Source organism: Campylobacter sp. RM15925 (assembly GCF_012978775.1).
GTDB lineage: Bacteria > Campylobacterota > Campylobacteria > Campylobacterales > Campylobacteraceae > Campylobacter_A > Campylobacter_A canis.
Genome location: NZ_LIWP01000003.1, coordinates 1 through 115343, shown reverse-complemented (window position 1 = coordinate 115343; position 115343 = coordinate 1). Strand labels below are relative to the sequence as shown.

Annotated in this window: 101 protein-coding genes, 2 tRNA genes and 1 pseudogene (1 of these 104 running past the window's edge); 60 read left to right on the top strand and 44 right to left on the bottom strand. The window is 37.9% G+C overall.

Annotated elements, in window-relative coordinates:
- The 6 genes in view from dapA to murJ are tightly spaced (at most 41 nt apart) and all read right to left on the bottom strand, a layout consistent with a single transcriptional unit that may run on beyond the window.
- Positions 1-597 carry the 5' portion of a 4-hydroxy-tetrahydrodipicolinate synthase gene (gene dapA, locus CDOM15925_RS02860; protein ID WP_211436657.1) on the bottom strand. 273 nt of this gene lie to the left of the window's left edge, so only the first 597 of its 870 coding nucleotides appear in the window; it begins with the start codon at positions 595-597; its stop codon lies off the left edge, out of view.
- 23 nt (positions 598-620) lie between these two features.
- Entirely contained in the window at positions 621-1871 is a 1251-nt protein-coding gene (locus CDOM15925_RS02855; RefSeq protein WP_169940886.1) for a M16 family metallopeptidase, read from the bottom strand.
- 21 nt (positions 1872-1892) lie between these two features.
- A complete protein-coding gene (locus CDOM15925_RS02850; protein ID WP_169940884.1) occupies positions 1893-2960 on the bottom strand; it encodes a quinone-dependent dihydroorotate dehydrogenase in 1068 nt (355 codons plus the stop codon).
- Between the two features lie 41 nt (positions 2961-3001).
- Positions 3002-4729, bottom strand: coding sequence for an ABC transporter ATP-binding protein (locus CDOM15925_RS02845; RefSeq protein WP_502707275.1), 1728 nt, complete (start codon positions 4727-4729; stop codon positions 3002-3004).
- Entirely contained in the window at positions 4726-6111 is a 1386-nt protein-coding gene (cysS, locus tag CDOM15925_RS02840) for a cysteine--tRNA ligase (RefSeq protein WP_169940882.1), read from the bottom strand. Before cysS ends, CDOM15925_RS02845 begins: the two co-directional genes overlap by 4 nt.
- Entirely contained in the window at positions 6098-7498 is a 1401-nt protein-coding gene (murJ, locus tag CDOM15925_RS02835; RefSeq protein WP_169940880.1) for a murein biosynthesis integral membrane protein MurJ, read from the bottom strand. Before murJ ends, cysS begins: the two co-directional genes overlap by 14 nt.
- A 139-nt stretch (positions 7499-7637) precedes the next feature.
- Here murJ and CDOM15925_RS02830 point away from each other — a divergent pair, with 139 nt between their 5' ends.
- The 11 genes from CDOM15925_RS02830 (at position 7638) to CDOM15925_RS02780 (ending at position 19277) form a co-directional block, all read left to right on the top strand.
- Positions 7638-9539 carry a flagellar assembly protein A gene (locus CDOM15925_RS02830; RefSeq protein ID WP_169940878.1) on the top strand — a complete coding sequence of 634 codons (1902 nt, stop codon included), beginning with the start codon at positions 7638-7640 and terminating at the stop codon, positions 9537-9539.
- A gap of 9 nt (positions 9540-9548) precedes the next feature.
- Positions 9549-10682 (top strand): MlaE family ABC transporter permease, encoded by a 1134-nt coding sequence (locus tag CDOM15925_RS02825; protein WP_169940876.1) that lies wholly within the window; start codon positions 9549-9551, stop codon positions 10680-10682.
- Positions 10679-11416, top strand: coding sequence for an ABC transporter ATP-binding protein (locus tag CDOM15925_RS02820; RefSeq protein WP_169940874.1), 738 nt, complete (start codon positions 10679-10681; stop codon positions 11414-11416). The genes CDOM15925_RS02825 and CDOM15925_RS02820 overlap by 4 nt, the downstream gene beginning before the upstream one ends.
- Entirely contained in the window at positions 11416-12330 is a 915-nt protein-coding gene (locus tag CDOM15925_RS02815; RefSeq protein ID WP_169940872.1) for an MlaD family protein, read from the top strand. The genes CDOM15925_RS02820 and CDOM15925_RS02815 overlap by 1 nt, the downstream gene beginning before the upstream one ends.
- On the top strand, positions 12327-12887 hold the full coding sequence (locus CDOM15925_RS02810) for an ABC-type transport auxiliary lipoprotein family protein (protein ID WP_169940870.1): 561 nt from the start codon (positions 12327-12329) through the stop codon (positions 12885-12887). The genes CDOM15925_RS02815 and CDOM15925_RS02810 overlap by 4 nt, the downstream gene beginning before the upstream one ends.
- Positions 12884-13438 (top strand): Holliday junction branch migration protein RuvA, encoded by a 555-nt coding sequence (gene ruvA, locus CDOM15925_RS02805; RefSeq protein ID WP_169940868.1) that lies wholly within the window; start codon positions 12884-12886, stop codon positions 13436-13438. Before CDOM15925_RS02810 ends, ruvA begins: the two co-directional genes overlap by 4 nt.
- A gap of 9 nt (positions 13439-13447) precedes the next feature.
- Positions 13448-14482, top strand: coding sequence for a D-alanine--D-alanine ligase (locus CDOM15925_RS02800; protein ID WP_169940866.1), 1035 nt, complete (start codon positions 13448-13450; stop codon positions 14480-14482).
- Between the two features lie 115 nt (positions 14483-14597).
- Positions 14598-14828: a type II toxin-antitoxin system Phd/YefM family antitoxin gene (locus CDOM15925_RS02795; protein WP_169940864.1), complete on the top strand. Its 231-nt coding sequence runs from the start codon at positions 14598-14600 to the stop codon at positions 14826-14828.
- The gene (estV, locus tag CDOM15925_RS02790) at positions 14818-15561 is read left to right on the top strand and encodes an EstV family lipase (RefSeq protein WP_169940862.1); all 744 of its coding nucleotides are present in this window, start codon (positions 14818-14820) and stop codon (positions 15559-15561) included. The genes CDOM15925_RS02795 and estV overlap by 11 nt, the downstream gene beginning before the upstream one ends.
- 17 nt (positions 15562-15578) lie before the next feature.
- Complete coding sequence (locus CDOM15925_RS02785; protein WP_502707276.1) at positions 15579-17006, top strand: Mur ligase family protein; 1428 nt, start codon at positions 15579-15581, stop codon at positions 17004-17006.
- 726 nt (positions 17007-17732) lie between these two features.
- Positions 17733-19277: a methyltransferase regulatory domain-containing protein gene (locus CDOM15925_RS02780; protein ID WP_169940858.1), complete on the top strand. Its 1545-nt coding sequence runs from the start codon at positions 17733-17735 to the stop codon at positions 19275-19277.
- Here CDOM15925_RS02780 and CDOM15925_RS02775 read toward each other — a convergent pair.
- Genes CDOM15925_RS02775 through CDOM15925_RS02760 form a run of 4 tightly spaced genes read right to left on the bottom strand, consistent with a single transcriptional unit; the run spans position 19274 to position 21847 of the window.
- Positions 19274-19768, bottom strand: coding sequence for a SixA phosphatase family protein (locus tag CDOM15925_RS02775; RefSeq protein ID WP_169940856.1), 495 nt, complete (start codon positions 19766-19768; stop codon positions 19274-19276). The genes CDOM15925_RS02780 and CDOM15925_RS02775 overlap by 4 nt on opposite strands.
- Positions 19769-19777: 9 nt before the next feature.
- Positions 19778-20593, bottom strand: coding sequence for a ferritin-like domain-containing protein (locus CDOM15925_RS02770; RefSeq protein ID WP_169940854.1), 816 nt, complete (start codon positions 20591-20593; stop codon positions 19778-19780).
- Complete coding sequence (locus tag CDOM15925_RS02765) at positions 20590-21120, bottom strand: rhomboid family intramembrane serine protease (protein ID WP_169940852.1); 531 nt, start codon at positions 21118-21120, stop codon at positions 20590-20592. The genes CDOM15925_RS02770 and CDOM15925_RS02765 overlap by 4 nt, the downstream gene beginning before the upstream one ends.
- A gap of 49 nt (positions 21121-21169) precedes the next feature.
- Entirely contained in the window at positions 21170-21847 is a 678-nt protein-coding gene (locus CDOM15925_RS02760) for an NlpC/P60 family protein (protein WP_349644312.1), read from the bottom strand.
- Positions 21848-21976: 129 nt separating this feature from the next.
- Between CDOM15925_RS02760 and murA the strand changes: the two genes are divergently transcribed.
- From murA to CDOM15925_RS02705, 11 genes are all read left to right on the top strand, one after another.
- Positions 21977-23242, top strand: coding sequence for a UDP-N-acetylglucosamine 1-carboxyvinyltransferase (gene murA / locus CDOM15925_RS02755; protein WP_169940850.1), 1266 nt, complete (start codon positions 21977-21979; stop codon positions 23240-23242).
- A complete protein-coding gene (locus tag CDOM15925_RS02750; RefSeq protein ID WP_169940848.1) occupies positions 23243-24400 on the top strand; it encodes a molybdopterin molybdotransferase MoeA in 1158 nt (385 codons plus the stop codon). It abuts the gene before it with no gap.
- Positions 24401-24440: 40 nt separating this feature from the next.
- Positions 24441-24515, top strand: a tRNA-Gly gene (locus CDOM15925_RS02745).
- 59 nt (positions 24516-24574) lie between these two features.
- On the top strand, positions 24575-25384 hold the full coding sequence (gene flgA, locus CDOM15925_RS02740) for a flagellar basal body P-ring formation chaperone FlgA (protein ID WP_169940846.1): 810 nt from the start codon (positions 24575-24577) through the stop codon (positions 25382-25384).
- On the top strand, positions 25381-25974 hold the full coding sequence (locus CDOM15925_RS02735) for a UbiX family flavin prenyltransferase (protein WP_169940844.1): 594 nt from the start codon (positions 25381-25383) through the stop codon (positions 25972-25974). Before flgA ends, CDOM15925_RS02735 begins: the two co-directional genes overlap by 4 nt.
- A complete protein-coding gene (coaD, locus tag CDOM15925_RS02730; protein ID WP_169940842.1) occupies positions 25971-26447 on the top strand; it encodes a pantetheine-phosphate adenylyltransferase in 477 nt (158 codons plus the stop codon). Before CDOM15925_RS02735 ends, coaD begins: the two co-directional genes overlap by 4 nt.
- Positions 26448-27047, top strand: a complete 600-nt coding sequence (gene tmk / locus CDOM15925_RS02725) for a dTMP kinase (protein WP_169940840.1) — start codon at positions 26448-26450, stop codon at positions 27045-27047.
- Complete coding sequence (hisS, locus tag CDOM15925_RS02720; RefSeq protein WP_169940838.1) at positions 27040-28275, top strand: histidine--tRNA ligase; 1236 nt, start codon at positions 27040-27042, stop codon at positions 28273-28275. The genes tmk and hisS overlap by 8 nt, the downstream gene beginning before the upstream one ends.
- Positions 28268-30103 carry a biosynthetic arginine decarboxylase gene (gene speA / locus CDOM15925_RS02715; RefSeq protein ID WP_169940835.1) on the top strand — a complete coding sequence of 612 codons (1836 nt, stop codon included), beginning with the start codon at positions 28268-28270 and terminating at the stop codon, positions 30101-30103. Before hisS ends, speA begins: the two co-directional genes overlap by 8 nt.
- A gap of 20 nt (positions 30104-30123) precedes the next feature.
- Complete coding sequence (locus CDOM15925_RS02710) at positions 30124-31287, top strand: pyridoxal phosphate-dependent aminotransferase (RefSeq protein WP_169940833.1); 1164 nt, start codon at positions 30124-30126, stop codon at positions 31285-31287.
- A 130-nt stretch (positions 31288-31417) separates the two neighbouring features.
- On the top strand, positions 31418-37147 hold the full coding sequence (locus CDOM15925_RS02705; RefSeq protein WP_169940831.1) for an autotransporter outer membrane beta-barrel domain-containing protein: 5730 nt from the start codon (positions 31418-31420) through the stop codon (positions 37145-37147).
- A gap of 222 nt (positions 37148-37369) precedes the next feature.
- Here the strand turns inward: CDOM15925_RS02705 and lpxD are convergent, their stop codons facing one another.
- The 4 genes from lpxD to flgH all read right to left on the bottom strand — a co-directional run bounded on the left by lpxD (position 37370) and on the right by flgH (position 41478).
- On the bottom strand, positions 37370-38326 hold the full coding sequence (gene lpxD / locus CDOM15925_RS02700) for a UDP-3-O-(3-hydroxymyristoyl)glucosamine N-acyltransferase (RefSeq protein ID WP_169940829.1): 957 nt from the start codon (positions 38324-38326) through the stop codon (positions 37370-37372).
- Positions 38326-38787: an acetolactate synthase small subunit gene (gene ilvN / locus CDOM15925_RS02695; RefSeq protein ID WP_169941008.1), complete on the bottom strand. Its 462-nt coding sequence runs from the start codon at positions 38785-38787 to the stop codon at positions 38326-38328. Before ilvN ends, lpxD begins: the two co-directional genes overlap by 1 nt.
- A 9-nt stretch (positions 38788-38796) precedes the next feature.
- Entirely contained in the window at positions 38797-40488 is a 1692-nt protein-coding gene (locus CDOM15925_RS02690; protein ID WP_169940827.1) for an acetolactate synthase large subunit, read from the bottom strand.
- A gap of 285 nt (positions 40489-40773) precedes the next feature.
- Positions 40774-41478: a flagellar basal body L-ring protein FlgH gene (gene flgH / locus CDOM15925_RS02685; RefSeq protein ID WP_169940825.1), complete on the bottom strand. Its 705-nt coding sequence runs from the start codon at positions 41476-41478 to the stop codon at positions 40774-40776.
- A gap of 71 nt (positions 41479-41549) precedes the next feature.
- Between flgH and pta the strand changes: the two genes are divergently transcribed.
- Positions 41550-42929: a phosphate acetyltransferase gene (pta, locus tag CDOM15925_RS02680; RefSeq protein ID WP_169940823.1), complete on the top strand. Its 1380-nt coding sequence runs from the start codon at positions 41550-41552 to the stop codon at positions 42927-42929.
- Positions 42929-44125 (top strand): acetate kinase, encoded by a 1197-nt coding sequence (locus CDOM15925_RS02675; RefSeq protein ID WP_169940821.1) that lies wholly within the window; start codon positions 42929-42931, stop codon positions 44123-44125. The genes pta and CDOM15925_RS02675 overlap by 1 nt, the downstream gene beginning before the upstream one ends.
- A gap of 358 nt (positions 44126-44483) precedes the next feature.
- Here the strand turns inward: CDOM15925_RS02675 and CDOM15925_RS02670 are convergent, their stop codons facing one another.
- The 3 genes from CDOM15925_RS02670 to CDOM15925_RS02660 all read right to left on the bottom strand — a co-directional run bounded on the left by CDOM15925_RS02670 (position 44484) and on the right by CDOM15925_RS02660 (position 48915).
- Positions 44484-45080, bottom strand: a complete 597-nt coding sequence (locus CDOM15925_RS02670; protein ID WP_169940819.1) for a hypothetical protein — start codon at positions 45078-45080, stop codon at positions 44484-44486.
- A 91-nt stretch (positions 45081-45171) separates the two neighbouring features.
- Complete coding sequence (locus CDOM15925_RS02665; protein ID WP_169940817.1) at positions 45172-48162, bottom strand: molybdopterin-dependent oxidoreductase; 2991 nt, start codon at positions 48160-48162, stop codon at positions 45172-45174.
- Positions 48163-48174: 12 nt separating this feature from the next.
- On the bottom strand, positions 48175-48915 hold the full coding sequence (locus CDOM15925_RS02660) for a 4Fe-4S dicluster domain-containing protein (protein WP_169940815.1): 741 nt from the start codon (positions 48913-48915) through the stop codon (positions 48175-48177).
- A gap of 153 nt (positions 48916-49068) precedes the next feature.
- Here CDOM15925_RS02660 and CDOM15925_RS02655 point away from each other — a divergent pair, with 153 nt between their 5' ends.
- Positions 49069-50136 carry a tyrosine-type recombinase/integrase gene (locus CDOM15925_RS02655; protein WP_169940814.1) on the top strand — a complete coding sequence of 356 codons (1068 nt, stop codon included), beginning with the start codon at positions 49069-49071 and terminating at the stop codon, positions 50134-50136.
- Between the two features lie 153 nt (positions 50137-50289).
- Here CDOM15925_RS02655 and CDOM15925_RS02650 read toward each other — a convergent pair whose 3' ends face one another.
- A complete protein-coding gene (locus CDOM15925_RS02650) occupies positions 50290-52866 on the bottom strand; it encodes an ATP-dependent Clp protease ATP-binding subunit (RefSeq protein WP_169940812.1) in 2577 nt (858 codons plus the stop codon).
- Positions 52867-53173: 307 nt separating this feature from the next.
- Between CDOM15925_RS02650 and CDOM15925_RS02645 the strand changes: the two genes are divergently transcribed.
- The 9 genes and pseudogenes from CDOM15925_RS02645 to CDOM15925_RS10255 all read left to right on the top strand — a co-directional run.
- A complete protein-coding gene (locus CDOM15925_RS02645) occupies positions 53174-54493 on the top strand; it encodes a S41 family peptidase (RefSeq protein WP_169940810.1) in 1320 nt (439 codons plus the stop codon).
- 12 nt (positions 54494-54505) lie between these two features.
- Positions 54506-55216 (top strand): phosphoribosylaminoimidazolesuccinocarboxamide synthase, encoded by a 711-nt coding sequence (purC, locus tag CDOM15925_RS02640; protein ID WP_169940808.1) that lies wholly within the window; start codon positions 54506-54508, stop codon positions 55214-55216.
- Between the two features lie 8 nt (positions 55217-55224).
- Positions 55225-55461, top strand: a complete 237-nt coding sequence (gene purS / locus CDOM15925_RS02635) for a phosphoribosylformylglycinamidine synthase subunit PurS (protein ID WP_169940805.1) — start codon at positions 55225-55227, stop codon at positions 55459-55461.
- Positions 55458-56123, top strand: coding sequence for a phosphoribosylformylglycinamidine synthase subunit PurQ (purQ, locus tag CDOM15925_RS02630; protein WP_169940803.1), 666 nt, complete (start codon positions 55458-55460; stop codon positions 56121-56123). The genes purS and purQ overlap by 4 nt, the downstream gene beginning before the upstream one ends.
- Complete coding sequence (locus CDOM15925_RS02625; protein ID WP_169940801.1) at positions 56117-57313, top strand: SH3 domain-containing protein; 1197 nt, start codon at positions 56117-56119, stop codon at positions 57311-57313. The genes purQ and CDOM15925_RS02625 overlap by 7 nt, the downstream gene beginning before the upstream one ends.
- Positions 57294-57989 carry a lysophospholipid acyltransferase family protein gene (locus CDOM15925_RS02620; RefSeq protein WP_169940799.1) on the top strand — a complete coding sequence of 232 codons (696 nt, stop codon included), beginning with the start codon at positions 57294-57296 and terminating at the stop codon, positions 57987-57989. Before CDOM15925_RS02625 ends, CDOM15925_RS02620 begins: the two co-directional genes overlap by 20 nt.
- Positions 57990-58110: 121 nt before the next feature.
- Positions 58111-58995 carry a hypothetical protein gene (locus CDOM15925_RS09970; RefSeq protein WP_211436651.1) on the top strand — a complete coding sequence of 295 codons (885 nt, stop codon included), beginning with the start codon at positions 58111-58113 and terminating at the stop codon, positions 58993-58995.
- A gap of 179 nt (positions 58996-59174) precedes the next feature.
- Positions 59175-61040 carry a molecular chaperone HtpG gene (gene htpG, locus CDOM15925_RS02610; RefSeq protein WP_169940797.1) on the top strand — a complete coding sequence of 622 codons (1866 nt, stop codon included), beginning with the start codon at positions 59175-59177 and terminating at the stop codon, positions 61038-61040.
- 1272 nt (positions 61041-62312) lie between these two features.
- Positions 62313-62807, top strand: a pseudogene (locus CDOM15925_RS10255) (methyl-accepting chemotaxis protein); the annotation flags it as partial.
- A 158-nt stretch (positions 62808-62965) separates the two neighbouring features.
- Here CDOM15925_RS10255 and CDOM15925_RS02600 read toward each other — a convergent pair.
- Together CDOM15925_RS02600 and CDOM15925_RS02595 are read right to left on the bottom strand one after the other, a co-directional pair.
- The gene (locus tag CDOM15925_RS02600; RefSeq protein ID WP_349644311.1) at positions 62966-63334 is read right to left on the bottom strand and encodes a rhodanese-like domain-containing protein; all 369 of its coding nucleotides are present in this window, start codon (positions 63332-63334) and stop codon (positions 62966-62968) included.
- Between the two features lie 9 nt (positions 63335-63343).
- The gene (locus CDOM15925_RS02595; RefSeq protein WP_169940793.1) at positions 63344-65380 is read right to left on the bottom strand and encodes an ATP-dependent helicase; all 2037 of its coding nucleotides are present in this window, start codon (positions 65378-65380) and stop codon (positions 63344-63346) included.
- Between the two features lie 270 nt (positions 65381-65650).
- Between CDOM15925_RS02595 and CDOM15925_RS02590 the strand changes: the two genes are divergently transcribed.
- Entirely contained in the window at positions 65651-66811 is a 1161-nt protein-coding gene (locus CDOM15925_RS02590) for an FtsW/RodA/SpoVE family cell cycle protein (RefSeq protein WP_169940791.1), read from the top strand.
- Positions 66808-67836: an undecaprenyldiphospho-muramoylpentapeptide beta-N-acetylglucosaminyltransferase gene (gene murG, locus CDOM15925_RS02585; protein WP_169940789.1), complete on the top strand. Its 1029-nt coding sequence runs from the start codon at positions 66808-66810 to the stop codon at positions 67834-67836. Before CDOM15925_RS02590 ends, murG begins: the two co-directional genes overlap by 4 nt.
- Here the strand turns inward: murG and CDOM15925_RS02580 are convergent.
- The 9 genes from CDOM15925_RS02580 to CDOM15925_RS02540 all read right to left on the bottom strand — a co-directional run bounded on the left by CDOM15925_RS02580 (position 67814) and on the right by CDOM15925_RS02540 (position 74920).
- Positions 67814-68554 carry an imidazole glycerol phosphate synthase gene (locus tag CDOM15925_RS02580; RefSeq protein WP_169940787.1) on the bottom strand — a complete coding sequence of 247 codons (741 nt, stop codon included), beginning with the start codon at positions 68552-68554 and terminating at the stop codon, positions 67814-67816. The two genes, murG and CDOM15925_RS02580, sit on opposite strands and share 23 nt — an antisense overlap.
- Positions 68555-68557: 3 nt before the next feature.
- Positions 68558-69058: a PAS domain-containing protein gene (locus CDOM15925_RS02575; protein ID WP_169940785.1), complete on the bottom strand. Its 501-nt coding sequence runs from the start codon at positions 69056-69058 to the stop codon at positions 68558-68560.
- Positions 69059-69412: 354 nt separating this feature from the next.
- Entirely contained in the window at positions 69413-70303 is an 891-nt protein-coding gene (locus CDOM15925_RS02570; protein WP_169940783.1) for a TPM domain-containing protein, read from the bottom strand.
- Positions 70304-70313: 10 nt separating this feature from the next.
- Complete coding sequence (locus tag CDOM15925_RS02565; protein WP_169940781.1) at positions 70314-71102, bottom strand: TPM domain-containing protein; 789 nt, start codon at positions 71100-71102, stop codon at positions 70314-70316.
- Between the two features lie 23 nt (positions 71103-71125).
- The gene (locus CDOM15925_RS02560) at positions 71126-72016 is read right to left on the bottom strand and encodes a TPM domain-containing protein (protein ID WP_169940779.1); all 891 of its coding nucleotides are present in this window, start codon (positions 72014-72016) and stop codon (positions 71126-71128) included.
- Positions 72017-72102: 86 nt separating this feature from the next.
- Positions 72103-72987, bottom strand: a complete 885-nt coding sequence (locus tag CDOM15925_RS02555) for a TPM domain-containing protein (RefSeq protein ID WP_169940777.1) — start codon at positions 72985-72987, stop codon at positions 72103-72105.
- An 18-nt stretch (positions 72988-73005) separates the two neighbouring features.
- On the bottom strand, positions 73006-73596 hold the full coding sequence (locus CDOM15925_RS02550; protein ID WP_169940775.1) for a LemA family protein: 591 nt from the start codon (positions 73594-73596) through the stop codon (positions 73006-73008).
- Positions 73597-73676: 80 nt separating this feature from the next.
- Positions 73677-74735 carry a tetratricopeptide repeat protein gene (locus CDOM15925_RS02545; protein WP_169940773.1) on the bottom strand — a complete coding sequence of 353 codons (1059 nt, stop codon included), beginning with the start codon at positions 74733-74735 and terminating at the stop codon, positions 73677-73679.
- Positions 74736-74843: 108 nt separating this feature from the next.
- Positions 74844-74920: transfer RNA gene (locus CDOM15925_RS02540), tRNA-Arg, on the bottom strand.
- Positions 74921-75208: 288 nt separating this feature from the next.
- Here CDOM15925_RS02540 and CDOM15925_RS02535 point away from each other — a divergent pair.
- Genes CDOM15925_RS02535 through CDOM15925_RS02520 form a run of 4 tightly spaced genes read left to right on the top strand, consistent with a single transcriptional unit; the run spans position 75209 to position 78433 of the window.
- Positions 75209-76675 (top strand): acetyl-CoA carboxylase subunit A, encoded by a 1467-nt coding sequence (locus tag CDOM15925_RS02535; protein WP_169940771.1) that lies wholly within the window; start codon positions 75209-75211, stop codon positions 76673-76675.
- Entirely contained in the window at positions 76668-76853 is a 186-nt protein-coding gene (locus tag CDOM15925_RS02530; protein WP_169940769.1) for a hypothetical protein, read from the top strand. Before CDOM15925_RS02535 ends, CDOM15925_RS02530 begins: the two co-directional genes overlap by 8 nt.
- A complete protein-coding gene (locus CDOM15925_RS02525; protein WP_169940767.1) occupies positions 76850-77572 on the top strand; it encodes an arginyltransferase in 723 nt (240 codons plus the stop codon). Before CDOM15925_RS02530 ends, CDOM15925_RS02525 begins: the two co-directional genes overlap by 4 nt.
- Positions 77573-77608: 36 nt before the next feature.
- Positions 77609-78433 carry an adenylosuccinate lyase gene (locus tag CDOM15925_RS02520; RefSeq protein ID WP_169940765.1) on the top strand — a complete coding sequence of 275 codons (825 nt, stop codon included), beginning with the start codon at positions 77609-77611 and terminating at the stop codon, positions 78431-78433.
- Positions 78434-78545: 112 nt separating this feature from the next.
- Here the strand turns inward: CDOM15925_RS02520 and CDOM15925_RS02515 are convergent, their stop codons facing one another.
- The 6 genes from CDOM15925_RS02515 to CDOM15925_RS02490 are packed head-to-tail and all read right to left on the bottom strand — an operon-like array spanning position 78546 to position 84127.
- Positions 78546-79802: an RNA polymerase factor sigma-54 gene (locus tag CDOM15925_RS02515; protein ID WP_169940763.1), complete on the bottom strand. Its 1257-nt coding sequence runs from the start codon at positions 79800-79802 to the stop codon at positions 78546-78548.
- Between the two features lies 1 nt (position 79803).
- A complete protein-coding gene (gene lptB / locus CDOM15925_RS02510; protein ID WP_169940760.1) occupies positions 79804-80532 on the bottom strand; it encodes an LPS export ABC transporter ATP-binding protein in 729 nt (242 codons plus the stop codon).
- The gene (gene tsaE / locus CDOM15925_RS02505) at positions 80525-80929 is read right to left on the bottom strand and encodes a tRNA (adenosine(37)-N6)-threonylcarbamoyltransferase complex ATPase subunit type 1 TsaE (protein ID WP_169940758.1); all 405 of its coding nucleotides are present in this window, start codon (positions 80927-80929) and stop codon (positions 80525-80527) included. The genes lptB and tsaE overlap by 8 nt, the downstream gene beginning before the upstream one ends.
- A complete protein-coding gene (locus tag CDOM15925_RS02500) occupies positions 80926-81171 on the bottom strand; it encodes an RNA-binding S4 domain-containing protein (protein WP_169941004.1) in 246 nt (81 codons plus the stop codon). Before CDOM15925_RS02500 ends, tsaE begins: the two co-directional genes overlap by 4 nt.
- A gap of 32 nt (positions 81172-81203) precedes the next feature.
- Complete coding sequence (locus tag CDOM15925_RS02495; RefSeq protein ID WP_169940756.1) at positions 81204-82040, bottom strand: alpha/beta hydrolase; 837 nt, start codon at positions 82038-82040, stop codon at positions 81204-81206.
- Positions 82034-84127, bottom strand: a complete 2094-nt coding sequence (locus tag CDOM15925_RS02490) for a TonB-dependent receptor domain-containing protein (RefSeq protein WP_169940754.1) — start codon at positions 84125-84127, stop codon at positions 82034-82036. The genes CDOM15925_RS02495 and CDOM15925_RS02490 overlap by 7 nt, the downstream gene beginning before the upstream one ends.
- Before the next feature lie 187 nt (positions 84128-84314).
- Between CDOM15925_RS02490 and CDOM15925_RS02485 the strand changes: the two genes are divergently transcribed.
- The 16 genes from CDOM15925_RS02485 to CDOM15925_RS02415 all read left to right on the top strand — a co-directional run bounded on the left by CDOM15925_RS02485 (position 84315) and on the right by CDOM15925_RS02415 (position 99643).
- Entirely contained in the window at positions 84315-85538 is a 1224-nt protein-coding gene (locus tag CDOM15925_RS02485) for an argininosuccinate synthase (protein ID WP_169940752.1), read from the top strand.
- 25 nt (positions 85539-85563) lie between these two features.
- Entirely contained in the window at positions 85564-86010 is a 447-nt protein-coding gene (gene rplI, locus CDOM15925_RS02480; protein ID WP_169940750.1) for a 50S ribosomal protein L9, read from the top strand.
- A complete protein-coding gene (gene hslV / locus CDOM15925_RS02475; protein ID WP_169940748.1) occupies positions 86010-86543 on the top strand; it encodes an ATP-dependent protease subunit HslV in 534 nt (177 codons plus the stop codon). Before rplI ends, hslV begins: the two co-directional genes overlap by 1 nt.
- Before the next feature lie 9 nt (positions 86544-86552).
- The gene (hslU, locus tag CDOM15925_RS02470; protein ID WP_169940745.1) at positions 86553-87875 is read left to right on the top strand and encodes an ATP-dependent protease ATPase subunit HslU; all 1323 of its coding nucleotides are present in this window, start codon (positions 86553-86555) and stop codon (positions 87873-87875) included.
- Positions 87872-88741 carry a GTPase Era gene (gene era / locus CDOM15925_RS02465; protein WP_169940743.1) on the top strand — a complete coding sequence of 290 codons (870 nt, stop codon included), beginning with the start codon at positions 87872-87874 and terminating at the stop codon, positions 88739-88741. The genes hslU and era overlap by 4 nt, the downstream gene beginning before the upstream one ends.
- 70 nt (positions 88742-88811) lie before the next feature.
- A complete protein-coding gene (locus CDOM15925_RS10020) occupies positions 88812-89225 on the top strand; it encodes a hypothetical protein (protein ID WP_249934670.1) in 414 nt (137 codons plus the stop codon).
- 23 nt (positions 89226-89248) lie between these two features.
- Positions 89249-90340: a coiled-coil domain-containing protein gene (locus tag CDOM15925_RS02460; protein WP_249934669.1), complete on the top strand. Its 1092-nt coding sequence runs from the start codon at positions 89249-89251 to the stop codon at positions 90338-90340.
- Complete coding sequence (locus CDOM15925_RS02455; protein WP_169940741.1) at positions 90340-90972, top strand: type 4a pilus biogenesis protein PilO; 633 nt, start codon at positions 90340-90342, stop codon at positions 90970-90972. Before CDOM15925_RS02460 ends, CDOM15925_RS02455 begins: the two co-directional genes overlap by 1 nt.
- Positions 90954-91400: a hypothetical protein gene (locus CDOM15925_RS02450; RefSeq protein ID WP_169940739.1), complete on the top strand. Its 447-nt coding sequence runs from the start codon at positions 90954-90956 to the stop codon at positions 91398-91400. The genes CDOM15925_RS02455 and CDOM15925_RS02450 overlap by 19 nt, the downstream gene beginning before the upstream one ends.
- Positions 91378-92988: a pilus (MSHA type) biogenesis protein MshL gene (mshL, locus tag CDOM15925_RS02445; RefSeq protein WP_169940737.1), complete on the top strand. Its 1611-nt coding sequence runs from the start codon at positions 91378-91380 to the stop codon at positions 92986-92988. The genes CDOM15925_RS02450 and mshL overlap by 23 nt, the downstream gene beginning before the upstream one ends.
- Positions 92978-93799 (top strand): ATP-binding protein, encoded by an 822-nt coding sequence (locus CDOM15925_RS02440; RefSeq protein WP_169940735.1) that lies wholly within the window; start codon positions 92978-92980, stop codon positions 93797-93799. The genes mshL and CDOM15925_RS02440 overlap by 11 nt, the downstream gene beginning before the upstream one ends.
- A complete protein-coding gene (locus CDOM15925_RS02435; RefSeq protein WP_169940733.1) occupies positions 93792-94730 on the top strand; it encodes a transformation system protein in 939 nt (312 codons plus the stop codon). Before CDOM15925_RS02440 ends, CDOM15925_RS02435 begins: the two co-directional genes overlap by 8 nt.
- Positions 94731-94858: 128 nt before the next feature.
- Complete coding sequence (locus CDOM15925_RS02430) at positions 94859-96601, top strand: GspE/PulE family protein (RefSeq protein WP_169941002.1); 1743 nt, start codon at positions 94859-94861, stop codon at positions 96599-96601.
- Positions 96598-97842 (top strand): type II secretion system F family protein, encoded by a 1245-nt coding sequence (locus CDOM15925_RS02425; protein ID WP_169940732.1) that lies wholly within the window; start codon positions 96598-96600, stop codon positions 97840-97842. Before CDOM15925_RS02430 ends, CDOM15925_RS02425 begins: the two co-directional genes overlap by 4 nt.
- A 15-nt stretch (positions 97843-97857) precedes the next feature.
- Positions 97858-98367, top strand: coding sequence for a PAS domain-containing protein (locus CDOM15925_RS02420; RefSeq protein ID WP_169940730.1), 510 nt, complete (start codon positions 97858-97860; stop codon positions 98365-98367).
- 10 nt (positions 98368-98377) lie between these two features.
- Positions 98378-99643: a methyl-accepting chemotaxis protein gene (locus tag CDOM15925_RS02415; protein WP_169940728.1), complete on the top strand. Its 1266-nt coding sequence runs from the start codon at positions 98378-98380 to the stop codon at positions 99641-99643.
- Between the two features lie 235 nt (positions 99644-99878).
- On the opposite strand, the gene CDOM15925_RS02410 is transcribed toward CDOM15925_RS02415, so the two are convergent.
- Positions 99879-100322, bottom strand: coding sequence for a GatB/YqeY domain-containing protein (locus tag CDOM15925_RS02410; RefSeq protein ID WP_169940726.1), 444 nt, complete (start codon positions 100320-100322; stop codon positions 99879-99881).
- A gap of 83 nt (positions 100323-100405) precedes the next feature.
- Between CDOM15925_RS02410 and CDOM15925_RS02405 the strand changes: the two genes are divergently transcribed.
- The 3 genes from CDOM15925_RS02405 (at position 100406) to CDOM15925_RS02395 (ending at position 103744) form a co-directional block, all read left to right on the top strand.
- Positions 100406-101179: a pyridoxine 5'-phosphate synthase gene (locus CDOM15925_RS02405; RefSeq protein ID WP_169940724.1), complete on the top strand. Its 774-nt coding sequence runs from the start codon at positions 100406-100408 to the stop codon at positions 101177-101179.
- Positions 101167-102093, top strand: a complete 927-nt coding sequence (gene pdxA, locus CDOM15925_RS02400) for a 4-hydroxythreonine-4-phosphate dehydrogenase (protein WP_169940722.1) — start codon at positions 101167-101169, stop codon at positions 102091-102093. The genes CDOM15925_RS02405 and pdxA overlap by 13 nt, the downstream gene beginning before the upstream one ends.
- Before the next feature lie 109 nt (positions 102094-102202).
- A complete protein-coding gene (locus CDOM15925_RS02395; protein ID WP_169940720.1) occupies positions 102203-103744 on the top strand; it encodes an inorganic phosphate transporter in 1542 nt (513 codons plus the stop codon).
- A 47-nt stretch (positions 103745-103791) separates the two neighbouring features.
- On the opposite strand, the gene CDOM15925_RS02390 is transcribed toward CDOM15925_RS02395, so the two are convergent.
- Together CDOM15925_RS02390 and CDOM15925_RS02385 are read right to left on the bottom strand one after the other, a co-directional pair.
- Positions 103792-104805, bottom strand: a complete 1014-nt coding sequence (locus tag CDOM15925_RS02390; RefSeq protein WP_169940718.1) for a hypothetical protein — start codon at positions 104803-104805, stop codon at positions 103792-103794.
- A 57-nt stretch (positions 104806-104862) separates the two neighbouring features.
- Entirely contained in the window at positions 104863-107418 is a 2556-nt protein-coding gene (locus tag CDOM15925_RS02385; protein WP_169940716.1) for a bifunctional aconitate hydratase 2/2-methylisocitrate dehydratase, read from the bottom strand.
- A 129-nt stretch (positions 107419-107547) separates the two neighbouring features.
- Between CDOM15925_RS02385 and CDOM15925_RS02380 the strand changes: the two genes are divergently transcribed.
- Positions 107548-108006, top strand: coding sequence for a methylated-DNA--[protein]-cysteine S-methyltransferase (locus tag CDOM15925_RS02380; RefSeq protein WP_169941001.1), 459 nt, complete (start codon positions 107548-107550; stop codon positions 108004-108006).
- Between the two features lie 85 nt (positions 108007-108091).
- Here the strand turns inward: CDOM15925_RS02380 and CDOM15925_RS02375 are convergent, their stop codons facing one another.
- From CDOM15925_RS02375 to CDOM15925_RS02350, 6 genes are all read right to left on the bottom strand, one after another.
- The gene (locus CDOM15925_RS02375) at positions 108092-110650 is read right to left on the bottom strand and encodes a molybdopterin-dependent oxidoreductase (protein ID WP_169940714.1); all 2559 of its coding nucleotides are present in this window, start codon (positions 110648-110650) and stop codon (positions 108092-108094) included.
- A 113-nt stretch (positions 110651-110763) separates the two neighbouring features.
- On the bottom strand, positions 110764-111342 hold the full coding sequence (locus tag CDOM15925_RS02370; protein WP_169940712.1) for a cytochrome C: 579 nt from the start codon (positions 111340-111342) through the stop codon (positions 110764-110766).
- 192 nt (positions 111343-111534) lie between these two features.
- Positions 111535-112263 carry a response regulator transcription factor gene (locus tag CDOM15925_RS02365; protein ID WP_169940710.1) on the bottom strand — a complete coding sequence of 243 codons (729 nt, stop codon included), beginning with the start codon at positions 112261-112263 and terminating at the stop codon, positions 111535-111537.
- On the bottom strand, positions 112256-113503 hold the full coding sequence (locus CDOM15925_RS02360) for an ATP-binding protein (protein ID WP_249934668.1): 1248 nt from the start codon (positions 113501-113503) through the stop codon (positions 112256-112258). The genes CDOM15925_RS02365 and CDOM15925_RS02360 overlap by 8 nt, the downstream gene beginning before the upstream one ends.
- 29 nt (positions 113504-113532) lie before the next feature.
- Positions 113533-114549, bottom strand: coding sequence for a bifunctional 3,4-dihydroxy-2-butanone 4-phosphate synthase/GTP cyclohydrolase II (locus tag CDOM15925_RS02355; protein WP_169940708.1), 1017 nt, complete (start codon positions 114547-114549; stop codon positions 113533-113535).
- Between the two features lie 181 nt (positions 114550-114730).
- Positions 114731-115162, bottom strand: a complete 432-nt coding sequence (locus tag CDOM15925_RS02350; RefSeq protein ID WP_169940706.1) for a DsrE family protein — start codon at positions 115160-115162, stop codon at positions 114731-114733.
- Positions 115163-115343 lie beyond the last annotated feature (181 nt).

Below are 115343 nucleotides of genomic sequence, written 5' to 3'. Positions count from 1 at the left end.
AGATATGACACCTTTACCGCCGTTTGAAAGGATAGGGTAGTTTATCGCATCTTCACCGCTTATGACGACCAAATTTGGCTCGTGGGCAAGCAGATCCACGCACCTATCGATACTTCCGCTAGCCTCTTTTACGCCAAATATATTTTCGCAATCCTTAAACAGCCTAAAAATAGTGCAAGGCAGGATATCAACTCCAACGCGACCCGGTACGTTATATAAAAGCACGGGAATTTCAACGCTGCTTGCTATGGTTTTGTAGTGCTGATAAAGCCCCTCTTGAGTAGGCTTGTTGTAGTATGGCGCGACCGAAAGGATACCGTCGGCTCCGTGCGATTGAGCAAATTGCGCAAGCCCGACAGCTTCGTGGGTCGCGTTACTGCCGGCGCCAGCAAGAACCTTTACCCCCGTATCCTTACAAGCGCTAACGGCTATCTCGATACAAATTCTATGTTCATCATGAGTTAGCGTAGCGCTCTCTCCGGTCGTTCCTACAGGCACTACGGCGTCTATGCCGTTTTTTATCTGGCGTTTTATGAGCTTTTCGTAAGCCTGCTCGTCTAATTTACCGTTTTTAAAAGGCGTGATAAGCGCCGTCATAGCGCCTTGTATGACTCTTTTATTCACTTTGTATCCTTTCTTAAGATTACCGTTGTGGAGGTCTTTTCGGTGAAATATCTTTTGCAAATTTCATTTATATCTTTAGCTTTTAAATTTTCTATCTTGCTCTCAAGTTCAAAAAGAGGCTTGATGTCTCCGCGAGCTAGGAAGCTTCCGTATAAATTCGCCACTCTTGAAGCGCTATCAAACGAATATACAAAATCAGACTTTATGCTATTTTTTATCTTAGTTATCTCGTCTTTATCAACTTTACCCGTCTTAACGCCCTCTAAAATAGCCTTTATCTCCTGCTCTAAGACTTCGGCTTTGACGTCAGGATTGCAAACGGCCATGATGATAAACAAGCTCTCGTCGATATTGTCCATATTGTAAGCGTAAATTTGATTTGCAAGGCATTTTTCATCGACTAAAATTCTATGCAAAAGCGAGCTTTTTCCGCTACTTAGATACTCGCTTAGAGCATTTAGACCGACTTGATCCTCGTGAGTAAAAGAAGGCACTTTAAACGCCATAGCAAGCATTTCGACCTCGCTATCTTTATAAATTTCAACCCTTCTTGCACCGTTTTGCTCGGGCTCTATGCAATGCAGTTTTGGTATCTCGCGTGAGTTTTTAATGCCCTCAAAGTGCTTTTTAGCAAGCTCAAAGGCTGATTTTTTATCTATATCGCCGCTTATTAGAAGTATCGCGTTTTTAGGTTGATAGTAAGTCGCATGAAATTCTCTTATATCCTCAATGCTCCAGTTTTTAATATCCTCGATAAACCCTATCGGCGTCCAGTGGTATGGATGATAGATAAATGCGCTATTAAAAAGCGTAAAATACAAAAACCCGATAGGTGAGTTGTCAGTTCTCCATCTGCGCTCTTCAAGAACAACGTCGCGCTCAGGCTGAAATTCCTTGTCTTTTAGGCTCAAATTTGACATGATATCGGCATATAGTTCAAGCGATTTATCTAAATTTTGCTTTGAGCATTTTACAAAATAGTGCGTATAATCAAATCCGGTGCTTGCGTTATTCATACCGCCAAAGCCCTTTACTATCTCGTCAAATTCGCCAGCTTTTAGGTTTTTAGTCGATTTGAAATTTAGATGCTCAAGCATATGCGCGATGCCGCTTTTGCCCATCACTTCATTTCTGGAGCCAACTTTATAAAAAAGATCCACGCTTATCACGCCCGAGCCTTTGTTTAGGGGGATATGATAGATCTCAAAGCCGTTTTTTAACTTAGTTTTTGAATATTTTAAAAGCATTTTTTACCTTAAATTTTTTATTTATTTTCTTACATCTACTCCGACAGCTTCGCTTATATGGGCAAATCCATCAGCTTCAAGCAGTCTTAAAATTTCTGAGTTTATCATTTGGCAAACAAAAGGTCCTTTAAATATAAAAGCCGTATAAATTTGAACCAAATTTGCACCCATTTTTATGCGTCTATACGCCTCTGCACCGCTATCTATGCCACCGCTTGCTATGAGTATGGTCTTGCCAAACAGCTCATCTGCAACAGCCTTAAAAAGCATTGCCGATTTTTCGGTTATAACTTTGCCACTGAGCCCTCCGAAATTTTGCAGATTAGGCGAATTTGAAAGCGAATAATCAACGCTCGTGTTGTTTACTATAAGCGCATCCGCTCCGTTAATAACGGCACAGGAGCAAATTTCTACAGCTTTTTCATAACTCATATCGGGAGCTATTTTAAAGATAATCGGCTTAGAAGTAAGCGGACGGATACGAGAAAACAGCTCTTTTATAAAATCTTCTTCTTGTAAAGCACGCAAATTTGGAGTATTTGGTGAAGAGACGTTTATCACGAAAGCGTCGCAAATTTCATTAAATTCCCGCACTAAATTTTCATAGTCATCTATGGCTTTTTCATTTGGAGTAACTTTGTTTTTGCCGATATTTGCAAAAAGAGGGATAACGAAAGGATATAGTTTTTTTACTCTTTTTGATACGCTTTTTGCGCCTTCGTTATTAAATCCCATCGCGTTTTGGATGCTTTCTTCTTCCACAAGTCTAAAAAGTCTTGGCTTGTCGTTTCCCTTTTGCGCTTTTGGAGTAATGGTGCCAAATTCGATATGCCCAAACCCAAGTGCGGTTAAAGGCTTTATCATTACTGCGTTTTTGTCAAACCCGCCTGCGATTCCTACCGGATTATTAAAAACTATGTTAAATAAATTTTGCTGAAGCCTTGCGTCATTTACCACGCACTTATTTGCAAGGAAGCTAAGAGAGCCAGGAAATACCGATGAAAGCGAAGTTAGCCCAAACTCTGCGATCTTGTGTGCAGTTTCCGGCTGAAATTTAAAAAAAATAGATTTTAGGGTATTATAATCCAAAATTTATCCTTCAATTTTCGCGAATTTTAGCAAATTTGAACTTAAATTAGCGATTTTCCTTTTAGTTTTTGATATATCTCGCAGCTATCGCTAAGCTCTTTATCGCTACCAAATCCAACTACCGTTCCGTCGCTTACAACGGCGATTTTATCGGCATTTTCAACAGTGCTTAAGCGGTGAGCTATGACAAAAATGATTTTTTCGTGCTGTAAATTTGCGATCGCATTTGAAATTTGTCTCTCGCTTTCGTTATCAAGAGCCGATGTCGCCTCGTCAAATATCAAAATTTGAGGGTTTTTATAAAGCGCTCTTGCGATTGCTATTCTTTGGCGTTGTCCGCCTGAAAGATTGGTGCCAAATTCGTTTAAGACGGTGTTGATGCCATCCTCAAGCGAAATAACAAATTCATAAGCGTTTGCCATTTTAAGCGCGTCTTTTACTGCCTCTTCGTCAAATTCTCGCCCGTAAGCTACATTTTTAGCTATCGTGTCGTTAAATATATAAACGCGCTGGCTAACAAGTCCCACGTTATCTCTAAGCGAAGCTAGATCAAATTCGCGTATATCGATACCGTTTATTAAAATTTGCCCGCTTTGAGTGTCGTAAAATCGCATGAGTAGATTTACGATAGAGCTTTTGCCTCCACCGCTTGAGCCGACAAGCGCTATCATTTGAGACTTTAAAGCGCTTAAATTTATGCCTTTTAAGACCTCTTTATCATCGTATTTTAGCCTGACATCTTGAAATTTTATAGATTCTATCACGCTTGGAATTTGCTTTGTGCCGCTTGTTATCATAGGCTTTTTATCAAGCAGTTCAAATGTCCTCTCGGCTGCCGCAACTGCGTCTTGAATTCTATTATAAAGCCTTGAAATTCGCTTTACCGGCGTATAGAGCATAAAAAGAGCGGTTAAAAACGAAAAGAAGCTTCCCATGGTAATCTGTCCGTCGATAACCTCCTTGCCGCCAATGATGACAACGGCTGCGACCCCGATACTGCCGATAACTTCCATGATAGGGCTTACCGATTCGTCTATCTTTACGCTTTTTAAATTCAGTTTGAAAAATTTATTATTCTCTTCGACAAATCTTGTATGCTCATAATCTTGCGCGTTGTTTGCTTTGATTATCTCGATATTTGTAAAAATTTCACTAAGGCGCGAGCTAATGTCGGATGTCTTTTCTTGAGCCGCTTTTGAAAGCTTTTTCATCCTTTTAGCAAGCAAAGATAGCGGATATATCGCTACAGGCAAAACAATAAGAGCAAAAAACGCAAGCTGGGCACTTTGATATATCACCACGCAAAGAAGCCCAAGTATCGTTATGCTTTCTCTTATCATCTCAGGAATCATTGATGAAACTATACTTCTAATGCGCTCTATATCGTTGATATTTCGGCTTATTAACTCGCCAGTTCGAAAGTCGTTAAAGAATTTCATATCCAAATTTAGCAAATTTGCAAGCAACTTCTCGCGAAATCTCCTTACTACATCTTGTCCGATGAAGGCTGTAAAATAGGCTTGCAAAAAAGTCCCAAGCCCTTTTAGGAAGTAAATCACGACTATCGCGTAAGGAAGCAGATATAAAAGCTCTTTATTTTTATCGATAAAAATTTTATTTAACACAGGTTCGATTACCCATGCAGACGCTGCCGTGCCGCCGCTTGCAAGCAGCATTCCAAGGATAGCCAGCGCAAACTGCGGTATATAGTCCTTAAAGTATGGGCTAAAACGCCTTAAGACATCTTTTAGATTCATCTTTAGGCTCATAATTTCTCCCACATCGTACCGTTAGGAGTATCCATAATAGCTATTTGCATATCCGAAAGCTTGGTTCTAATGGCGTCCGCTTTTGCATAGTCCTTAGCGGCTTTCGCCTCGTTTCTTTGGGCTATAAGCTCGTTTATAAGCGCTTTTTGCTCATCGCTTACGCCAAATTGAAAATATTCATAAACATCAACTTGCAATATCCCAAACACTCGCGCTATCAGCCTTAAATTTGCTAGAATTTCGCCCTTGTAAGCTTTATCTTTTGGATTTTGATCGAGTTTTTCGTTTGCAACCTTTACAAATTCATCTATCACGGCAAGAGCTTTTGAAGTGTTTAGATCGTCTTCAAGCGCGTATAAAAGCTCGGATTTAAACTCCAAATTCTCTTCGCTTAAATTCTCTTCGCCTACGCGCTTTTTAAGGCGGTAAATTTTATCAAGTCGCTTTTTGCTCGCAACTAAATCCTCATCGGAATAATTAAAATGCGCCCTATAGTGCGAACTAAGCAGATAAAACCTAAGCGCTTCGCCTAAATTTTCTTTAAGTGCCGACTTTACAAAAAAGCTGTTTCCAAGGCTCTTGCTCATCTTTTCATCATTTACTTTGATAAATCCGTTATGCATCCAGTATTTAGCAAGTGTTTTTCTCTCGCCACATCTGCATTGTGCCGCTTCGTTTTCATGATGCGGAAAGAGCAGGTCGATACCTCCTGCGTGTATATCTATCTCATATTTGCTGCCGCTTGAAAGGTGCTTTTTTATCATTGCCACGCACTCGGTGTGCCACCCCGGACGACCTCTGCCAAACGGACTTTCATACCATGCTTCGTCAAATTTCCAAAGCACGAAGTCTTTTTCATTGCGTTTAAGCTCGTTACTCTCCACGCGGGCTATATTTTCATTTGTTTCGCTCTTGCCGCTTAAGCTTAGATACTCGCTATCTTTTGAGGTATCAAAGTAAATCCCGTCACCGGAAATCTCGTAAGCAAACCCTCCGATAAGCAAATTTCTTATATACTCTATCATCTCTTCAAGTGTTTGCGTAGCCTTTGGCTCAATATCGGCTTCAAGCACGTTAAGAGCTCTCATATCGTCTTTATAGCTTTTTATATAACGGCTCGTTATAGCCTCTAAACTCTCGCCCGTTTCGCTCATCTTTTTTAAAATTTTGTCGTCTATATCGGTAAAATTCTTTACAAATCTGACATCATATCCAAGCTCGATAAAAACACGCCTAAGCAGATCAAAGCTAATCGCGCTTTTGGCATGTCCTAAATGCGAATCGTCATAGACCGTAGGCCCGCAGACGTAAATTCTAACTACGCCTTCATTAATCGGCTCAAATTTAACTTTTTCTTTTTTTACGCTATCAAAAATTTGCATCTATAAAATTCCTTAAAAATATTAAAATCAGAGCAAAAACGCTCAAAGCAACGACTATAACGCTTAGTCTTTTAAAGCTGATTATAGCTAAAAATTCCCTTGCACCAAAAGCTTTGATGTTTAAAGCAAGCAGCACAAAGCCTCCAAGCGAGCTGGCAAGTGCAAGCCCAAAAGCTCCATAAGGACGCATCAAGATCACTGCAATGATTAAATTTACACCTAAGCATATCATCGCGATTTTAGAAGCGATTTTTTGCTGAAGCTTTGCATAAAGCCAAAGCGAAAAGAGCTTACTTAAACCAAAAGGCAGAAGTCCTATCATGTAAGCTTGCAAAACTCTAGCGGTCTCATAAGTGCTTGTCGCGTCAAAACTTCCTCTTTCAAATAGCAGCTTTATGATAGGATGAGCCAAAATAATCCCGCCCAGCATAGCCGCAACAAGTAAGAAAAACAAAAACTCAAAGCTTTTATTCATCCATTTTAAAGCTTCTGCTTCGTTTTTAGCCTTGATTTGCTTTGTAATCTTTGGAAAAAGTGCGGTCGAAAGCGCGATGGCAAATATCGCAAGCGGAAGCTGAAAAATTCTGTTTGCATAAAATAGATAGCTTATACTTCCGGCGGCTAAAAAGCTAGCCAGCCAAGTATCCATAAACGAGCTTATCTGCATAGCCGAAGAGCCTAAAAGCCCGTGATAAAAATTTGTAAAAAATCCTTTGGAATTTGCTCTTTTGCCTTTTATAAATCTTAAAATTCCGCCAAAAAACAGCCTTGACATAGATGTCATATAAAGCGCTATAAGATGGGCTATGACTTGCAAAATTCCACCCGCCACCACGCCAAAACTAAGATAGTAAGCCACTATCTTGGGCTCTTTGCCTTGTGATAAAAAAAGCGAAGCAATCATGGCTAAATTTAAAAGCGCTGTCGAAAATGCCGTGGTAACGAAGTGCTGACGATACTGAAGCAAGGATGCTAAAAATGTAACTATATAAATAAGCGCCAGATAGTAAAAATTTATCTTTACTAAAGGCACTGCGTTAGCAATGTCCTCCGCACTAAGTCCCGTTGCGATTATTTTAGTAAATTGAGGAGCGAAGATATTTACAAGTAGAGTTAAAATCGCAATAAAAAATAGAAATTTGAAAAAAATTTCAGCCGCGAAAATTCCTTTTTTTTGCGCTTTCGTAAAATTTGGCAAAAAAGCTTGCGAAAACGCTCCTTCGCCAAATACTCGGCGAAGCAGATTGGGTATCTTAAAGGCTATAAAAAATATATCGCTATAAATTCCCGCACCCAAAGTCGAAGCCGTAAGCAGATCTCTAAAAAGCCCAAGAACCCTTGAAGTAAGTATGCCTACGCTGTTTGAAAAAAAACCTTTTATAAACATAAATTTCCATATATAAATTTAAGATACGAAATGATACGCAAATTTAGTTTTAAAAGACGTAAAACCGAGCCATAACTTTGTTTTAATCAAATTTTAGAGATAATAGGCAAATTTATGTGATTTATGAGAGTAATTTAAAGTGGAAAACAGTCAAAATAATCAACCGACTTATCTTGATCCGATAATAATGCAAACGCCAAATCCGTATGGAGAAATCCCGAATTTAGTAAGTAATTTTAACGTAGAAGTTAAATTTATAGATTTTAATATCATAACTTTTTTTACCGAGTATAAATTGCTCGGAGATAGTGAGATAAAGTCCGTTGAAGAGGATAAACTGGGTATCTTTGACGATGATAAATTTTACGTAAATCAGGTTGAAAGTATCAAACAAACTTATAAGGTGGAGTTTTTTGACATTAGAAAAAACAAGCCAAAACCGCTTCCAAATATCGCTTTAAACGTAAATAAAAATTTGACCAAGATAGTAGCTACCGTTTCAAGAAGCAACGATGTGGTGTATTTTAAAGATTTTGAAGCCAAGATGCGCGAATTTATATATAAAAAGCTCATCAAAGTAGGAATTTTAATCGGTATCAGAAATAAAGCCATGCAAGCCGAGCTTAGTAAAATCTCATCCATGCTTCGTATAAATGAGATCATAGACAAAGACTACACATTTGTAGTAACTTCGGGCATCGATCCTATAGAGGCTATTGATGACGGGCTCATTTATCACTATAAAAATAAGGTTCAAGGAGCGGATAATCAAGGCAAGATAAACTACGCTAACAGAGGATATTTGCTAGGAGTTGCCGAAAATGAGCTCGTAGCCGAATACGTAAAATCAGCCGTTGGCGAATCGGGTCGTGATGTAAGAGGAAATCTTTTATCCGTGGCTCAGCCTAGAACAAGCGTTTCAAAAATGCTTGAACATAGCGAAAATATAGAGGCTATAGAGGATGAAAAGGGTATTAAGTACTACTCTAAAAAAGCAGGCTACGTATGCGAAGAAAAAGGTGTTTTTGATATCAAAGAGCAACTTGACGTAAATGAAATTTCGTTTAAAACCACAGGCTCAATAGATACAGGGCTTGATAATAACGTAACTTTAAACGTGAAAGAAAGCGACGTTACAAAAGATGCTATAGGTGCTGGAATGAGCGTTGAGGCAAACGAGATAAACGTCCAAGGTAACGTAGCTCAAAACGCAACCGTAAAAGCAAATAAAATAACCATAGGCGGACAAACCCACGCCAAATCGTATATAGAAGCAAAAGAGGCTAAAATAGCCGTGCATATAGGAAGCTTTGACGGAGATTATGTCGAGATAGATCGCTTGGAAAACGGCAAAGTTAAGGCGAAAACGGCGGTAATAAAATCAATGCTTGGAGGCGAAGTTATCGCCGAGCGACTAGAGGTTGGCGTCTTAGCGTCAAATTCGACCATCATAGTTGCCGATATGCTTGAGATAAAGCAGCTTCGCGGAGTAAATAATAAAATTTTAGTCGATTTTAGCATGGTGAAAAATAGCGGAGACAAGATAAATGAATACATGGCTCAAATAAAAGAGATAAAAGAGCAGATAGCAAAGACTCCAAAGCAACTTGAGTCCAAAAAATGCGTCATCGAAGAAAATAGAGGACCGATGAATATCATCAAAGAAAAGATGCAAGAATTTAGAGCAAGTCAAAAAACACCGCCCGTAACATTCATAAAAAAGCTTAAAGAGTACCAGCAGCTTGTGCACGAGTACAACACTATCTTGAAAGATTTTCAGGAAAAAAGAGCGCGTATAGCCGAGTTAAAAGAGGAGATAAAGGATATCCAAGACGGAATTTTTAGCTCAAAAGTGATAAATCACAGCAACTGGCGAGAGTTCAACGAGATAAAATTTAAGCTTGTCGATCCTCCTAAAGAGATAGTTTATAATACTAGAGAAAACGAGATCGCAAGGGTTTTGATGATCAAAAAGATCGAAAACGAAGACGGCGAAGTTGATTATGCGATCAAAAAAAGCAACAACGTAAGAAAAGTTTAGAGGGCTAAATTGTTCAAGGCGTCAAATGACAAATTTTATAGCTATGATCTGCAAAAAGGCATCTTGGTTATAAATTTAAAAAACGAGTGGAATTTCAAACTTAAAAGAGCTGTTTTAAACTCTATTTCATCGCTTATATCCTCGCGAAAATACAAAAAAATAGTGCTTGATTTTAAAGAGGTAAAAGAGCTTGATTATGCGGTTGCGATATTTTTAAGAAACTGCCTTGCAAAAAGTCAAAAACAATACGAATTTATAAATTTAAACGAAAGTCAGCAGAGAATTTTTAACTCTATAAATAAAGAGATAAGTCCTGATATAAAAGCGATTTTGCAAACCAAAGAAGATGAAAATATATTTGCCGTTATAGGCGAAAAGATAGCTAAATTTTACTCTGATTCTATGATGTTTTTAGCCTTTTTAGGAGAGCTTTTGATGAAGCTTTTAAGATCGGTATTTGTGCCAAAAAGCATTAGGATCAAAGAAATTTTTACGTATTTTCAAGATGCGGGCATAAATTCCGTTTTTATAGTCTGTCTCACCTCTTTTCTAGTCGGTATCGTGCTTGCTTATCAAGGCTCAAATTTGCTAGAAAAATTCGGAGCAAGTATAATCATAGTCGAGATGATGGGTATGCTTACACTTAGAGAGGTAGCTCCGCTAATAGCCGCTATCGTCGTTGCAGGAAGGCTTGCTTCAAGTTTTACCGCGCAAATTGGCGTTATGAAGATAACCGAAGAGGTTGATGCTATGAAGACGATGGGGTTTGATCCGTTTAAATTTCTAGTGCTTCCTAGAGTTGTAGCCCTTATAATCGCTATGCCTTTGGTTGTGTTTTTAGCCGATGCGGCAGGGATTTTTGGCGAAATGGTCGTGCTAAATTCCTATCTTGATATAAGTTTTGGCGACTATCTAAGTCGTTTTCATCAAGAAGTTGAGCTTAGACATCTTTACGTGGGACTTATAAAAGCGCCTTTTTTTGGAGCGGCTATCGCTTTTATAGGTTGTATGAGAGGATTTCAGATAAGCGGCAGTACACAAAGTGTCGGGATATATACGACTATAAGCGTTGTCAATGCTATATTTGGCGTAATTATGCTTGATGCGCTATTTTCAATCATCTTCACACAAGTTGGCATATGAGTATCATAAAAGCGACTCAAATAACCACGAAATTTGGCAACAAAGTTATACATGACGGAGTAAATTTTCATGTAAATGAGGCTGAAATTTACGGACTTCTAGGCGGAAGCGGAACCGGTAAATCAACCCTGATGAAAACAATGATATATCTAAAAGAGCCAAGCGGCGGGCATATAAACATGCTTGGAGAAGATTTATGGGCTGCAAATGAGGATAAAAGGCAAGAGATAAGGCTAAAATGCGGAGTTATGTTTCAATTTGGAGCGCTTTATACATCGATGAACGTGCTTGAAAATATCTACATACTTCTAAAAGAATATAGCAACATGAGCGAAAAATCGATGAAAGAGATAGCGATGTTTTGGCTTGAAAAAGTAGGTCTAAGTCCAAGTGCGGCGCTTCAGTATCCAAGCGAGCTAAGCGGCGGTATGAAAAAGCGTGTCGCTATGGCAAGATCACTTGTGCTAAGTCCAAAAATTCTTTTTTTAGACGAGCCAAACAGCGGGCTTGATCCAATTAGCGCCAGAGCGCTTGACGAGCTGGTTGTAGAACTAAGAGATACGCTTGGACTTACCGTAGTAATGGTAACTCACGACATAGACAGCATATGCGATATACTTGATAGATTTTTGATACTTGAAGATAAAAAAGTGCTTTTTGAAGGAAATTTGACCGAGCTTGACGGACTTAAAAACAACCCTCTTGAAGAGCTGTTTAAGACAAGGAAACGATAATGGGAAATAGGGTGAATTATACGCTAGTAGGGCTATTTTTCGTAGCGGTAGTAACGGCCATAGGCGGATTTATGTGGTGGATGGGAAGCTATGGGGAGTCAAAAGACGCTTATAGGTCTTATTATATCCTTACGACCGATCTTCCAAACGGGATCAAAAAAGACTCGCAAGTAAAATTTATAGGCGTTGATGCGGGAATAGTAAAAAATATCAAATTTGCAGATCCTAAAGAGGCGATGATAGAGGTTGAGTTGCTAGTGCGAAAGGAACTGCCGATCAAAAAGGACAGCACCGCCATAGCGGAGAGTCAAGGGATTACGGGTATAAGCTACTTAAATATCCAAAGAGGCTCGCACCAAAGCGAAATTTTTAGCGAAAATGAAAAAGCCTATATCAAGCTTGAGGCAAGTCTGCTTGAAAAAATAGGCGGAAAAGCAAATGATTTAACCCAGCGTATTGAAGATACTCTTTCAAAAGTAAATAGAGTTCTAAACGAAGAAAATATCGACAAAGTAAGCTCCATCCTAAATTCGATCGATAGTATCACAAAAGAGATTGATGAGCAAAATATCGATATAAACGAAACCATAAAGCTTGCAAATGAAGCTATTTTAGACTTTAGGCGTCTTGTAAAGGCTTCTAGTAAGACAGTTGAAGCGATAAATTTCATTCCCGATAAGATAGGTAGCGGGGTAGGGGAATTTAAAAATCTTCAAGTGCTCATACAAGATAGGATAAAAAGCGGAGAATTTGATTTTAAAACAACCTTAAATTCACTATCAAGCGAGGTTAGCGAAACGATAATAGAGTTTCAAAAAGCCTTAAAAGAATTTAGGCAGACGCTTTTTAGACTAGAAGACAGACCTTATGAATTTTTCTTCAAGGACCCAAAAGAAGATAAGGATAAAAGATGAGAAATTTAATCTTAGCCGCCGTTTTGGCTCTAGGTTTTAGCGGGTGTGGAATCATAGCAAAAAGCGCGCCCGAGATAAGATATTTCACCCTTGCAAAAGGGGATTTTAAAATTTGTAAAGAGCAGGCGGATAAAAAGCAAATTTATATCGCTACTGTAAAATCCCAAGCCGCATCCGAAAGTAGAGATATCCTAGTAAGCGGCAATGACGGAGCAATTTATCCTCTTAAAAGCGCCAAATGGATAAGTCTTCCAAGCGAGATGATTTATGAGAGAATTCTCAACACTATGCACGCTAGTTGCCTTTTGCAACCTAGTTTTGATAAGACGAATTTAAATTTGCAAATTACTCTAATAAGCCTTGAAGCCGGCATCAAAAACGCTAAAATAACGCTTGCTTTTTCGCTTGTAAAAAATGGTCAAATTTTAAAAAGCGAGATAATTTCTGCAAGCAAGCCGATTAATTCAAATTTAGACAAAGATGTAGTAAACGGGCTAAATTTGGCTCTTGATGAGGCTGTGGATGAAATTTTAAAAAGGATTAAGGAAGTAAAATGATAAAAGCAATTGAAGGAATAATAACCAAAAAAGAGCCCGCATACCTGCTACTTAAAACCTCAAGCGGCGTTACATACGGTATAGTTATATCTCTTTTTTGCTCGGCAAAGCTTGAAAAAGGTGAAAAAGTAGAACTCAGCATAACTCAAATCATCAGAGAAGATGCGAATTTACTTTACGGATTTTTAGATGCAAGCGAGCAAAGAATGTTTGAGATGCTTATCAAACTAAACGGCATAGGCGCAAGCACGGCTATGGCGGTGTGCTCGAGTTTAAATCCAAACGCTTTTACAAACGCTATCTTAAACGGCGATGCCGACGCTCTTAAATCGGTTCCGGGCATAGGCGTAAAGACCGCAAGGCGTATCATAGCCGAGTTAAGCGATGCTAAGCTAGTAATCGATGATGCCATGCCAAGCCATCATCATGAGGCGATTTTAGCACTTGAGAGTCTTGGGTTTAAGCGAGATAAGATATCTAAGGTGCTCTCAACTTGCACGGCAACAAACGTAAGCGAGCTTATCAAAGAAGCTCTTAAAAAACTAGGATAAAGGATAGGTATGAAATTTGGAATTTTATTTGGAGCCAAAAGCTACGAACACGAGATCAGCATAGTAAGCGCAATAGCTTTAAAAAACGTGCTTAAAAGCGAACTTGTATTTGTATTTTGCGATAAATTTAGAGAATTTTATCTAATCGAAGCTAATAATATGAAGGCAAATTTCTTCAGCTCTGGAAACTATAAAAAAAGCAAAAAGTTGCTTCTTAAAAACGGCGGATTTTTTATAGGCGGGATGTTTGGCGAGAAAAAAATAGATGCCGATGTCTATATAAATTTAATCCACGGAATGGACGGCGAAGACGGTAAGATAGCTGCTTTGCTAGATTTTTTCGGTATCAGATATATCGGTCCTCGTCTTGAAGCAAGCGCAATGAGCTACAACAAAGAATTAACCAAACTTCTAGCAGCAAAAGCGAGTGTAAAATCGCTAAAATACGACGTATTAAGAAGAGAGGATATGATAAATTTATCGCTTCCTACGATCTTAAAGCCTTGTAGGCTGGGCAGCTCCATCGGAGTAAGCGTGGTAAAAGATGAAAGCGAGCTTGAATACGCTTTAGACGTGGCATTTGAATTTGATAGTGAAATTTTGGCTGAGCCCTTTATAGAAGGCGTAAAGGAGTATAACCTAGCAGGCTGCAAGATAGACGGCAAGATAAAATTCTCAATCATCGAAGAGCCAAAAAAGAAAGAATTTCTTGACTACGAGCAAAAATATATGAGCTTTTCAAGCGAAAGTAGGGCAAAAGAGGCTGATATAAGCGAGGAGTTAAAAGCCAAACTCAAAGGTAGTTTTGAGAAAATTTACAACTGTGGGTTTGACGGCGCGCTTATAAGGTGTGATTTTTTTGTGATAGATGATGAAGTCTATCTAAACGAGATCAATCCAAATCCTGGAAGCCTTGCAAACTATCTGTTTGACGACTTTGAAGCAACGATAAATGCACTGGCTAAAAACCTTCCTAGAGAGCGGGATATAAGGATAGATTATCAATTTATCAACTCAATCACCTCCGCAAAAGGCAAACTATAAAACACAAATAAAATATCATCAGGCTATTAAATCGCTAAATTTAGTAGCCTGATTTAGCCGAATTTAAAGGCTTATGTGTTATATTTTATGTAAAATTTTACATAAAAGAGCAAAAATGACTACATTTAGCAAAGATGAAATTTATACCGCAACCGAAGTCGTTAGAAATTTTAGCGCCGTGCTTACCAAAGTAGGCTCGGCTCAGATAAAGCGAGCCGTGATCGTAAAAAATAATAAATTTGAAGCGGTCTTACTTAATATGGCGGAATATGAGCGATTATGCGAGGCCGTGGAGGTTTTACAAGCTATTTACTCATCAAGAAAAAAGGGTGAAAATGGCGAGTAAGGATATCAAATTCGGCGGTAAAATTTATACCATAAGCTATGAAATTTTAAATTTATCATCTAGTCCTGCTATAGTATTTTTACACGGCTGGGGAGCGAATAAAGAGATAATGAAAAAGGCTTTCGGTAAATTTCTAAACGATTTTAAACACGTTTATATCGATATGCCGGGCTTTGGCGCGTCAAATATGCACGAAGATCTTTATACGAAAGATTATGCCGAGATTATGAGGCTGTTTTTGAAGGAGATAAATATCACTCCAACTCTTATCGTAGGACACTCGTTTGGCGGAAAGGTTGCAACCTTGCTTAAGCCTGCAAATTTAGCTCTTTTAAGCAGTGCGGGCATAGTTACCAAAAAGCCGTTTTTCGTAAGGTTTAAAATCGCCGTTTTTAAAATTTTAAAAGCTCTTGGATTTGGCTTTTTGTATAAATTTTTTGCCACAAAAGACGTAAAAGGCATGAGCAAGCAGATGTATGAAACACTTAAAAACGTAGTTAATGAAGATTTTACGAATAAATTTAAAGAATACAAGGGCAGGGCGCTTATATTCTGGGGAGAAGACGATAGTGCAACTCCGTTAAAAAGCGGCGAGAGGATACATAGTCTCATATCAAACAGCGATTTTCATCCGCTTAAGGGCGATCACTTCTTCTTTTTGCTTCATGCAAGATACATCAGCGGAGTTATCGACTTTGAGCTAAATTTAAATGAGAAAGAGGAGCTAAAATGAGCGAGAATTTAACTCAAATTTTAACAAGCGGCGGATTGATTATTACTCACTCTTTATTTACTCTTGCGATTGGATTTTATCTTATCACCTGCTTGCAGTGGTTTTCGTACAAATTCGAGCGGGTGCTGTTTCACTTCACAAAGCCTGCTTGGCATGTATTTTTTGCGATAGTTCCTGTTGTGCTTTACTATACGACGGGCAAGTTTTTTTGGATATATTTTTACTTTGCGATGGTGCCAAGCCTATATCTTTGGCATAAAAGGCTTGATAAGAAGCTAGTTTTTACCCCAAGAGTTAAGCGATTTTTCATCATACTTATAATCGCCTTGGTGCTTGAAAATATATTTTGCTACATCTCGGTTAAGTGTCAAAATTTAGGCGTTATACTTCCGCTTGCAATTTCATTTATACTTAGCTTTATGCTTGAGAAGATGAATTTTAAGATGTATGAAAAAGCGGCTTTAAAAAAGCTTGAAAACATGAAAGAGCTTAAAATCGTTCTGATAACGGCAAGTTTTGGCAAGACAAGCATTAAAAATTTCTTGTTTGAAATTTTAAAAGATGATTTTAAGTGCCACAAAACTCCTCGCAGCGTAAATACTCTAGCAGGCTTAATTCAAGACGTGAATTCAAATCTTGCTAGCGACACGCAAATTTATATCGCCGAAGCAGGGGCAAGACTGAAGGGCGATATAGCTGAAATTACCGCATTTTTACGTCCTCAAATCGTAATCGTAGGCGAAATAGGGGCTCAGCACATAGAGTATTTCAAAACGCTTGAAAATATCCGCGCAACCAAGCTTGAAGCGCTTGGATCAAATCGACTTGAAAAAGCCTTCGTGCATAGCTCAACACTGGCAAAAGAGAGCGAGAAAATAGAAATTTTTGATAAGAATTTAAACGAGATAGAAGCAAATTTAGAAGGCGTAAAATTTAGCCTTGACGAGTTTAAATTCAGCTCGCCGCTACTTGGTAAATTTAACTGCGCAAATTTAGCAGCATGTATAAAAACCGCTCTTTATCTAGGGCTTAAAGCGGACAAAGTACAAAACCTAATATCCAAGCTTAAAAACGTCGAGCATAGACTGCAGCGCATTGATGCCGGCGGTAAAATCATCATAGATGATAGCTTTAATGGAAATTTTAACGGTATGAGTGCATCTTATGAGCTTGTTGCAAGCTATGAGGGCAGAAAAGTGCTTATAACGCCTGGAATAGTAGAGAGTACCGCGGAAGACAATGAAAAACTAAGCAAGATCATAAATGAAATTTTTGATGTAGTAATGATATCAAGCTCTTTAAATGCGGCTTCCTTGCTAAAATACCTAACAAAACCAAAAATAATCATCATAAAAGATAAGGCTAAAATGCAAGAGATGCTTGCTCAAAACACAAGAGCAGGAGATCTCATACTATTTTCAAATGATGCGCCTAGTTTTATGTAGAAATTTGGACTTTGATGAAAACTAATCTGCAAGGCTCTTACTTTAAAATGGGCTTTGTAGATTAAAATTATTGCTATATTTAGAATAATTTAATATAGGAATTAAATTTATACTATTATCAAGTATCAGGGTGGTAAATTTTTGCAGTCAAAGCGCAAGGCAAACTACACAATTTGTCTCTTTTTAGTGTTTTTGACTCTAGCTTATTTGATTATTTACCGTATTTTGCTAGAACCAACTTGTAGCTAAATTCAATAGCGTTATTAACATCTATCTTCAATATTTACTCATAGAGATTCCTGTAAGTTATCTTTTTGTTAATTGCACTTTTAGTATGTTTTTTAACTACTTAGCTGCTATAAAAAATATAGCCGACATCAAAAACCCATACAAGAACTTTTTCTATACCTAAAAAAGCTACAAAAAGGTTAAATGCAAACTATTTTTACTATTTTATATTGAAAACTATAATTTTCAATTTTTTATTTATAGCTTTGAAATAACATATAAGTACTATCCTTAAATATCGATAAATACGATATTTAAACTAATTTACGTTTTGAGTGATTTAAATTTATCCATTAAATTTAATGCGATATTTTATGCTTGATTTCATATATTTTTCTATGTATTAGCAAAAACCTTCTCTTTTATAAAATTCCTAAAAATTAAATTTATACAACTAATGATAAAATAAACTTTTGTAAAATTAAGGAGATTATTAAAATGGAAATAAAAAATATCGAAGAGAGCTACGATAGCATACCTTATACATCACAGTCTTTTAAATACTCTCACCCTCATAAATTAGAAGCTATAGCAAAACTTTTGTTGCTTGATCCACTTAATGCTTCAAAGGCAAAAATTTTAGAGATAGGATGTTCTTTTGGTGGAAATTTGATACCTTTTGCCCTGAATAATCAAGAAGCAACATTGGTTGGAGTTGATTTATCCGGCACCCAGATAGAAAAAGGAAATAATATAATTAGCGAACTTGGAATAGAAAATTTAAAACTATATCAAAAAGATATATGCGAAATGAGCGATGAACTAGGAAAGTTTGATTACATAATAGCTCACGGTGTATACAGCTGGGTTCCAAAAGAAGTGCAAGACGCTATTTTAAAGACTATAAAAAATTTACTATCCACAAATGGAATCGCTTACGTATCTTACAATACCTACCCTGGGTGGAAAAACAAGTCGATTATAAGAGATTTTATTGATATTTTTATGCCAAAAAATAAATTTTCCCCGCAAGAACAAGTTAAATTTTTAAGAGAAAATCTGAAATTTCTAAAAAGTTATATGAGCGCTATAGGTTTTTCTGACAAACAAAAAAACCTCATAAGCACCATAGACAGCTTAGATACGAATGATGACAGTTATATATTTCACGAGTATTTTGAAATTTTCAATGATCCTTGCTTTTTTTATGAATTTATAGAACATATAGAAAAATATGAGCTTGGCTATCTTGTTGATTCTAATCTAATATTTTCCTTAAATAACACACATGATCAGCAGCTATCAGGCATAGTTAAAAATTTTAATAATATGGAGCCAAGAATAGCCATAGAGCAATTCTTTGATTTTACGACAGGGATGTCCTTTAGAAGAAGTATCATAACACATAAGGAAAATTTAGCGAAAGCAAGACTTGATAAAACATTTAGTAAAAAAGTTTTAGATGAGCTAAATTTACTCGGATCATTTATGATTAAGGACAATAAAATATTTGATTCGAAAAATAAAGAGATAAATAGTAGAGTGATAAAAATAGTAAATATTTTAAACTCATCCTTCCCTTCTACAATCCCTATCAAAGATCTTGTGGAGATGTTTGATGAAAATAATAAAAATCAAGTTTATGCAGATATTGTATCGCTGATCATTAACGATAGCGTGGATATACTACCAAATCCCATAGTTTGCGTTAAATACAACCCCGGAAAAAGCAAAATAAAAGATATCTATAAAAGATACATTAAATATTTTTTGAATAACGATGAGCGAATAATATCATTTTCCAACTATCTAAACGAAATAATAGGAAAATTTGCCAAAGAAGAATTTGAGATAATGCTAGCCTTTGACGGACAAAACAGCATAAAAGATATCAAAAGACTACTGAAAGAAAAAAATATACAGATGCAAAGAAGAAATGAAAAAGGAGAGCTTGAAATAGTAGATAAAAATGAAGCAGTAGACATCTATATAGTCGGACTCATTGAAAAGATGGTCAGAAATAATATGTTTGAGCCAGCTTAGTCTTTGTTTTTATGTTTCTTTGGGTAGTCAAAAAATAACGCTTTGCCACTATGCTCTGAAATTTCAAAAAATTGGCATTCAAATTCTATACAAAATATCCCGCAAGTAGGGATATTGCCTATCACAGCATCGCTTAAAAGCTCGCAAATTTCAGTTATTGTATCATTGTGCGAAACTATAAATACGCTATTTAGCCTATCATCAAGCCCTCTTATAAACTTAAGTATATCGCTCACAGTAGCCTCGTAAAACGTATCTACAAACTCTATTTTACCTTTAAATTTAACGGCGTCAGCCATCTTATTGGCAGTTTTTACGCAGCGTTTGGCAGGGCTTGAGAAGATCGTATCTACCCTCACCTTATGCTTTTTGAGCCTATCGCACATCAAAGCCAAATCTTTCTTGCCTCGCTCGTTCAAATCACGCTCAAAGTCGTTTTCGCACTCTTTTTGCGTAGCCTTTGCATGTCTTATGAAGTAAATCTTTTTCATCTGAATTTCCTATATATTCGCCCTGCTTTTAGATATCTGCTTGATACGCTCGAGCTCACTTGCGCTAAAGCCTGATTTTAGCCTTGCTTCTTCGTTTAGCTCTCTGGTTTGCAAAAAGGAATTTGGATAAATTCTCTGAACAATAGAGATATATTCGCTTGGATCAACCCCTTTGCGTTCGCATTCGAATTTAAACCACCTATCGCCTTTGCTTACGTGTGAAATTTCCTCGTCTAAAATAACCTGCAAAATCTCTTTTAAATCGGCTTTCGTATCGTCATTTTCAAGTTTTTTAAGCATAAAAGCGTTTGCGTCAAGTCCGTTTGCCTCCATATATCTTGGAAGCACAGCCATACGCTCAAGCAGTGAGTTTTCAGTCATCTTAAGCGCTACAAAAAGTCCGTTGTGAACTTGTATATCGCCGTATTTTACGCCAAAATTTTGCATATATTTTTCTATCATCTTAAAGTGCCTTATCTCATCTTCAGCTACTTCAAGCCAATCGTCATAATACTGCTTAGGAAGTCCTCTGAAGCGATAAGCGGCATCAAGTGCGATATCTATCGCGCTATATTCTATATGGGCGATTGAGTGAAGAAAAGCGGCTTCTTTGTTTTGTTTTTGGGATTTTTTATCTAAATTTTTCATCTCCACGACATCGCAAAATTTAGCGTAACTAGGCTCCTTGAGAGGTAAAATTTCACCATCATCAACTATATCGTAACGTCCCGCCTTGTAGCTGTCGTAAAAATTTTTAAATGCAGCAAATTTCTTATCCTTGTCGCCACATCTTAAAATTTCGCTAAGCTTTTTAAAAAACCTCATAAAACTCTCGCTTTCATTATCAAATACCCAACGCCAAAGCCGATTATGTGAGCATACCAAGCTATATTTACTCCCATCATCAAAGGCACAAAACTCATAAGCAAGATAGCTATCAAAAGCCCTTTGGCGCTACTTCTATCAAGAAACGCAACTATACCAAGCAGCACACTTATAGCCCCGCTTGCTCCTACTAAATTTATAAAAGAGCCGTTAAGTTTATAAGCAAAATAGATATAAACAAAGCTTAAAAGCGAAGTCGCAACGCCTCCAAGTAGATAAACAGCACTAAATTTTAAAGCTCCAAATCTATACTCTAGCATAGAACCAAACTGAAAAAGAACCGCCATATTCATAAGCAGGTGAGTTAAATTTGCGTGCATAAACATCGAAGTTAAAGGTTGCCAGATCAAAAGAGCATCGATAAAATATAAATTTAATCCAAGCACAAGATCGTTACTAAAATTTGCATAATTAACCAAAAAATATATCAGGCAATTTAGCGCTATAATAGGTGCGGTTACGTTCAATTAGGCTCCTTAAAAAGCGCTATGATATAAAATTTCTCCCTAAAATTAGCTAAAATTTCACGCTACCAAAGCCTGCGAATCTATTTGAAGCAAGGCAAGAACTTGTCTTCTTCTTGCAATTTACGATGTAAGAATTTAGAACTTTATCTTTGCTTTTATGTTTATTTTTTTCACTGAAATTCATAAAGCCATGCTTGCTTTTTTTGCCGCTATGGTGAGTAAATCTAATAGTTCCGTCTTCATAAATTTTATCCACGATTCCGATATGAGTTATCACTTTAGTTTTTTTGTAGTTTTTTGTCTTATCAGTGGTGTTGTTAAAAAATATCAAATCCCCTACTTTTGGTTCGTTTTGGATAATTAAATTTTGGCTTTGATAAAGATTAAATATCGCTTCTGACTTAAGCCCTCTTTTGGTATAAAATTTATCCAAATTTCGCTCTTTAAAATAAATATTTTCGCTTTTTTTATTGATTAAAGAGACAAAACCCGAGCAGTCTCTGCCGTCTCTTTTGTTTAGATATCTACTCATTAAATTTGATATCTCGTTTGATTTTTTTAGTCTAGATTGCATCACAATCTTGCTTAAAGCTTCATTTGCGCCTCCTTGCATAACGAAGTCAAAATCAAACCTCTCTTTTGGTTTTATCTCGGGCGACACAATAGAACATCCCGTCAGTAAAAAAACGGCAAATAGTAAAAAAGTTATATGTTTTTTAAATTTCACTCTCTATCCCTAAAATTTAATAAACTCAATTATATACGCAAATGGGTAAATATGAGCCGAAATTTAGGCTAAAATTTCTTTTTATAAGCTAAATTTCATTACAATATCTTTTTTATATAAGGATTTATTATGCACTATTTAGAGATTGAAGGCAATGCCAAACTAAGCGGAGAAGTTGCCATAAGCGGAGCAAAAAACGCTGCGTTACCATTAATAGCCGCAACACTCATAATGAAAGATGAAGTTACTATATCAAACGTTCCAAATGTAGCAGATATCAAGACGCTAGCTAAACTGCTTGAAAATTTAGGCTCAAAATGCGAATTTGCAGATCATAATACTATTAAAATCAATACAAACGAGATAAATTCCACTAAAGCCAACTACGATATCGTTCGCAAAATGCGTGCCTCAATCCTTACTCTTGGACCGCTTCTTGCGCGCTTTGGGCACTGCGAAGTAAGCTTACCGGGAGGTTGCGCTATAGGTCAGCGTCCAATAGATCTACATTTAAGCGCACTTGAAAAGATGGGTGCAAAGATAGATATCAAGCAAGGATATGTAGTAGCAAGTGCTCCTGATGGGCTAAAAGCAGCCGAGATAGTATTTGATAAGATAACCGTAACCGGTAGTGAAAATATCATCATGGCGGCAGCCCTCGCTCACGGAGTAACAAAGCTTACAAACGTGGCAAAAGAGCCTGAAGTAGTGCAACTGTGTGAGATTTTGGCAAGTGCCGGAGTGCAGATAGAAGGCATCGGAACCGATGAGTTAAGCATAAAAGGCACAGGTCAAAATTTGATAAACGTAAAATCCATAGAAATTATTCCCGATCGCATAGAGGCAGGCACCTATCTATGCGCAGGAGCCATAACCAACTCAAAAATCACGATAAAAAAAGCAAATGCAAACCACTTAAAAGCCGTCTTAACCAAATTTAAGCAAATGGGCTTTGGTATAGAGGTTCAAGATGACGCCATAACCATACTTCCTGCGGATAAAATTCTGCCTACTGAGATAGTTACTACCGAATATCCTGGCTTTCCTACCGACATGCAAGCGCAGTTTATGGCTTTAGCGCTCATGGCCGAGGGAGTTAGCACTATAGACGAAAGGCTCTTTGAAAACCGCTTCATGCACGTTAGCGAGCTAACCAGAATGGGTGCGGATATCAGGCTAAACGGGCATATCGCAAGCGTTTATGGCGGGATTAAACTAAACGCCGCAGACGTTATGGCGACTGATCTTAGAGCAAGCTCGGCTCTTATCTTAGCCGCACTTGTAGCCGACGGCACCAGCAGAGTGCATAGAATTTATCACCTTGATAGAGGCTATGAAAATTTAGAAGTTAAACTTGCAAATTTGGGCGCTAAGATAAGAAGACTGGAGGAATAGATGCTGATACAAGAGGCTCTAAAAAAGATATTTGAAAACATAAATTTAAAAAACTCAAGCGAATTTATAAGTATAGATAATGCGGTTAATAAAATAGTAGCAGAGGACATCGTTGCCGTTAAAAATCTGCCATCGTTTGACAACTCCGCACTTGACGGTTATGCCATAAATTTTGCCGATAGAAAAGCTCCTATTAGCATTACGGATACGGTATTTGCGGGAGACGGTAGAGAAATAAGCATAAAAAGCGGCGAATGCGTAAAGATAATGACGGGTGCTAAGATGCCAAAGGGTGCCGATACGGTGGTTCGTTTTGAAGATGCGATCATAGAGAGTGGCAAGCTGATAGTGGATGATCGAACAAAGCAGTTTAGCGCGTTTAGGCACAAAGGCGAGGAGATAAAATCAGGTGATGTGCTGTTTGGCAAGGGCACAAGACTAAGTGCCGCTCACGTGATGATGCTAGCCGCGCAAGGAATTTCGTTTGTAAGGGTATTTTGCGAGCCAAAAATAGGAATTTTTTCAAGCGGAGACGAGATAGTAGAGCCTTGGCAAAGCGCAAGCGAAGATCAAATTTATAACGCAAACGCAATCGGCATGCAAGCTCTTTTGTCCAAATTCGGCTTTAAATCTAGCTACTTAGGAATCATAAAAGATGACTTAAATGATACTATAAACGCTATAAATTCTGCCGATATGGACGTGCTTATCTGCTCAGGAGGAGCCAGCAAAGGAGAGGCTGACTTCATGAAAACCGCCCTGCTTTCACTTGGATTTACCGAGCTGTTTAGCCACATAGATGCTCGTCCCGCTCGTCCAAGCAAGGCTTATGTAAAAGATAGTAAGATAGTTTTTATAATGCCTGGAAACCCGATGTCGGCATTTTTAAGTGCGTTTTTGCTGATAGTTCCGTTTTTGTTAAAAAGACCCCTTGAAGCAACTAAAGCTTACATAATGCAAGATCTTAAAGTAAAATCAGGTCGTGAAAATGTAGTCCTAGGCAGGCTTGAAGAGGATAAATTTTACGTAACGGATGATAACAAATACGGCTCAGGCATGATCATGCCGCTTGTAAAAAGTAATGCGATCTGTCTTTCAAATTTTAATCAAAGCGAATTTAGGCAAAACGATGAAGTTTTGGTCTATAAATTTTCTTGACAAACGGATATGATTTTGCTAAAATTGCGACTTCTTATCCGCGGGAATAGCTCAGGGGTAGAGCACAACCTTGCCAAGGTTGGGGTCGCGAGTTCGAATCTCGTTTCCCGCTCCATTTTTTTTACTCTATTTTTTCCGATTTTTTTATTTGCAAACTCCATCACTATAAATCCGATGTATTGTATAAATGATGATGCCATAACTCTTAAGACATTAGGATTTAACGGCAAAAATGAAGAAATTTTAAATCTAAACCAGCAAAAAGCCGCCAAGATAAATTCAAACAAAATGGCTGAAATTTTAAAATTTCATCTCATAAATTTCACCGACAAAAGCGGTGGAGAGATAATCTTCGTAAAACATTGCGATGAAATTTTAAAGCTTCAAAGAGATTTTTTAGCAACCGTTACAAATGAATATCCACGCATTAAATTCAGCCAAATTCCAACTATTTCTTCGCAAAGCGAACTTCCAAAAGATTTTTCTACATATAAATTTGAAAAACTTTTCATAAACTCTCTAAACAGTCAAAAAGGAAGCTTTAGGGCTACTTTTATCCTGCCTGATAGTAGCGTTAAAAGCATATTTTTCAGATACGAATTTAAAGCTAAAATGCCAATCTTAAGATCTAGCAAGCAAATTTCAGCCAAACATATTTTAAGCGTGCTTGATTATAGTCTTGACGAAATTGATTTTGGCGATTTTTCAAAGGATTATCTTACTGAAATTCCAGTTTCAAAAATGATATCAAAACAAAACATAAAAGCAGGCGAAATCCTTGCAAAAAGGCAGTTTCAAATGCTTTCGATGATCAAAAAAGGAGACAGCATTCAAGCCGTTTTTAACGACGGCTCGCTAAATGTAAGCATAGAAGTAAGAGCTTTGGAAGATGGAAATTTAGGCGATGTGATAAAGGTTAGAGGAAGGGATAAAAAGGTATTTTATGCTACAATAATTTCAAAAAAACAGGTACTAATCAGATGAGCAAAATTCTAGTGGCTATCAGCGGTGCAAGTGGGGTAAATTTAGGCGTTAAGCTTGCTAACGAGATAGCTAAAACAAGCGAGTGTCACGTCATCATAAGTCATAACGCAAAGCTTGTGCTAAGCAAAGAAGAGGAAATTTTACTTGAAGATAATAATAAATCTAGTGAACTTTATCAGATTTACAAAAATCTTAAAAATACGGCTAAAATTTATGATGATAGCGATATCTCAGCCTCGCTTGCTTCAGGCTCTTTTGGCATAAAAGCTTCCATCATAGCACCCTGCTCTATCAACACGTTAGCAAAAATTCACGCAGGCTTTGCCGATACGCTTATAACTCGTGCCGCAGCGGTTGCTCTTAAAGAGCGAAGAAAGCTAATACTTGGGGTTCGCGAAATGCCTTTTTCTACCATCGCGCTTGAGCAGATGGCAAGGCTATCAAGTATGGGCGTTATCATCGCTGCTCCTGTTTTGGGATATTACGCAGATATCAAAAGCGTAAAAGATATGGAGAATTTCATCATCGGCAAGTGGCTTGACGCACTTGGCATAGAAAATCAAATTTATAAAAGATGGGGTAAAGAGTGAAAAAATCTTGCATATATCCGGGAACCTTTGATCCTATCACAAACGGACATATAGACGTTATCAAGCGCGCTACGAAAATTTTTGACAAGGTGATCGTGGGCGTTGCTAAAAGCGAGAGCAAACAGCCTTATTTTAGTATCAAAAAGCGCGTTGAGATGGCTAAAATCGCGACGGCAAATTTAAAAAATGTAAGCGTGATTAGCTTTGATAACTTGCTTGTGGATTTTGCAAAAAGCCATGATATAAACATCGTTATACGCGGGCTTCGTGCGGTTAGCGACTTTGAATACGAACTTCAAATCGGCTACGCAAACGCTACTCTTTGGGATGAGTTTGAGACGGTTTATCTCATGCCAAGCCTTAAAAACGCTTTTATATCAAGCTCTATCGTGCGTTCTGTTTTAAGACATAACGGCGATGTAAGCAAGCTGGTGCCAAATGAAATTTTAGAAATTTTAAAGGAAAAAAATTAGATGTATATCCTGTTTGAAGGGGTTGATGGAGTAGGTAAAAGTACTCAGATAAAAAAAGTGGCGAAATTTTATGAAAACGCCGTTATCACTTATGAACCGGGCGGAACAGAGCTTGGTAAAAAACTAAGAGAAATTTTGCTTGGCAAAAACTCACTTAGCAAAGAGGCTGAAATTTTGCTGTTTTTAGCTGATCGTGCCGAGCATTTTGATAAGGTTATAAGCAAGAATAAAGATAAGATAATTCTAAGCGACAGAGGATTTATCTCAGGCATGGCTTATGCGATGGCAAATGAAAACCGAGCCGTCAAGGCGTGTGATGAAAACTATATGAAAAAGCTTCTTGAGTTTAACAAATTCGCCCTGCAAGGAAATCTGCCTGATAAGATAGTGTTTTTTGAAGCGGATTTAGAGCTTTTAAATTCTCGAGTTTTTTCTCGCGGGCTTGATCATATAGAAAGTCGCGGAGCGGAGTATCTGCTAAAGGTTCAAGAGTGTATGAAGCGCGTTTTAAACTCACTTGATATAAAATTTCTAGCCATAAATGCAAGCGACGAAATGGGCAAAATAACAAATTTGATAAAGGAATTTATAGATGATTAGCGCATTAAGGGGTATGAAAGATCACCTGCCGCCAAGCGGGCAAACTTACGAATACATTATCAAAATTTGCGAAGAGGTAGCCAAAAACTACGGGTATGAATTTGTATTAACGCCGCACCTTGAGCAAACCGCGCTTTTTAGAAGAAGTGTCGGAGAAAGTAGCGATATCGTAGGAAAAGAGATGTATCAGTTTATCGATAAAGGCGAAAATGACGTCTGTTTGCGACCCGAAGGAACTGCCGGAGTCGTGCGGGCTTTTATCGAAGCGAAATTCGATAAGGCGGGAGGTGCGAGAAGATACTTTTATCACGGCTCAATGTTTCGTTACGAGCGCCCGCAAAAGGGACGCTTAAGGGAGTTTCATCAGTTTGGCTGTGAGTGCTTTAACGAGCCAAGCGTCTATGAAGATGCGAGCATTATTTTGATGATAGATGAAATTTTCGCCAGACTAAACATAAAAACCGCTCTTAAGATAAATTCGCTAGGAGATAGCGAGTGTATGCCGGCTTACCGCGAAAAACTGGTTAAATTTTTAGATGAGCATGAAGCTGAAATTTGCGAGGATTGTAAAAGACGCAAACTTACAAATCCTATACGCGTGCTTGACTGCAAAGAGCAAAAATGTCAAATAATCTACAAAAACGCGCCTTTAATCATAGATAATTTAAACGATGAATGCAAAGATGACTTTAAAAAGCTACAAGAAATTTTAACGACAAACGGAGTTCAATTCGAAGTAGATCCAAGGCTTGTGCGGGGGCTTGACTACTACTGCAAGACGGCTTTTGAGTTTATCAGCAATGAGATAGGAAGCCAAAGCGCGGTTGCAGGTGGCGGCAGATACGATAAGCTGGTTGAGTATCTTGGCGGCAAATCAAGCTACGGGGTCGGCTTTGCTATGGGAGTTGAGCGCATAATGGAAATTTTAAGCTCAAGAGAAAATAGCAGCGACAGAGAGGGAATTTACATCTGCGCGCTTGATAAAGAAGGTCTTGATATCATCCATCAAGCCGGTATAAATTTAAGAAAAAAACACAAGACAAACATATCTTATGAGGCTAAAAATTTACAAAAACATCTTAAAAATGCAGACAATCTAAATGCCGAAATTTTTCTTTGCATGGGCGAAAACGAGCTTAAAGAGGGTAAAATTTGGTATAAAAATCTAAAAAATAAAGTTGAAAAGACAATAAATTTAAATGAGCTTGAAGGAGTGCTAGGTGAATAACTACGGTTTAAATTTATGGGGTGATTCAAATTTTATCATCGAAAACGGCAAGGTATGCATAAATAACGGCTCAAAGCCCGCCATCATAGATATCGTAAAAGACATTAGAAGCGAAGGCTATAGAGGGCCATTGCTACTTCGCTTCCCGCATCTAATCAAAAAACAAATTCAGCAAATTTATTCAAATTTCAAATCGGCGATTAAAGAATTTGACTACAAAGGCGACTTTAACGCCGTCTATCCGCTTAAGGTAAATCAATACCCTGGCTTTGTAAAAAACCTGGTTAAGCACGGCAAAAGCTATGGATACGGGCTTGAAGCGGGCTCTAAAGCGGAACTCTTACTAGTAATGGCTTACAATAACGAAAACGCTCCGATAACGGTAAACGGCTTTAAAGATAAAGAGATGATAAATATCGGCTTTATCGCTGCTGAAATGGGTCACAATATCACTCTTACGATAGAGGGGTTAAACGAGCTTGAAGCTATCATAGCCACGGCAAAAGAGCGCTTTGCGCCAAAACCAAACATCGGACTTCGTATCAGGCTGCATAGCTCGGGTTCTGGGATTTGGGCAAAGAGCGGTGGCATAAACTCTAAATTCGGACTAACCGCAACCGAGCTGATTGAAGCCGTAAATTTGCTAAAAGAGGCGAATTTGCTTGATTGCTTTAACATGATTCACTTTCATATCGGCTCTCAGATAACCGAAATCCATCCGCTTAAAAAGGCGCTAATAGAAGCGGGCAATATATACGCAGAGCTTCGAAAAATGGGAGCAAAAAACCTCAAAGCGATAAATTTAGGCGGCGGTCTGGCGATAGAATACTCACAGTTTAAGGAAAACTCAAGCCGCAACTATACCCTAAGCGAATACGCAAATGACGTCGTTTATCTGCTTAAAACCATAGCCAATCAAAAAAAGGAGCTTGAGCCTGATATCTTTATAGAAAGCGGTCGCTTCGTAGCTGCCTCTCATGCGGTGCTCGTTGCGCCTGTGCTTGAGCTCTTTAGCCAAGACTACACCGAGGAAAAGCTAGCACTTAAAAAGAAAAATCCTCAGCTCATAACCGAGCTGGTTGATCTACTAAACACCATAAAACCGTCAAATGCGATGGAGTATCTGCACGATAGCATGGATCATATGGAAAGCATACTTACGCTGTTTGATTTAGGATATGTTGATCTGGTTGACCGCTCAAACGCTGAAATTTTAACTCATCTCATCATTAAAAAAGCGGTTAAAATGCTTGGAGCTAAACAAAACAATCCCGAGCTTTTAAAACTTCAAGAAGAGGTTCAAGAAAGATACTTGATAAATTTCTCACTCTTTCAGTCGCTGCCTGATTTTTGGGGACTTAAGCAAAATTTCCCGGTCATGCCGCTTGATAGGCTTGATATCCGCCCTACCCGCTCGGCTTCGCTTTGGGATATCACTTGCGATAGCGACGGCGAGATAGGCTTTGACGATGAATTTAATCCGCTGTTTTTACACGATATCGACGTGGAAAAAGAGGAGTATTTCTTAGGATTTTTCATGGTAGGAGCATATCAGGAAGTGCTTGGAATGAAGCACAATCTCTTCACTCATCCTACCGAAGCGACGATAGATATAGACGAAAACGGTTATAAAGTGGCTCACCTGCTTGAAAGCCAATCGATCCTTGATATCATGGAAGATCTTGACTACGATATATATGAAATTCAAGACACTCTAAACGAACGAATCGAGAAATCAAAACTAGTAAATGAGACTCAAAAAAAGCAAATTTTAGGCGAGATGTATCTCTTTTTAAACGATAACGGTTATCTAAAAACTATATCTTAAATTTCACAAAAAGGAAAAACATGCTGTCAAATAGAGTTCAAGTATTAAGCGAATCGCTTACCATAGCTATCAGCTCACTTGCTAAAGAGATGAAAGCAAAAGGCGAAGATGTCGTGAGTTTTTCGGCGGGCGAGCCGGACTTTGACACTCCAAAAGCGATAAAGGACGCAGTCGTAAAAGCCCTTGATAAGGGATGTGGCAAATACACTGCGGTTCCGGGCTCTCCTGATGTCTTAAAAGCTATCGCTTCAAAGCTGGAGCGTGAAAACGGGCTAAAATACGAGACAAGCCAGATCATAACAAACGTAGGAGCCAAGCACTCGCTTTTTAATATCTTTCAAGCGCTGATCGATGACGGCGACGAGGTTATAATCCCAAGCCCTTACTGGGTAAGCTATCCCGAGATGGTGAAATTTAGCGGCGGTGTGCCTGTTTATATAGATACTTGCGAAAAGAGCGGATTTAAGATAACGCCTGAGCAACTAAAAGAGGCAATCACGCCAAAGAGCAAAATTTTAGTATTAAATAGCCCTTGCAATCCGACAGGTGCGATATATAGCCGTAAAGAGCTGCTTGCTCTTGGCGAAGTTTTAAAAGATACGAAAATCATCGTAGCAAGCGATGAAATTTACGAAAAACTTAGCTACGACACTCCTTTTACCGCAGTTGCAAGTGTGAGTGAAGATATGTTTAAGCGCACCATTACCATAAACGGACTGAGCAAATGCGGAGCTATGCCCGGCTGGAGATTTGGCTATATGGCAAGCATGATACCTGAGCTAAACGCCGCGGTTAAAAGGCTTCAAAGCCAAAGCACAAGCAACATAAGCTCGATCGTCCAAGAAGGAGCGATAGCAGGGCTTTCCGGAAAAGCCGATGAAGATATGGCTATGATGAGAGCGGAATTTATCAAGCGCAGAGATAAAGCGTGCGAGATGATAAACTCCATAAACGGACTTAGCGTGCTTAAACCCGAAGGTGCGTTTTATCTATTTGTAAACTGCTCTAAGGTCGAGCCTGACTCGATGAAATTTTGCCGTCGCTTGCTTGAAGAGGCGAAAGTAGCTTGCGTACCTGGAGTTGGATTTGGTATGGACGGATACTTTAGACTAAGCTTTGCTACAAGTATGGAAAATATCATAAAAGGCATAGATCGCATAGCCGAATTTGTGAAAAACTACTAAAAATTTAAGGACGAAATTCGTCCTTAAATACTCACTTTTTTATTATTTATTTCTAACTTAATCAAAATTTTGCTCATATTTACACTATTGATTGTATAATTGTTTAAAATACGTTAATAAAGGAATTTGTATGAAAGCCTGTATGAAAAGCGGCACTACTCTTTTTCTCTCTTTTGTTGCCATAAGCCTGCTTTACGGTGAAGAAATCACCATAGATAAAGACTCTCCAAAATCTTTTTACGGCAAATATATTTCAGGTAGTAGTTTTAGAGTAAACGGAAACAACAATATTATAACATGGAATGGGATTCCAAAAGATATTAGAAGATCTATAGATATCATTGCAGGCTATAGCACTACAGCGGATGTAAGCGGAAACACTCTAAATTTTAACGGCGACTCTACTTTGCTTATTTCATATATATACGGAGGAGATTCAAAAACTGGTGTAGCCAAGAACAATACTCTAAATATAAAACGTGGAGGTATACCAGGAAATATTGCAGGAGGAAACGGAAGATTTGGGGCTATTGATAACCTTGTAGCAATCTCCGGAGGAAATCTTGCAAACGGCAGTTATATACAAGGAGGAAAATCATTACCGGGCAAAGCCAGCAACAACACAGTAACTATAACCGGAGGCTTGTTTGGAGAAAATCATTCTATATACGGAGGACATTCAAAACAAGGAGAAGCTGGTAACAACACGGTAACCATATATGGCGGAGAATTTAAGCAATCTGGTTCTATACACGGCGGATATTCAGAAACAGGTAAAGTTGTAAGCAACACTGTAAATATAGACGGTGGAAATTTTGAAGGATCCGTTATCTACGGAGGAGAATCTTTTAGTAACTCAGCTACACACAACACAGTAAATTTAAATGTTAATAACCTTGTTTTATCTAGTATTATAGGTGGAAATATATCATCTTCAGCCTCAAGAGACGCTTTTACAGGCAACACGCTAAACATAAGAGGTAAAAACATAACTGCAAGTAGAGTTAAGAACTTTGAATTTTTAAATTTCTACATACCTGTTGGCTTTATGCCTGCTACTGATAAGATGCTTACATTAAATACTGCTCCCGATCTATCCAGATCTAAAGTAGGCGTAGCTATGATGCACGGAGGAGTTTTAAACAATGGAGACAATATAACTCTTATAGATGCGTCTTCTTCACAAGATCCGATACTTTATCTAACCGACATGACCAACCAAACGGGACAGCTTCAAACGGGAATTTCAGCTAAATACAAATTCACTCTAAAGGCAGATGATACAAAGAAAAAGCTATTTGCCATAGTGGGTGTACCTACAAAGTTAAAAAACCTAACCGTAAATACTGACACGCCGCAAGCAGAATATGAAATATACGATACATCCACTACAGGAGGAAGAGAATTTGGTCTTAATGGAAGCAAAAATTCTCTTACTTGGAACGGAACACCTAATTATGTAAATGAAAATACCGATATAAAGGCAGGATATAGCGATACCGAGGATGTAAACGAAAATACTTTTAATTTTAATGGCAACGATAGTACACACATAACACATATATACGCTGGGCATTCAAATAAAAGAAATGCAATCAATAATAAGCTGTATATAACCGGCGGGAAAATACTAGCTGGAGCATATGGAGCACTTGCAGACCTAGATGCTAAAAACAACCATGTTTATATAACAGGAGGAGAATTTGATAATAGTCGTTCTACTATATACGGTGGATACTCTAGCAATAACGGAGAAGCTAGTGCAAACAGTATAACTATAGCAGGTTGGGAATCTAGCAATAACAGTAAAAATGTGGATATTGTTGGAGGATATTCTGAAAACGGTAAAGCTATAAATAATACAGTAAATTTAAAGGCTGACGGTATTATCTTGGGAGGCATTTATGGAGGAGAAGTACCCCCTGGAAGTATGGAAGAAAATTTAATAGGCAACACACTAAACGTAAGAGGCAAAAATATAACTGTCGCTACTATTGAAAATTTTGAAAAGCTAAATTTCTACATACCTGTCGGCTTTATGCCTGCTACTGATAAAATGCTTAGATTAACCGAAGCTCCTGATCTAACAAATTCTAAAATAGGCGTAGCCATGATGAAAGGCGGGGTTTTAAACAATGGAGATAAAGTTACTCTTATAGAATCTTTAGGCGATCAAATAACATATCCGGACAAAATGGAAAACAATACAGCCGAACTTCAAACGGGAATTTCAGCCAAATACAAATTTACTCTAAAAGCAGATGAGACAAAAAGAAAGCTACTTGCGGTAGTAGAACTTATCAAAAAGCTTATTATAGACACTACAACCTCTGAAGCAAAATATGAAGAGTATCTATCCGGAGATAATTTTAGCCTTGAGGGAAGCGATAATACGCTAATTTGGAATGGCACGCCTACCGATCTTGCTTCAAATATAAATCTAAAAGCAGGATATAGCAATACAGGCAACGCAAACCAAAATACTTTAAATTTCAATGCAAATACTACCGATCTCATCAAAAACTTATATGGAGGAGAAGCCGACAACGGCAAAGCTCAAAATAACACTCTAAATATATCAGGCGGAAATGTCGCAGGATATGTCTATGGAGGTTACGGTAAAACAGGATCTTTAAATAACACATTAAGAATTTCGGGTGGAAATTTTACTATCGATAAGCCTATTTTGTACGGCGGATACTCTGAAGGCGGAAAGGCTCAAGGCAATAATGTTATCATAGAAAATTCAGCTACCGTACAAAACAATACTCTTATATATGGCGGTCAAGTAAATAACGCCTTAGAAGACGCTACAAGTAATAGCGTTACAATAAATCAAGCAAATTTTGAAGACAATATCCATATCTCCGGAGGATATTCAAATAAAGCTAATGCCACAAACAATAGCGTTGCAATAGCACAAGCCAAATTTGGAAATAGTAACTATATACATGGCGGATATTCTATTAAAGGCGATGCGTCAGGCAATATAGTTAGTATCAATCAAGCAACATTTAAAAGCGATAGCATTATCTATGGCGGCAACTCAGAACAAGGTAGCGCCATAAATAACACCGTAAATTTAAATAAAGATTCCCTTTCTTTAGGCAAAATTTTTGGCGGGTATACAAAAAATAGCGCAAGAGATCATTTTACGGGCAACGAGTTAAATATAAGAGGCAAAAATATCAGAGCAGATTATATCTATAACTTTGAAAAACTAAATTTCTATATACCGAATGGATTTGATCCCGATACCGATAAGATGCTAATCTTAAACAATGATATCGATTTAAAAAATTCCAAAATCGCAGCAAGAATGGCTATAGGCGCCTCTATGCAAAACGACGTCAGACTAACTCTTATAAACGCGCCGTTCATAACATATCCGACCGACATAACAAACCACTCTATAGATATACAAGCTGGAATTTCAGCTGATTATAGATTTAATCTTGAAAAAGATCCTAATGGAGAAAATTTATACGCCACATTAGGCTCACCATCTCCTCTTGTATTAAAAAATTTTGCCGTAGAAAAGACAACCGCCAAAAGTGAATATAAGCGCTATTTGCAAGATAATAATTTCCGTCTTTTAGAAAGCGGTAATACGCTAACATGGAACGGAACCCCTTTAGATATAACATTTGACATAGATATCTTTGCCGGATATAAATTTTACGGCAATGTATCAGATAATACTCTTAATTTTAATCAAAACAATACAAACCACATAAAAGAGATACGTGCAGGTTTTGCTTATGACGGTGTTGCTGTAGGCAATAAGCTACATATTTCTAATGGAAATATAGGTATTAGCGCCATATCGGGAAGAGGTAGTAAAGGGGCTTTAGACAACACTATAAAAATTTCAGCAGGCGATTTTATTGGATTTACGAAAATTTATGCAGGCTCTTCTGAAATAATGGATGTTATAAACAATGGTATCGAGATAGAAAACGGCACTTTTACGCAAGAAGTTGAAATTTATGCAGGATATACCCATGCAAATGCCGTTGTGTCAAATGCTATAAAGAATTATTTGAATATAAAAGATGGATCTTTTTCCGATAGAGTTAAGATTTATTCCGGTTATTCTAAAAATGGCAGCGTTGAACAAAATTCTTTAACGATAAGTGGCGGGTCTTTTGTTGATCAGGTTGAAATTTACGGCGGATACTCCGAGTTGGGAGATGTTTCAAACAACACCATAAATATAACCGGCGGGAAATTTGCTAAGACTGTTAAAATTTACGGCGGACGCTCAATAAATGGTCCTGCTATAAACAACACTATAAATTTATTAAATTCAGATAATCTGAATTTCCCTTATATATACGGTGGCTCAAGCCAAGCCGATGCATTTACCGGCAACGCCCTAAATATAAAAAATAAAAATATAAATGCAAGCGATGTAAAGAACTTTGAGTTTTTAAATTTCTACATACCTGTTGGGTTTAGTGTAGCAAATGACAAGATGCTTATATTAACCGAAGCTCCCGATCTAACAAATTCTAAAATAGGCGTAGGTATGATGAAAGGCGGGGTTTTAAATAGCGGTGATGAAGTAACTTTGATATATTCCGATGCCGGCATAATTTATCCAGCAAAAGAAAATATGAAAAATCACAAAAATCAAATTCAAGCAGGAATTTCAGCAAAATATGATTTCACTTTAAAAGAAGATAGTGAAAAGAAAAGACTGCTAGCCAAAGTAGTCAATGAAGAAACTCCGCCGGAAAACAAACCTGAATCTGGTAAACAAGAAGATAGCAAACCGGACATAGAAAAACCAAAAGAAAACATACCAGAAGCGGATAAGCCCGAAAACAGCAAACCAGAAACAACCAAACCTGAAATAAATAAACCGGAAGCGGGCAAACCTGAAGCCGGTAAACAAGAAGATAGCAAACCAAACATAGAGGAACCAAAAGAAAATATACCTGAAACAAATACACCACATCTCCTTCCCTACCCTAAAAACGTAGTAGAAACAACCATAGGAGAGCTAGGTATGCTACTATCTAGCTCTGATATGATATCGTCCATGTCTCTTCAAACAGATTCAAACGGAGCATTCGCCTCTACAAGCGCATCAAACACTAGGCTTAAGTCAGGCTCGCACGTAGATCTAAAGAGCTTTAACGCAGCAGCGGGAGTCGCTAAAGAATTTGAAGGAAACAGTGTAGGAATGTTTGTAGAATTTGGTGGAGGTAAGTATGATAGCTTTAACGACTTTGACACGATAGATGTAAGAGGTGACGGTAAGTTTAAATACATAGGTCTTGGTATAGCTACTAAGTTTAGCCTTCCAAATAGCTTTTATCTAAGCTCAAGCTTTAAAGCAGGCAAGATAAAGAGTGATTATGAAAGCGATATACCTGCTGCAACCACTCCTAAATATGAAGCTAAAAGAAGCTACTATGGAATGCATTTAGGCTTAGGCAAGACGATAGATATAAGTGATATATCAAATATAGATATATACTCTAAAGTGCTCTTTAACAAGCTAGGAGAAAAAGAGATAGAGGTAGATATAGTAGGAGATAGAATTCTTTTAAAACCTGCTAAATCCTTATCGGCTAAGATAGGAGCTAGATACAATCACACTATAAACGAAAGATTTGATCTTTATACAGGTGCTAGCTATGAAAGAGAGTTTAAAGGTGAAGCCAAAGGATATAACCTAACTCATAATGTAGATATAGATAGTCCAAGTATCAAAGGAAGCACTTATAATGCAGAGATAGGTGCTAAGCTAAATAGTGCAAATAACCTAACGCTAGACTTTAACCTACAAGGTATGACAGGCAAAAAAAGAGGTGTTAATGGCGGTATCGGGGTGCAGTGGAGGTTTTGAGTTTAGATAAAGGAGCTTTTTAACTTCTTTTATCTAGTTAATATATACAAACAGAGGCAAATTTATCGTTTGTCTCTGTTTAAATTTCTTCTTTTTATTTATACTAAATTTGCAAAACACAAAAAGAAAATTTAAATAGATCAAATATCTAAATTTACATAAACAAATAAAAATTTGCTCGTATAAAGAGTAAATTTAAGGCAATATACGAGCGTTTAAAATCTAATTTTTCTTAAAAAATCTCAAAATTTTAGCTTGCAGTTTGAAAAACTCGCCAAGCTCCATTATCGGATAAGCTCCTGCGTATTTCTTGCCGCCTTCAATATTCTTGCCAACTCCTCCACGTGCGGCAATCTGAGCAAAATCCCCAACTTTAAGATGTCCTGCCGTGCCGCTTTGCCCACCCATCACGACGTTTCTACCAAGCTTAGTTGAGCCTGCAAGTCCTGTTTGAGCTACTATTAAGCAGCCCTGACCCAGCTCGCAGTTATGACCTATCTGCACAAGGTTATCTATCTTTGTGTGGCGCTTGATGATGGTCGGCTCAAATACTCCGCGATCTATCGTAGTGCATGCTCCGATCTCGACAAAGTCTTCTAAAATCACGTTTCCGTTGTGGTAAATTTTGATATGCTCGCCCGTTTTGGTATGTGCGTAGCCGTAGCCGTCAGAGCCGATAACGGCATTTGCGTTTATATGGCACTCATCGCCGATTACGCAGTCGTTATATACAACTACATTTGGATGCAAGATGCAGTTTTTACCGATCTTTACATTATCACCCAAAAATACTCCCGGCATTAGCACACTGCCCTCGCCCACCGTTACGCCTGAGCCTATATAAACGTTTTGCATTACTTTGGCACTGGGTGAAATTTGAGTCTCTTTTGGAGAGCTTGCAAAAAGCTCTTTTACAAAAAATTTGCTTAAAATCGCAAATGCCAAATGCGCGTTTTCAACGACTATAGCATGCGTATCGCTAGGCACAAATTCCTTTAAACTTCCACCTATCAGTATGGCTCCTGCCTTAGAATTTGAAATAAATTTGGCGTTTTTTTCGCCGTCGCAATAGCTTAATTCGCTACTTTTTGCATTAGCAAGCGAATTTAGTGCAGTTACCTCAAAATCACTACCTTTAAATTCAATCTCTAAAATCTTATAAATTTCACTTAGTTTCATCACATATCCATTAAAACCGACCCGCCGCGAACGATATCGGCAGGATTGTATTTTTTGATAGCTTTTAAGAAATTATTAACCCTAATCGTATCGTCAGCCACCATAACAACGATAAAATTTTCATTTGTGTTCGCAACTATTCCGTTATATGCCTTAAGTATAGCGTCAAGTCCGCCGAAATTTTCGCTTAGCGGAATTTTTACGAGCGCCATCTCTTTTTCGACAAATTCTCCTGTTTCTATTACTTTATATGTCGGTATTAGCTTATGCAGCTGCTTTACGATCTGCTCTAACACTCTTTCATCGCCCACCGTTACGATACTAAGGCGAGATAAATTTGTCTCCGGTATCGGAGCGACCGTAAGAGTATCGATATTGTATCCGCGTCCTGCAAAAAGCCCTGAGATACGCGAAAGCACTCCGTGTTCGTTAAGAACGATGACTGAAATTACTCTTCTTATGCTCATCATTTATTCCTTGCTTTTTAGTATCATATTGTATATCGCGGCTCCCGCAGGCACCATAGGAAGCACATCTTCAAAGCGATCGACCCTAACGTCAAGCATAGCTACTTTGCCAAGCTTGATCGCTTCTTTTAGCGCATTTCTAAACTCATCTTTGGTTTTGCAGACAAACCCCACTCCGCCAAAGCCCTCTACTATCTTTACGAAATCAGGCTGCACGCTAAGATCAGTTGAAGAGTAGCGTTTCTCGTAAAAAAACGTCTGCCACTGGCGCACCATGCCTAAAAAGTTATTGTTTAATATGATGTTTATAACCGCTATGCCGTTTTCTGAGGCTGTCATTAGCTCTTGGATGTTCATTAGTATCGAGCCGTCGCCTGTAAAATTTATAACCGTTTTACTAGGATCTGCGCACTTTGCGCCCATTGCTGCAGGTAGTCCGTAACCCATCGTACCAAGACCTCCGCTGGTAATCAACTGTCTTGGGCGCGAAAACGGATAAAACTGCGCCGCCCACATCTGGTGCTGTCCGACGTCAGTTGATATGATCGTATCATCGCCAGCTATCTTAGCGGTCTCTTCTATGACCCACTGCGGCTTTAAAATTTCATCGCTGTCGCTGTAAGCAAGCGGGTTTAGCTTGTCGTAGCGAGAGAGGATATCTTTCCAGTCTTTGATGTTTTCAGGATTTACTTCAACTCTTTGTATGAGCTCTTCAAGCACGGATTTAAGGTCGCCCACTATCGGAAAATGGGCATTTACTATCTTTGATATAGAGCTTGGGTCGATATCTACGTGAATGATTTTCGCGTATCTTGCAAATTCGCTTAACTTGCCGGTGATACGATCATCAAACCTAGCTCCAAGTGCGATAAGCAAATCGGCCTCGCTTAAAGCCATATTTGCAGCATAGCTTCCGTGCATGCCCGCCATCGCAAGCAAATTTTCATCATCATGAGATAAAATTCCAAGCCCCATTAGAGTCTCTATGGCAGGAATTCCCGTCTTTTTAGCAAATTTTCTTACAAGCTCGCTGGCACCAGAAGCTACAACTCCTCCTCCAAGGTAAAGAAGCGGTCTTTTTGCCGCAGATATGGCTTCGGCAGCCTTTTTAATCTGCTTTGCATTGCCCTTATAAGTAGGCTTATAAGTAAGCATCTTTATCTCCTCGGGATAATCAAAATTTCCCATTGCTGCGGTTATATCCTTTGGTATGTCGATATGAACGGGGCCCGGACGACCTGAGCGAGCGATGTAAAACGCCTCTTTTAAAATTCTTGGAAGCTCGTCAATACTATTTACCAAATAGTTATGCTTCACACAGGGGCGAGAAATTCCTACCGCGTCTATCTCTTGAAAGGCGTCCGTACCGATAAGAGAGCTTGCAACCTGCCCGCTTATAAGCACTATAGGAATGCTATCAGAATACGCCGTAGCAAGGCCTGTAACGGCATTTGTAAATCCCGGACCGCTGGTAACGAAAGCTACTCCGACTTTTCCGCTTGCTCTTGCGTATCCATCTGCGGCATGGACGGCGGCCTGCTCGTGGCGAACTAAAATATGCTTAAAGTATCTTTGCTTATAAGTCTCATCGTAGATATTAAGAGCCGCACCGCCAGGATATCCGAAAACTATATCAACATCCTCTTTATATAGCGCTTCGCTAATCATCTGCGAGCCTGAAATGCCTTTTACCATAAAAATCCCTTGTGAAAATTTAAGATATATTATAAATCTATTCGCTTTAAAAAGGCGTAAAATGAAATTTTGATTTCAAATTTTAGCTCTTGTCTTGTTACGATATTGCAAGAGCTTTATTATTATTTCAACAAATTTATCTATTATTTTTATAGAAATTTATATTAAAAACAAATCGTATGAAAGTTATTTGATTTTTTAGTGAGTATTATGAAAGTTTATACAACAATACACAACCAAGTGGCACAATTAAAATCAAATAAAATTTCACCAACTAAAGAAGAATCAAAACGGCCAGATGGCCTCCATGAGCTTCGTTCCCCAAGGTTTTCTGGTAGATTTATCCACATCCCCTTCGGTCTTATATAAAATTTTCGCATCAGCTATGTATTTTGAATCGATTTCGTTTGAATTTGATATATCATAAGGTCTTATTACGCCGCTTAGTTGCACTATCTGCTTTTCGCCGTTAAGCAGTAGCTCGCGCGAGCCTTCGATGAAGTAGTTGCCGTTTTCAAGCACTTTAATAATGCGAGCCGATATGGTTGTCTTAAAGCTTTCGGTGCGAGAACTCAAAGCTCCTCCGCTAAATTCGTTTTTCGTGCCCGCTTTAAAGCCTATATCGCCGAATTTGTTTAACTGATCCGCCGCGTGAGAAAGAGGCGAAGATCCTGCGGTAAATACTCCTCCTCCAAGCCCTATAGTGCTGTCTTTATTAGTGTTTCGTTTGCCTGTGGAGCTTTGATTTGCACTCTCGCTTATCACTACGGTTACGATATCATTTACGTTCATAGCCTTTCTATCTGAGAACAAAGGATTATCCCCTCGTCCAAAAAGACTACCCGTATTTGGCTGATTATTTATCTGCTTGGCGGGAAGCTGCTCTACATATACAGGCGGCTTCATGTCTATTTTAGGATCGGCGCTCGGCACACATCCGCTAAAAATCAGTCCGACGCAAGCCATAGATAAATAAAATTTAGCTTTCATAAAATTTAACCTTAGTATAGATATTTATGATAAAATTAAGCAATTAAAGTTCCACTAATTAAGGAAAAAAGATGAAAACCGATAGGATTTATCTGCTAACTGCTAATTTTTCAAAAATTTATGAAATTATATCAGCAAAATTTAAAAATATAACGATTTTTGAGCCTATCGGCGGATTTGTAAGCATTGAAGAAGCGATTTTGGCTTTTAGAGAAGATAGAGAAAAAGAGCTGATAAAAGATATCATAAAAGAATTTGATAGACTTAAAAAAGACTACGAATTTATCGCGATTAGAGGATGTGAAGCATTTGGAAATATCGGCAAATTCGAGCTAAATTTAATGCTTGCCAAGCACCTTAACGCTCCTGTTTATTGCACCGAGAATTTAAAAGCGATAAATAAAAACTCAAAGCTCTTTATAAGCTCAAATTTGGATGAAATTTTAGCTTATAAACAAGACATTATCACTCCTTACAAATTCGAAAAAGAGCTTGTAGATAAGGCAAAATCAGATAAAAAAACCATAGTTTTGCCTGAAAGCGCCGATGAGCGGATATTAAAGGCTAGCGAGCTTTTAATAAAAACGCAAGCGGTAAATTTAATCCTACTTGGAGATGAGAGCGGGATTAAAACCGAGGCAAAGAGTCTTGGCGTAAATTTAGAAGGAATAAAATTCATAAATTTAGACAAAAACGAGTATCAAGACGGCTTCGCAAGCAAGCTTTATGAGCTTAGAAAACACAAGGGCGTAACGCTTGAAAAAGCAAAAGAGATGATTTTAGATAAAACTTACTTTGGCACCATGATGGTTCAAACAGGCTTAGCCGACGCCATGGTAAGCGGAGCCATAACCACTACCGCCGATACCATACGCCCCGCATTTGAAATCATAAAGACAAAACCGCAAACACCGCTTGTATCAAGCTCTTTTGTGATGTGTATGGATGAAGAAATTTTAATCTACGCAGATTGTGCGATAAATCCAAAGCCCGACGCGCAAACTCTGGCTAGGATAGCGATTGATTCGGCTAATACCGCTAGCTACTTCGGGCTTGAGCCTAGAGTCGCCCTACTTTCATACTCTACGGGAGATAGCGGATACGGCGAAGATGTGGATTTGGTTCATGCGGCACTTAAGATAGCAAAAGAGCTTGAGCCAAATTTAGTCATCGACGGACCTATGCAATATGATGCAGCCATCGACATGCAAGTAGCCAAAAAGAAGCTGCCAAATAGCGACGTAGCCGGCAGAGCAAATGTATTTGTATTTCCAAATTTAAGCTGCGGCAACATCGGATATAAGATAGCTCAACGCAGCGCAAACTGCATCGCCATAGGACCGCTTTTGCAAGGACTTAAAAAACCCGTAAACGACCTAAGCAGAGGGTGTTCGGTAGAAGATATAGTAAATACGGTTTTAATCACAGCCATACAAGCAGGAGGCAAATAGTGAAAATTTTAGTTTTAAACTCCGGTAGCTCATCTATAAAATTTCAGCTTTTTGATATGAGCAACAACAACGCAATCGCGACAGGACTTATCGAGCGCATAGGAGAAAGCAACTCTTATGCCAAATTAAAAGATACAAAAACAGACAACGTTTACGAAGAAAAGCTGGCGATCAAAGATCACCACGAGGGTCTTGAGATCATGAATAGGCTATTTGCGGTATCAAATATTTTGCACAACCTAAGCGAGCTTGACGGCATAGGACACAGGATAGTTCACGGCGGAGAGAGTTTTAGCGCTTCGGCTAGAATTGATAGCGAAGTGATCGCTAAAATCGAGCAAAATTCAGCCCTAGCTCCGCTTCATAACCCGGGACACCTAGCAGGCATAAGAAATGCCATGAAAGAAAGCGGCGAAAACGTCCCTCATGTGGCGGTTTTTGATACGGTATTTCATCAAAGCATGCCGGAATTTGCTTACAAATACGCACTGCCTTATGATCTAGCCAAACGCTTGCATATACGCAAATACGGCTTTCACGGCACCTCTCATCACTACGTTACCAAAACCGCAGCCAAAATGCTTGGCATAGAGTATGAGAATTTTAACGCCATATCGCTTCATCTTGGCAACGGCGCTTCGGTTTGTGCAGTCAAAGAGGGTAAAAGCGTAGATACTTCGATGGGGCTTAGTCCGCTTGAAGGTCTTATAATGGGCACAAGAAGCGGGGATATGGATCCTGCGATCATCACTTATCTGCTAAATTTAGGCGAACTAAAGGCTAATGAGATCGATACTTTTTTAAACAAAAAGAGCGGGCTTCTTGGAATTTGCGGTTCAAACGATATGCGCGAAGTGGTTGCTAAAATGGAGCACGACGAGAGAGCTCATCTTGCTTTTGAGATGTTTTGCTACCGTATCAAAAAATACATAGGAGCTTACTATGCCGTGCTTGGGCGCGTTGATGCGCTTATATTTACAGGCGGTATCGGTGAAAACGCACCAAATACAAGAAGTAAAATTTGTAGCGAGTTACCGCACCTTGGTATCAAGATAGATCACGAGCTAAATTTCGCCAGATCAAGCGGCGCAAGATGTGTGGATGATAAAGAAGCGGTCATAAAAACACTGATAATACCGACGAACGAGGAGCTAGAAATAGCGCTTGAGACGAAAAGAGTGATAGAAAACAGTTAAAATAATGCGCAAATTTAAGCATTATTTTTTCTTATATGGTATTAAATAAGTTAAAAAAGCTGAAGCTATTAGGTATAGGACAGTTCCTATGATATAGGAAACTAAATACATCTTATCTGAATTTGGAAATATCACTTCATTAGCAAAGTAAGCAAAAATTACCACAATAATGATCGATAATGTTGTAAAACTGTCCACTAAAAAAGTAAAAAACCCTGATGGCTTAAATTCGCTTTTGCAGTTTTCGCAAACTAAATTCTTTTTTACGAATAGATCTTTAAATTTAGATATTTTCTTTATCTTATTGCTGCAGTTTGTGCATTTAAAATAGAGTAAATTCATAATTTCCTCTTTGCCATTATCTCTCCTTGAGAATTTTATTTTTTATATTTTTAGTTTTAGGTTTTGTAAAATCTCTGCGGTTTAAAAACCATACTATAAGCAGTAAAAAGACGGCTATTTTCAAATAAGTAAATAATAAGTATTTATCTCTTTCAGGCATCTTTAATTCTTTTTCATAGTCATACTCTATATGAATTTTGCCGTTTCCATCTTCTAGCTGAAGGATATCTTCTCCTAAAGGCATAGTCTTGCTATATATAGTTACCCTTTTGCCTATAACTGGTTCATAAATTTTCTTATCTATCCTATCTATGTAGTAACGCATATAGCCACCCTTATCGGATTTTACTACAAGCTTTCCTTCACCTTTTATCTCGTAATTTGCCGCCTCTACTAAGCCTGTTGTTTTAGTAAGCTCATTTAAGGGCTTGGTGTCGCTATAAAAAAATATATATTTCAATGCTTCTGATGATAATGCCAAACACAAAGCAACCATAGCCATCAAAAAAGCAGATGTAAGAGTTCTTAAAAATGAGCCGTTGCCTTTAAAAGGTCTTTGTATAAAGATTATAAACGGATATGAAGATATGATTTTTTCTTTAAGTTTTTCCAAGATTATTCCTATTTGCTTTTTAAAAGAGGTATTTTACTATGTATTTGAGAAATTTAGGCTAGCCAAGATAGCTAGCCTAGTGCCTCAAAGGCTAAATTTTATAGATATTTGCGGGCAACGCTTGTCTGGCGCAAGTGCCTACAAGCCAGTCGTTAAGGCTAAATTTGCCTTTGCGTTTTGGATCAAGCAGACCAAGTAGGTTGTGATTTATACCCACTTCGGTTCCTTCTATCCTGAGTGCCGGTTTGCCGTCTATGTAGTGAGTTCTGGCACCAAATTCAGTATGTCCAAAGCCGTGTTCAAGGCTTATAACGCCTTTTGCAACGCCGCTTGTTACAAACGCCGTGCCTTTTGCGCTTGCGTATGGAGTTACGACTTTGACCTCATCGCCCGTTTTGATATCCTGCTCTTTTGCTATATCTTCGCTGATACGCACGAAATTTACGGGATGTATGCTTCTCATCCTATCGCTCATGATAGTGTAGTAGTGCTGTGCGTTTGATTTTTTCGAGCTTACTAGATATTTCCACTCGGATTTCGGGAAGAATTTTTCAAGCGGAGTTCCGTCGCTTGCCACAGGCTTCATCAGCGTAGGCGTGCCAGGCATGTATTCGCCCGTGATAGAGTGGCGATGTCCGCCAAGCGGCTCATAGTATATCGAGGCGGGATTTGGCGCAGGTACTTTTACAGTCGCCTTATCGCTCTTATATGCGGTCGTATAATCATCGTATCTTCCGCCTTTTGCAAGCACGTGAGCGACCTTTGCCACCTCTTCTTTTTTGAGATATTTTTCTATCTTTGGCATAACTCTGTGAATTTTACTAAGCTCGGCATCTTCTTTGCTAATGTCGCTTACCGCTTCGCCGTCAAAGGCTAAATTCGCAAGTGCGGCGGCATAAAACTGCTCTTTAGTGTCTAAATCCATGGCGTTGCCGTCTTTATCCTTAAAGGCACCCTTGCCAAAGCCTTTTAGCCCAAGCTTTTTAGCGATGGTGATATAAAATAGCTCCACATCTATCGGCGTGCCGTTTTTATCCTTATCTTGTCTTGGAGTTACCGCAGGATAGCGCACGACTGAAGTTTTGGTTATAGTTCCCCAAAGTGCGTTTGGCATACCCCAGTTTTCTAAATTTAACCCGTCAGGCACGATGTAGTCGGCATAGGCATTTGTTTCGTTCATAAATGCGTCTATACCGATGAAAAGAGGCAGATCTCTGCTATCTTTTAGAGAGTCTTTCACCGCCGTTTCAAGCCCCGCTTGTCCGTAGATGACGTTTGTCATGTAGTTGATGAAAATTTTAGCCTTATAAGGATATCCCACCGCATGGCTTGTAAGAGTTTCATTTATAAGCGGCATAGAGATAGGATACCAAGGTTGCTGTGCAGGATAGCCCGTGCCTCCGGCTGCTACTTTGCGCTTAAATTCCGAGCTTGTCTCGTAGTATTTACCCGAGCGAGATAGATTTACTCCGCCTGCTTTATAAGCGCCGTCAAATTTCTCAAGCTCATATCTACCGCTCATAAATTTATGCGTGCCTGCGCTTGCGTTTACGTTTCCGCCCTTGTAGCCGTAAGTGCCCATGAGTGTATTTAAGCAAAGTATCGCGTATGTACTCATCGCCGCTTGCGTGTGCATCATGCCGCCGTGCACGTTCGTGCTTACTTGGCGACCGTTTTTTGTGAAATTTTCACAAAGCCAGAGGATATCATCCATACTCACGCCGCAAAGCTCTGAATACTCTTTCATCGTGTGCTTGAAGGCTGACTCTTTAAGAAGCTGCATAGAGCTTTTTACAGCTACTTTTTTGCCCTCTATCTCTATCTTGCCTTTGTAGTAGAGTTTGGCAGGCTCGTTTACTTTGTAGCTTTGGATTTTACCGCTTTGCGAGCATACTTGCCACTCATCATTAACTCGCGCAAATTTGCCGTAGTCTTTATGTCCTTTTTGAGTTATGACTAAGTGAGTTGCGTTGCACCAGTGAATTTCACCCGCCAGCTTGGCTTGCTCTAAATTCGGCTGGATGAGGTAGTTTGTAGCGTATTTTTCATTTTCGATTATCCATCTTATCATCGCCATAGCAAGCGCTGAATCCATGCCGGGCTTTATGCCTATCCAGCGAGCCTTATCGCTTGTGGCGTATTTGATAGAATTTGAAACCGTCGGATCGATAACCGCGTAAGTAAATCCGTTATCTTCGCTTCTTGCGTAAGATACCATCTTAGCTTGCTTTTGGAATGGGTTTCCGCCATTGCCGGGTGCTGTTCCCCAGTAAATGCTAAATTTAGAGTGCTCATAATCAGGCTTAGTATGAGCAAATCCGCCCGCATTGTGAGCTATCTTGCCGCCCGCTCTAAATCCGCCGCCGCAAATTCCGCCGTGCGAGTAGTGATTAACGGTGCCAAATGACTTTTTCATAAATCTATCGACAATATCGCTTCTGCCGTCATATAGATAAAAGCTTAAAAGCTGGTTGCGTTTGGTGCCGTATTCGGGATTTTCGGGATCGATTAGCTCATCGGAGTAGATAGCGCGAAGTCCGTCTACGTGTCCTTCTCCAAATAGATCTCCACCCTCGACAACCTCTTCTATGAGCTGCTCAAAGCTGATAGTCTGCCACTTGCCCTCGCCTCTTTTACCGACTCTTTTAAGCGGAGAGAGAATTCTAATCGGCGAATAAAGCATCTCAGGAAGCATAGCGCCCCTAACGCAAACGGTAGCTCGCTGATCGTCATTGCCGCTTCTGGTCGTAGCTATTAGCGCATCGTTTATAGAGGTGTTATAAGGCATCCAATGGAAATTTGCAAGCGGATGGAATGGATTTCCCACCGAGCGAAGAACGCGATCATTTTTATCGTCTATATGAAGCCTAAGACCGCATTTTGTAGTACACCCGTGACACATAGAAAATACTATGGAGTGCCCTTCATTCATCACAACCTTGCCGTCAACTACTCTAAATTCAGGCTCATGAGAGTTGCCTTGCACCTTATAATCATCTACTTTTTCATCTTTACTTGCAACGGCAGCTACAGGAAGAGCCGAGGCAATCATAGCTTTTTTAATAAAATCTCGTCTTTGCATCTTTAGCTCCTCTTAAAGCGTTATCTCTTCGTTCCAGTGAACGACTCGTTTATAGCCTGCTTCCTTCTCCGCTTCTACGTCGTTTTTGGTTAAAACCTCGCTAACTCCGTAGTAAAACACTTGCGGATTTGTATTTTTCGGACTATCTATAACCATAGTCTCGTGAGTTGCTAAAAATTTTCTGATATTTGAATTCGGATCGTTTAAATCGCCCATTATACGACTTCCGCCTACACAGGTTTCCACACAGCTTGGAAGAAGTCCCGCACGAAGTCTATGATCACAGAATGTGCATTTATCGGCTTTTAGAGTAGTTGGATTAAAATATCTTGCGTGATACGGACAGGCCTCAACACAAAGCGCGCAGCCTATACACTCGCTGCTGTTTATCTTAACGATACCGTTGCTTCTTTGATGGCTTGCGCCGGTTGGACACATATCGATACAAGCAGGGCTTTCACAGTGATTACAAAGCCTTGGAAGTGAAGCCATAGCAGCTCTTTTGCCGTCTTTTGCGTAAGCTTCATATTCTGAAACTATAGTTCTAAACATCCCTGCGGGAACGTCATTTTCCATAGCACAGTTCATAGTACAGGATTGACATCCGATACAGCGCGTAAGGTCTATCACCATACCAAAGCGCTCCCCTTTACCCTCTTCAAACTTAGTCGGTGCGGCTTTTAAAGCGGTAGCCGCAACAAACAGTCCCGCAGCAGCCATAAAACTGCGACGCGAATTACAGGTTGATTGCATTCTTTTCCCCTTTATCAAAAAGTTTAAAACTTGAGAAATTTAACATAAATTAACTTAAAGTTATTGTTAAATTTAACTTTTTATTTTAATTATATTTTCAGGTGTATAAATTTGATATAATTTCCATTATTTAAAATTTAGTAAGGAAAACATTTGAAATACCCGCTTGATTGTAAAGATAGTTTTGAAAAGTCATTTCTTTTTTGGCTAACGAGATACGTTAAATTTAAGCTAAGTTCGCTTTCAAACAAAGAGCTAAGAGATCCAAAAGCTCTTGCTAGCGTAAATTATTCCTTAAGTCGTAGCGTAAGGAGCATAAACGAGCTTGACGGACTTGTAAAATCAGCCAGAAACGCGGGGCTTACAGGCATAAATACTTATTTTAACCCGCTTAAAAAAATTTATGAGACGCTTTGCTTTTACGAGCTTGAGAGCTTAAAACAGATAGACGAAGAGCTTTTAAGCGAAATTTTAGCTAGCACGACTGGTGGACTAAGCGATGCAAGTAAGAAAAACTACAGAATTTCTGTTATAAATTTCTTTTCGTTTTTAGATAAGCAAAACGAAGAGGACGGCAGAGCACACATATACGATATCTCGCTTAAAAACTGGGGCGGCATAAGCGGAACGCGGGGACAAAAACTGCCTGAATTTATGAGCGAAGAGGAAGTTAAGAGGTTTTTAGAGGCTATCGAAAATAGCGACTTTAAGGTAAATACAAACAGAAACAAGCTCATCATAAAAACGATAATATTTACGGGAATTCGCGTAAGCGAGGCTCTGAATTTAAAGCGTAAGGATATAACGGAAGATGGCGATTTATACACTATACGAATTCGCGGTAAAGGCAACAAATACAGAATAGTAATGATAAAGCGCCACCTCATAGAAGCTCATCTTGACGCGATAGCGATAAACTATATAAACAAAGAAGGCTATCTCTTTATAAACAAAAAAGGTACGCGCCTAACGCAAGCTTACGTAAGTAGGATAGTGGAGCAAATTTTGTTTAAAGCAGGAATTCGCAAGGAAAAAAACGGCGCTCACATGCTTCGCCACACCTTTGCGACAATGTTATATAAAAAGCAAAAAGATCTCGTTTTAGTCCAGGAAGCACTCGGGCATGCAAGCTTAAATACATCGCGAATTTATACGCATTTTGATAGCGAGAAGCTAAAGCTAGCAGCCCAAATCGCAGAGGATATGAATTCAAAAAACTAAGATAAGCTAAAGCTTAAAACAGCTTTGAGGTATATAAATATTTGACTTAAGTTTCATTAGAAAAGCTGTTTGTGTCGCAAATTTTACTGCAAATTATCGCGACTAATCAAAATAATAAAGAGTAAGTAAAGAGCCTTAAATAGGCTCTTTAAACTATCTTAAAACTTCTATGGATATATCTTCACCGCTTGAGCTTATCACGATCTCATTGCCGCTTTCAAGCTCGTCTTTTAGTATCATATCGGCTAGGCGGTCTTCTACCAGCTCATAAAGTGCGCGTCTAAGCGGTCTAGCTCCATAGACTATATCAAATCCGGCCTTTGCTATAAATTTCTTAGCCTCTTCATCCATACTAGCCTTTATACCGCGATTTAGAAGCGTTTTTTCAAGCTCTTTAAACATAATTGCTACGATTTGAACAAGCCCCTCTTCGCTTAGCGGATTAAAGATGATAGTATCATCAAGTCTGTTTAAAAATTCAGGCTTAAAGTAGCTTTTTAGCTCATTTTTAACAGCCTCTTCCCTCTCTTCGCCCTTTAAATCCATAATAAAATTTGAAGCGATGTTTGAGGTTAGGATAATGATCGTATTTTTAAAATCAACGGTTACGCCCTTATTATCCGTCGCTCGCCCGTCATCCATAATGCCAAGCAGAATATTAAACACATCTTTATGCGCCTTTTCTATCTCGTCAAATAGTATCACGCTATAAGGACGCCTTCTAACGGCCTCGGTTAGCTGTCCTCCCTCATCATATCCTACATATCCCGGAGGCGCTCCAAGCAGGCGGCTCACACTGTGCTTTTCCATATATTCGCTCATATCAAAGCGGATAAGTGCTCTTTCGTCATCAAACAAAAATTTAGCCAGAGCCTTAGCCGACTGGGTCTTGCCAACGCCTGTTGGACCAAGAAAAAGAAACGATCCTATCGGACGAGAGCCTTCATTAAGCCCTGCTTTATTTCGTTTAATAGCTCTTGCTAAAGCGTGAAGCGCAGGATCTTGCCCCACCACGCTATCTCTTAAATGATCCTCTATCATCAGGTATTTTTGCTTCTCGCTCGTTAGCATCTTTGAAACCGAAATTCCCGTCCACTTGCTTAAAATTCCCGCAACAAGCTCTTCATCAACTTGATTTTTAAGCAGAACGCCCGCCTTTTTCATCTCTTCCCACTTTATTTCAAGCTCTTTTTGGCGATTTGAAGCGTCTAAAATTTTGCCGTATTCTATCTCGGCGGCCTTTTGAAGATCACCGTTTCTACGAGCTATCTCGGCCTCGTTTTTAAGAGTTTCTATCTCTTTTTTTGCATTTGAAATTCCGTTAAATACGCTCTTTTCATTTTCAAATTTCACTTCAAGAGCTTGCTTTTTCTCGTTTAAATCGGCAATTTCTTTCTCTATCTCTTTAAGACGCTCTTCGTTTTTAGCCTCATCTTCCATCTTAAGCGCCTCTTTTTCAACCTGCAATGTCACTATCTCGCGCTTAATCTTAGCCAGCTCATAAGGCTCGCTTTCTATCTGCATCTTAAGCTCGGCAGCTGCCTCATCGATTAAATCTATCGCCTTATCGGGCAAAAAGCGGTTTGAGATATAGCGGTCGCTTAGCTTTGCAGCCGCTACCAAAGCGCTGTCGGTTATGCTTACGCTATGGTGAACCTCTAAACGCTCCTTTATACCGCGCAAAATTTGCAAGGCCTCATTTACGCTTGGCTCTTTTACGTCAATAGGCTGAAATCGGCGCTGAAGTGCGGCGTCTTTTTCAAAATATTTCCTATACTCTTTTAACGTCGTTGCACCCACGGCATGCAACTCTCCTCTTGCAAGCGCAGGCTTTAGTATGTTTGCCGCATCCATACTTCCCTCGCTCGCTCCCGCACCGACGATAGTATGAATTTCATCGATAAAAAGTATGATATTACCCGCACTTTTTACCTCGTTTATGACGGCTTTTAATCTATCTTCAAATTCACCCCTATACTTTGCGCCCGCAATAAGAGCGCTCATATCAAGCGCGATAACTCGCTTGTTCATAAGACTTACGGGAACGTCTTTTGAAACTATCTTTTGTGCTAGGCCTTCGACGATAGCCGTTTTTCCCACGCCCGGTTCGCCAAGCAAGATAGGATTATTTTTGCTCTTTCTTATTAAAATTTGCATCATCCTAGTTATCTCTTCATCTCGTCCGATAACCGGATCAAGCTCGGCGTTTATAGCCTTTTTGGTTAGATCGATACCGAATTTTTCCAAGCTATCAAGAGTTTCGTCGCTTGTTTGAGTGTCTATCTTGCGCCCTGCCCTAATGGCTTCTAAACTCTTTTTGATCTCAAGGACATCGGTAAATTTAGCTAAAATTTCTCTTATCTCTTTAAGCTCTAAAGCGGAAATTATCCAAGTATCAACGGCTATAAAGCTATCGCCCATACTTACCATAAGAGCCTTTGCGCTCTCAAGCGAATTTAAAAGCTCGCGAGAAATTTGGATATTTTCTTTGCTTACATTTGAGCTTGTTGCAAGGCTTGAAATTTTGCTTTTGACCTCTAAATCAACAGCATTTTTTGAGATTGACATCTGATTAAAGACTTGATTTAGTATGGAAGCTGAGTCCGTAACTAAACCCCAAAAAACGTGCAAAGGCACAACTTGCGGATTTTTAGCGTGCAAAGCTAAACTTATACCGTTTTCAAGGGTTTCTTGCATCTGTGCAGTTAAGCTTTCGCCTATGTTTGCCATATTATCTCCTTATTTAGTTTTATATTATTTATATTATATAACTTTAGTGAAGTATTGTCAAGTTTCATTAGTGATTTTACTAAGTTTAATCTTTTAATATGTCAAATTTTAAGAGCTATTATGCTCAAATTCTAATAAATCATAAAAGATTTATTTTTGGCTTTTAAGATAATTTTTTAAAATCGCTAAAAGCTAAATTTGGTGTGTATTTTCTTATTTTACTTAATACAATTTCTTTTAAATTTAGCCGATTTTTAGCCAAATTTCATTAAAATTAATCCCACTTAATAATGTATAGGAGAATTTTTTGAACAAGAAAAAACTTTTTTTTGCTTCAGGCTTTATCTCGACAGTTCTTGCAGCCGGCTTAATAACCATAAATTTAAACGCAAAAAACAACGAAGATGACGCAAGCGCTAGACTTGAAGCTTTATCAAAATTTACAAAAACAATATCAACCGTTGAAAAATACTATGTAGATGATATGAAATTCAAAGAGATCGTAGATAAGGCGATCGAAGGACTTTTAAACAACCTTGATGCACATTCTGGATTCTTAAACGAAAAAGCCTTTAAAGATATGCAAGTTCAGACAAACGGCGAATTTGGCGGACTTGGCATAACGGTTGGCATAAGAGACGGCGCACTTACGGTTATATCACCTATCGAAGGAACTCCTGCGGATAAAGCAGGGATAAAAAGCGGCGACATCATCTTAAGGATAGACGGAAACGCGACACTTGGAACAACGATAGAAGAAGCCGTTAATAAAATGCGCGGCAAACCAAAGACGCCAATTACCATAACGATAGTGCGAAAAGGCGAGCCAAAGCCGTTTGACGTAAAGCTGATTAGGGATATAATATCGGTAGAATCGGTCTATGCTAAGATGATAGAAAATGAAAATATCTTATATCTTCGCGTTACAAATTTCGACAAGCACGTAACTCAAAAAGCCGAAGAATTTATCAAAAAATATCCAAAAGCGCAAGGTATAATTCTTGATCTTAGAAATAATCCGGGCGGACTTTTAAACCAAGCCGTAGGTCTTACAAATTTATTTATAGATAACGGCGTGATAGTATCTCAAAAAGGCAGAAACGCCAGTGAAAATTCAGAATACAAAGCCTCTAAAAGCAACAAAATAACAAACCTTCCGCTAGCTATCTTAGTAAACGGCGGAAGTGCGAGCGCAAGCGAGATCGTAAGCGGTTCCTTGCAAGATCATAAGCGCGGTGTAGTTATCGGCGAAAAAACATTCGGTAAAGGAAGCGTGCAGATAATCCTTCCGGTAGATGACAAAGAAGCCATCCGTCTAACTATCGCAAGATACTATCTACCAAGCGGTCGCACTATACAAGCCGTAGGCGTAACGCCTGATCTTATCGTTCATCCGGGCAAAGTTCCGCTTGAGGATACTCATGCATTTGCCATCAAAGAAAACGAGCTTAAAAAGCACCTTACAAATGAGCTTAGCAAGCTAGATGACGGCAAAAAAGATACAAATTCAACCGCCAAAAAAGACGAAAGCAAAGAGGATAAAACGACACTATCACAAGAAAAAGTAAATGAAGACTTGCAATTAAAATCAGCAATTGACGCTATAAAAGTTCTAAAATTCAAATAAGGAGACAAGCTTATGGAAAAACGAGAGTTGATTTATGAAGGAAAAGGCAAAAGGATGTACGCAACCGATGATCCTGATCTTTTGATTGCCGAATTTAAAGACGATCTGACAGCTTTTAATGCAGAAAAAAAAGGCAACGAAGCAGGCAAAGGAGCGCTAAACAACAAAATTTCTACGCAAATTTTTGGACTTCTTAAAGAAAAAGGCATAGCCACCCACCTTGTAAGAACCATAAGCGACACGGAGCAACTTGTCAAAAAATGCCAAATAATACCGCTTGAAGTTGTAGTAAGAAACATCGCGACAGGCTCTCTTACTAAAAGACTAGCCATCCCTGAGGGGACTGTTTTGCCTTTTGCTTTGGTTGAGCTATATTACAAAGACGACGCGCTGGGAGATCCTTTAGTAAATGACGAACACTGCCTTGCTATGGGACTTGTAAAGAGCGAAAACGATCTTGACAGACTTAAACATATCGGCAGAGAGATAAATTCCACTCTGTTTAAATTCTTTGCGGATAGAAATTTAAAGCTGGTTGATTTTAAAGTCGAATTTGGTGTAGATAAGGACGGAAATATCTTGCTTGCCGATGAAATAAGTCCTGATAGTTGCAGATTTTGGGACGCAACCACAAATGAAAAATTAGATAAAGATAGATTTAGACAGGATTTAGGAAGCGTAAAATTGGCTTACGAAGAAGTATTAAAAAGAATTTTATCTTAAGGGCAAAAATGAAAGCAGTAGTAAATGTATCGCTTAAAAACGGTGTCTTGGATCCTCAAGGAAAAGCGGTAGAACACGCGCTAGAATCACTAGGTTTTAGCGGGATTTCAAACGTTCGTATCGGCAAACAAATTGTACTTGATATTAACGCCTCATCATCGCAATCGGCAAAAAAAGAGCTTGAAAAGATGTGTGAGGAGTTGCTGGCAAATACCGTGATAGAAGATTACGAGATCATAGTATGAAAGTCGCCATAGTCTTATTTCCCGGAACAAACTGCGAAACGGATACCGAGTATGCTTTTGAAATTTTAGGATGTCAAACGGAGATAATTTGGCACAAGCAAGATGAGATAAATGCCGATCTTATAGTGCTTCCGGGCGGCTTTAGCTACGGAGACTATCTTAGAACGGCAGCGATAGCTAAATTTTCTCCTGCCATGAAAGCCGTCTTAAAGCACGCTCAAAAAGGCGGATATATCTTAGGAATTTGCAACGGCTTTCAAATGCTTTGCGAGCTAAAACTGCTTCCAGGAGCAATGAGAAGAAACGAAAATTTAAGCTTTATATCGAAGTATCATCATCTTAAAGTTATAGCCAACTCAAATAAATTTCTTTCAAATTTAAAAGTCGGCGAGATAGTAAATGTCCCGTTAGCTCATGGAGAGGGAAACTTCTACACCGATGAAGATACTCTAAAAAGCATGTATGACAACGAACAAGTGCTTTTAAAATACTGCGATAAAGACGGCAAAGAGCTAAATCCAAACGGCTCGGTTGATGCGATAGCGGGAATTTGTGATAAAAGCAAAAGAATTTTCGGACTCATGCCTCATCCTGAGCGAGCTTGCGAGAAAATTTTAGGCACGGATGACGGGCTTAAGATGCTTAAAGGGCTAGTTTGCTAAGGCTTTTTACCGCTCTTTTTGTGGCTCTTTTTGCTTTAGCTCAAGAGCCAAGCGTCTTTGATATGATGAAAGAGGAGCGAAGCGATAAGGTTATAAAGCGCCCAAAAATTCCTGAAAACATCGCTCCTACCAATGAGCCTGAATTTAACCTAAAAGATACGCAAATTTATCAGCATGTAGAGCCAAATAAGCTCATTTTAAAACCTTCAGGTATGCCAAAGCAGGCCTATGAAGGCGAGATTTTTAAATTTACTCTTACTGCCGATACTCAAGATAATATAACCGTTGATATCCAAACCGTAATAGAAGAGAGCGAAAACATCAAATGGCTAAATCCGAATTTGCAGTGGGAGCATAGTGGAAACGGAGTATATAAGAGTGAAATTTATCTCGAAGCAAACTCCTCAAAACCTAAAAACCCAAAAATAACTCTTAATCTAAAAAGAAACGGTGAGTTTTTTCAAACCGCAAGCGCCGTCGTTACTCTGCCTAAATTTAAAGAGGTAAAGGGCGATGAGAAATTTAGCCATGTGGTAGCCGATCTTCTTGAAGTAAAAAAGCATAAAACGAGTAAATTTGACGATAAAAACCTCATAATGGTCGTAGAGATAAGCTCTAAAAACGGCAATATAGCCGACTTTTATATGGATGATAAGAGCATTATCAAACAAGGAGTTGATTCGATAAGTGGAAATTTAACCTCTCAAAACGGATATTATTTTGCCGTATTTGAGCCGACAAGAGAAAATTTTGATTTTAATTACTTTAGCCTTAAAGAGAAAAAATTTATCAGCTTTTCGCTTCCTATTATAGTTGAAGATGACGAGATTAGCACTCAAATAGGACTAAATCCGAAACAAAGCAAGTTTGAAAACTATAAAAACATAGCAGGCTACACCCTGCTTGCGGTTTCTTTTGTGATGTTTTTAATCAAAAAAAGCTACATATACCTAATCGCGACTCTAATTTTTGGCTCTTACGGACTATACACCTACAATCCGTTTGGAAGTGCGACTCTAAAAGAAAATATCAATGTAAAAATTTTGCCTACTCAAAATTCAACCGTTTTTCACACTACCAAAGAGCAGCAAAAAGTTGAAATTTTAGGCGAGAGAGAGGAGTATAAAAAGGTGCTTATGCAAGATGGCAAGATAGGATGGGTGCTAAAAGATGATCTTTTCAAGAATTAAAGCAGCATTTTTCACCGTTACTTTTATCCTATCTGTCTTTTGGGTAGTCTTTTTTATGTGGGCTTTTAATAAACACAACCGCCCTATCAGACGAATTTGGGGAAGATTTCAAAGGCTCTGCGGAGGATACTCGCTAAAGATAGAAGGCGAATTTAACGATGAAGCCAATATGATAATAATGAATCACCAAAGCATGCTTGATATCATCGTTTTAGAAGAGGTTCATCCTAAAAATATCTGCTGGCTTGCAAAAAAAGAGATCAAAAAAATCCCTATCATAGGTAAGATAATCGACATCCCAAAGATGATTGCGGTAGATCGCGAGAGCAAACATGCGCTTGTAAAGATCGTAAAAGAGGCGGAAGATAGAGTCCAAAACGGACGAGTCTTGGCGATATTTCCCGAAGGTACTCGCTCTCGCACAAACAAACTTTTGCCGTTTAAAGGCGGAGCAAAAATTATCGCCGACAAGCTAAATTTAAAGATACAACCTATCGTACTTGTAGGCACGGATATCCTTGACGTTACAAACTTCAGCTTTAAAAATGGCGAAGTGAAGATCATCTGCCTTGATTTAATAGATACAAGCGATAAAAACTGGCTTGAAAACGCCAGAGAAAAGATGCAAGAGGTTTATGATGCCGAGCTTAAATCAAGACAAAACGCCAAAAAATAAGCTTATTTATCATTGGCGCTATGCCCATTTTACGTTTTAATCTGCTCAAGCGGCTTACTATCCTGATCTAATGCCTTAAATTTCAGATGTCAAATTTGAGCCCAGCTTAAAAAGGAAAAACATGAAAAAGATTTTTGCCGTTTTAGCCTTTATTTTTACACTCTCTTTTGGTTATGAGTTAAATTTTGAAAAATTTTATGATGAAAACATCACAAATGAGCAGGTAGATAAGTATCTTGATGATATGCTTGCAGCCTTAGATAAAAATCCAAATTTGATAAATAAAGAAACAAATGAATATAACGAACGATTTTTTTCATTTTTCATTATAAATAGCAAAGTCGGAAATACAGGCAAATTTGACTTTGAGCGCATAGAAAAAGTTCTTAAATTTAAGCCTGACTTAAACTACAATATGTACGGCATAAACAATTCTTTTCCGCTTCATATGGTTATTGCTTTAGGTTTTGATCATGAGATCAAAAGCGGTATAAGCGAGGATGAAATTTTAAAGCTAGTTAAAGTCTTAGTTAAACATGGAGCCGATATAAACGCCAAAGAGCTTTTAGCGACGGCTTACTCAGTTAATAAATTTGAAATTTTTAGATACCTTATCGATAACGGCGCAAGAGATACTACTAGAATTATACTTTCTATAGCTGCCGATATAGGCTTATTTATAGGGCAAAACAACCTTAGTATCCATAGAGACAAATTAGAAAACAGCAGAGAAAGAGAGTTTGCAAAAACACAAAAATTTGATAAATTTTATAAAGAGAGGATTAGGTTTTTAGAAAAAATTCTAAAATTTAAAGAGTTAAAAGAAATAGACTCAAAAGAGATAGAGTTTTTTATTCTTGTAAATACAATCTTGGATAACGATAGAGCGATTGAACTTTTACTACGACACGGACTTTGCGAGCTTGAAAATAGCTGCAAATTTTTAAAAGAGCAAGCAAAAATCTATGGCAGTAAAGAAATATTAAATCTGCTAAAAACAAATTAGCCAAATTTTATATACTTTTAAATGATATCATTTGTATGCGAATTTGATTTTTACTCCTCTTGGTTTTTAAATTTTTACTCAAACTTGATACTATCTATATCAAGTTTATTATATTTATCTTGAAAATATTAGCAATTTGTAGTATAATCTGCTAAAAATTTTAAAACAAAAGGAAAAATATGCCAAAAAAAGCAGACAAATTTGAATTTCAAACAGAAGTAAGCCAGCTCCTTGATCTTATGATTCACTCGCTATACTCGAACAAAGAAATCTTCTTAAGAGAGCTTGTATCAAACGCTTCAGACGCGCTTGATAAGCTAAATTATCTATCTTTAACCGATGAAAAATACAAAGCCCTAAGTTACACGCCAAGGATTGATATAAGCTTTGATAAAGATAAAAAGACGCTAACCATCAGCGATAACGGTATCGGAATGAACAAGGAAGATCTAATCAATAATCTAGGCACCATCGCAAGAAGCGGCACAAAGAGCTTTTTAAAAGAGCTTAGCGATAAAGCGAAAAAGGATAGCTCTCTTATAGGTCAGTTTGGAGTGGGCTTTTACTCGGCATTTATGGTTGCGGATAAGATAGAAGTTTTAAGCAAGAAGGCGCTTGAAGATGAAGCGTTTTTATGGAGTTCTGATGCAAAAAGCTACGAGATAAAAGAGGCTAAAAAAGAAAGTCACGGCACAACCATAACTCTACATCTTAAAGATGATGAATTTAGCAATATCTATAGAATAGAAAATATCATCAAGAAGTATTCAAACCACATCCCTTATCCGATATTTGCCGATAAAGAAGAGTATATACCGCCAAAAGAGGGAGAAAAAGAAGGAAGCTATGAAAGCAAAAACACGCAGATAAACAAGGCTTCTGCTCTTTGGAGAATGAATAAAACTAGCATAAAAGCTGGTGAATACAATGACTTTTACAAACAAATCAGCCACGACGAGACGGATCCGCTGCTTCATATACACACTAAAGCAGAGGGCAAAATCGAATACAGCACACTATTTTACATCCCTGCGACTGAGCCGTTTGATCTGTTTCGCGTTGATTATCAAAGCGGCGTGAAGCTATACGTTAAGTGCGTTTTTATAAGCGATGACGCCAAAGAACTTCTGCCTCCTTACTTGAGATTTGTGCGCGGAATTATCGATGTAGAGGATCTGCCGCTAAACGTAAGCCGTGAAATTTTACAAGAAAATGCGATAATGAGAAACGTAAAAGAGCAAAGCATAAAGAAAATTTTAAGCGAGCTTTCCAAACTCAAAGATAAAGATAGAGAAAAATACATAAAATTTTACGCAATGTTTGGCAAAGTGATCAAAGAAGGGCTATACGGCTTTGGCAACGACAAAGAGCAAATTTTAGATCTGTGCCTGTTTAAATCAAGCAAACGCGATGGTCTAATTAGCCTTAAAGAGTATAAAGAGGCGATGAGAGCAGATCAAAAAAGCATTTACTACATAAGCGGCAACAACGAATCTATGCTTAAAAATTCTCCTTTACTAGAGAGCTTTAAGAAAAAAGGCATAGAAGTACTTATAATGGACGAAGAGATCGACACTATCGTTATGCCTATGGTAAATGAATTTGACAAAACCGCTATAAAATCCATCACTCACTCTGACGTAGATAGCGAGATAAAAGATGATAGCAAAGCTGTGGACGAGAGTAAGCACGCGGGAATTTTAGCCAAGATGCGCGAAATTTTAAAAGATGATGTAAAAGACGTAAAACTTAGTTCGCGCCTTAGCGAGTCGGCAGCCGTTTTAGTCTATGACAAGAACGATCCTGATTTTGCTATGCAGACTATCTTAAAGCAGATGGGGCAGTCAAATATACCAAATGCAAAGCCTATCCTTGAAATAAATCCCGAGCATGAAATTTTTGAAAAACTATCCAAAAATGAATTAATGGTGCATGATATTTCAAATTTGTTGCTTAATATGGCAAAACTAAATGAGGGAATGAGCCTAGAAAATCCGTCCGAATTTAGTAAGAGTTTGATTAAAATAATATTAAAGGCTTTATAAAAAGTTATAATTTTATAATACTTTAAAATTAAAAAAAATATAATTATAAAACTTAAATTTTGACGCGGAGTAAGGATATTACGCTCAATGACGAAGATAATTTATTCGAAAAATTTTCAGAGAGTTGTTACTCTTTTTTGCATAGGTTTTATAGTTGCGCTTGGCTTTGTCTTTTTGAAAATGCAAGAGACATCAGCCAAGCTTACAAATTCTTCAAACAAACAGCTTATTTCATACAAGCTGGCCGATGAACTGCGTCAAAGCTCGGATGATTTAACCAAATTTGTTAGATTATTCGTCGCTACAAACGGTAACGAAATATATGAAAAAGAATATAATAAAGTCCTAGATATCAGAAACGGCAAAGTCCCTCGCGCAGGCACAAATGAAAAAATACCGCTAAAAGAACTTATGAAAAAAGAGGGTTTTAGCGATAGTGAGTTTAAAAAACTAGAAGACGCCGAAAATAGATCCCTTGATCTGGCAAAGCTTGAATTTGAAGCTATGGATATGATGAGGTCCGCTTCCTCGCTTCACTATAATCTAAGCGAAATAAAAGAAAAAGCGATGAATTTAGTCTTTGGCGACAGCTATAATAGCTACAAAGCAAACATTATGCAGCCCATAAATGAATTTTTTACCATGGTTGAAAATAGAACTGCAAACGAATTTAGCATATACAAGCATAAACTTGATAATATGCAAAATATATTTTTAGTCCTTTCTGCGGTGGTAATTCTAACGATATTTTTCTTTGCATACCTTAGCACAAAGGTTACCGAAGGAATTTTGGGTGCAAAGCCTGCTCGCATCGAAAGTATTATGAAAGAAATTTCAAGCGGAAATTTAGCTGTAGAAATCAGTACCGATTTTAAAAATAGCGCATTAGGACTTTTAAAAATAGCCACGAGCAACTTAAAAAGCCTGATATCTGAAGCCAAAAATTTATCAACTGAAAATTCATCAGTCGCCTACGAGCTATCGGCGACATCTTTGCAAACAGGACACAATGTAGAAAAATCCTTGATAACAACAAATGAAACTACCGCAAAGGCTTCTTTAATCAAAGATCAGATAAAAACCTCGATAGAAGAGGCAAAACAGAGCAAAGGCGATATGCAAAACGCCATAAACCAGATCGATACGGCAAACGAAGCCATCTCTCGCCTAAGCGATAAAATAAGTTCAAGCGTTCAAACAGAACTTGCACTGGCAAATAAAATTTCAGAGCTAAACAAAGATGCCGAGCAGGTTAGAAATATACTATCGGTTATAGACGAAATTGCCGATCAGACGAATTTGCTCGCCCTTAATGCCGCCATTGAGGCCGCTCGCGCAGGAGAGCACGGAAGAGGATTTGCCGTAGTTGCCGATGAAGTAAGAACTCTTGCTGAAAGAACTCAAAATTCACTCATTGAGATAAATTCAACCATAAACGTCATAGTAGGAGCGATATCTGATTCAAGCGCGCAGATGAATTTAAACTCAAAGCAGATCAGCGAGCTAACTTCGGTTGTCGATGAAGTTAAAGGCAAGATAGTTTTGATGAACGAAAGCATCAAAAAGGCCGTTTTAATGTCAGATAAAGCGGTTGAGGACTATATCAAAACAGGTCAAGACGTAAATGCAATCTTGCAAGGCATGTCCGATATAGCCGAATGCTCTGCTCAAAATGCAAAAAGCGTTGAAGAGATCGCAAGCGCAACCGAGCATTTAAGCAAAATGACCGAAACGCTAAATAACAAGCTATCTAAATTTAACACCTAATTTTGTAATCCATGTAGTTAAATTTACAATAGTTATTACTTGATCGCTAATTAAAATTTTATATGTCTATCAAGACAAATGTTCATAAATTTAGCTTTTAAAAAGCAAATTTATGAACTTATATTATTCAACTCAAAAGCACTTATTTAGTTTTAAACTTACTGATTTTTTATCTCTTGCGTTTCATAACCTTCAAACAGTAGCTTTGACATACCGCCGCTTAAATTTATAATCTCCTTAAAAAGTCCGCTTGAAGCTAAAATTTCAGCCCCCATCAGACTTCTCACCCCTCTTCTACAAATAAGCGCCACGGGTTTATTTACATCCACGACGGCTAAAATTTCTTCTAAAAATTTTGGATTAAAGACTCTGTCGTTATCGTAAAAATATACTAGCTTAGCTCCCTTGATAACGCCTGTTTCATACCACTCGTAAGGAGTTCTTATATCGATTAACTGCTCAAAATTTTCGGCATTTTGCTTTGTGATCTCTATGTTTTTTATCTCGTTAAAATTTATCTTTGGCACAATATTTCCTTAAATTTCACTCTTCGCCATCCCTGCTTCTACCAAAAAACAGCTTGGATGATAGTTAATTTTTTTAATTTTATCGTATTTTGCATAACTTAAAAAAAGCTCATCTCTAGCTCTTGTAACAGCTACATAAAACAGCCTTCGCTCCTCTTCCAGGCTTCCGCCCATACTCATAAGCTTTAAATTCGGAAAGCGATTTTGCGCAAGATCCACGATAAAAACTTGCTCAAACTCAAGCCCTTTACTCGCATGCACGCTTAAAAGATTTACCCCTTCGCCGCTACTCATCTCGTTACTGCCTAGTGTGATGAAATTATAGAAATTCTGCGCTTCGGAGTAGTTTTTAGACAGTTCGTTTAACACCTCGGTCTTTGCCATTATCCGCTCTTTAGCCTCTTGCTTAACACCTTCATCTACATTGCCGTTTTTCATAGTGGCACGCTTAGTTGCTAAATTTTCAACCACAAGAGCGTAAATTTTGCTTGTTTTTATCTCATTTATCAAAGAATTCGGTCTGGTAAACCTTTTTGCTCTAATTAAAAAGTTATAAATTTCATACAAAAACATCGCCCCGCTCTCGCTTAATTTTTGCATTTTAAGTATCGGATGAGCAAAAAATTTCTCACTAAAACCAAGCTTAGAAAATCTTGACATCTCGCCAACCTCATCAATCTCATCAAAAAGACCAAGCTGATAGTTTCGCATCTTTTTTTCAAATAAATTCACGCTATCGTCAGGATTTAACAATCCCTCAACCGCACTTCCGTGTCCAAGCTTAACCAAAGCATCGAAAATTTCCTTGCTAAGTGCGGCGCCGACTCCTTTTGCGTATTCAAAGATATGGATAAACGCCATAATATCTTTTGGATTTATGATAATGCCCATAAGATCCATAAGTGCTTTTATCTCTCTACTTTCAAAAAAGCTTATCCCGCCTTTACGTTTGGAATTTATTCCACGCTCTCTAAGCGCAACCTCAAGCCCGTCGGCGCTTGAGTTGTTGCGAAAAATGATAGCGATCTCCTCGTGCTTAAATTTTGAGTTTGATATTATTTCAGCGATATTTGAGTACTGATCAAAAAGCTCTTCATAAACCAGCAGGCGCGGAGGTGCAAATTTCTTATCATCCCTGCTTACGATCAGCTTTTTTTCATACAAACGCGGGTTGTTTGAGATGACTTTATTGGCAAGCGCAAGTATGCTTGAACTGCTTCGATAATTCGTATTTAGCGCATAAATTTTAGCGTTTAAGAAGCGATCCTTAAAAGAGCCGATTATCTCGATATTTGCTCCGTTAAAAGCATAAATGCTTTGATCAAAATCACCGACGCAAAATAAGCTTTTGGTGTTAAACGCTTCAATCAGCGAGCCTTGTAAGGTGTTGGTATCTTGATACTCATCGACTAAAATTTCATCAAAACTTAACGGGGCTCCCTTTTTAAGCTCTTTTCTCATCTTTATAAGCAGATCGTTAAAGTCCGCGTAACCAAATTTGGCCTTTTCTTCTTCAAATTCCCTTAAAACATCTTCGTAAATTTCAGCATATACGGCTTGTTCGTCACTTCGCTCTTTTAACCAGTCGGCAAAATTGCCGTCTATGACGGAATTTTGAAATAGCGAATAAAGATCGTAAAGATAGGCTCCACCGTAAGCCTTAATATCGCTTAAATGATAAAATTTACGCCTATCCACAAGGCTTTTAAGAAGAGTTTTTAGTTCGCTTGGCTGCTTTAAAGTTACGCCCTTATCAAGCGATTTTAAAAGAGAATAAGATACCGAGTGAAACGTCCCTGCGGTAATCTTAGAAGTAATTTTTTTATCAAAATACCTATTTAAACGCTCTATCATCTCGCTTGAGGCTTTATTTGTAAATGTTAGCAAAAGTATCTTTTCCGCCTTAACGCCCAAATTTAGCAAGTGAGCTATGCGCGCTACAATGGTAGATGTCTTGCCTGTGCCTGCGCTTGCTATTACTAGATTGTGTCCGGCTGGAGCGGTAGCGGCGGCGTATTGTTCGGTATTTAGTCTTGAAAGGGGCATACAAATCTCTCTTTTAAAAAGACGTGATTATACGATAAGTTAAATTTGAAGTTGATAAATTTAATAGGCTTTTGTAAATCTAAATTTTAAATTAGCACGAATTTACAATACCGCAAAAACAAATTTCGACTTTAAATTTTATAAATTTTACATATCCATTTTGCTTTATAAATTTAACCTTAATAATCTCAAATTTCTGATACAAATTAACATCTTTGTAAGTAAATTTTAAGTAAAATCAAAGCCCAATTCAAAAAGCGGAGAGAGATTTTGCAAGTAGATCGACAGATATTTTACGCCTGTGTAGCACTTATTACCATAGGCATTATCTTTTCGCTATCTTTGCCTGTTTTTGCGGTGCTTTACTTCAACTACGAAACATATCATTTTTTTATCAGACAGCTTGCGGTAGGTGTATTGGGCATATTTTTGATGTGGAGTATATCACTACTTAATCCTGACAAAGCGCTTGTTTGGATAGGGTTTGCTCTTTTTATCGTTTGCGGGCTATCCATGGGGCTTATGCACGCACTTCCAAGCTCGATGGTAACAGATGCCGGAGGTGCTAAACGCTGGATACGCTTGCCCGGTTTTTCACTGGCTCCGGTTGAGTTTTTCAAGATCGGATTTGTGTATTTTTTAGCGTGGAGCTTTGCAAGAAAGATAGATGACAGCAAAAAGAGCCTAAAGGAGGAATTTAAGCTTATCCTGCCTTACGCCTTTTTGTTTTTGATCGTGGTTTATCTTATAGCCGTGTTGCAAAACGACCTTGGGCAAGTGGTGGTTTTGGCCCTTACTCTTATCATGATGGCGTTTTTTGCAGGCACAAGTTTAAGACTGTTTGGAATTGGCGCGATAGCCGCAATAGCGCTTGCAACTCTTGCCATAGCAACCTCCGAGCATAGAATTTTACGTATCAAATCATGGTGGGGCACGATACAAAACATGGTGTTATCAATGCTTCCTGAGAATTTAGCAAACGCTCTAAGGGTGGCTGATGCTCCCGAGCCTTATCAAATTTCACACTCGCTAAACGCTATAAAACACGGCGGATTTTTCGGCGAGGGGCTTGGCGCGGGAGTATTTAAGCTTGGATTTTTAAGCGAAGTTCATACCGACTTCGTCCTAGCAGGCATAGCCGAAGAGATCGGAGTGCTTGGCGTATCGGCAATTACTTTTATAGTGGTTTTTTTGCTTTATAGAATTTTTAGAGTCTCTTCAAGAAGCGAAAACAAAGTATATCACCTATTTAGCCTAGGTATTGGGCTTCTTATCTCCCTTTCGTTTCTAATGAACTCCTACGGCATCACATCAATCACGCCGATCAAAGGAATCGCAGTGCCGTTTTTAAGCTATGGAGGAAGCTCTATACTTGCGCTTTGCATAGGTATAGGCATGGTGCTAATGGTAAGTAAAAGGGCAAAGGGATGATCATCATAAGCGGAGGCGGAACCGGCGGGCATTTGGCGATTGCTAAAAGTCTAAACGAAGAGCTTGTAAGAAGGGGTGAAAAGACTATGTTTATCGGCTCATCCAGCGGACAGGATATGATGTGGTTTAAAGACGATGAGAATTTTGAAGATAAAATTTTCTTGCCAAGCAAAGGAGTAGTAAACAAAAGAGGTTTTAGCAAGCTTGCTTCGCTTGCAAATATACTTAATCTAGCCTTTAAATGCAGTAAAATTTTTAAAGAGGTTGACGCTAAAGCCGTTATAAGCGTAGGTGGATATAGTGCGGCTCCTGCGGCATTTGCAGCAATTATCTCAAATTTACCGCTTTTTATCCATGAACAAAACGCCGTAACAGGCAAGCTTAATAAAATTTTAAAACCTTTTGCCAAAGAATTTTTTAGCTCTTATGAGCAGGTTAAATTTGACTACCCTGTCGCAAGCAAATTTTTTGAAAAGTCAAGAGTTAGAAGCGAACTTAAAAACATAATCTTTCTAGGCGGTTCGCAAGGTGCGGCGGCTATAAACGAGCTTGCTTTAAATTTGGCTTTGGACTTAAAAAATATGGGTGTAAATATCATTCATCAATGCGGCAAAAACGGATTTAACGAGCTACAAAAAGAGTATCAAAAGCTAGAAGTTGAAGTTGATCTGTTTGAATTTAGCAAAGAGATAGAGGCAAAAATGAGCGCTGCCGATCTTGCCGTAAGCAGAGCCGGAGCGAGCACTCTATGGGAGCTTTGCGCAAGCGGTTTGCCGACAATATTTATCCCCTACCCTCACGCGGCTAAAAATCATCAATTTTACAACGCTAAGTTTTTGGTAGATCAGAATTTGGCTAAATTTTGCTTTCAAAAAGATGGCAAAATCAACAAAAATGAAATTTTAGATATTATAAGTTCAATAAATTTAGAGGAAATCTCAAGCCGATTAGGCGCTCAAATAAGCCCTAACGGCTCTCAAAAAATAGTCGATGAAATTTTAGCTAAGATAACTTCTCACCGATAGAATCAACCTTAAGTTCTTTTAGCTCATAGGTCAAATAATAATATATCAACTCATCGGTCTTTAAGCTCTCGTCGCTAAATATCGGCTCTATCATGGATATAATCTTATCCGTCATTCCTGCGATCTCAACCAAAAGCAGCTCATCGTGTCGCTCTTTGGCAAGCTTGATACTATAAAGAAAAAATTTATAAAGCATCTTAAATTCTTTTAAGATTACATTGGATATCACTACGGCTCTAGTCTTAAGAGTCTCGTCAAGCTTCTTTTGAAATTCTATAAGCTCGGCTAAAGCGGTTTTGATCTTACGTCTTTGACCACCGTTTCTTGAAATCCAACGCTTTGAGTCCTCTTTGAGCAAATTTCCATACTCTACCGTTAAAACGCCGATTATAAATTTTATATTTTTACAAGCTTTTGCAAGCATATCACTAACCTCTAAGCTTACGCCCTTTTTTTCGGTTTTTATAGAAATTTTTCTAATTATCTGATCAAGATATATGCTTATGTTTTTATAATAATCCTCGTTGTCAAAGACATTTTTAAAATACATACTATCCTTGCGCTCATCCAAGATATCGTGCTTCTTGATAGACTCAACCAAGGAGCTAAATTCAGCGACACTGATATTTATAGACTCGTCTTCTATCTTGGTTTGACAAAGCGCCTCAATCTCGTTTTTTATCTCTTTTATATCTTTAAAAATTGAAGAATAATCCATCTTTTATCCACGTTGCAACTTATGAACCAACTCGTCATAAGTCGTATTGTTTTCTTTTAAAATTTTTTCAAGTAACTTGCTTGAAGCATCCATTCCGCCGCTCCTTTCAGCCTCTAAAAGCTGCTTATAAACGCCTTCTATAAATTTTACGGCATTTTCATTCGGTCTTCTTCTTACCGAGTGATATCCCACGATATTGCCTTGGGCGTCCAAAGAGGCTGTAACGTTTGCAAAAACCCAGTAAAATCCGCCGTCGAAACTTTTGTTTTTTACAAAGGCGAAAATCTCTTGTTTAGCCTTAATTCTATCCCACAAAAGCTTAAAAACCACTCTTGGCATATCGGGATGACGTATTATATTGTGAGGTTTGCCAAGAAGATCTGTTGCCTTTGCTCCGACTATGCGTAAAAACGGTTCATTGCAATAAGTAATTTTACCCTTTGTGTCAGTCTTTGAAACGATAAATTCATTCTCTTTTACAAAGTACTGTTTTTCTGCGCCCATGCTATCAAAAACTCCTTAAAATCGTATCTAATAATCAGCGTATAATATAAAATTTCAAACTTTAGCAGTTTTGCGTAATTTTAATGTAAATTCTCAAACAAATTCAGTTGCCGATATCTATGTATATATTGTAGAATATAAAAAATAAAATATAGATATAATTTTTAAGATTTTTATGGATATTTTTAAAATTTGTTTATATTTTTACAAAAAATATAGATTATATGATTTGCCAGAATGGATTAAATGTGGCTTGATTCTTAAGTTAAATTTAAAAATCTTTTAAAAAACTAAAATTTTTTATTAAATTTTATAGCCAAAGTTATATTGTTTAAACAAAATCCACTTATAGCTTTACCACCTTCCGCTAGCTCCGCCTCCGCCAAAGCTTCCGCCTCCGCCGCTAAAGCCACCACCCGAAGAGCCTCTTGATCCACCCCCGCTTGAACTGCTGTAAAAACCACTTCCAAAACCGCCTTTAGATCTTCTTTTTTTGGCGCTATTCATCTTTTTAACCATAGGATAAAATAGTATAAAAAAAGCTGCAAGCAATAAAAAAGACACTAAAACCACATCGCCTTTTAAAAAAATATCTAAAAAAGAAGATGAAAAAATACCTGCAAACGCAGACATAAAAGAAGTTAATCCAAAGTCTTTTAAAAATTTAAATTTAAAGATAACACCTATAAAAAGCAAGACAAATCCACCAACCACCATAATGCTAGTAAAGTCAAAAAAAGCATCCATCCTAGGATCCCCCACATAATCATTCCCGCTGTCTTCGTCTATGAAGTCTATTATTTTAGCTACACCGTCTAATATACCTTGTTCGAAATTTCCATCTTTAAATTTAGGAACTATTACTCTTTGTATTATCTCATGGCTTATGGCATCCGTTAATGATCCTTCTAAACCGTATCCTACTTCTATGCGAATTTCTTTTTCGTTTGGAGCTACTACTAACAATACTCCGTTATCTTTATCTTTTTGTCCTATAGCCCAGTATCTACCAAGTTCAAGAGAGTACTCTTCTAGACTTCTTCCTTGAAGAGAATTTAAAGTTACTACAACAACTTGATTTGTAGTATTTGATTCATGGTTTGCAAGAATTTTAGTTAAATTCTCTTTTGCCGAATTACTTAGTATATTTGCTTCATCGACTACCCTGCCGGTGAGGTTGGGGAATGAAATTTCACTTGCAAACAAAGATAAAAAAGCAGTTAAAAGTAGTAAAATTTTCTTCATTTGTAATCTCTTAACCATCTTTTGCTTTCTTTGAGCTAAACAAAGAATTTAAAATGCCTAAATTTACATACCTGCTTCCATCATCTCTCATTTCTACGCGCATAGTTAAAAATGAAAACACAAAAACAATGCCAAAAAAGATAAAAGACGGCAAGCCGTAAGGCAGGGCTTTCATCAAAAATACGGTTAGCATACCTGCAAGCACGGAAGACATGCCGACTTGGGTAAAAAAAGTAAGATTTGACTTATGGCTTATAATCCATAAAATCAACCCTCCAATTGTCGAAATCCCAAGCATAGCCATAGTAGCATCTTCATATGGATGATTTATGTAGTCATTACTTTTGTCATCATCCATAAAATCCAAAATCTTCACAACTCCAAGCTTTAAAGCGCCATCTATCCTTCCTTCTCTTAGCTTAGTCTCTATAATCTCATACGCTATCGAACCACCATTAAGCCAATCACTCTTTGTTACGATAGCTGCCCTTGAATTTGCGTAGTTTTGCAAGCTATAATCCACAACTAAAACAGCGGTCTTGTCATTGATATTCCAGTGCTTTGCAAGATTTTGACTATAGAGCGCAAGATCCTCTTCTTGCTTTAGCTGCACCACAATCACTATAAGCTTGTTGCCATACTTACTCTCGTGCTCATTTATCATCCTATCAAGATCGCTTTTAGCAAATTCGCTCAACAGACCTGATTTATCTATGACGGAACCTGAAAGCTCAGGGAAATTTCCCTCACTAAAAGCAAAGCTAAAAACAACCATTAAAGATATCAAAAACTTCTTCATAAAAACTTCCTTTTATCTTAAATCTACCATCTTCCGCTAGCTCCGCCACCGCCAAAGCTTCCGCCGCCTCCACTAACGCCACTGCCGCTACTACCTTCGCTTTCAACGAAGTATTTATAGCTATCAACTCCCTTTTTCCAGCCATATATCAACTTCTCATCAGGCGTACGCCTAATCTCTTTAAAAACATAAGGAAAAACAGCTACCATGCCGACTAAAATGGCTAATGTTTTATATATTATAGGATCTATAGGCGCACTGATGATAGCTCCCGCAAAACCTCCGACTATAATCGAACCAAAGATACTAGAGCCTACATCGCTTATAACTCTACGTCCGCTTAGCCTACCTATAAATATAAAAACAGAACAAGACGCTATCAAAAAGGCAATGACAAGCAAAACATTATCGACAAATACCTGCTCTTTTACTATATCGTTACTTGCATCTTCATCGGTAAAATCCAAAATTCTAGCAACGCCTCCTAAAATTCCCTCTTCAAAATCACCGCTTTTAAATTTCGGAACCATTACCTTTTCAATTATACTCTTGCTTATGGCGTCGGTTAGAACTCCTTCAAATCCGTATCCAACCTCTATGCGAATTTCTTTTTCGTTTGGAGCTACTAACAACAACACTCCGTTATCTTTATTTTTTTTACCTATAGCCCATTTTCTTGCAAGAGCTAAAGAGTAACTTTCTATGGAGTATTTATCAAGCGATTTTATAGTTGCGACTATGATTTGACTGCCGGTTGCTTTTTCGTGGGCTTCAAGCGTCGCAGTTAGGCTATCTTTTGTGCCTTTAGTTAGTATGTTTGCCTCATCCACAACCCTACCCGTAAGCTCCGGAAGTGAAATTTCAGCCGAAAAGAGTGATATAAAAGTAAGTAAAATAAACAGTATATTTCTCATGAAAACCTCCCTTTTGGGCTAAATTTACAGAGTCACTAAATTTAGCTTTCTATAAATTTAAACTTTATTTCATAAATTTTATAGCTTTACCACCTTCCGCTAGCTCCGCCACCGCCAAAGCTTCCGCCTCCGCCGCTAAAGCCGCCTCCTCTACTTCCACCGCTAAAGCCTCCACTGCTGCTACTGCCACCAAAGCCACCGCTTTTCAAAAGCCCTCTTGGCATCTTTCTTATCTTGTCAAAGGCAAATATAAAAATCAATATTGTAACAACTAAAGCAACGACTATCGCGATCATAGCTGAGCCGGTAAATGTAATGACAAGAACGCCGATAAAAAATCCCATCAAGCCCGATAGTAGCATAGAAGTAGCGATATCGCTAACTATCCTAAACCTCTTAATCATCCCGCCAACAAAAACCAAGATAATCGAACCTCCGACAACACCCGAAGAAAGAGTGTAGAAGATATCCTCAAGAGGATCTCCCACATAATCATTCCCGCTGTCTTCGTCTATGAAGTCTATTATTTTAGCTACACCGTCTAATATGCCTTGTTCGAAATTTCCATCTTTAAATTTCGGAACTATTACTCTTTGTATTATCTCATGGCTTATAGCATCCGTTAATGATCCTTCTAAACCGTATCCTACTTCTATGCGAATTTCTTTTTCGTTTGGAGCTACTACTAACAATACTCCGTTATCTTTATTTTTTTGACCTATAGCCCACTTTCTTGCAAGTTCTAAGGAGTAGCTTTCTATACTTTGTCCTTCAAGTGAATTTAAAGTAACTACTACAACTTGATTTGTAGTATTTGCTTCATGGTTTGCAAGAATTTTAGTTAAATTCTCTTTTGCCGAACTACTTAGTATATTTGCTTCATCGACTACTCTGCCGGTAAGGTTGGGGAATTTGATATCGGCAGCAAAAATAGCCGCAAAAAGAAGTAAGATAGATAATATCTTTTTCACAATAGCTCCTTTTAGTTGCTATTTAAACGATACTTCCGGTCTGTTTTGTTCGCTCTCGCTAGCCTCAAAAGTATCTTTCAGCTTAGCCTCGGGATGAAAAATTTGAGCCACAAATTTTCCAGGGAAAGTTCTAAGAGCTAGGTTATACTCCTTAACCGAAGCTATATAATCCTTCCTTGCAACGGAGATACGATTTTCAGTACCTTCAAGCTGAGACTGAAGAGCTAGAAAATTTTGATCGGCTTTTAATTGCGGATAATTTTCACTCACAGCCATAAGCCTTGATAAAGCGCCTCCAAGATGTCTTTGAGCCTCCATAAACTCTCTTATCTTCGTAGGATCGCTAGCATCGTTTGCATTGATGGTTATCTGAGAAACCTTGCTTCTAGCCTCGGTAACTTCTGCAAATACGCTCTTTTCATGAGCCGCATATCCTTGCACGGTGCTAACCAAATTCGGTATCAGATCAGCACGCCTTTTATACTGGTTTTGCACTTGCGACCACTTCTCTTTGGTTGTCTCGTCAAGTGTTGGAACTTGATTGTAATACTTTAAGAAAATTCCTCCAAAAATCGCAACTACGACTAAAAGTCCTGCTAATCCTTTCATCTTAAACCTTTCTTGGTGATTTTATTTTTACTTTTGCTTCACTTACTCACAAACACTACAAATGCGAGCTACCAATGATTTTAAAAATTCGCCAACTCATCGCAGCCTGTTTTATTTCCCAAATCGCAACCTAACTTAAAGTATTTTTTAGCTTCAGCCTCATTTTTTTCGATTAAACCACCTTTTAAATACAAAAACCCTAGTCCCGTACAACCTGCGGCAAGTTTATATTCACAAGACTTTTCAAAATACTCAACAGCCTTAGGATCCTTTTGCGCTGCATACGCAAAGCCTAAATTTCTGCATGCTTCGCCGCTTCCGCCATCGCAAGCCGCCGCCATAAATTCAGGACTATTAATGACCTTGCAAGCGTCTTTGGATTTACCGCTTGCGCAAGCTTTACTAATGAAATTATAAGCTTTTAGTATATCTTTTTTCCCGTATTGATCGTCTTTATATATAATCCCTAAAACCAAGCAATCTTGAGGTCTTTCTCCTTCACAAAGCGGTTCTAAAACTTTAATGGCTTTTTCAACATTTTGGCTCACGCCTTTGCCCTCTCTATAAGAATATGCCAAATTTCGGCAAGATAGCCCGTGATTTTTCTTGCAACCTTGCTCCCATAGTTCAAAGCTTTTTTTGTAATCATTAGCGCCGTAATAAAAACTAGCAAGATCGCTACAACCGTTTAAATCGCCAAGATCACAAGACTTTTGCGCAAAAAATTTCTCTTTGCTTATTTTGTAAGCCTTATTGCATGCTACGGAGTCGCCGCCTTCACACGCGGTTACGTATCTGGAAAAATCAGATCCCTCCTGAACTTGTCCTCCGCCACTATCCTTTCCGACTTTAGAGCAACAATCGCTTCTGCCTGTTTTGTCGCAGCATTTTTGATAGGCTTGTTGGGCTAAAGACTGATCTTTTTTTACTTTTCCGCCAAAGCCGAATTCATAAATTTTGCCTGCCTCGTAGCAAGCCAAATCATTATTTTTATTAAAACAACTGGCGTGAAAAAACTGAATCGCACTTACCATATCGCCTTTATTTCTTGCATTAACTCCATTGGCGTAATCTTGTCCCGCTTGCACAAAAGAAAAACCTAGGCATATCGCTAAAGCCGAAAAAACAAGCCTTTTCATAAAATCTCCTTTAACTTTAAGATAAATTTAAAATACAAGGATATTATATCGTAATGCTACTATTATGTTTATAAAATATTTAATGATTGTATAAAATTTTTAAGAAAATGGTGCGCTCGAAGGAATTCGAATCCCTGACCTTTTGAACCGCAATCAAATGCTCTATCCAGCTGAGCTACGAGCGCACTATATAATTAAGTAAGGCTCGAAGTATAACCAAACCTTTCTTAAATCTTTCATAAATTTTAAAAACTCTTTGGAATTTATGAAATTTAACCATAAAATCTTAAAATTTATCAAATTTAATCATCAATAAAAAATCTTTATGCTATCGTTATGAAATTTAAATTTTAGTTTGTCAGTAAAAATAATCAAAAAGACAAGGCGAAGTATTTTGGGATTATTTTAAAATTTCAAAATAAAATTTTGTATAATTCTTAAAAACTCCCAAAAGCCTTAAGAGTGAGGAAAAAGTGATACATAAAATTTTAATCGCAAACAGAGGCGAAATAGCGGTTCGCATAATTCGCGCCTGCAAAGACCTGCATATCAAAAACGTAGCCATATACACAAAGCCCGATCAAGATTGTCTGCATGTAAAAGTAGCTGATGAGGCGTATCAAATCGGCATAGATCCAATCAAAGGATATCTTGACGCAAAACGTATCGTAGAGGTTGCCAAAGCCTGCGGAGCGGACGCTATACATCCGGGATATGGATTTTTAAGCGAAAACTACGAATTTGCAAAAGAAGTTCAAGATGCAGGGCTTATTTTTATCGGTCCAAATGCCGATGTCATACGCAAAATGGGCAATAAAAACATAGCACGCTACCTTATGAGCAAAAATGGAATTCCCGTAGTTCCCGGCACCGAAAAGCTAAATAACGAAACAATGGAAGACATCAAGCTTTTTGCCGAAAAGATAGGCTATCCTGTTATATTAAAAGCAAGCGGCGGGGGAGGAGGTAGAGGAATTCGCGTAGTATGGAAAGAAGACGAGCTTGAAAGCAGCTTTGAAAGCTGCAAACGCGAAGCTAAGGCGTTTTTTAATAACGATGAAGTATTTATGGAAAAATACGTCATCAACCCACGCCACATCGAATTTCAAATAGTGGGCGATAAATACGGCAATATCATTCACTTAGCCGAGCGTGACTGTTCCATACAGCGCAGACACCAAAAAATTTTAGAGATCGCTCCAAGTCCGAGCATAAGCGAAAATTTACGTAAAAGCATGGGTGTTACCGCGGTTGCTGCTGCAAAAGCGGTTAATTATACAAACGCAGGAACGGTTGAGTTTTTGCTTGATGACTATAACAACTTTTACTTCATGGAGATGAATACAAGAATTCAAGTCGAACACGGTGTAACGGAAGAGATAACGGGCGTGGATCTTATAGTGATGCAAATAAGAATAGCCGCAGGCGGCATACTTCATATGCAACAAAGCGATGTCGTTACTCAAGGCTTTGCCATAGAAGCTCGTATCACGGCAGAAGACGCTTGGCAAAATTTCATTCCAAGCCCGGGCAAAATTTCAGGTTATTACCCTGCTCTTGGTCCTAGCGTGCGCGTGGATAGTCATCTTTACAAAGACTATCAAATTCCGCCGTTTTACGATAGTTTGCTAGCTAAACTTATCGTTCGTGCGACAAGCTACGATTTGGCGGTAAATAAACTTAACCGCGCACTAGATGAATTTACTATAGAAGGCGACGTAAAGACTACGATTCCGTTTTTGCTAAGCATAAGCAAGGAGCGCGACTTTAGACGCGGGTTTTTCGACACTTCATATGTAGAAAATAAAATGCCCGCCCTGCTTGAAAAGATGAAAACGAAAGAAAACGAAAGCAACGAAGAGGTCATAGCGGCCATTACGGCAGCGATTCAAAAGGTAAAAGACGCCAGAAAGTTAAAGCAAAGGAATTTGGATGAATGATTTTTTTGACAGCTTAAAAGATATAAAAAAAGAGATGATAAAAGAACTTGGTACGGAGCCTAAAAAAGAAGTAAAAAAGCACGTCGTAAGCAAGGAAGAAGCTATCGCCCATAAAGAGCAGATTCTTCAAGAGGAGTTCATGAAATACGTAAAAAATAGCGATATAAGGAAGATATGATAATCCCTTTTTCCACGCTTCCAAGCCTATGTCCGTATCTTAAAGATAGGGATTCAAGGATGGAGTATAACTATGTAAGCGATTGTGATTTTAACCTTAATGACGCGCTTACAAGGCGTGGATTTAGAAGGTTTGGCAGATATTTTTCCAAACCCAACTGCAAAGAGTGCAAAGAGTGTGTAAGCATAAGAGTTGATGCGTTAAATTTTCATTTTGGCAGATCGGCTCGCCGCACCATAACTAAAAATATAGACACCAAAATATACATCTCAAGTCCCATAGTAGATGAAGAGCATCTAAATTTATACCGCAAATACCATAAATTCATGGAGCAAAAGCGTGAATGGAAGTATTACGAGCTTGATTTTAGAAAGTATTATGAGCTTTACGTTGCGGGACACGACGAGTTTGGCAAAGAGGTTTCATATTATGCCCACGGCAAACTAGTAGGAGTTGATCTGATTGATGTTTTAAGTGACGGAATTTCTGCGATTTATTGTTATTATGATCCTGATTTTTCGCATTTGTCGCTAGGTAGATTTTCGCTCTATCAGCAAATTTTTTTAGCAAGACAGAATAATTTGCGCTGGATTTATCTGGGGTACTACGTCAAAAACTGCCCTAGCCTAGCCTACAAAGGCGAATTTAAGCCTTATCAGGAGCTAGCCGGATATGTAGAAATGGACGTCGAGCCCGTTTGGAGTAGCATGGAACGCTAATTGCTTGAATTAACGTAATTAAAATTGGAGAAATTTATGGACGTTAAGCAGACTTTAGAATCTTTAAGTATAGAGACAACCGATAGCAAACTGTTTTGCGAGCTTAAAAGCGTGATGAACAAAAACTTTTCCAAAACACTTGGGCAAAAGCATAAAGTTATATCTTTTTATGACGAAAATGAGCTTGTGCAACGTAAATATTTTTTTAAATTTATAAGCAAACTTTACCAAAAAGCGCATAGCCAAGAGCTTGATATAAAATTTGCCGAGTATAAGACAATCAAGCTTCTTTACAAGCAGCCAAATTCGCTTAAAATCATAATATCTGCCGATGTAAAATTTGCAAAAAACGAAGTAAATTTCAAATTTGAAAAACCAAACGCTCTTTTTATAAGCTACATCTCTCAGAAATTTAAAAATTCGGAAATTTTCACGGACGAAAACCAAGATAATCTAACGATAATAATCAAAAACAGCAGCCAAACCAAAGGGCTTGACGAGCTATTTAGTAAAAACGAACATATGTATTTTGCCGTGAATTTTAACTATAAGCAGAGCGAATTTATCAAATTCAAAAGAGAGATAAACATACAAAATTCACAAAAATTCGTAAAAAGATTTTCAGCGCTTGCAGGGCTTTTTGATGAGCATTTTAAAACACTTGAATGCGATATAAAAAGTAGCTTTCAAAGCGTAAGAAGCAGATATCTTGAGCTGGTTAAAATCTATCATCCCGATCGTCACGCAGGCAAATCGGCTAAAATTCAAGACGAATATCGCATGAAATTTGAAAATATCCAAAACGCCTATGAAAGCTTGAAGCCGTATTTTAAAGAGCAAGAAATTTTCATAAGCGCATAAACTTATAGTAGCTTAAAAGTGTTTTGGGCGCCAATAATATAGATGTATTAAAGTTCGATGTAAAATTTAGACTAAACCCTGCACACCAAACAGTATAAAACAATGTCCAAGCTTAACCTTGCATCAGATAAATTCTCTTGCGCTGGCTGGAGCTAGCGATATTTAGCGCCTTGCGGTATTTTGTGATGGTTCGCCTAACCATATTTACGCTAAATTCTTTTTGGATAAGCTCTAAAATTTTAAGATCGCTTAACGGCTTTTTCGGATTTTCATTTTTAACTAAATTTGCGACGAAATTTTTAAGAGCGGCATTTGAAATCTCCTCGTCAACAGCAGCCGAAAAGAAACTTTTTATCGGTACCGTACCTCGCGAACAGACAAGATATTTGTTTGATATCGCACGCGAAATAGTAGAAGGATTACGCCCTAAATCATCCGCGATATCTTTTAGCCTCATAGGCTTTATATCGCCTCCAAAAAAATAATCATACTGATACTCAACTATCATCAAGGCGATCTTTTTTAGCGTAGCTTTTCGCATATCAAGAGCATCTACGAGGTCTTTTGCCTCTTTTATACGCGTGCTTACAAACTCGCTTTTCTCATCAAGTCCTTCGGTATCAAGCAAAATTTCAGGGTAAAATTCATCATTTATAGCTATCTCAACTCTTCCGCCGGAAGTATTTATAAAGATATCTGGAATTTTAGCCGGCGAATCGCTTAGATACTCGATCGCGGGTGGATTTTTAAATTTACGCACGATAGAAATAGCCTCATCGTACCGCTTCATTTTTTTTAAATTTTGAGCCAAATTCTGCAAATTTTCAAAATTCTCGATGATAAATTTAACATCTTTTTCAAGCTCGCCATCAAGCTCAAATTCGCCCATCTGAAATAAAAAACTCTCTTTATAATCCACCGCACCCACGCCACAAGGCTCAAGATAAGCAAAGCGCGCCCTAACCCGCTCTACTTCGCTCCTATCAAAGCCCGCAAAAACTTCATCACTCCACTCAAAGTACCCCTCATCGCTAAGGCACTCTATGATTTTATTTGCGATAATTTGGGATTTTTGAGTAGGAAATAACGGCTTGTTTATTTGAGGCAAAAGCTTATCGTATAGACTCTCTTTAAAAACGCTGTAAGTTTCGATATTTTCGCTTGAGGATTTTTTTGAAATTTCGCTAAAAAAGTTTTTTTTAGATGAATTTTGATTTTTATGCTCGATCGTGACAAATGGATTTTGGGCAACAAAAGGCTCAAGAGTCTCTTTTAGCTCTTCGATACTTGAACTAAGTATCGGCAGCCAACTTCTAAGAGTATGCGAAAGCTTGCCTTTGGGGGCTATAGATGCGGTTTGCTTTAGCATATTATTCTAAAAGCTTAAAATCTTGTCCGAGATAGTGCGTCTTAACAAGCTTATCGTTTGCCACCTCCTTGGCGTTTCCAGAGGCTAAAAGCGAGCCGTCTTTTATAACGTAAGCTCTATCGCAAATCGCCAAAGTCTCCCGCACATTATGATCTGTTATCAGCACTCCTATGCCTAAATTCTTAAGGTCTCTTGCTATGCTTTGTATATCGCTAACGGCTATAGGATCAACGCCGGCAAAAGGCTCGTCAAGAAGCAAAAATTTTGGCGTTATTATGAGGCTTCTTGCGATTTCGCAGCGCCTTCGCTCACCACCGCTTAGACTTACGCCCTTTCTTAAGCGAATCGGCTCGATATTAAGCAAATTTAGCATCTCATCTACTTTTTGCTCCTGAACGGCTGTATCTTTATATAAAATTTCAGCCCCGAGCAACAAATTTTCTTCTACCGTTAAATCCTTAAAAATGCTTGATTCCTGAGGCAGGTATCCTATGCCCATCCGAGCGCGCTTGTGCAAAGGCACATTTGTGATATCGACACCGTCAAGATAGATGTTACCACTACTTGGGGGTATCAACCCGCAGATCATATAAAAAGTAGTCGTCTTTCCGGCTCCGTTTGGACCAAGAAGACCTACAACTTCGCCACTTTGTATGTCAAGCGAAATGCCTTTGATGATATTTGTCTTTTTTATCGTCTTTTGTAAATTTTTAACTTCTAGCTTATGCACCGCAAACCTCGTATTTTCTTCCTTTTTCATGAGGAGTTATGCAAATTTTTATATAATCTATATCAAATTTCTTAAGCATATTTTCAAGTTCGTCATCGCCCCACTCTACTAAGTGCAAACCCTCTTCAAAGAAATTTTCAAAAAGTCCGTTTTTTATAATTCCTTCAAAGCCGTTTTGGTAGATATCGTAATGAAAAATTCCGTTTTCATACCCTTGCATAACCGAAAACGTGGGAGAAGTGACATCCGAATTTACACCATGAGCCTTTGCTATGGCTTTTACAAGAGTTGTCTTACCGCTTGCAAGATCGCCCTTTAGGATTATAACTCCTTCTCGCGGCAAAATTTGAATCAGCTCATCAAGCTCGTCTAAATTTAGTATAAATTCTCTTTTCATAGCTCTTTTACATACTCGCTTTGGGCTGATTTTGGGATACTTTTTGTCACAGGGATAGCCAAAACCTCATAACTCATCTCTTTGGCTAAAAATTTAATCGTAATCTTATCGCCGATTTTCACCTCTTTAGCGGGCTTTGCGATAACTCCGTTTATGCTTACTACACCGCTTTTGCACATGTCTTCACTGATCGCTCGACGCTTGGTAATATTAACCGTATTTAAAAATTTATCTACTCTCATAAAAGCGATTTTATCCAAAAAACTCTTAAATTTTAGTGGTCGCTAAGATATTTAAGAGTATCCATAATGCTTAAAGGTATAACACTGCCGTGAGTTTGGTTTAAGTATAATTTAAAATCGCTTTTTACGCCACTATTTTTTAAAATTTTAGCCAAATCATTAGCTTTCAAATTTCCTGCTTTATCGGTCTTACCCTTTCTTTTTTCAAGCTCTCCTACACAAACAAATACAAACTTAGCTCTTATTCTATCTTTAAATTTATCCTCATTTAAAGCGCCTTTTAAAATTTGAGAATCACCCCACCACAAAGAAGGCGAAGCGATAAAAAAATTATCAAACACATCTTCGTTTTGAAGCATAGCAAAAAGAGTAAAAAGCCCTCCGAAAGAGTGTCCAAATAAGCTTTTTTCACTATCTTTTATATCAAATTTAATATCTACAAAGGGCACTACTCTATCTCTTATAAAACGATAAAATTCATCCGCACCGCCGCCAAGACTAAATTCCTCTCCTGCAGCCTTTGGCGTATAATCCCTTGTGCGCTTTTTTGAGTCATATGCCAAATTCGTATCATGCCCAACCGCTATGATAAGCGGAGGGGTTTTGTCTGTGACGGAATTTAACGCTATAGAAAATTGAGCGTTGCCATCAAGGATAAAAAGCACTTTTTCATATTTTTTAGACCCTTTTGGAATGGCTTGATATATAAGATACTTTTCACCGCTTTGACTTTTTATGGTAGTTATTTGGATATCAAATTTATCATAGACATCGATATTTATCGGCATTATTTGCTGATTTGGCTTTGCATTTAGATTGCAAATCAAAAGCAAAGCCACAAGTAAAACAGATAGGTAAATTCTTACCATCTAGCGCTTACTTTCAACCAAAATCTTCGCCCTTCTTCAGGATACCAGTAGTATTCCCCATTGTCTGCAAGACCTTCGTCGTATCTGATATTATCAAAGATATTATAGGCGGTAAAGTTAAGAGTCAAATTTCTATTTACACTCCAGCTAGATCCTAAATCAACAGTAAATAGCTTTTTCGTATTTTCGCTGACTTTGTTGCCCGGTCCAAATTTCACGCTTGTAAGCTCGCTTTCATAATTTGCACTGACAAAAGCAGATACACTACTTATCGGTTTATAAGTTAGTGTCGAATTTATAGCATGTTGCGGAGTTGCAGTTAGTGATTTACCGTCTAAACGACTTAGGTTGGTTTGGCTAAATTTGACAGGTCCTTTTGGCGTATTTATAATAGGATCTCCTGTTTTTATCTTAGAATTGTTATAAGTATAGTTTACTTTTAAATTTAAATTACGTGATATATCATAATCGCCGCTTAACTCTATACCCCACACATCGGCACCTTTGATATTAAAGTAAGTTCCCCAGCCTGGACAATTTACATGAGGGGCATTTACGCCTGCAGGGCAAGTGCCGAATGCGGAAATTTTATTTATACTACTGCCGTCTGTATCTAAAATTTTATCCTTAAATTCATTTTTAAACAATGTTAAAGAGCTTCTAAAGTTATCGGCATTATCATAATACGCCCCTACTTCATAAGTAATACTCTTTTCTGGTTTTAGCTGTTTATTTCCAAAGTCAACGATTCTCCATCCCCCTTGTATAGTTCCTATCCCCGGTGAAATTTGATTTACGTCAGGCGTTTTGTATCCTGTCGCAACTCCGCCTTTTAAGCTCCAATTATCGTTTAAGTTATAAACCACATACACTCTTGGAGAAAAATGATTGTCAAAAAACTCATTATGCGTAAAACGCCCTCCTAGAGTTAAAAATAGGCTATTTTCTAAAATTTCCCACTCATCTTCTGCAAACAGAGCATACTCTTTCATGGAGTATGCCTTTGGCTTTTTAAGTTCGCTCTTGTTTGTGTTTGAAACTATAAAAGTAGTCTTTGAGGTTTGCTTACTAAAATCATAGCCGAAAGTTAAAGTGTGAGCGCCTAAAAATGCGCTAAATTTAGAGTTAAAATTATGATTTTTTATATTTGCGGGAGTTAAACTATCAAACAAACTACTTCGCTCTGTTTCATCGTATATATAGCTCATATCTACGCTGAAATTTTCAAAATTTCCAAGATAGCCAAGCCCTCTGCTGTCTCTTTGATAAGAGTATGAATTCGTAAGCTTATTTGTCTTTATGGTAGCTGTTTTGCCGACTGTTCTTTTATAATCATGCTTTTCTCTACCTAACAAAAGATAAAATTTGTTATATTCATCAGGAATTATCCAAAGCTTAGAGCTTAAATTTTTCTTATCGCTTTCTTGATAACCTCCTTTATACTCATCCTCGTCTCTTAATTTATTATATCCCCATAATTGAAGCGCTAAATATTTACTAAATATAGGAAAATTCAAATAAAACTCGCCCTGCCTTTGATCTCCTATTCCGCTATGAGCTTGAAAAACCGTAGACAAGCTAACTCCGCCACTAAATTTATCGAAATTCTTTTTAGTTATGATATTTATCACGCCACCTACCGCATCGCTTCCATAAAGAGAGCTCATAGGTCCTCTAATTACCTCTATACGCTCTATCGCTTCAGCAGGAGGTATAAAATTTGAGTTCATATCTCCCGCTCCGCCTTTTGGGTTAGCTCCACTTGAATTTACTCTCTTTCCGTCTATCAAAACCAAGGTTTGAGAGCTCTCCATGCCCCTTATAGAAATACCGCTTGCAGGACCGTCTTCGCCTGCTATAACCTTTACACCAGGAATTTCTGAGGCTATGGAGTGCAGTGATTTAAAATTTAAATCCGTAAGCTTTTGATTACTTATTACAGAAATGCTAGCGGGTGCATTTTTAATCTCTTGTTTAAATCCTCCTGCTGTTACAACCACTTCGCCAAGACTTATCTGATCAGCCCCTAAAATCGCTTGGGCACAACACAAACTAACTGCCAAACCAATAACTTTAATCTTAGTCATTTTTTTCCTTTTTTTAAACTTTATTTTAAATCGTTTGAAAAATATATCATAGTAAATATAAAATTAATATTAATAATCAAATATCATTAATTGACTTTATCCAAACACCCAAAAAACGATAAATTTTTAGTAGAAATTAATTAAATTTGGCTAAAATTACAAATCTAACTTTTATAAGGATTTTGTTATGAAAAAAGACGTTAAAAAAGTAGTTTTAGCATATTCGGGTGGTCTTGATACGAGCATTATTTTAAAATGGCTTCAAGATGAATACAAATGCGAAGTGATAACTTTTACTGCAGATATCGGTCAAGGTGAAGAGCTTGAGCCTGCAAGAATAAAAGCACTTGAACTTGGCATAAAACCTGAAAATATCTTTATAGAAGATTTGAAAGAGGAATTTGTAAGGGATTTTGTATTTCCGATGTTTAGAGCAAACGCTATCTATGAGGGCGAATATCTGCTTGGTACATCCATCGCTCGACCGCTTATAGCAAAAAGACAAGCCGAGATAGCGGCAAGTATAGGCGCTGATGGAGTAAGTCACGGCGCAACCGGCAAAGGAAACGATCAAGTTAGATTTGAGCTTGGATACTACGCCATAGGAGATAATCTTACTATAATTGCCCCTTGGAGAGAGTGGGATCTAAACAGCAGGGAAAAACTACTAGCTTATGCTGAAAAAAACGGTATCAAGATAGAAAAAAAACCGGGCAAGAGCCCGTATTCTATGGATGCAAATTTACTCCACATAAGCTATGAAGGATTAGTGCTTGAAAATCCTGCCAATGCACCCGAAAAAGATATGTGGAGATGGACAGTCGATCCAAAAAACGCACCAAATGAGAGCGAAATTATAGAGATAGGATACGAAAAAGGCGATCCCGTAAGCATCAACGGCAAGAGATTAAGCCCTGCGGAAATTTTAGCCGAACTTAACCGCCTTGGCGCAAAACACGGCATAGGAAGACTTGATATAGTAGAAAATCGCTCAGTAGGCATGAAATCTCGCGGTTGCTATGAAACTCCAGGCGGAACGATAATGCTAAAGGCTCACCGCGCCATAGAGAGCATAACTCTTGATAGAGGAGCCGCTCACCTTAAAGACGAACTCATGCCAAAATATGCCGAATTAATATACAACGGATACTGGTTTTCGCCTGAGCGAATCATGCTTCAAGCGCTAATAGACAAAAGCCAAGAAAACGTAAACGGAAGCGTAAAAGTCGAGCTATACAAAGGAAATGTAATCATACTAGGCAGAGACAGCAAGAGCGATAATCTCTTTAGTGAAGCGTTTTGTACTTTCGAAGAAGATAACGTGTATGATCAAAAAGATGCCGACGGGTTTATAAAGCTAAATGCGTTAAGGTTTATTATAGGACGCAAAAACGGGCGCAAATTTAACTAAAATTTAAATTAAATAAGGACAAAAAATGAAAGTATTACTGATAAAAGACGTAAAATCTCTTGGCAAAGCAGGAGAGATAAAAGAGGTAAAAGACGGCTATGGAAACAACTTCTTAATAGGCAGAGGCTTAGCAAAAGCCGCAACTCCTGATGTGCTTCGCCAATATGAAGCGGCTCAAAAAAGAAAGGCCGAAGAGCTAAAATACGAACTTGCGAATTTAGAAACCCTAAAAGAGCAACTTGAAAATATAAAGCTGGTTATCAAAAAACCGCTTGGCGCTAACGGCTCGCTGTTTGGTGCCGTTACAAAAGACGAGATCGCTCACGCCCTTGAAGAAAAGCACAATCTAGCTATAGACAAAAAGAGCTTTGATACCGACGGACATATAAAATCAACAGGAATTTTTAACGTAGATGTAAAATTAGGACACGGAATTCACGCTAAACTTAAGTTAGAAGTAGAGGGCGAATAGTGTTTCATGCAACAACTATACTAGCCTACAAAGGCAAAAATAAATCCGTGATCGGCGGAGACGGACAAGTAAGCTTTGGTAACACAGTTCTTAAAGCAAATGCCGTTAAAATTCGTAAAATTCATAACGGCAAAGTTTTAGCAGGCTTTGCCGGAAGCACTGCCGATGCGTTTAATCTATTTGATATGTTTGAAAACAACCTAGAGCACGCTAAAGGCGATCTGCTAAAGGCTGTGATAGAATTTAGCAAAGAGTGGCGTAAAGATAAGTATCTGCGCAAACTTGAAGCGATGATGCTGGTGCTAAATCGCGATAAAATTTTTCTGCTAAGTGGTACGGGCGATGTTGTCGAGCCTGAAGACGGAAAGATAGCTGCTATCGGAAGCGGAGGAAATTTCGCACTTTGTGCAGCAAGAGCCCTTGATAAATTTGCACAAATTGACGAAGAAGAGCTTGTAAAAGAGAGCTTAAAAATAGCAGGAGAAGTCTGCATATACACAAATACAAATATAAAAACTTATGTTTTAGAATAAAGAGAGAGTATGAATTTAACCCCAAAAGAGATAGTGAAATTTTTAGATGATTATGTAATCGGTCAAAAAGACGCTAAAAAAATCATAGCAATTGCACTTAGAAACAGATATCGCAGAATGAAGCTTGAAAAATCTATGCAAGATGACATTGTGCCTAAAAATATACTTATGATAGGCTCAACGGGCGTCGGTAAAACCGAAATAGCACGTCGTCTTTCAAAGATGATGGGCCTGCCTTTTATCAAAGTAGAGGCAAGCAAATACACTGAAGTTGGTTTTGTCGGGCGGGATGTGGAGTCTATGGTAAGAGATCTGGTTGCGGCTGCTATAAGTCTTGTAAAAACCGAATTTAGAGAGAAAAATCAAGATAAAATCGATGAGTACGTAGAGGATAAAATCATAAAAAAGCTTCTTCCACCGCTTCCTACGGGTGCAAGTGAAGAGAAAAAGGCTGATTACGAAAGAAGCTATGAGAAGATGAAAACAAGGCTTAAAAACGGAGACCTTGACAATCTAAACATCGAGATCGAGATCACGCAAAGCAGCTTTGATGCGGGAGCTAATGTGCCGCCCGACATGGCTCAAATGCAAGAGAGTTTTGTAAAAATCATAGGGCTAAGCAACAAAACCACAAAAAAAGAGATGAAAGTAAAAGACGCAAAAGAAGCTCTTAAAAACGAAGCTAGTGAGAAAATTTTGGATATGGAAAGCATTAAGACCGAAGCGTTAAGAAGAGCCGAGAACGAAGGCATTATATTTATAGACGAGATTGATAAAGTGGCTGTTAGCTCAGGAAATTCAAGCAGGCAAGATCCTAGCAAGGAAGGCGTGCAAAGGGATTTGCTACCGATAGTAGAAGGCTCAACGGTAACTACAAAATTTGGCGTTATAAAAACAGATCATATTCTATTTATCGCAGCAGGCGCATTTCATATAAGTAAGCCAAGCGATCTCATACCTGAACTTCAAGGAAGATTTCCTCTTAGGGTAGAACTGAGCAGTCTTGACGAGGATGCGCTATATCAAATTTTAACTCAGCCTAAACACTCGCTACTAAAGCAGTACGAAGCTCTTTTAAAAACCGAAAACGTAGAGCTTAAATTTAGTGATGAAGCTGTAAGAACTATCGCTAAAATAGCCCAAAATGCAAATGAAAAAATGGAAGATATCGGCGCAAGAAGGCTTCATACGGTAATTGAGCGAGTAATAGAAGATATAAGCTTTGAAGCTAGCGAAAACAGCGGAAAGACGATAGAGGTTGATAAGACGCTCGTAGAAGACAAGCTTGGAGATATCATAAAAGATCAAGATTTGGCAAGATATATACTATGAAATCGGGCTTCGTAAGCATAATCGGAAGAACAAATGCGGGCAAAAGCTCTCTTTTAAACTTCTTACTTAATGAAAAAATCACTATCGTGTCACATAAGCAAAATGCTACAAGGCGCAAGATAAGCGGTATAGTGATGAACGGCGAAGATCAGATAATCTTTACCGACACGCCAGGGCTTCACGAAAGCGATAAAACGCTAAATAAATTAATGATAAACGAGGCGATAAAATCAATGAGCGATTGCGATGCGATTGTTTTTTTAGCCTCGATTCACGACCCAACTGGTGAATATGAGAAATTTTTAAATTTAAAACCTTCAGCGCCCCACATCTTGGTTTTAACCAAGGTTGATGAAGTATCAAATGATAAAATTTTAAAAAAAATATCCGAGTATTCTAAATTTCAAGATAAATTTACAGCCCTAATGCCTTTTAGCATCAAAAAACAAACCTACAAAAAGCCATTGCTTGATGAAATTTGCAAGCTTTTGCCAGAGCATGAGTATTTTTACGATCCTGAATTTTTAACGCCTACTAATGAAAAAGAAATTTACAAGGAATTTATACTTGAAGCGATATATGACAATCTAAGCGACGAATTACCTTACTCAACGGATGTGCTAATAGATAAAGTTAAGGAAAAAAGAGAAATAATAGAAATTTTTGCTTCAATAATAACGGATAAAGAGCTACACAAATCAATGATAATAGGGAAAAATGGCGAAACAATCAAAAGAATAGGTATAAATTCACGAAAAATGATATCAAAATTAACGGACAAAAAAGTCTTTTTAAAGCTCGTAGTTGTAGTAAAAAAAGGGTGGAGCAAGAATGAAAAAATTATAAAACAAATAAATAACTATTGATTTTTAATTTGTTTTTTATTAAAATAACACGTGCTTGTTCATAAATTTTATAATTTAAAGTGATTGCAAAATGTTTGGCAAAGATAAAATTAAAATTAAAAAAAACGGCAATAAGATAGAAAATGGCATTGTCTCGATAGATCCTTATACCCAAGATTCATATATATTTTCAAAAAATGAATTTGCTCAATGCAGTATAGACAAAGTAAATAAAGAGAATTTCTTTATATCTTATCTAAAATACAAAGATCTCATGATCGGTACGGCAGAGATCCCGGGCACCACCGAAGACAGTGATATCCCAGACCTTATAACTATAAAAGCTTATGAAGAGTTTGACCTTGATACATCAAAAGACTACAAGATAACATATAGCGAAGCTGATAGCGGTGGTTCTGAAAATAAGATATTTAATCTGTTTGTTATAGAAAGTGCCACTATAGGTAAAATTTTTAATCCGATAGCTAAAAAACCTCATACATAGACTATATAGTTGCAGCTCCTTTGATGTTTGGAGGTTTGTATAAGAAAAATTTAATGTCTGTTCAAAACACAGACGCATTTATAGTTATACAAAATGATGATGCCTTTCTTGCGGTTTACCAAAACGGAGAATACGTCCAGTCAAGACCGCTTAGATATTCTATAAAAAATATGAACGAAAAATTTTCCGTTCTTCAAGAGAATAGAATAGACGAATATTCTTTTATGCAAATTTTACAAAACAGCGAGAATGAAAAAGATAAAGAGCACTTGGCTCAAATTTTTGACGAGATAGCTTATTATCTAAGTGATATTTTAAACAGCATAAGCAGAGTATATAATGTAAAAATTCAAAATTTATATATATTAAGCGATATAAACATAAGCGGTTTATGCGGAACCATAGAAAACAGAGTAGGAATACCTACAAGCAACTTTGATATTAAAATTTCGATAAATACAAAAGATATAAAAGTAAGTAATTTAAGCACCATAATGACTCTCTTTGCACAAAACTACAAAGAAGAGCATAATGACAATTTTAACTTCTCAACATTTTTACGCCCTCCTCCTTTGTTTAAACGTCATAGCGGAAAGCTTATGCTATACATAGCCGCAGGATTTTTAGTGGCATTTGCTTATCCTGCATACCAATATGCGGTAGGATTTATAACTCAGCAAGAGGTAAACAAGCTAACCGATGAATACAATATCGCACATGCCGAAGAAACAAGGATCAAAAATGAACTTGCAAGAATCGGAGCTGAATACGAAGAGATCAAAAAACTGCTTGATAGTGAAAACGAAAAGATAGATTTTAGGAAAAATCTTCTAACCGAAATTCATGATAAAAAAGCCAATTATCCTATGAAGAGCGTAGTGTTATACGAACTAACAAAATTAATAAGCGAAAAAGATATAAAAGTAGGTAAAGTCGTAAATAACGATAAAAATATGACGATAATGCTTTTAAGCAACAATGAAAAACAGCTTACAGAATTTATACAAAACGTAAGCAACGAGATAAAATACTCTATAACAACACAAGAGATTATCTTTGATAAAAATAAACCAAATCCAACTTATGAAAGTAATGTTACGGTAAAGATTAAATAATGAAAAAAGACAGCACTTTAGTAAAAATAGACAACTATTTCGATAGTAAAAAAAGCAGTGAAGTATCTATGATACTTTTAGGAGTTTTGGTTTTGGTCGGGTATCTTACATATGCCTTATCTTGGGATCCTGCGCAAGATTTTTATGATACTACAGCCAGAGAACATCAAGATATAACGTCTAAATTGTATCAGACGAATAATTATTTAGCCACAAATAATACAAGCAAAGTTCAAGAGCAACAAGCTAAGCTAAATGCACTAAAAGATAATCTTGAAACAGCCAAATTTACAAACCAATATTTTGACAATAAGTTAAAAGAGTTATCTTATCTTTTATTTAATGAGCAAAATTGGGCTAAATTTTTAGACAGCTTGGCATTTTTAGCAGACAAAAACGATATAAAAATTGTAAAAATAGCCAACGAGTTTAAAAACCCCACACCTCAGAAAATCGAGCAAGTATTAGACATCAAGATAGACTTTGAAGGAAGCTTTAAAAATATCGTAGGGTATATAAATTCTATAGAAGAATCCGATTTGGTAGTAGATGTAAATTCAATGGATATCAATTCCACCAAAAAAGATTTGATAGGAAATATAGGAATTTACGTATGGGGGATGAAATACTAATGAAATTTTATAAGATATCAGTTATTATCGCATCTTGCTGTTTCATGTTTGCAAACGAAACACCTCAAGATGTCAAGCAAGAAAACATACAAGAGTATGATCAAATGTTTAAGGCCATAAATACTCCAAGAAAAGGGCTAAATGACGGTAATATAAGCAAAATACCGGATCCGTTTTTAGTTCAAAAATCTACTCCAAAGACAATAGACGAAAATGGTTCTGAAACAGGAAATTCAACTCTTAATCTGCACGCAATATTTGGAGATAGAGTTAAAATCAATAATAAATGGTACAAAACAGGCGAGAAAATAGGAGAATACAAAGTTGGCAAAATTAAAAAATCAAGTGTGATTTTAGCCAGCAAAGAACAAAATTTAGAATTAAATATTACTCAAGGAAAGAACAATGTCGGCATTAAAATTAAATAAAATACTAGCAATTATTGCTTTTTTAGCTTTTTCTTTTTCATCGGCAATGGCTGCTGATAGTTGTAAAACTAGAATTTTCAATCTAAAAATAAGCGAACAAGTTTCCATACAAGAAATTTTAACGCAGCTTTCAGATCTTTGTAACTTTAGTGTTATCACAAAAGACCAGTTTGCCAAAAACGCTATAAGCGAAGAGGTGTCTGGAATAAACATCAAAGATATGACGTTAAACGAAATTTTTAATATTTTGCTTCACGAAAAAAACATCAACTATACTTTTGAAAAAGGTGTATTAAAAATTTCGGCCCTTCAAACAAAAACATTTAAGATAGACTATATAACTTCAGTTAGAGAAGGAACTGCGATAACAAAAGCTTCCGTAGATTCAGCGCCTATAGAAGTTGGAAACGAAACTGACGATGAAGGTGCAGATGATCTTAAAAAAGGTGGCGGAAAACTTGATAACCTCATTAGAACAGTTGAAAGATTTGATTTCTGGGAAAAGCTTGATGCCGAAATTAAAGCCATTTTAAATAATACCACAGAAACTATAGTAGCTCCAGATCCGATAATAAATGCAAATGCAGGCCTTGTTACCGTAACAGGAACTGCGGCGCAGATAAAAAGAGTTTCGGAATACATTGAAGATGTTCAAAATCGCCTTAGAAAACAGGTAATAATAGATGTTTCAATAATATCTGTTGAGCTTGCAAACAGCTATACAAAAGGTATTGATTGGAGCAAGTTCAGTATAGGCTTTAAAACAGGTCTATTTGATAGGTTTATACCTATAGGAATGACAGAAGAAGTAACAAAAGATGCTGCAGGCAATCCAACTACAATACAAAAATTCACTTATGGTTCTACTCCAGGAAATACAATACACTGGTCTTCTAGAAATAATCAAAATAGCTTAAATAAAGGCTTATCACAAACCATAAACCTAATACCTGGTTTTACATTTAATCTTGATGGAGTTATAAATTTCCTTGAAATAAACGGAAAAACAAAAGTAGTATCAAACCCAAAAATAGCTACTTTAAACAACCAGCAAGCTCTTATATCAGTTGGTGACAACATCAACTATAGAGTTAAACAAGAAAGTTCAAATGACAATGCCTTAAGTGGCAAAACAACTATTACATATAAACAATACTCTGTATTTATAGGAATTTTGTTAAACATACTTCCTGAAATTTCAGATGACAACAAAATAATGCTTAGAATCAATCCATCTCTAAGTAGCTTTAAATACAATGAAGATGACACAAGACAAACAACGGCAATAAGAGAGATAGCTCCTGATACAATCCAAAAGAAACTTTCTACGGTAGTTCACGTAAATAGTGGCGATACTATAGTTCTTGGAGGTCTTATAGCCCAAAGTAAAGGCAAAGAAAACACTAAAGTCCCTTTCCTTGGCGATATACCTGTTTTGGGTCATGCATTTAAAAGTACAAAAGATCAGCTTAAAACAACTGAGCTTGTATTTATAATAACACCAAGGATTATAGATATCTCATCACCTACACCGGTAAAACAGACTTTAAAAGATTTAGGATTTTCAAGGTCAACGTATGAGCAATAACAAATATACCGTAATAAAACATCTTTTTGCCGAAGACAATAAAGATAGTAGTTTTATACACCTAGATAAATCTTTTGCGGCATATAAAAAGATCATGAATCTGATTGAAAAGCCGGTTAAGCTTATACTTTTTTACGGTAATCCAGGTTGCGGCAAAACATTTTTACTAAAAAAAGTTGTAGAGGATTTAAAAGATAGAGAAGATATAGTATTTTTTTCATATCCGTTTTTTAACGAAAATGAATTTATGACATCTCTTTACGAGGAAATTTTCAAAGAAAAGCCTACAGAAAAAATTCAAAATTACGAAGAGTTTACAAGAATTTATAAATCAAAATTTAATGAAGAGGATAAAAAAGTTTTCACGGTCTTGCTTGATGAGGCACAACTTTATCCTGAACTTTTAATAGAAAAACTTCGCCTACTTTCAGATAGCGGATTTTTTAAATTTCTGTTTGCAATTCGCAAAACAGACGAAGAGCACGTCTTGACAAAAGACTATTTTAAAGCTAGAATTTGGGAAAGTATAGAGATGAGTCCTCTTGAGGTTAATGAGATGAGAGTTTATATGGAAAGTAAACTGCAATCCAAAAAATTTGATTATCAATTTTTAAAATTTACGGATGAACAGTTAGAACTCATAAACAATCTCACAAGAGGAAGCCTTACAATGCTTAATAGGCTTATGTTTAATTTCTTTGAGCTTTATGAGTATTTTGAGGATAATCAACCAACAATAATCAGTACGGACACAATGAGTACAAAAATTTTAGAGATGGCAGCCATCAGATCGGAGCTTATCAATGCTTGAAGTACAAGAAATTTTAGAATTAGAAAAAAAATGGAAAGCTTATGACAAAAAAAGAGCAAATCCAATTTCTAAAGAAAAGACTCACTATAACTATTTATTAGTAGCACTCCTTGCAGCTTCTGTTACCACAGCTTCGCTTGTGTTTTTTTATCTTGAAGAACCAAAAATGAAAGTTGCAGCGGCAAGCACTAATAGTACAACACAAGAAGTTAGACAATCTTTTGTAACAAAAGAGCCTAATATAAATAGCTCATACACTACAACAACAAAAGAACCTGAAACTTTAACAGAAGATTTGCCAAGCGGAACTCTTTTAAACCAAAACTATAGCAACTTTGCAAATAATGAAAATAGTATTGAGACAGAGAAGCAAGATATAACATCTTTAGCGCAGATGAATTCTCAACAAAATCAGCAAGGATGGATATACTTAAATGAAAACGCTCAAGCCTCTTTTGAGGCAAAAGCAAGTGGTGAAGTGGAGATACAAGAGTTAAGAAAACAAGTTTTATTTACCGCTCCAAATGAAGAGGCTATAAATTTAGAAGCCGATACTCAGAGTATACAAAATAGCATTATGGCTGAAAAAGACGAGGATAATTCATTTAAAATTCAAATCCAATCATCAGGTCCTGAAATATCTGTTGATGAGTTAAAATCAAAATTTGACAGGACAAACAGTTCTGAGCTTGCTACTTTGATAGCTAAAAAATATTATGACATACAAGACTATAAAAGTAGTGAAAAATGGTCTGTTATAGCAAACGAACTTAACAGCGACAACGAAGAAAGCTGGGTTATTTTTGCAAAATCAAAATACAACCTAGGGCAAAAATACGACGCTGTTAAGGTTCTTAAAATATATAATGAAAAAGCAAATTCAAAAGAGATTGAAACTCTAATAAAACATATTGAAAATAGTTCAATATAAATTAACATTTTTGCCGAGTCTATTGAAATAAATTTAATAGGCTCGGCTTTTTAATAAAAATATCTATTTAAACTATACAATGTTTAAAAATTAGTTAGTTATTATAACAAGGAGTGTTTGTGATAGATATGCCATATGAACTATTCTTATCTACCGCTTTAAAAAACAATCTAATATCCCAACAGCAAAAACAGGAAATAGAAGAGCTTTTATCCCAAGATAATAAATTTGAAAAAATAATCAAAGAAGTTGCACCAGATATCCAAGAACAAACAATCATCAACATCTTATCTGAACTTTACAGAACCCAACGCATAAGCATAGCCAATATCCTAGAAAAATTCATCATAAATTTAAGCGATTTTTTAAAATTTACGGCTAAAAAATTTGAACTTGAATATATGGATTTAGACACTATAGATATAGATTACAGACTATCTGAAAAAACTTCTCTTGCTCAACTAAAGAAATACGAGGCTTTGCCTGTAAAAGAAGATGAAGTAAGGGTTTATGTAGCCTTCAGAAACCCATTTGACATAGCTGCTCAAGATAGACTTCAAAATATATTTAACAGAAAACTTCTAAAGGTGGTCATAGCAGATCCATTTCAGATAGATAAGCATCTTAATAAAATCGAACTAAGCGAAAGCATAAAAGGCATAGTTGCGGACATAAGAAAAGAGCTCTCAACGACTGCGTCAACGGGAGATGAAAATAGTTCCGGAATTTTAAAGCTCATTGAAGTTATCCTAAAAACCTCAATACTAGGCAGAGCAAGCGACATACACATAGAACCTACGGAGACAAACTGTATCGTAAGAAGCAGAATTGATGGCATGCTAACAGAAACTTTTATCTTTGATAAGGACATCTATCCTCCTATGGTATCTCGTATGAAGCTTTTATCCAACATGGATATAGCCGAGCGCAGAAAGCCTCAAGATGGTCGTTTTTCGGCTCAGATTATGGGCAAGGAGTATGATTTTCGTATCTCTACTCTTCCGATACTAAACGGAGAGAGTATCGTTCTTCGTATTCTTGATAAGTCAAAAGTACTAATAAGCCTTGAAAATTTAGGCATGCATCCTCAAAGCTTTGCTAAATTTAATAAAGCAATGAAAGCTCCTTACGGCATTATCTTAGTAACCGGTCCTACAGGCTCTGGTAAAACTACTACACTCTATGCTGCACTTAATGATATAAAGAGTATAGAAACGAAAATTATAACTGTCGAAGATCCTGTTGAGTACCAGCTAAATATGATACAGCAAGTTCATGTCAATGAAAAAGTAGGACTTACTTTTGCATCAGCACTTAGATCTATCCTTCGTCAAGACCCGGATGTCATAATGATCGGCGAGATCAGAGATCAAGAGACACTTCGTATAGCTGTACAAGCGGCACTTACCGGACACTTGGTATTTTCTACTCTGCACACGAATGATGCGATAAGCGCTGTTACAAGAATCGTAGATATGGGTATTGAGCCGTATCTTATAAGCGGTTCTTTGGTCGCCATAGAAGCGCAAAGACTTGTTAGAAAACTTTGTCCAAATTGCAAACAAAAGACAACTATCCCTCTAACTCTTCAGGAACAATTCAAAGACTATCTGCCTCAAGACTATCAGTTCTATAAGCATGTAGGCTGTGAAAAATGTTCTCAAACGGGATATACTGGAAGAGAGATGATAAGTGAAATTTTACCTATTAGTGATAAAATCGCAAGCATGGTAGCAAATGGAACAACAAAAGAAGAGATTAAAAAAGTAGCCTACGAAGAAGGCTTTATAGATATGTTTAAAGATGGTATCATAAGAGCTGCAAGAGGCGTAACGACAATAGATGAAATTTTAAGGGTTGCTAAAACATGAAATATTTTGAAGTAGAGTATATGTCAAAAGGCCGCAAGCAAAAGATGGTCTTAAGAGCAAATAATCAAAACGAAGCTAAAAACGTAGCCAAAATGAAAAATGCCGGCGCTATAGTTAAAATCGGCGAAACTAAAACCGTTCCTCTTGAGGAGCAATTTCAGGATATACTTTCAAGAGCTAAAAATTTTGTTCAAGGCTCAAAGGTAAAAACACCCAATTTAGTAGCTGCGGTAAGACAGCTAAGCGTAATGACAAATGCAGGAATTTCAATCCACGATAGCATAAAAGAAGTTGCAAACGCTACAGAAGATAAAAGACTTAAGGCTATTTTTTCAAATTTAAACGATGATTTAAATCAGGGTCAAAGCCTAACAGATGCCATCTCAAATTTTAGAACCGAGCTTGGAGATGTAGTAATCGCCATGGTTAAACTTGGCGAAAATACGGGTAATATGGCAGAGTCTTTACAAAAACTAGCAGACATCTTGCAAGAAGTTTGGGATAATCAGCAAAAATTTAAAAAAGCCATGAGATATCCTATGATAGTAATTACGGCTATAGTCATAGCTTTCGTTATACTTATGATGTATGTCGTGCCTAAATTTAAAGAGATATTTGAACAACTTGGTGCAAATTTACCGCTTCCTACAAGAATTCTTCTTGGTATAGAAAATGCCCTAAACAACTACGGTCTTTATATATTAGGAGCTATTATACTTATAATATATGGCATAAGATATATGTATAGGACAAATGAAGACTTTAGCTACAACTTTGATAAATACCTGCTTAAAGTCTATCTCATAGGTAATATTATTTTTTATTCAACCATGAATAGATTTAATCTTATCTTTACAGAGCTTGTAAGGGCCGGAATTCCTATCGCTGAAGCGCTTGATACGGCAACTTTAACTGTTGCCAATCAAGAGATAAACAAAAAATTATCGACAGTTAAAATAGCCGTACAAAGAGGTATTTCGCTTACCGAGGCATTTAGAGATACAGAGCTTTACGAAGGTATGTTGATACAGATGATTAGTGCTGGCGAGCAAAGCGGTAGCATAGATGCGATGATGGAAAAGGTAACGGACTATTACAAAGTTAAATTTAACGATATAGTAGACAACATATCCGCTTACATTGAGCCTATTTTGATAGGATTTATTGCTGTTATGGTAGTATTTTTAGCGCTTGGTATATTTATGCCTATGTGGGATCTGGCAAGCGCGGTTAAAAATTAAAACAAAAGAAAAAAGATGAATTTAGCTACAAATTCAAAAGAGCGTCAAGTAAGTAGCGATGCTTTTTTGGTATCAAAAACCGACACAAAAGGCAAGATTACGTATTGCAATATGCCTTTTGCAGAAATTGTAGGCGCAAAAAGCTCAGAGCTTATAGGTAAGCCCCATAACATCGTAAGACATCCCGATATGCCAAGGGTTATTTTTAAATTTTTATGGGAATATATAAAAAACAAAAGAGAAATTTTTGCATATGTCAAAAATAGAAGCTTTGACGGATCGTTTTACTGGGTATTTGCAAATGTTACAGCTTCAATTGACGAAAGGGGTAACATCATAGGTTTTTACTCGGTGCGCAGAAAACCAAATCCAAAGGCGCTTGAGGTCATCATACCTCTTTATAAAGACTTGCTTAATGCAGAAAAAAGCGGCGGAATGGACGCTTCGCTAAAACTCTTTGAGCGAATTTTGAGAGAGAAAAATACAACTTATGATGAATTTATGAATAATCTGCAAAGATTATAAGAGGAAAATTATGTTTTTTAATAAAAATAAAGTAAATTACGATGAAATTTTAGATGTAATTTCTCAGGCAAGAAACGGGATTTTAGAACCAAGAATACTAAATATAAATCCAAATGAACCATTAGGTCAAATAGCTCTTGGCATAAACGACCTGCTTGATCAAATAGAGGCTTTGCAAAGAGAGATGGGTACTTGCGTAAAATCAGCCGAAAGCGGAATTGCATATAGAAATATTTTTACAGATGGTTTTAGAGGTCTTTTTAAGATAAATGCCCAGTCTATGAGTGAGGGTGTAGAGGGTATAAAAGCAGGTCAAAAAGGCAAAACTAGAGGAATTCTTTCTGAGAAATTTAGCGAGCTTGGAAATGGAAATAGCGGCATAGCAGACGCAAAAAAAGATCTTGACCAAAGCATAAAAGACCTAAGTGAAATTTCAAGCGTGGCGCAAGACACTTCAAGCAAGGCAAGCGAAGGCATAATCGCCGTAAATGAATTAAGCTCAAATATGAACGATCTTGAAAATTTGATCACCGACTCAAGCGAGGCAATTAGAAATTTGACTAACAGAACGGCCGAGATCAGCTCTGTCGTAAATTTAATAAAAGATATCGCAGAGCAAACAAATTTGCTAGCTCTTAATGCGGCTATCGAAGCGGCGCGTGCAGGAGAGCATGGGCGCGGATTTGCCGTTGTGGCAGATGAGGTTAGAAAACTAGCCGAAAACACACAAAAAGCAACAAGCGAAATCGGCATAAATATCCAAACCTTGCAACAACAAACAAACGATCTAAACGAAAATTCAAACAAAATAACACAAATAGCCCAAGTTGCTAACGTAAGCGTTGCTAATTTCAGAGAAGCGATCAACGTCTTTAGCGAGGGGGCTACAAAAACGGCTCAAATTTCAAAACACGTTGAAAATAAATCAATAGGAATCATGGGCAAAATCATCCAAGTGATCTACAAGCAAACCGCCTATAATAACGTTATCAACGAACGCGGATTTGACGAAGCCATGCAAAAACAATTCGAAAATATGCATAATTGGTATGAAAATGACTACAAGAAATACTTTGGTTCATCCAAGAGCTTTGATAGGATTAAAGAGCCCGCTAAGCAGCTTGATGAACTGATGCTTAAAAATTTAGAAGAGTCAAAAGACGGCTACACAATGGATGATATTGAAAAATTCGTAAGCAGATTTAAAAAGCTAAAAGATACGAGCAGTGATATATTTAAGATTATAGACGCGGTCATTGAAGAAAGTAAAAAATAAAAAAATAAAAGCAAAATTTGCGATTGCGAAATTCAAATTAAATTATGAATTAAAATACAAAACTTTGCAAACAAGCGTTTGCGTTTTAAGAACTAATTTCAAATCAAACATCTTTATCTTGTCTTTAAGATCAATTTCAAATTTTGAAGGCAAGATAAAGACAATTCAATAAAATTCTTTTGTTTTAAGCATAATACACACCACAAATTTAAAAGGCAAAATAGCCTTTTAAATCTTACATAAGAAGTTTTTTAGCACACTCCCCTATTCTCTTAGCATCACAAGTTGCACCCAGTCTTTCTCTTGCTATCTTTGATATATTTCCTATGTCTTTTACGCTTGACGCGCCAATCTCGGCGATGATATCTTTTATTTTGGTTTCTAGCTCTGTGTCATCCAGTTGCTTTGGCAGATACTCGCTAATGATCTTCATCTCGTCTTTTTCAGCCTTAGCTAAATCCTCACGCCCGCATTTTGTGTATTGCTCTATAGAATCAACTCTTCTTTTTACCTGAGTTTGCAAAATTTCAAGCACTCTTTCATCGGTCATCTCGACTCTTTCATCCACTTCAACCTGTTTTATAGCCGAATTTAAAAGTCTTAGTGTATCTCTTCTAAAATTATCCTTTTGCTTCATTGCAGTTTTTATATCTTCTAAAATTTGCTCTCTGATCGTCATTTTTATCCTTTAAATTTGATTTTGAATTATAACAATTGTAAATTTAAAGCAAAATTTAATATAATCAATCAAAAAGGATAGACATGCTACTTGGCGTAAACATAGATCATATCGCGGTTTTAAGAGAGGCTCGTCGCGTAAACGACCCGGACATCCTTCAGGCTTGCTTTAGCGCCTGCATGGCAGGAGCGGATCAGATAACAATACATCTTAGAGAAGATCGCAGACATATAAACGAAACCGACGCGCAAAACATCATAACTCACTCCAAAATTCCTGTAAATTTAGAGTGTTCAATGGATAAAAGCATTATCGAACTAGTTATCAAACTAAAGCCTGCAAGAGCTACTTTGGTACCTGAAAAAAGGCAAGAGCTAACAACCGAAGGCGGGCTAAATTTACAAAGTCCAAATTTACAAGAAGTTATCAAAACTCTAAACGAAAACGATATCGAAGTTTCGCTTTTTATCGATCCCAGCCAAGAAGATATCATCCTGGCTCATGAGCTTGGCGCACAGTGGATCGAGCTGCACACGGGAGCTTATGCAAATACCTTTTTAATGCTTAATTCAAATTTATCTCATAGCAAAGACTCTATAAAAGAGCTTCAAAAGAGCAAAAAAGAGCTAAGAGAGATTTTGGAATTTGAGCTTTCAAGGATCAAGCAAAGCGCAAAAGAGGCGAAGTATCTCGGACTAAAGGTTGCAGCAGGCCACGGGCTAAACTATCAAAACGTAAAATTTATAGCTGAAATACCGGAAATTTCCGAGCTAAACATCGGGCAAAGTATCATCGCAAGAAGCGTATTTGTAGGGCTTGAAACGGCCATCAAAGAGATGATAGCGTGTATAAGATAGCAGTTAGCCTTGGCGATATAAACGGAGTGGGCATAGAAATCGCTCTAAAAGCGCATGAAGAAATTTGCAAATTTGCAGAGCCGATTTACTGTATAAATGAAGATTTGCTAACTAGCGCTCTTAAAATTTTAGAAGTAAGCAAGCCTGCAAATTTTAAAATTTATGAATGCGGAGAAAATTTTAAGATAAAGCCCGGCAAGATAAGCAAAAAGAGTGGAAAATTTTCTTTTGATTCATTTGATACGGCTATAAATTTAGCTCTGTCAAAAGATGTACAAGCCGTCGTAACTATGCCTATCAGCAAGGGGGCGTGGAGTAAAGCCGGGATAAAATTCGTAGGACACACGGACTACCTTAAGCATAAATTCAAGCAAGACGCTATCATGATGATGGGATGTGAGGAGCTTTTTGTGGGGCTTTACACTGATCATATCGCGTTAAAAGATGTTTTTAAAGAGATAAAAACAAAAAAGATCTATAAATTTCTCATAAATTTTTATGAAAATACGAAATTTGAGCGTATCGGAGTTTTGGGATTAAATCCGCACGCAAGCGATAACGGCGTGCTTGGAGGAAGCGAAGAAAAACGTATCAAAAAGGCTATAAATTTGGCAAATAAAGAACTTAAAAAAGAGATCTTTACAGGACCTTTGGTGCCTGACGCGGCCTTTAATCCTCGTTCGCTTAAAAATTTAAACAGACTGGTTGCCATATATCACGACCAAGGACTTGCTCCGCTTAAGGCGCTTTATTTTGATAAAAGCATAAACGCAAGTTTAAATCTGCCGATAATTCGCACAAGCGTAGATCACGGAACGGCATTTGATATCGCATACAAAGGCATAGCTGGCACTTCAAGTTATATTGAAGCTGTCAAATTTGCCGTTAAACTTTGCGAAGAGAGAAATCTATAAAATCAGCAAATTATTTTAATGAATTTCAAATACGACTAGCCAAATTTAGCTAGTTTAAAAAATTTGTAGCTATAATAATTTTAAACAAAACTACTCATTGGAGGCATTTTTGGCTCGCGACAACCTCTTTGCATTTTGTATGTTTATGATAGCCTCTATAGGCTTTTTTATCTGGGGCTATCAGTATATCCCTTCTCACCACTTCTTGTTATTTTTGGTTGCCAGCATATTTGGTATCTTTATGGCGTTTAATATCGGTGGAAACGACGTAGCCAACTCCTTTGGCACAAGCGTTGGAGCCAAAACCGTAACCATCAAGCAAGCCCTTGTCATAGCGGCTATTTTTGAGTTAAGCGGGGCTATATTTGCAGGCGGAGAGGTTACTAAGACTATAAGAGAAGGCATTATCAAATTTCCTGAAGCAGGCATGGATCCTATGCTCTTTGTCATCATTATGATGTCAGCGCTTCTAAGTTCAGGGCTTTGGCTCTTTATCGCTTCTAAAAAGGGCTTGCCGATCTCTACCACTCACTCGATAGTAGGCGGTATCGTGGGTGCTGGACTTATAATGGGCTTTACTACGATGGACGCAAAAAACGCTATAAATATGGTCTCTTGGGCAGGTATCGGCAAGATCGCCATAAGCTGGGTCATATCACCTCTGCTTGGAGGAATTCTCTCATACATCATCTATGGCTACATAAAAACCAGAATTTTAACACCTACTAGAAAATATAACCTTGAGCTAAAAATGCTAAAAAGAGAGCGCAAAGCATATAAAGAGCGATATTTGCGCGAGCTTAAAACAAAGCCGGTTGAAGAGCAGATCAAAATTCTAAGCAAGATCGCCATAGTCGATGAGGACGAAGAAGGTAGCGAAAAGAGCGAATACAAAACGATGATAAAATCGATGAAAGAGCGTGAAAAGAGCATAGACACAAGCCGCGCAATGAGAAAGCATATCCCTATAGTTGCGGGCTTTGGCGCTATCATCATATCTTCCATGATGCTATTTAAGGGTCTTAAGCACCTGAATTTAGGTATCGGCTTTATAGGCACGGTCTGGATCATCTGCGTTATCGGCATAGTAACATACCTTGCAACGCTTGCGATGATAAACGTCATGAGCAAAAACGACGCAGAAAAGAGCACAAATCGCATATTTTCATGGTTTCAGATCTTTACGGCTTCATCTTTTGCATTCTCTCACGGCGCAAACGACATAGCAAACGCCGTAGGACCTTTCGCCGCCATACTTGACGTGCTAAAAACAGGCAACATCAACGCCACGGCTCCGATTCCTAGTATCGCTATGATAACGTTTGGCATTTCGCTTGTGGTCGGGCTTTGGTTCTTGGGCAAAGAGGTTATTACAACTATCGGCTCAAAACTTGCCGAAATTTTACCTACTACAGGCTTTAGCGCGGAGCTTGCCGCAAGTACGGTTATCCTGCTAGCTACCAAGCTTGGTATCCCTGTATCATCAACCCACATCTTAATAGGAGCCGTTCTTGGTATAGGCATACTAAACCGCGATGCAAATTGGGCTATGGTCAAGCCTATCGTGCTTGCTTGGGTTATCACCCTACCGATAGCAGGCGGATCGGCGGCGATAATTTATATGGTGCTTAAAAGCCTGCTTGGGCTATAAAATTTCATTTTGATACTACAAATTTGAGGCAAAAGAAGCCTCAAATTTTACCTCTTGTCTTTTCTAAAGAATTCTGTTATTAGTTTAGTATTGCACTCTTCTAAATGATACTTCTTACCACCGTCACAGCGGGTTGAAGATACTCTTGATTGACTACCTAAAGCGCTTATAAGACTCTCTCCAAACATTCCTTGATATCTAAAATCTCCATATATATTATCCGCCAATATCTTGCCTGTGTTTCTATCTTTTATAATTCCTCCATAGTTAAATTCTATCCCGAGTAAATTATCAAATACAGTTGTTATATTAGGTTTAAGTTCCATCGGTCGACTATGAGGATCTTCGGTCAAAATCTCAATAGGAGCTATCTCATCTTCTGAAATTTCTTTACGGGCTATACATTTATCTTTGTAGATCTCTTTGAGGTTTTTCATTGTTTCAGATATATAACTAAATACTCTTCGCGGAGCATAATCATCTGTATCATTTCTATCTTGTATCAGTAGTTTTATCTCTTCAAATATTTGCTTCTCACTTTTTTGGTTTGAATGTAGTTCGTTAAAAAATACATTTACCTCTTGATATGTTACTTTTTCATCTTGAAAAAATTCAATAAGATCTATGTTTGCAGACATATGACAGTTTTTTGATGTATTGTTATCAAGATAAAATCTGAAATACTTACCGTTATAAGCCTCATTATCGCTTTTAACTTTATAATCTATATAGTCTAAACTACCATTCATTAGCATTTTAAAGGCTATATCTTCGGTTGCATTATAGCCTGTATGTTGATTTAAAACAGGAAAGCCTTGAGTAGTAGTTCTTTCTCCTGAATAATAAGCATTTATACTAGGCTTTTCATAGATATTTATCTTAGCATATACATATCCGTAAGCATGAAATATAGCCGAGACTATCATACCGTCTCCAAAGAATACTAAAAACCATATAAGAAGCGCTCTTAGCTTACGTATACCTTTGGGTCTGATTATAGCCATAAAGAAAGTTACGATAAGAAGTATTAGGATTATAAAAAAAGGAGTTGCTTCATGCATATTAGTCCTTTATCTTTAAGCGGGCAAATTCTCAAATTCACCCGCTTAAATCGGAATTTAATCTATCTTAAAATTCTCTATCTCATTAAAATTTAGATATCTGTAAATTTCATCCTCTTTGCCTGCGATTCTTTCAGGAACTATCCTCATATACTCTTCCACGCTCGGAAGTCTTCCAAGCAAAGCGCAAACTGCAGCGAGTTCTGCGCTTCCAAGATAAACCTTCGCGCCAAGCCCCATTCTGTTGTCAAAATTTCTAGTCGAGGTTGAAAAGACCACGGCGTTATCCTTGACTCGCGCTTGATTTCCCATACAAAGCGAGCAGCCAGGCACCTCTATACGCGCTTTTACGCTTCTAAACACGTCATAATACCCTTCGCGCTCAAGTTCATCCTTATCCATCTTCGTAGGCGGCACAACCCAAAGGCGCGTAGGTATCTCGCCCTCGCCTCTTAGCACCTCGGCTAGCGCGCGGTAGTGTCCGATATTTGTCATACAGCTTCCCACAAAGACCTCATCGATATTCTTGGCACGTCTTTCATCGGCTAAAATTTCACTAAGAGTCGCCACGTCATCAGGATCGTTCGGACAAGCAAGTATCGGCTCGGTTATCTCGTCTAAATTTATCTCTATCACTTCGGCGTACTTGGCGTTACTATCGACTTTTAGGAGGGTTGGATTTGCCAACCACTCACGCATCTTTTCACGCCTTCTTTCAAGAGTCGCTCTGCTTTCATACCCTGCTTTTATCATCGCTTCGATGAGAGTTATGTTTGATCTTATATACTCTATCACCGGCGCTTTATCAAGACCCACCACACAGGCGGCTGCGGAGCGTTCGGCCGAAGCGTCGCTTAGCTCAAAGGCCTGCTCTACCTTTAGACTCTCAAGCCCTTCGATCTCTAGAATTTTGCCCGCAAAGATGTTTCTTTTATTTTTCTTTTCTACGGTTAGTAGTCCTTGCTTAATAGCATAATAAGGTATCGCATTTACAAGATCTCTGAGCGCAACACCTCTTTGAAGCCTGCCTTTAAATCGGACTAAAACGGACTCGGGCATGTTTAAAGGCATAACGCCAAGTACCGCCGCAAACGCCACAAGACCGCTTCCTGCGGGAAAGCTTATGCCGATAGGAAAGCGCGTATGGCTATCTCCGCCAGTTCCAAGAGTATCCGGAAGCACCATGCGATTTAGCCACGAGTGTATGACGCCATCGCCGGGCTTTAGACTAACTCCGCCGCGAGAGTTCATAAATTTCGGCAGAGTCTTATGCGTGATCGCATCGCTTGGCTTAGGGTAAGCCGCCGTATGACAAAAGCTCTGAAGCACAAAATCGGCCGAAAATCCAAGGCTTGCAAGCTCTTTTATCTCATCTCTTGTCATAGGCCCCGTGGTGTCTTGACTGCCTACGGTTAGCGTCATAGCTTCTACGTAAGAATTTGGTCGTACACCTTGCATGCCGCACGCCTTGCCTACTATCTTTTGAGCTAGAGTAAAGCCAAATTCGCCATCATCCTTAGGCTGAGCAGGCTTAGTAAATATCTGCTCATCTCCCAAATTTAACGCCACTCTAGCCTTCATACAAAGCCCGCGACCGATGATAAGCGGTATACGCCCGCCTGCTCTAATTTCATCAAGCAGGGTATTTGGCATAAGCGTAAAGCGACTTACGACCTTACCCGCTCGCACTATCTCACCTTTATAAGGGTAAATTTCTATCTCATCGCCCGTCTCAAGCGAACTTACATCAGCGATTATAGGTAGTGCACCGCTATCTTCTGCGGTGTTAAAAAATATCGGAGCGATAGTCGTGCCGATAACTATGCCGCCTGTTTTTTTGTTTGGCACGCCGTCAATGTCTCGCCCCAAATGCCACTGGATGGAGTTTATACCGCTTTTTCTACTTGAGCCGGTACCCACCACATCGCCTGCGTAAACTACTTCACGTCCGCTTTTTTTAAGCTCAGCTATCTTCTCAAGGCTTCCGGGCTGGCGGCGTATCAGCATAAAATTAGCATGAAGCGGGATATCAGAGCGAGTAAATGCCTCACTTGCAGGGCTTAGATCGTCAGTGTTCGTTTCTCCTGGCACTTTAAATACAACCGCCTTTATCAATTCATCAAGCGGCTTACGCGATAAAAACCACTCTGCGTTCGCCCATGAGGTTATAACTTCCCTAGCAAATTCGTTACTCTTGCTTAAATTTAGCACATCGTTAAAATAATCATGCACGAAAATCGTCTCTTTAAGCACTTCACAGGCGGCTTTCGCTACGGATTTATCGCTGTTTTGAAGCGAGGCTATAAGCACGATCACGCTATATCCCCCAAGCATAGGCTTTAGCATGCTTACCGCGCTTAGCTTATCAATGCCAGCAATCTTTACATCGTGATTTATAATCTCGTTTAAAAATTCAGCCTTTACCTTAGCCGCATCATCAACGCCAGGATTTACTCTAGTAGCAAGCAAATTTATAAGCTCGGCTTGCCTTTTATCGCCATCTTTTAAAAGCTCGCAAACTTCCTGTGTCTGCTCAGCACTCAAAGCAAGCGGCGGAATACCGAGCAATGCCCTTTCATCAACGTGTTTTTCATACTCTTTAAAAAAATCCATCACCGATCCTTTTGCTTAAAGTAAATAAGCTGCAAATTTTAACTATTTAGCCCTATTTTATCCAAAAACACATAAGAAACTAAACTAAAATTTGCTAAATTTAAGGATATGAAACCAAAAGGAGTAAATTTGCAAAAAGCCTACTTAAAATCCCCTATCGGCATCTTAGAAATTTGCGCGGACGAAAACGGAATTTGCGAGCTAAACTTCGTGGATAAATTTGTAAAAACAGAGATAAAAGATGAAAATTTAAAGCTTTGTTTAAAAGAGCTTGATGAGTATTTTAAAGGAAATTTACGCGAGTTTAAATGCAAATTTCAAATTTCAGGCACTCCTTTTCAAAAAAACGTATATGAGGCGCTACTTAAAATTCCTTACGGAAAGAGAGTAACCTACGCCCAGCTAGCTAAAAACATAGACAACCCAAAGGCTTGCCGCGCGGTCGGGTCTGCAAACGGCAAAAATAAAATCCCCATCATCATCCCATGCCACAGAGTAGTAGCCGGCAATTCACTTGGCGGATACTCGGGCGGCGAGGGGTTGAAAACAAAGGAGTTTTTACTGAATTTGGAAAAAGAGAATTTGTAAATTTTGACAACTATGAATAACTAAATTTTAAAAGCTCATAAAAAAGAGAAATTCTACCGCCGAATAAAGCGGTAGAATTTGGATATCACATAGCGAATTTCGGATCGCTAAATGCAGTTAGTTTAGGAACAACACCTGTAAATTTCTCGATATTTACCAGAGCAGTATGAGCTATATTGCCGTTTGCAAGCTTGCTGGTCGGTATATCTATGGTTAGTGCGTTTGCAGAGCCGTTTTTGCAAAGTCCGTTCATATCAGGATCATACCAAGCGCCCTCGCAAAGTCTTACGACGTTTCTTGATATGTTTTTAGTTACGACTGCACCTGCTAACGCCTCTCCTCTAGCGTTAAACACTCGCACCAAATCACCGTCTTTTATGCCAAGCTCTTTAGCGTCTTTTTCGTTTATCCAGATCGGTTCACGATTTGCCACTGCGTAATTGTCGCGGATGCTCGTATTGCTTAGCTGAGAGTGAAGTCTATCCGCAGGGTGAGCGCTTATCATATGGAATTTAGCAGGCTTGTCCTTCATACCCAGCCACTCGATAGGCTCAAACCACATAGGGTGAGCTTTGCAGTCGTCATATCCCATCTTTTCGATAGTTTCTGAGTAAATTTCTATAAGACCCGACGGCGTTCCAAGTGCGTTTAGAATAGGATCTTCTCTAAATTCGCCGTGTCTTATCCATTGATCACTCTCAGGAGTAGAAGTAAATGTCACGGGTTCATTTGCCGCCCAGAATTCATTAAACGGTTTCATATCGGTTACCAGATCAGGCACTGAGATTACTTGATTATAAGCTGCATCATAATACTCTTTGATCCAGTCAAATTCGTCTTTGCCGTTATCGGTATATGCTACGACTAGATTTTTAGCGTAAGCCTTGCAAAGATCGCTAAAAATTTGATAGTCGTCTCTTGACTCTTCAAATTTTTCAACCACTTGTTTCATAGGGACGATGTTCATATTTGAGTAATCACCCGTCATCGTGATGTCGTTTCTCTCATAAGCCGTTGTGGTTGGGAACACGATATCAGCCATCTTTGCTGTCGGTGTCCAGTAAGGCTCATTTACGACGATGGTGCGAGGTTTTTGCCAAGCTTTTACAAGAGTGTTTGTATCTTGATGGTGGCAGAATGGATTGCCGCCGACCCAGTAGATAAAGTCTATATCAGGATATGTTATCTTCTTGCCGTTGTGATCTATAACTTTACCCGGATTTAGCAATGCATCGGCTATCCTAGCTAATGGGAATACATACTCGGTTGCTTTTGAAAGCCAACTTTGACCAGTGCCGCTTGCCGCTACAGGTTTAGCTATAAAGCGACCATTTTTATCAAAGCTTCCCGTGTTTGTACCGATAAATTCACCCTCTTCATTGAAAAATCCTAAACTTGCACTATTCATACCGCCGATTACTCCGCCTTTGCAAGTAGGAGCACCGCCGTTTGAGTAATGATAGCTTAAGCCAAAGCCGCCGCCCGGAAGTCCGATTTGTCCTAGCATCGCAGCTAGAGTTACCATAGCCCAGTGAGGTTGCTCGCCGTGGTGAGCTCTTTGCATACCCCAACCGCTCATTAGCATAGTGCGGTTATTCATAAAGGTATCTGCAAGCTCTTTGATAAGAGACGCTTTAAGTCCGCAAATTTTGCTCGCCCAATCTAAATCTTTTGCCACTCCGTCCGTCTTACCTAGCAGATAAGGAAGGAATTTATCAAAGCCGACCGTATAAGTCGAGATAAACTCTTTATCGTATTTATCGCTTGTATATAAGTAGTGCATCATACCAAGCATCATCGCAGTATCGGTATTTGGAAGCGGAGTTACCCACTGAGCCTTATCAAAATATTGAGCCGTCTCGCTCTTAATAGGATCGATGATTATTACTTTTTTGCCTGATTTTTTAAGCTCTTCAAGGTATTTAAAGCCTTGCTCATCAGTACTCGTCCAAGCTATCCTAAGCGTGTTTAGAGGGTTTGCTCCCCAGATAACGACTACTTTTGAATGCTCAAGTATAAGCGGCCAGCTGGTTTGCTGCTCATAAACCTCGATACTTCCCATAACATGAGGCATGATGACTTGGCTTGCTCCTGTGGAGTAATCGCCAAGGTGTCCTACAAATCCGCCGCTTAAATTCATAAATCTATGAAGCAAAATTCTGGAATTATGCACGTTTCCGCTTGATTTCCAGCCGTAGCTTCCTGCAAATACGCTTTGAATTCCTTTTTCTTTTCTCGTCTTTTTAAGCTCTCTGGCCACAAGCTTGATCGCGTCTTCATATCTTACTCTAACCCACTCGTCTTTACCTCTAAGTTCCGGTTTTGGATTGTTTGGATCCATCAGATAGCTTTTGCGAACCATCGGATATCTTATGCGACTTTTATATACCATATCGGCGGTAAAATTTTGAAGCGGATTTGGTATATCGCTTGTTTTTTGGATAGGGTTTGAGCCGACGATCACTCCGTCTTTAACCTCTACTTTTAGCATACCCCAGTGAGCTGCGGTATTTACCGTGCCGTTTTTAACAATACCGGAATTTAGCTCATCTGCAAGCAAATTCGTAGCTGCAACCTTTGAAATTAGCGGAGCTCCTGCTAAAAGTGCGCCGAATTTTAAAACATCTCGTCTTTGTCTATTCATTTTTTCTCCTTATAAAAATATCTTTGTATCCTTAATCCGTCTCCAGCCTTCGTATCGCTTTGCGATATACTCAAGGCTATTGCTTTAGCCACAGACGCGAAGCAGTTCGCGTCTTACTTCGCTCCTGCGCTCACATCCGAAGAGTGTTTTTGTAAATACTGAGTGATGAGCCACTCATCTTTTTTGTCTATCGCGGTTCTACTAAGCATTGATTTTACAAGATTTGGCCATTGGTTTGCTTTGTAGTGGTCGGTCGCATGAGCAGTGTGGCAGATACCGCAGTTATCTTTATACATCTGATCGGCTCTTGCGAACATAGAAGAAACTTCATTTACAAATTCACCCTTAGGAGTGTAAGCGACAACTTCCACTTTGTCCCATTTGCCGTCTTTACCCTTTTCAATCATCTTATAATCAATCTTTGCCGTCTTAGCAAAAGCCGCCGCTATGACGCGCTGTGAATCACTATAATAAATCACGTTATCTACGGCAGGATTTTTATACCCGCGAATTACTACTTTTACTCTATCGGCACCCTCCTCGGTTATTTTAACGGCATTAGTCGGAAGTAGTCTGCCTATGGACTTATCCGAAGTCGCATCTAAAAATAGCGGCTTAACAACATCGCTATAAATATCTCCCGATGCAAACAGCGAACAGGCTATCGTTGCTGACAATAATACTTTTTTCATATTTCTCCTTTGTCGTGGTTGTAGAGAAATTATAGATAAAAAGTATGATTTAAATATGATTTTTTTGAAATTTACGAAATTTTATGAATTTATTTAAGTAGTTTTGTGTATTTATAAAATTTTAATTAATACACTTAATTTTTAGCTTAGAGGTTTTTTATTGCTTAACTAACTATATATTTATATCTTATCTTACACATATCCTACCTCGCTTATTGTCCTGTCGCACTCCTCATTTAAGCATAGCTTATATCCTCTTCCTTGAGCGTTTTGTATAAGCTCTGGATAGAGCTTTTTGCGAAGCTTATAGACAAAGGATCTTATAGTATCACTCGTGCAGCTTTCCCCTTGCCATACGTTAGCCTCGATCATCTCAAAGCTAACGGTTCTAGCTTGGTTTTTAAGAAAAAGATGAAGAAGCGCTTGCTCCTTTCTCGTTAGTGCTACTATTTCGCCGTCTTTATAAAGCTCTCTTGTAAATGCATTAAATACAAAGCCGTTTTTAAGATCCACTTTTGCAAAATCGCTTCTAAATTTGTTTGCCGCAAAACTCATCATCATCACCAGCTCGCGCTTATCAAACGGCTTTTTAAGAACGCCCGAGCTCTTAACTTCAATAGCGCTTAGCATATTTTCATCGTTATCATAAGCGGTTAAAAATATTATAGGCACGTTCTCGTCGCTCTTTCTGATAATCGAAGCCATCTTAAGCCCGCTCATTCTAGGCATATTGATATCAGAAACTATCAAATTTATATTGTGCGAGCTAAAACACTCTAACGCCTCTTTTGCATCCCTGCAAGCGTAAATTTCATTTGTATAGTGCGCCAAAGCGCTTTTTATTGCTTCTCTTAGGTCATCATCGTCCTCAACAAGAAGCAAATTTACATCTTTTAATATCTCTTTTATCTTGCTATACATTGTCCGCCTCTTTAGCCCCTTTTTTTAGATAAAGCGCGAATTTAGTAGGCTCTTTCGCACTTTCAAGCGCAAGTCTTCCGCCAAGCTTATCGGTAGCTAAAATTTTAGCCACATAAAGCCCCATGCCCGTTCCGGTATCCTTTTTGGTAGTAAAAAACGGTTCGTAAATCATCTCTTTACTCTCTTTTACGCCTCTTCCGTTATCGCTTACGCTTATGCAAATTTCATCTTTCATACTTTGCAAATTTATCCAAACTTTAGGCTCAAAATATACATCTTCCTTCATAAACTCTACAAGCTCGTCTTTGGAATTTGAAAGTAAGCTTAATAAAATTTGCTTCACGTAAGAAGAGGCTGCGTAAACCATAAATTCACCGTCTTCGCATATAAATTCAAACGAAATTCCGTTTGTATTCATCTGAGGCTTTACTATGAACTCAAGCTCTTTTATAACATCTTTTACATTAAAATTTATTATATTGTTATCGTTTTTATAAAAACTTCTAAAAGCCTTTATGGTTTCATCCATAAGACGAACGCCTTTTTTACAGCGATTAAGATGCTCTGCGATCTCATCAAACCTATCTTCGTTTAAAGAATCTTCAATATTTTCAAGCGATAGCAAGATAGAGCTTAAAGGCTGGCGTTGCTGATGAGATATGGAGTTTATCATCTCGCCCACAACCGCCATCTTTGCATTTGCTATTAGCATTCTATGATGCTCGGCTTCGTTTTGCTCAAGCTCTCTTTCATGCGTTACATCGCTTGCGGTGATGATAAATCCGTCAAATTTGACTCCACCCTCAAGCACGCTTGAGACATTTAATCTGTAAAAAAAATTATTAATAGAAACAATGAAATTTTGATTATCATAGGGATTGTTTTTCAAATTTGAAAAATTTTTTAAGCATTCAAGATATTTGGAGTTTAAAACAAGAGTATCAAATTCTTGCTCGTAGTATCTTTTGCTTTCAAGAGCAAAAATTTGCTCAAATTTTTTATTGATAAATTTGACGATTCCGCTTTCATCTACAAGTAAAAGTCCCAAATTAGGAGTTTTTGCAAAAGCTCGCTCTATGTCGTTTTGATGCTGAGTTTTTTTACCCGCAAGCAGATATATAAATAATCCCCCAAGCGTAAAGCCCGCCAAAACAAGGAATTTAAAATCGCCACTAGCGTAATAAAACCAAATGCAAAGCAGTTCAAATATCAAAAACAGAGCCGAAATAACTTTTTGCAAAAATCCTCCTTGGTTTTGCAAATTTAAGCTTAATTAAGCTCCTTATACTCAACTATATCAAGTCCAAATCCACCAAGAGCTACAAATTCTCTATTTTTGCTTGAGCTTAGAAGCTCAATCTCTTCGATCTCAAGCTTTCTTAAAATTTGAGCTCCGATACCAAAGTCCTTGATAGTGCTATCGCAGGTCTTTTCCTCTTGCAAAAACACCAAAACACCGCCGTTTTCGCTTAGATACTCGATGGATTTTAAAAGCTCTTCAAATTTAGCCGAGGTTAATAGCTCTATATCGCTTGTAGTTTTATGAAATTTTACATTTGTGCGCTTGCTTATCTCTCCAAAAACAAAAGCAAAATGCACCTGATCCTTATGGTCGGTTATTTCGTATTTTATAGCGTCAAAACCCGCTATTTGAGATTTTGACTTTTCTTTTACATGAATTAAACTCTCATGCTTTAGTCTGTATTCTACAAGCTCTGAAACCGAGACCATATTAAGTCCGAATTTCTTGCAAAACTCCTCAAGATCGGCTCTTCTTGCCATATTTCCGTCTTCTTTTACGATCTCGCAAATTACGGCTGATTGAGTAACGCCTGCGTATTTGCAAAGATCAACCGAACCTTCAGTGTGACCCGTGCGGCTTAGCACGCCTCCTTTTTTGGCTATAAGAGGGAAAATGTGTCCCGGCTTTACGAAATCTTCAGGTTTAGAAGTATGATCAGTCGCCAAACGTATCGTCATATCACGCTCATAAGCGCTTACTCCGGTTGTCACAGCCTTTGCGTCAATGGTAACTGTAAAAGCCGTCTCGTGGCAAGATGTGTTTTTATCAACCATCAAATTAAGCTCAAGTCTTTTTGCAATATCTTCAGAAATCGCAAGGCACAAAACCCCCTTCGCGTGAGTGATGGCAAAATTTACTTTTTGCGTATCGCTAAATGCGCCTGCAAAGACTAGATCACCCTCGTTTTCGCGATCCTCGTCATCGACCATCACAACCATTTTACCGTTTCTTATATCGGCAATCGCCTGCTCTACTCTATCCATTTTTTCTCTTTATGATTGAATTTATATGAATTATACCCGTTTTGTTTAAAATTCAAGATTAAAAATATTAGCAAGGCAAGCAAAATAAGGCTTCAAAACTAAAAATAAAAGTATGAATAAAAGGAGATTAAAATAGGCTTTATCTATTTGAAAGCCTATTTTTGTAAGAAAAAAGTAAATTTTAATAGCTTAAATTTTTATATTCTCCATCAAGCAAACTTTTTGCTACTTCATCAGGAGAAGCAACTTCAACGCCCTCTATAAGAGCTGATTTATCAAGTCCTTTGTTTGGGAGATATAAAGGGCAAACTTTAACGCTGGCTCCGTTTTTTATCGCCCCCTGCAAAAGATCTTTGGGTGATTTATTAAGCGGTTTTTGCGGCTCGCTTTTGCTCTCTTTAAGTGCAAGATCTCCCGCTTCGGAGCAAAGAACTATCCTTACGTCCTTTTTTTGTTCAAGTGTTTTTGTGGATAACACCATCGCCATCATCTGCGTTTGAGTATCGGATGCCGTAAGCATTACATTAAGACCTTTTATCTCGTCGCCTGAGGCGTATAAAGCGGTTGCTAACGCGCTTCCTAAAGCTAAATTTAACAAAGTCTTGTTTAGCATTTTGTCTCCTTTAAATCAAATTTAAAGACATATTAGCAAAAATCGACTTTTACTTTGGTGACTTTGTGACATAACAGCATTATTTTAATTTATTAGTATTTTTAGTATCTAGCTTTTAAGAAGAGATAGCGAATTCTTTTTTATAAAAAATTCACGTTTTTACTTGGCTATATAGTTAAAT

Excerpts from the sequence above, each read along its gene's own strand:
- purC (WP_169940808.1), top strand. The coding sequence starts at position 54,506 with ATGGAAAAACGAGAGTTGATTTATGAAGGAAAAGGCAAAAGGATGTAC.
- CDOM15925_RS02435 (WP_169940733.1), top strand. The coding sequence starts at position 93,792 with ATGCTTGAAGTACAAGAAATTTTAGAATTAGAAAAAAAATGGAAAGCT.
- CDOM15925_RS02595 (WP_169940793.1), bottom strand. The coding sequence starts at position 65,380 with ATGCCCCTTTCAAGACTAAATACCGAACAATACGCCGCCGCTACCGCT.
- CDOM15925_RS02770 (WP_169940854.1), bottom strand. The coding sequence starts at position 20,593 with ATGAGGTTTTTTAAAAAGCTTAGCGAAATTTTAAGATGTGGCGACAAG.
- CDOM15925_RS02665 (WP_169940817.1), bottom strand. The coding sequence starts at position 48,162 with ATGCAAAGACGAGATTTTATTAAAAAAGCTATGATTGCCTCGGCTCTT.
- era (WP_169940743.1), top strand. The coding sequence starts at position 87,872 with ATGAAATCGGGCTTCGTAAGCATAATCGGAAGAACAAATGCGGGCAAA.
- CDOM15925_RS02820 (WP_169940874.1), top strand. The coding sequence starts at position 10,679 with ATGAGTATCATAAAAGCGACTCAAATAACCACGAAATTTGGCAACAAA.
- CDOM15925_RS02735 (WP_169940844.1), top strand. The coding sequence starts at position 25,381 with ATGAGCAAAATTCTAGTGGCTATCAGCGGTGCAAGTGGGGTAAATTTA.
- hslU (WP_169940745.1), top strand. The coding sequence starts at position 86,553 with ATGAATTTAACCCCAAAAGAGATAGTGAAATTTTTAGATGATTATGTA.
- CDOM15925_RS02705 (WP_169940831.1), top strand. The coding sequence starts at position 31,418 with ATGAAAGCCTGTATGAAAAGCGGCACTACTCTTTTTCTCTCTTTTGTT.
- CDOM15925_RS02750 (WP_169940848.1), top strand. The coding sequence starts at position 23,243 with ATGCTGATACAAGAGGCTCTAAAAAAGATATTTGAAAACATAAATTTA.
- CDOM15925_RS02390 (WP_169940718.1), bottom strand. The coding sequence starts at position 104,805 with ATGCATGAAGCAACTCCTTTTTTTATAATCCTAATACTTCTTATCGTA.
- tsaE (WP_169940758.1), bottom strand. The coding sequence starts at position 80,929 with ATGAAAAGAGAATTTATACTAAATTTAGACGAGCTTGATGAGCTGATT.
- murA (WP_169940850.1), top strand. The coding sequence starts at position 21,977 with ATGCACTATTTAGAGATTGAAGGCAATGCCAAACTAAGCGGAGAAGTT.
- CDOM15925_RS02440 (WP_169940735.1), top strand. The coding sequence starts at position 92,978 with ATGAGCAATAACAAATATACCGTAATAAAACATCTTTTTGCCGAAGAC.
- CDOM15925_RS02520 (WP_169940765.1), top strand. The coding sequence starts at position 77,609 with ATGGACGTTAAGCAGACTTTAGAATCTTTAAGTATAGAGACAACCGAT.
- CDOM15925_RS02530 (WP_169940769.1), top strand. The coding sequence starts at position 76,668 with ATGAATGATTTTTTTGACAGCTTAAAAGATATAAAAAAAGAGATGATA.
- flgA (WP_169940846.1), top strand. The coding sequence starts at position 24,575 with ATGTATTGTATAAATGATGATGCCATAACTCTTAAGACATTAGGATTT.
- CDOM15925_RS02460 (WP_249934669.1), top strand. The coding sequence starts at position 89,249 with ATGTTTGGAGGTTTGTATAAGAAAAATTTAATGTCTGTTCAAAACACA.
- CDOM15925_RS02420 (WP_169940730.1), top strand. The coding sequence starts at position 97,858 with ATGAATTTAGCTACAAATTCAAAAGAGCGTCAAGTAAGTAGCGATGCT.
- CDOM15925_RS02810 (WP_169940870.1), top strand. The coding sequence starts at position 12,327 with ATGAGAAATTTAATCTTAGCCGCCGTTTTGGCTCTAGGTTTTAGCGGG.
- CDOM15925_RS02575 (WP_169940785.1), bottom strand. The coding sequence starts at position 69,058 with ATGGGCGCAGAAAAACAGTACTTTGTAAAAGAGAATGAATTTATCGTT.
- CDOM15925_RS02350 (WP_169940706.1), bottom strand. The coding sequence starts at position 115,162 with ATGCTAAACAAGACTTTGTTAAATTTAGCTTTAGGAAGCGCGTTAGCA.
- CDOM15925_RS02845 (WP_502707275.1), bottom strand. The coding sequence starts at position 4,729 with ATGAGCCTAAAGATGAATCTAAAAGATGTCTTAAGGCGTTTTAGCCCA.
- purS (WP_169940805.1), top strand. The coding sequence starts at position 55,225 with ATGAAAGCAGTAGTAAATGTATCGCTTAAAAACGGTGTCTTGGATCCT.
- purQ (WP_169940803.1), top strand. The coding sequence starts at position 55,458 with ATGAAAGTCGCCATAGTCTTATTTCCCGGAACAAACTGCGAAACGGAT.
- CDOM15925_RS02550 (WP_169940775.1), bottom strand. The coding sequence starts at position 73,596 with ATGAAAGGATTAGCAGGACTTTTAGTCGTAGTTGCGATTTTTGGAGGA.
- flgH (WP_169940825.1), bottom strand. The coding sequence starts at position 41,478 with ATGAAAGCTAAATTTTATTTATCTATGGCTTGCGTCGGACTGATTTTT.
- CDOM15925_RS02545 (WP_169940773.1), bottom strand. The coding sequence starts at position 74,735 with ATGAAAAGGCTTGTTTTTTCGGCTTTAGCGATATGCCTAGGTTTTTCT.
- ruvA (WP_169940868.1), top strand. The coding sequence starts at position 12,884 with ATGATAAAAGCAATTGAAGGAATAATAACCAAAAAAGAGCCCGCATAC.
- CDOM15925_RS02525 (WP_169940767.1), top strand. The coding sequence starts at position 76,850 with ATGATAATCCCTTTTTCCACGCTTCCAAGCCTATGTCCGTATCTTAAA.
- CDOM15925_RS02455 (WP_169940741.1), top strand. The coding sequence starts at position 90,340 with ATGAAAAAAGACAGCACTTTAGTAAAAATAGACAACTATTTCGATAGT.
- CDOM15925_RS02815 (WP_169940872.1), top strand. The coding sequence starts at position 11,416 with ATGGGAAATAGGGTGAATTATACGCTAGTAGGGCTATTTTTCGTAGCG.
- CDOM15925_RS02490 (WP_169940754.1), bottom strand. The coding sequence starts at position 84,127 with ATGACTAAGATTAAAGTTATTGGTTTGGCAGTTAGTTTGTGTTGTGCC.
- CDOM15925_RS02710 (WP_169940833.1), top strand. The coding sequence starts at position 30,124 with ATGCTGTCAAATAGAGTTCAAGTATTAAGCGAATCGCTTACCATAGCT.
- CDOM15925_RS02580 (WP_169940787.1), bottom strand. The coding sequence starts at position 68,554 with ATGGATTATTCTTCAATTTTTAAAGATATAAAAGAGATAAAAAACGAG.
- cysS (WP_169940882.1), bottom strand. The coding sequence starts at position 6,111 with ATGCAAATTTTTGATAGCGTAAAAAAAGAAAAAGTTAAATTTGAGCCG.
- CDOM15925_RS02560 (WP_169940779.1), bottom strand. The coding sequence starts at position 72,016 with ATGAGAAATATACTGTTTATTTTACTTACTTTTATATCACTCTTTTCG.
- CDOM15925_RS02800 (WP_169940866.1), top strand. The coding sequence starts at position 13,448 with ATGAAATTTGGAATTTTATTTGGAGCCAAAAGCTACGAACACGAGATC.
- lpxD (WP_169940829.1), bottom strand. The coding sequence starts at position 38,326 with ATGAAACTAAGTGAAATTTATAAGATTTTAGAGATTGAATTTAAAGGT.
- CDOM15925_RS02690 (WP_169940827.1), bottom strand. The coding sequence starts at position 40,488 with ATGGTAAAAGGCATTTCAGGCTCGCAGATGATTAGCGAAGCGCTATAT.
- mshL (WP_169940737.1), top strand. The coding sequence starts at position 91,378 with ATGTCGGCATTAAAATTAAATAAAATACTAGCAATTATTGCTTTTTTA.
- CDOM15925_RS02495 (WP_169940756.1), bottom strand. The coding sequence starts at position 82,040 with ATGGTAAGAATTTACCTATCTGTTTTACTTGTGGCTTTGCTTTTGATT.
- hisS (WP_169940838.1), top strand. The coding sequence starts at position 27,040 with ATGATTAGCGCATTAAGGGGTATGAAAGATCACCTGCCGCCAAGCGGG.
- rplI (WP_169940750.1), top strand. The coding sequence starts at position 85,564 with ATGAAAGTATTACTGATAAAAGACGTAAAATCTCTTGGCAAAGCAGGA.
- CDOM15925_RS10020 (WP_249934670.1), top strand. The coding sequence starts at position 88,812 with ATGTTTGGCAAAGATAAAATTAAAATTAAAAAAAACGGCAATAAGATA.
- CDOM15925_RS02405 (WP_169940724.1), top strand. The coding sequence starts at position 100,406 with ATGCTACTTGGCGTAAACATAGATCATATCGCGGTTTTAAGAGAGGCT.
- htpG (WP_169940797.1), top strand. The coding sequence starts at position 59,175 with ATGCCAAAAAAAGCAGACAAATTTGAATTTCAAACAGAAGTAAGCCAG.
- CDOM15925_RS02385 (WP_169940716.1), bottom strand. The coding sequence starts at position 107,418 with ATGGATTTTTTTAAAGAGTATGAAAAACACGTTGATGAAAGGGCATTG.
- CDOM15925_RS02410 (WP_169940726.1), bottom strand. The coding sequence starts at position 100,322 with ATGACGATCAGAGAGCAAATTTTAGAAGATATAAAAACTGCAATGAAG.
- murG (WP_169940789.1), top strand. The coding sequence starts at position 66,808 with ATGATCATCATAAGCGGAGGCGGAACCGGCGGGCATTTGGCGATTGCT.
- CDOM15925_RS02515 (WP_169940763.1), bottom strand. The coding sequence starts at position 79,802 with ATGCTAAAGCAAACCGCATCTATAGCCCCCAAAGGCAAGCTTTCGCAT.
- CDOM15925_RS02415 (WP_169940728.1), top strand. The coding sequence starts at position 98,378 with ATGTTTTTTAATAAAAATAAAGTAAATTACGATGAAATTTTAGATGTA.
- CDOM15925_RS09970 (WP_211436651.1), top strand. The coding sequence starts at position 58,111 with ATGAAAAAGATTTTTGCCGTTTTAGCCTTTATTTTTACACTCTCTTTT.
- CDOM15925_RS02570 (WP_169940783.1), bottom strand. The coding sequence starts at position 70,303 with ATGAAGAAAATTTTACTACTTTTAACTGCTTTTTTATCTTTGTTTGCA.
- CDOM15925_RS02425 (WP_169940732.1), top strand. The coding sequence starts at position 96,598 with ATGAAATATTTTGAAGTAGAGTATATGTCAAAAGGCCGCAAGCAAAAG.
- CDOM15925_RS02450 (WP_169940739.1), top strand. The coding sequence starts at position 90,954 with ATGGGGGATGAAATACTAATGAAATTTTATAAGATATCAGTTATTATC.
- CDOM15925_RS02795 (WP_169940864.1), top strand. The coding sequence starts at position 14,598 with ATGACTACATTTAGCAAAGATGAAATTTATACCGCAACCGAAGTCGTT.
- CDOM15925_RS02660 (WP_169940815.1), bottom strand. The coding sequence starts at position 48,915 with ATGCAATCAACCTGTAATTCGCGTCGCAGTTTTATGGCTGCTGCGGGA.
- CDOM15925_RS02355 (WP_169940708.1), bottom strand. The coding sequence starts at position 114,549 with ATGGATAGAGTAGAGCAGGCGATTGCCGATATAAGAAACGGTAAAATG.
- CDOM15925_RS02430 (WP_169941002.1), top strand. The coding sequence starts at position 94,859 with ATGCCATATGAACTATTCTTATCTACCGCTTTAAAAAACAATCTAATA.
- CDOM15925_RS02365 (WP_169940710.1), bottom strand. The coding sequence starts at position 112,263 with ATGTATAGCAAGATAAAAGAGATATTAAAAGATGTAAATTTGCTTCTT.
- CDOM15925_RS02620 (WP_169940799.1), top strand. The coding sequence starts at position 57,294 with ATGATCTTTTCAAGAATTAAAGCAGCATTTTTCACCGTTACTTTTATC.
- CDOM15925_RS02375 (WP_169940714.1), bottom strand. The coding sequence starts at position 110,650 with ATGAATAGACAAAGACGAGATGTTTTAAAATTCGGCGCACTTTTAGCA.
- pta (WP_169940823.1), top strand. The coding sequence starts at position 41,550 with ATGAAAACCGATAGGATTTATCTGCTAACTGCTAATTTTTCAAAAATT.
- estV (WP_169940862.1), top strand. The coding sequence starts at position 14,818 with ATGGCGAGTAAGGATATCAAATTCGGCGGTAAAATTTATACCATAAGC.
- CDOM15925_RS02780 (WP_169940858.1), top strand. The coding sequence starts at position 17,733 with ATGGAAATAAAAAATATCGAAGAGAGCTACGATAGCATACCTTATACA.
- CDOM15925_RS02855 (WP_169940886.1), bottom strand. The coding sequence starts at position 1,871 with ATGCTTTTAAAATATTCAAAAACTAAGTTAAAAAACGGCTTTGAGATC.
- tmk (WP_169940840.1), top strand. The coding sequence starts at position 26,448 with ATGTATATCCTGTTTGAAGGGGTTGATGGAGTAGGTAAAAGTACTCAG.
- CDOM15925_RS02650 (WP_169940812.1), bottom strand. The coding sequence starts at position 52,866 with ATGGCAAACATAGGCGAAAGCTTAACTGCACAGATGCAAGAAACCCTT.
- CDOM15925_RS02500 (WP_169941004.1), bottom strand. The coding sequence starts at position 81,171 with ATGAGAGTAGATAAATTTTTAAATACGGTTAATATTACCAAGCGTCGA.
- CDOM15925_RS02565 (WP_169940781.1), bottom strand. The coding sequence starts at position 71,102 with ATGAAGAAGTTTTTGATATCTTTAATGGTTGTTTTTAGCTTTGCTTTT.
- CDOM15925_RS02485 (WP_169940752.1), top strand. The coding sequence starts at position 84,315 with ATGAAAAAAGACGTTAAAAAAGTAGTTTTAGCATATTCGGGTGGTCTT.
- CDOM15925_RS02775 (WP_169940856.1), bottom strand. The coding sequence starts at position 19,768 with ATGAAAAAGATTTACTTCATAAGACATGCAAAGGCTACGCAAAAAGAG.
- CDOM15925_RS02370 (WP_169940712.1), bottom strand. The coding sequence starts at position 111,342 with ATGAAAAAAGTATTATTGTCAGCAACGATAGCCTGTTCGCTGTTTGCA.
- murJ (WP_169940880.1), bottom strand. The coding sequence starts at position 7,498 with ATGTTTATAAAAGGTTTTTTTTCAAACAGCGTAGGCATACTTACTTCA.